Origin of the sequence: Pseudomonas sp. MPB26, from assembly GCF_046605355.1 — a bacterium.
Lineage (GTDB): Bacteria > Pseudomonadota > Gammaproteobacteria > Pseudomonadales > Pseudomonadaceae > Aquipseudomonas > Aquipseudomonas cedrina.
The window spans coordinates 3806532-3921874 of the sequence record NZ_CP176793.1 but is presented as its reverse complement, the minus strand read 5'-3'; the positions used below and the strand labels follow the sequence as shown (position 1 = coordinate 3921874).

General features: G+C 61.6%; 89 protein-coding genes and 1 pseudogene (2 of these 90 cut by a window edge). 40 read left to right on the top strand and 50 right to left on the bottom strand.

Annotation, left to right across the window (positions count from 1 at the left end; all coding sequences use genetic code 11):
• On the bottom strand, positions 1–747 hold the 5' portion of the coding sequence (locus ACLH0H_RS18145) for a LysR family transcriptional regulator (RefSeq protein ID WP_411379048.1). Its footprint begins 150 nt before the window's first position; only the first 747 of its 897 coding nucleotides appear in the window; the start codon lies at positions 745–747; the stop codon falls past the left edge of the window.
• Positions 748–848: 101 nt separating this feature from the next.
• On the opposite strand from ACLH0H_RS18145, the gene lldD reads away from it, so the two are divergent.
• On the top strand, positions 849–1985 hold the full coding sequence (gene lldD / locus ACLH0H_RS18140; RefSeq protein WP_411379047.1) for an FMN-dependent L-lactate dehydrogenase LldD: 1137 nt from the start codon (positions 849–851) through the stop codon (positions 1983–1985).
• A gap of 493 nt (positions 1986–2478) precedes the next feature.
• Positions 2479–3405 carry a GGDEF domain-containing protein gene (locus tag ACLH0H_RS18135; RefSeq protein WP_411379046.1) on the top strand — a complete coding sequence of 309 codons (927 nt, stop codon included), beginning with the start codon at positions 2479–2481 and terminating at the stop codon, positions 3403–3405.
• A 21-nt stretch (positions 3406–3426) separates the two neighbouring features.
• Here ACLH0H_RS18135 and ACLH0H_RS18130 read toward each other — a convergent pair whose 3' ends face one another.
• The 5 genes from ACLH0H_RS18130 to ACLH0H_RS18110 form a co-directional block, all read right to left on the bottom strand.
• Positions 3427–4194 carry a TenA family transcriptional regulator gene (locus ACLH0H_RS18130; protein WP_411382432.1) on the bottom strand — a complete coding sequence of 256 codons (768 nt, stop codon included), beginning with the start codon at positions 4192–4194 and terminating at the stop codon, positions 3427–3429.
• 79 nt (positions 4195–4273) lie between these two features.
• The gene (locus ACLH0H_RS18125; protein ID WP_411379045.1) at positions 4274–6736 is read right to left on the bottom strand and encodes an EAL domain-containing protein; all 2463 of its coding nucleotides are present in this window, start codon (positions 6734–6736) and stop codon (positions 4274–4276) included.
• 71 nt (positions 6737–6807) lie between these two features.
• Complete coding sequence (locus ACLH0H_RS18120; protein WP_411379044.1) at positions 6808–8610, bottom strand: ABC transporter ATP-binding protein; 1803 nt, start codon at positions 8608–8610, stop codon at positions 6808–6810.
• Complete coding sequence (locus ACLH0H_RS18115; protein ID WP_411382431.1) at positions 8603–9205, bottom strand: DsbA family protein; 603 nt, start codon at positions 9203–9205, stop codon at positions 8603–8605. Before ACLH0H_RS18115 ends, ACLH0H_RS18120 begins: the two co-directional genes overlap by 8 nt.
• A gap of 36 nt (positions 9206–9241) precedes the next feature.
• Complete coding sequence (locus ACLH0H_RS18110; RefSeq protein WP_411379043.1) at positions 9242–10183, bottom strand: rhodanese-related sulfurtransferase; 942 nt, start codon at positions 10181–10183, stop codon at positions 9242–9244.
• A gap of 119 nt (positions 10184–10302) precedes the next feature.
• Between ACLH0H_RS18110 and ACLH0H_RS18105 the strand changes: the two are divergent.
• Positions 10303–10392: pseudogene (locus tag ACLH0H_RS18105) on the top strand (outer membrane lipoprotein carrier protein LolA); the annotation flags it as partial.
• A 17-nt stretch (positions 10393–10409) separates the two neighbouring features.
• Here ACLH0H_RS18105 and ACLH0H_RS18100 read toward each other — a convergent pair.
• Both ACLH0H_RS18100 and ACLH0H_RS18095 read right to left on the bottom strand, forming a co-directional pair.
• The gene (locus ACLH0H_RS18100) at positions 10410–10703 is read right to left on the bottom strand and encodes a BolA family protein (protein ID WP_076953088.1); all 294 of its coding nucleotides are present in this window, start codon (positions 10701–10703) and stop codon (positions 10410–10412) included.
• 6 nt (positions 10704–10709) lie between these two features.
• Complete coding sequence (locus tag ACLH0H_RS18095) at positions 10710–11225, bottom strand: DUF2059 domain-containing protein (RefSeq protein WP_099586330.1); 516 nt, start codon at positions 11223–11225, stop codon at positions 10710–10712.
• Positions 11226–11417: 192 nt separating this feature from the next.
• Here ACLH0H_RS18095 and ACLH0H_RS18090 point away from each other — a divergent pair, with 192 nt between their 5' ends.
• Positions 11418–12800, top strand: coding sequence for a class II fumarate hydratase (locus ACLH0H_RS18090; protein WP_411379042.1), 1383 nt, complete (start codon positions 11418–11420; stop codon positions 12798–12800).
• Here the strand turns inward: ACLH0H_RS18090 and ACLH0H_RS18085 are convergent.
• From ACLH0H_RS18085 to pap, 13 genes are all read right to left on the bottom strand, one after another.
• Entirely contained in the window at positions 12797–13753 is a 957-nt protein-coding gene (locus ACLH0H_RS18085) for a DMT family transporter (RefSeq protein WP_411379041.1), read from the bottom strand. The genes ACLH0H_RS18090 and ACLH0H_RS18085 overlap by 4 nt on opposite strands.
• A gap of 76 nt (positions 13754–13829) precedes the next feature.
• The gene (locus tag ACLH0H_RS18080) at positions 13830–14786 is read right to left on the bottom strand and encodes a fimbrial protein (RefSeq protein ID WP_411379040.1); all 957 of its coding nucleotides are present in this window, start codon (positions 14784–14786) and stop codon (positions 13830–13832) included.
• Between the two features lie 68 nt (positions 14787–14854).
• Positions 14855–15823: a fimbrial protein gene (locus tag ACLH0H_RS18075; protein ID WP_411379039.1), complete on the bottom strand. Its 969-nt coding sequence runs from the start codon at positions 15821–15823 to the stop codon at positions 14855–14857.
• A gap of 110 nt (positions 15824–15933) precedes the next feature.
• Positions 15934–16470: a fimbrial protein gene (locus tag ACLH0H_RS18070; RefSeq protein ID WP_411379038.1), complete on the bottom strand. Its 537-nt coding sequence runs from the start codon at positions 16468–16470 to the stop codon at positions 15934–15936.
• 11 nt (positions 16471–16481) lie between these two features.
• Positions 16482–16961: a fimbrial protein gene (locus ACLH0H_RS18065; RefSeq protein WP_411379037.1), complete on the bottom strand. Its 480-nt coding sequence runs from the start codon at positions 16959–16961 to the stop codon at positions 16482–16484.
• Positions 16962–17004: 43 nt separating this feature from the next.
• Positions 17005–17487 carry a fimbrial protein gene (locus tag ACLH0H_RS18060; RefSeq protein WP_411379036.1) on the bottom strand — a complete coding sequence of 161 codons (483 nt, stop codon included), beginning with the start codon at positions 17485–17487 and terminating at the stop codon, positions 17005–17007.
• 10 nt (positions 17488–17497) lie between these two features.
• Complete coding sequence (locus ACLH0H_RS18055; protein ID WP_411379035.1) at positions 17498–18079, bottom strand: fimbrial protein; 582 nt, start codon at positions 18077–18079, stop codon at positions 17498–17500.
• A 17-nt stretch (positions 18080–18096) separates the two neighbouring features.
• Positions 18097–18858 (bottom strand): fimbria/pilus periplasmic chaperone, encoded by a 762-nt coding sequence (locus ACLH0H_RS18050; protein ID WP_411379034.1) that lies wholly within the window; start codon positions 18856–18858, stop codon positions 18097–18099.
• Positions 18855–21458 (bottom strand): outer membrane usher protein, encoded by a 2604-nt coding sequence (locus ACLH0H_RS18045; protein ID WP_411379033.1) that lies wholly within the window; start codon positions 21456–21458, stop codon positions 18855–18857. Before ACLH0H_RS18045 ends, ACLH0H_RS18050 begins: the two co-directional genes overlap by 4 nt.
• 20 nt (positions 21459–21478) lie before the next feature.
• A complete protein-coding gene (locus ACLH0H_RS18040; RefSeq protein WP_411379032.1) occupies positions 21479–22039 on the bottom strand; it encodes a fimbrial protein in 561 nt (186 codons plus the stop codon).
• Between the two features lie 50 nt (positions 22040–22089).
• Positions 22090–22611, bottom strand: a complete 522-nt coding sequence (locus tag ACLH0H_RS18035; protein WP_411379031.1) for a fimbrial protein — start codon at positions 22609–22611, stop codon at positions 22090–22092.
• Between the two features lie 485 nt (positions 22612–23096).
• Positions 23097–24281 carry a thiolase family protein gene (locus ACLH0H_RS18030; RefSeq protein ID WP_411379030.1) on the bottom strand — a complete coding sequence of 395 codons (1185 nt, stop codon included), beginning with the start codon at positions 24279–24281 and terminating at the stop codon, positions 23097–23099.
• Positions 24282–24373: 92 nt separating this feature from the next.
• Positions 24374–25891 (bottom strand): polyphosphate:AMP phosphotransferase, encoded by a 1518-nt coding sequence (gene pap / locus ACLH0H_RS18025; protein ID WP_411379029.1) that lies wholly within the window; start codon positions 25889–25891, stop codon positions 24374–24376.
• Positions 25892–26107: 216 nt separating this feature from the next.
• On the opposite strand from pap, the gene ACLH0H_RS18020 reads away from it, so the two are divergent.
• Positions 26108–30112, top strand: a complete 4005-nt coding sequence (locus tag ACLH0H_RS18020; protein WP_411379028.1) for a hypothetical protein — start codon at positions 26108–26110, stop codon at positions 30110–30112.
• Between the two features lie 86 nt (positions 30113–30198).
• Positions 30199–32187 (top strand): bifunctional tRNA (5-methylaminomethyl-2-thiouridine)(34)-methyltransferase MnmD/FAD-dependent 5-carboxymethylaminomethyl-2-thiouridine(34) oxidoreductase MnmC, encoded by a 1989-nt coding sequence (gene mnmC / locus ACLH0H_RS18015; RefSeq protein ID WP_411379027.1) that lies wholly within the window; start codon positions 30199–30201, stop codon positions 32185–32187.
• Here mnmC and ACLH0H_RS18010 read toward each other — a convergent pair whose 3' ends face one another.
• Positions 32188–37023 (bottom strand): NEL-type E3 ubiquitin ligase domain-containing protein, encoded by a 4836-nt coding sequence (locus ACLH0H_RS18010; RefSeq protein ID WP_411379026.1) that lies wholly within the window; start codon positions 37021–37023, stop codon positions 32188–32190.
• Positions 37024–37331: 308 nt separating this feature from the next.
• Between ACLH0H_RS18010 and ACLH0H_RS18005 the strand changes: the two genes are divergently transcribed.
• The 4 genes from ACLH0H_RS18005 (at position 37332) to ACLH0H_RS17990 (ending at position 42470) form a co-directional block, all read left to right on the top strand.
• Positions 37332–39104 carry an N-acetylglutaminylglutamine amidotransferase gene (locus ACLH0H_RS18005; RefSeq protein WP_411379025.1) on the top strand — a complete coding sequence of 591 codons (1773 nt, stop codon included), beginning with the start codon at positions 37332–37334 and terminating at the stop codon, positions 39102–39104.
• Positions 39105–39107: 3 nt separating this feature from the next.
• Entirely contained in the window at positions 39108–40853 is a 1746-nt protein-coding gene (gene ngg / locus ACLH0H_RS18000) for an N-acetylglutaminylglutamine synthetase (protein WP_411379024.1), read from the top strand.
• A gap of 145 nt (positions 40854–40998) precedes the next feature.
• Positions 40999–42183, top strand: coding sequence for an osmoprotectant NAGGN system M42 family peptidase (locus ACLH0H_RS17995; RefSeq protein ID WP_186692283.1), 1185 nt, complete (start codon positions 40999–41001; stop codon positions 42181–42183).
• Between the two features lie 59 nt (positions 42184–42242).
• On the top strand, positions 42243–42470 hold the full coding sequence (locus tag ACLH0H_RS17990; protein WP_003192759.1) for a YheU family protein: 228 nt from the start codon (positions 42243–42245) through the stop codon (positions 42468–42470).
• 186 nt (positions 42471–42656) lie between these two features.
• On the opposite strand, the gene csrA is transcribed toward ACLH0H_RS17990, so the two are convergent.
• Both csrA and ACLH0H_RS17980 read right to left on the bottom strand, forming a co-directional pair.
• The gene (gene csrA, locus ACLH0H_RS17985; RefSeq protein ID WP_411379023.1) at positions 42657–42854 is read right to left on the bottom strand and encodes a carbon storage regulator CsrA; all 198 of its coding nucleotides are present in this window, start codon (positions 42852–42854) and stop codon (positions 42657–42659) included.
• A 127-nt stretch (positions 42855–42981) separates the two neighbouring features.
• Positions 42982–43797: an SDR family oxidoreductase gene (locus tag ACLH0H_RS17980; protein WP_411379022.1), complete on the bottom strand. Its 816-nt coding sequence runs from the start codon at positions 43795–43797 to the stop codon at positions 42982–42984.
• 329 nt (positions 43798–44126) lie between these two features.
• On the opposite strand from ACLH0H_RS17980, the gene ACLH0H_RS17975 reads away from it, so the two are divergent.
• Positions 44127–44279, top strand: coding sequence for a DUF3309 family protein (locus ACLH0H_RS17975; protein ID WP_003192767.1), 153 nt, complete (start codon positions 44127–44129; stop codon positions 44277–44279).
• Positions 44280–44446: 167 nt separating this feature from the next.
• Here the strand turns inward: ACLH0H_RS17975 and ACLH0H_RS17970 are convergent, their stop codons facing one another.
• The 5 genes from ACLH0H_RS17970 to ACLH0H_RS17950 all read right to left on the bottom strand — a co-directional run bounded on the left by ACLH0H_RS17970 (position 44447) and on the right by ACLH0H_RS17950 (position 50157).
• Positions 44447–46534 carry an LTA synthase family protein gene (locus ACLH0H_RS17970; protein WP_411379021.1) on the bottom strand — a complete coding sequence of 696 codons (2088 nt, stop codon included), beginning with the start codon at positions 46532–46534 and terminating at the stop codon, positions 44447–44449.
• Between the two features lie 353 nt (positions 46535–46887).
• Positions 46888–47079, bottom strand: coding sequence for a PLDc N-terminal domain-containing protein (locus ACLH0H_RS17965; protein WP_076953069.1), 192 nt, complete (start codon positions 47077–47079; stop codon positions 46888–46890).
• A 67-nt stretch (positions 47080–47146) separates the two neighbouring features.
• On the bottom strand, positions 47147–47677 hold the full coding sequence (locus ACLH0H_RS17960) for a hypothetical protein (RefSeq protein WP_411379020.1): 531 nt from the start codon (positions 47675–47677) through the stop codon (positions 47147–47149).
• 42 nt (positions 47678–47719) lie between these two features.
• On the bottom strand, positions 47720–48235 hold the full coding sequence (locus tag ACLH0H_RS17955) for an ankyrin repeat domain-containing protein (RefSeq protein ID WP_411379019.1): 516 nt from the start codon (positions 48233–48235) through the stop codon (positions 47720–47722).
• 95 nt (positions 48236–48330) lie between these two features.
• A complete protein-coding gene (locus tag ACLH0H_RS17950) occupies positions 48331–50157 on the bottom strand; it encodes a long-chain-acyl-CoA synthetase (RefSeq protein WP_411379018.1) in 1827 nt (608 codons plus the stop codon).
• Positions 50158–50510: 353 nt separating this feature from the next.
• Between ACLH0H_RS17950 and ACLH0H_RS17945 the strand changes: the two genes are divergently transcribed.
• Entirely contained in the window at positions 50511–50789 is a 279-nt protein-coding gene (locus ACLH0H_RS17945) for a DUF3509 domain-containing protein (protein ID WP_010208870.1), read from the top strand.
• Between the two features lie 62 nt (positions 50790–50851).
• Here the strand turns inward: ACLH0H_RS17945 and ACLH0H_RS17940 are convergent, their stop codons facing one another.
• The 4 genes from ACLH0H_RS17940 to aroC all read right to left on the bottom strand — a co-directional run bounded on the left by ACLH0H_RS17940 (position 50852) and on the right by aroC (position 54123).
• The gene (locus ACLH0H_RS17940) at positions 50852–51121 is read right to left on the bottom strand and encodes a response regulator transcription factor (protein WP_411379017.1); all 270 of its coding nucleotides are present in this window, start codon (positions 51119–51121) and stop codon (positions 50852–50854) included.
• A 212-nt stretch (positions 51122–51333) separates the two neighbouring features.
• On the bottom strand, positions 51334–51864 hold the full coding sequence (locus ACLH0H_RS17935) for a 1,2-dihydroxy-3-keto-5-methylthiopentene dioxygenase (RefSeq protein WP_411379016.1): 531 nt from the start codon (positions 51862–51864) through the stop codon (positions 51334–51336).
• The gene (locus ACLH0H_RS17930) at positions 51861–53021 is read right to left on the bottom strand and encodes an MFS transporter (protein WP_411379015.1); all 1161 of its coding nucleotides are present in this window, start codon (positions 53019–53021) and stop codon (positions 51861–51863) included. Before ACLH0H_RS17930 ends, ACLH0H_RS17935 begins: the two co-directional genes overlap by 4 nt.
• Before the next feature lie 10 nt (positions 53022–53031).
• The gene (gene aroC / locus ACLH0H_RS17925) at positions 53032–54123 is read right to left on the bottom strand and encodes a chorismate synthase (protein WP_411379014.1); all 1092 of its coding nucleotides are present in this window, start codon (positions 54121–54123) and stop codon (positions 53032–53034) included.
• 143 nt (positions 54124–54266) lie between these two features.
• Here aroC and ACLH0H_RS17920 point away from each other — a divergent pair, with 143 nt between their 5' ends.
• Both ACLH0H_RS17920 and ACLH0H_RS17915 read left to right on the top strand, forming a co-directional pair.
• Complete coding sequence (locus ACLH0H_RS17920; RefSeq protein WP_411379013.1) at positions 54267–55229, top strand: alpha/beta hydrolase; 963 nt, start codon at positions 54267–54269, stop codon at positions 55227–55229.
• 99 nt (positions 55230–55328) lie between these two features.
• Complete coding sequence (locus ACLH0H_RS17915) at positions 55329–56135, top strand: hypothetical protein (RefSeq protein WP_411379012.1); 807 nt, start codon at positions 55329–55331, stop codon at positions 56133–56135.
• A gap of 163 nt (positions 56136–56298) precedes the next feature.
• Here the strand turns inward: ACLH0H_RS17915 and prmB are convergent, their stop codons facing one another.
• The gene (gene prmB / locus ACLH0H_RS17910) at positions 56299–57207 is read right to left on the bottom strand and encodes a 50S ribosomal protein L3 N(5)-glutamine methyltransferase (protein ID WP_411379011.1); all 909 of its coding nucleotides are present in this window, start codon (positions 57205–57207) and stop codon (positions 56299–56301) included.
• A 240-nt stretch (positions 57208–57447) separates the two neighbouring features.
• Here prmB and ACLH0H_RS17905 point away from each other — a divergent pair, with 240 nt between their 5' ends.
• From ACLH0H_RS17905 to ACLH0H_RS17885, 5 genes are all read left to right on the top strand, one after another.
• Positions 57448–58038, top strand: a complete 591-nt coding sequence (locus ACLH0H_RS17905) for a cysteine hydrolase family protein (protein ID WP_076953058.1) — start codon at positions 57448–57450, stop codon at positions 58036–58038.
• Positions 58039–58183: 145 nt separating this feature from the next.
• On the top strand, positions 58184–58504 hold the full coding sequence (locus tag ACLH0H_RS17900; RefSeq protein WP_010208859.1) for a hypothetical protein: 321 nt from the start codon (positions 58184–58186) through the stop codon (positions 58502–58504).
• Positions 58505–58579: 75 nt separating this feature from the next.
• Positions 58580–59137: a Smr/MutS family protein gene (locus ACLH0H_RS17895; RefSeq protein WP_177076456.1), complete on the top strand. Its 558-nt coding sequence runs from the start codon at positions 58580–58582 to the stop codon at positions 59135–59137.
• Between the two features lie 78 nt (positions 59138–59215).
• Entirely contained in the window at positions 59216–59761 is a 546-nt protein-coding gene (gene folE / locus ACLH0H_RS17890; RefSeq protein WP_307390850.1) for a GTP cyclohydrolase I FolE, read from the top strand.
• A 103-nt stretch (positions 59762–59864) separates the two neighbouring features.
• Entirely contained in the window at positions 59865–60236 is a 372-nt protein-coding gene (locus ACLH0H_RS17885; RefSeq protein WP_411379010.1) for a glutathione S-transferase N-terminal domain-containing protein, read from the top strand.
• 325 nt (positions 60237–60561) lie between these two features.
• Here the strand turns inward: ACLH0H_RS17885 and ACLH0H_RS17880 are convergent, their stop codons facing one another.
• Genes ACLH0H_RS17880 through ACLH0H_RS17870 form a run of 3 tightly spaced genes read right to left on the bottom strand, consistent with a single transcriptional unit; the run spans position 60562 to position 63492 of the window.
• Positions 60562–60876 carry a hypothetical protein gene (locus tag ACLH0H_RS17880; protein ID WP_411379009.1) on the bottom strand — a complete coding sequence of 105 codons (315 nt, stop codon included), beginning with the start codon at positions 60874–60876 and terminating at the stop codon, positions 60562–60564.
• The gene (locus ACLH0H_RS17875) at positions 60873–62198 is read right to left on the bottom strand and encodes an acyclic terpene utilization AtuA family protein (RefSeq protein ID WP_411379008.1); all 1326 of its coding nucleotides are present in this window, start codon (positions 62196–62198) and stop codon (positions 60873–60875) included. The genes ACLH0H_RS17880 and ACLH0H_RS17875 overlap by 4 nt, the downstream gene beginning before the upstream one ends.
• Before the next feature lies 1 nt (position 62199).
• Entirely contained in the window at positions 62200–63492 is a 1293-nt protein-coding gene (locus ACLH0H_RS17870) for a CitMHS family transporter (RefSeq protein ID WP_411379007.1), read from the bottom strand.
• Between the two features lie 111 nt (positions 63493–63603).
• On the opposite strand from ACLH0H_RS17870, the gene ACLH0H_RS17865 reads away from it, so the two are divergent.
• The gene (locus ACLH0H_RS17865; RefSeq protein ID WP_411379006.1) at positions 63604–64500 is read left to right on the top strand and encodes a LysR family transcriptional regulator; all 897 of its coding nucleotides are present in this window, start codon (positions 63604–63606) and stop codon (positions 64498–64500) included.
• Positions 64501–64786: 286 nt separating this feature from the next.
• On the opposite strand, the gene ACLH0H_RS17860 is transcribed toward ACLH0H_RS17865, so the two are convergent.
• Together ACLH0H_RS17860 and ACLH0H_RS17855 are read right to left on the bottom strand one after the other, a co-directional pair.
• Positions 64787–65389 (bottom strand): glutathione S-transferase family protein, encoded by a 603-nt coding sequence (locus ACLH0H_RS17860; RefSeq protein ID WP_411379005.1) that lies wholly within the window; start codon positions 65387–65389, stop codon positions 64787–64789.
• A 10-nt stretch (positions 65390–65399) separates the two neighbouring features.
• Complete coding sequence (locus ACLH0H_RS17855) at positions 65400–66566, bottom strand: PLP-dependent aminotransferase family protein (protein WP_411379004.1); 1167 nt, start codon at positions 66564–66566, stop codon at positions 65400–65402.
• A gap of 83 nt (positions 66567–66649) precedes the next feature.
• Between ACLH0H_RS17855 and ACLH0H_RS17850 the strand changes: the two genes are divergently transcribed.
• From ACLH0H_RS17850 to ACLH0H_RS17840, 3 genes are all read left to right on the top strand, one after another.
• The gene (locus ACLH0H_RS17850) at positions 66650–67084 is read left to right on the top strand and encodes a MarR family winged helix-turn-helix transcriptional regulator (protein WP_411379003.1); all 435 of its coding nucleotides are present in this window, start codon (positions 66650–66652) and stop codon (positions 67082–67084) included.
• A gap of 176 nt (positions 67085–67260) precedes the next feature.
• Positions 67261–68607 carry an NCS2 family permease gene (locus ACLH0H_RS17845; protein ID WP_411379002.1) on the top strand — a complete coding sequence of 449 codons (1347 nt, stop codon included), beginning with the start codon at positions 67261–67263 and terminating at the stop codon, positions 68605–68607.
• A gap of 10 nt (positions 68608–68617) precedes the next feature.
• Positions 68618–69244, top strand: a complete 627-nt coding sequence (locus ACLH0H_RS17840; protein WP_411379001.1) for a LysE family translocator — start codon at positions 68618–68620, stop codon at positions 69242–69244.
• Here the strand turns inward: ACLH0H_RS17840 and ACLH0H_RS17835 are convergent.
• Positions 69234–74516 carry a dermonecrotic toxin domain-containing protein gene (locus tag ACLH0H_RS17835; protein ID WP_411379000.1) on the bottom strand — a complete coding sequence of 1761 codons (5283 nt, stop codon included), beginning with the start codon at positions 74514–74516 and terminating at the stop codon, positions 69234–69236. The two genes, ACLH0H_RS17840 and ACLH0H_RS17835, sit on opposite strands and share 11 nt — an antisense overlap.
• 144 nt (positions 74517–74660) lie before the next feature.
• A complete protein-coding gene (uraH, locus tag ACLH0H_RS17830; protein ID WP_076953045.1) occupies positions 74661–75014 on the bottom strand; it encodes a hydroxyisourate hydrolase in 354 nt (117 codons plus the stop codon).
• A gap of 388 nt (positions 75015–75402) precedes the next feature.
• Here uraH and puuE point away from each other — a divergent pair, with 388 nt between their 5' ends.
• The 7 genes from puuE (at position 75403) to ACLH0H_RS17795 (ending at position 82460) form a co-directional block, all read left to right on the top strand.
• Positions 75403–76329, top strand: a complete 927-nt coding sequence (gene puuE, locus ACLH0H_RS17825; protein WP_411378999.1) for an allantoinase PuuE — start codon at positions 75403–75405, stop codon at positions 76327–76329.
• Positions 76326–76841 carry a 2-oxo-4-hydroxy-4-carboxy-5-ureidoimidazoline decarboxylase gene (gene uraD / locus ACLH0H_RS17820; RefSeq protein ID WP_411378998.1) on the top strand — a complete coding sequence of 172 codons (516 nt, stop codon included), beginning with the start codon at positions 76326–76328 and terminating at the stop codon, positions 76839–76841. Before puuE ends, uraD begins: the two co-directional genes overlap by 4 nt.
• A gap of 42 nt (positions 76842–76883) precedes the next feature.
• On the top strand, positions 76884–77879 hold the full coding sequence (alc, locus tag ACLH0H_RS17815; protein WP_411378997.1) for an allantoicase: 996 nt from the start codon (positions 76884–76886) through the stop codon (positions 77877–77879).
• A gap of 124 nt (positions 77880–78003) precedes the next feature.
• A complete protein-coding gene (locus tag ACLH0H_RS17810) occupies positions 78004–78507 on the top strand; it encodes an ureidoglycolate lyase (RefSeq protein ID WP_076953041.1) in 504 nt (167 codons plus the stop codon).
• 51 nt (positions 78508–78558) lie between these two features.
• Entirely contained in the window at positions 78559–79842 is a 1284-nt protein-coding gene (locus tag ACLH0H_RS17805; RefSeq protein WP_186692379.1) for a urate hydroxylase PuuD, read from the top strand.
• Between the two features lie 254 nt (positions 79843–80096).
• Positions 80097–81446, top strand: a complete 1350-nt coding sequence (locus ACLH0H_RS17800; RefSeq protein WP_307390807.1) for a nucleobase:cation symporter-2 family protein — start codon at positions 80097–80099, stop codon at positions 81444–81446.
• A gap of 228 nt (positions 81447–81674) precedes the next feature.
• A complete protein-coding gene (locus ACLH0H_RS17795; RefSeq protein ID WP_411378996.1) occupies positions 81675–82460 on the top strand; it encodes an outer membrane protein OmpK in 786 nt (261 codons plus the stop codon).
• A gap of 109 nt (positions 82461–82569) precedes the next feature.
• Here the strand turns inward: ACLH0H_RS17795 and ACLH0H_RS17790 are convergent, their stop codons facing one another.
• A complete protein-coding gene (locus ACLH0H_RS17790; protein WP_411378995.1) occupies positions 82570–83718 on the bottom strand; it encodes a patatin-like phospholipase family protein in 1149 nt (382 codons plus the stop codon).
• A 30-nt stretch (positions 83719–83748) separates the two neighbouring features.
• Complete coding sequence (locus tag ACLH0H_RS17785; RefSeq protein WP_411378994.1) at positions 83749–84684, bottom strand: lipid A biosynthesis lauroyl acyltransferase; 936 nt, start codon at positions 84682–84684, stop codon at positions 83749–83751.
• Positions 84685–84802: 118 nt separating this feature from the next.
• Here ACLH0H_RS17785 and minC point away from each other — a divergent pair, with 118 nt between their 5' ends.
• The 7 genes from minC to ACLH0H_RS17750 all read left to right on the top strand — a co-directional run bounded on the left by minC (position 84803) and on the right by ACLH0H_RS17750 (position 91755).
• A complete protein-coding gene (gene minC, locus ACLH0H_RS17780) occupies positions 84803–85540 on the top strand; it encodes a septum site-determining protein MinC (RefSeq protein ID WP_076953035.1) in 738 nt (245 codons plus the stop codon).
• A 200-nt stretch (positions 85541–85740) separates the two neighbouring features.
• Positions 85741–86553, top strand: coding sequence for a septum site-determining protein MinD (minD, locus tag ACLH0H_RS17775; RefSeq protein ID WP_017737535.1), 813 nt, complete (start codon positions 85741–85743; stop codon positions 86551–86553).
• 3 nt (positions 86554–86556) lie between these two features.
• Complete coding sequence (gene minE / locus ACLH0H_RS17770) at positions 86557–86811, top strand: cell division topological specificity factor MinE (RefSeq protein WP_003175252.1); 255 nt, start codon at positions 86557–86559, stop codon at positions 86809–86811.
• A gap of 200 nt (positions 86812–87011) precedes the next feature.
• Positions 87012–87647 carry an RluA family pseudouridine synthase gene (locus ACLH0H_RS17765; RefSeq protein ID WP_411378993.1) on the top strand — a complete coding sequence of 212 codons (636 nt, stop codon included), beginning with the start codon at positions 87012–87014 and terminating at the stop codon, positions 87645–87647.
• Positions 87648–87841: 194 nt separating this feature from the next.
• Positions 87842–89131 carry a M18 family aminopeptidase gene (locus ACLH0H_RS17760; RefSeq protein ID WP_411378992.1) on the top strand — a complete coding sequence of 430 codons (1290 nt, stop codon included), beginning with the start codon at positions 87842–87844 and terminating at the stop codon, positions 89129–89131.
• Between the two features lie 223 nt (positions 89132–89354).
• On the top strand, positions 89355–89531 hold the full coding sequence (locus ACLH0H_RS17755; protein ID WP_411378991.1) for a hypothetical protein: 177 nt from the start codon (positions 89355–89357) through the stop codon (positions 89529–89531).
• A 52-nt stretch (positions 89532–89583) separates the two neighbouring features.
• On the top strand, positions 89584–91755 hold the full coding sequence (locus ACLH0H_RS17750) for a mechanosensitive ion channel family protein (RefSeq protein WP_411378990.1): 2172 nt from the start codon (positions 89584–89586) through the stop codon (positions 91753–91755).
• 953 nt (positions 91756–92708) lie between these two features.
• Here the strand turns inward: ACLH0H_RS17750 and ACLH0H_RS17745 are convergent.
• The 5 genes from ACLH0H_RS17745 to ACLH0H_RS17725 all read right to left on the bottom strand — a co-directional run bounded on the left by ACLH0H_RS17745 (position 92709) and on the right by ACLH0H_RS17725 (position 97639).
• Positions 92709–92930, bottom strand: a complete 222-nt coding sequence (locus ACLH0H_RS17745) for an MbtH family protein (RefSeq protein WP_102061965.1) — start codon at positions 92928–92930, stop codon at positions 92709–92711.
• Between the two features lie 82 nt (positions 92931–93012).
• Positions 93013–94407 carry an aspartate aminotransferase family protein gene (locus tag ACLH0H_RS17740; protein WP_411378989.1) on the bottom strand — a complete coding sequence of 465 codons (1395 nt, stop codon included), beginning with the start codon at positions 94405–94407 and terminating at the stop codon, positions 93013–93015.
• Positions 94408–94733: 326 nt separating this feature from the next.
• Positions 94734–95501, bottom strand: a complete 768-nt coding sequence (locus ACLH0H_RS17735; RefSeq protein WP_411378988.1) for an N-acetylmuramoyl-L-alanine amidase — start codon at positions 95499–95501, stop codon at positions 94734–94736.
• A 141-nt stretch (positions 95502–95642) separates the two neighbouring features.
• Entirely contained in the window at positions 95643–96962 is a 1320-nt protein-coding gene (locus ACLH0H_RS17730) for an ATP-binding protein (RefSeq protein ID WP_411378987.1), read from the bottom strand.
• Complete coding sequence (locus ACLH0H_RS17725) at positions 96959–97639, bottom strand: response regulator (RefSeq protein ID WP_411378986.1); 681 nt, start codon at positions 97637–97639, stop codon at positions 96959–96961. The genes ACLH0H_RS17730 and ACLH0H_RS17725 overlap by 4 nt, the downstream gene beginning before the upstream one ends.
• Positions 97640–97802: 163 nt before the next feature.
• Between ACLH0H_RS17725 and dsbD the strand changes: the two genes are divergently transcribed.
• The 3 genes from dsbD to dsbG are packed head-to-tail and all read left to right on the top strand — an operon-like array spanning position 97803 to position 101113.
• Positions 97803–99530 carry a protein-disulfide reductase DsbD gene (gene dsbD, locus ACLH0H_RS17720; protein WP_411378985.1) on the top strand — a complete coding sequence of 576 codons (1728 nt, stop codon included), beginning with the start codon at positions 97803–97805 and terminating at the stop codon, positions 99528–99530.
• Entirely contained in the window at positions 99531–100376 is an 846-nt protein-coding gene (locus ACLH0H_RS17715) for a prolipoprotein diacylglyceryl transferase family protein (RefSeq protein ID WP_411378984.1), read from the top strand.
• The gene (dsbG, locus tag ACLH0H_RS17710; RefSeq protein ID WP_411378983.1) at positions 100352–101113 is read left to right on the top strand and encodes a thiol:disulfide interchange protein DsbG; all 762 of its coding nucleotides are present in this window, start codon (positions 100352–100354) and stop codon (positions 101111–101113) included. The genes ACLH0H_RS17715 and dsbG overlap by 25 nt, the downstream gene beginning before the upstream one ends.
• Positions 101114–101169: 56 nt before the next feature.
• Here dsbG and ACLH0H_RS17705 read toward each other — a convergent pair whose 3' ends face one another.
• Positions 101170–103878, bottom strand: coding sequence for a hypothetical protein (locus tag ACLH0H_RS17705; protein ID WP_411378982.1), 2709 nt, complete (start codon positions 103876–103878; stop codon positions 101170–101172).
• Between the two features lie 128 nt (positions 103879–104006).
• Positions 104007–115343, bottom strand: the 3' portion of a protein-coding gene (locus ACLH0H_RS17700) for a non-ribosomal peptide synthetase (RefSeq protein ID WP_411378981.1). Its footprint extends 1545 nt past the window's final position; the window shows 11337 of its 12882 coding nt (coding positions 1546–12882); its start codon lies off the right edge, out of view — the gene reads right to left on this strand; it ends in the stop codon at positions 104007–104009.

The window sequence follows — 115343 nt, the reverse complement described above, 5'->3', positions numbered from 1 at the left end:
GTGTTGATGCTTGTGCGCCAGCATGCGCGGCAGGAATGCCACGCCCAAGCCGGCGGCGACCAGGTCGACGATAAAGTCGATCTGCCCGCTGCGCGCGGTAACTTTGGGCGTGACGCCTTTGCGCTCGCAGGCGGCGAGAATCTTGGCGTTCAGGGCAAAGCCGGCTTCAAACAGGATGAAGGCTGAATCCGCCAGGTCGGTGAAGTCGATGCGCGCGCGTCCGGCCAGGGGGTGATCGATAGGCAGTACGGCCATCAGCGGTTCATTGCGCACGGGTTGGTAGTCGAAGGCTTCGTCTGTCGGCAGCAGCAGCGCCGCCAGGTCGACCTCCCCTGCTTCCAGGCATTCACGCAGTTTCTTGCTGCCGTATTCGGTGAGTTCGATGTCGATGTCCGGGAAGCGACTGCGGTAGGTGGCAAACATCGCTGCGAACAGCACGCCGCAGCCCACCGGCGGCAGGCCGATGCGCAGTACGCCGCGCTTGAGGCCGCGCAAGTCGTTGATCTCGGCGACCAGGTCGTTATGTTCAGCAAGCAGCACCAGGGCGCGACGGTAGGCGATCTCGCCGGCAGCGGTGAGTTCATTGCGGTGGCCAAGGCGATTGAGCAATGGCGTTCCCAGTTCGTCTTCGAGGGTCTTGACCGCCTTGCTCACCGTGGATTGAGTCAGGGCGACCACCTCGGCGGCCTGGGAGAAACCGCCCTGGCGCACCACTTCGACAAAAGCTCGTAAGGTTCTCAGGTTCATCAGTATTCCTTTAACGACTAGCCGCCAGCGATAAAAGTTGTTTTTATCATGCCAGTTTTTTACCTATGCTGATCCGCCCTGCCTTGTGGAGACTTTTTTTCATGATCATCTCGTCCGCCTCCGACTACCGCGCAGCGGCCAAGCGCAAGCTGCCGCGCTTTCTGTTCGACTACATCGACGGCGGCGCCTACGCCGAACACACGATGCGTGCGAACAGTTCGGACCTGGCCGAGATCAGCCTGCGCCAGCGCATCCTGCGCAATGTGGACAGCCTGAGCCTGAAGACCACGGTGTTCGGCCAGACGCTGGACATGCCGGTGATCCTCAGCCCGGTAGGCCTGACCGGCATGTACGCGCGGCGCGGCGAAGTGCAGGCGGCGAAGGCGGCGGCGAACAAAGGCATCCCGTTCTGCTTGTCGACGGTGTCGGTGTGCCCGATTGAAGAGGTGGCTTCACAAAGCCCGCAAGCGATCTGGTTCCAACTGTACGTGCTCAAGGACCGTGGCTTCATGCGCAACGCGCTCGAGCGAGCCCAAGCTGCGGGCGTGACAACATTGGTATTTACGGTGGATATGCCCACGCCCGGCGCGCGCTACCGCGATGCCCACTCAGGCATGTCCGGGCCGTTCGCGGCACAGCGGCGCATGTTGCAGGCCGTCACCAAGCCACAATGGGCGTTTGACGTGGGCTTGATGGGCCGTCCCCACGACCTGGGCAATATTTCCAGGTATCTGGGCAAGCCCACTCACCTGGAAGACTACATCGGCTGGCTGGCGAACAATTTCGATCCGTCGATCAGTTGGAAAGACTTGGAGTGGATCCGCGAATTCTGGAAAGGCCCGATGATCATCAAAGGTATCCTCGACCCCCAGGACGCCAGGGATGCCGTGAGTTTCGGCGCCGATGGCATTGTGGTGTCCAACCATGGCGGCCGCCAGCTGGACGGCGTGCTGTCCACCGCCAAAGCGCTGCCCCCGATCGCCGACGCGGTGGGCGACGACCTCACGGTGCTGGTGGACTCCGGCATCCGTTCCGGGCTCGACGTGGTGCGCATGCTCGCCTTGGGTGCCAAGGCATGCCTGCTCGGCCGCGCCACCGCCTATGCACTGGCCGCCGATGGCCAGCACGGCGTGGAAAACCTGCTGGACATCTTCGCCAAGGAAATGCGCGTGGCCATGACCTTGACCGGCGTCACCTCCATCGCACAGATCGACCGCTCCACCCTGGTTTACCCCTGACCTTGTAGTGAGCGGGCTCGCCCCGCGCTGGGTGGCGAAGCCGCCCCAAACCAGGCGACCGGGTTCTACCTGGAACTCGGCGGTGTATTTATTGGGGCCGCTTCGCAGCCCAGCGCGGGGCAAGCCCGCTCACTACAGATGTGCCGGCAAGAATTTGTAGATATGCGTACTTTTATTAGTGGGGGCAATCAGGCCCTTACTTGCCAAATAACTGGCGTCATAGTTCGGTTGCTGTTTTTCTGCGATAAAGCAGCTGCTTGATTTATAAGGCGTTTAATTTAATTAAAACGTTTGGCATGAATCTCGCTCTAACCCTTTTCAAGCAGGTCAAGCGATGACAAGACGTGCGGCGGTGCCCAGGGGTTATAACCCATTGCAAAGCGGTCTAGACTGTAACCAATGTTTTACGGAACTGAAGGAACAGTAAGACGCCTGGCACTCGCCACTCTCATCGAGCCTGTAAGACAGCTAAGTGCGTAGAGGCCGATCGCTTATGAAAACACCTACCCAGACCAACGCAATTGACTTTGACAGTGCCAAATTGCAACGCCTGGGATTTGGTCAGCCATCCCTCCTGCCGCGCCGCCCCACCACGGTCACTCAACTGCGCCAGCAACTGGGCCTGCAGTTGCAAACCAGCCTGGAGCCGGAGCGCATCCTCGCGGTGTTCTTCCGTGAGATCCAGCGCCTGGTGCCCCTGGACGCCTTGCAATACCGCCATCAGGCCAGCGACCTGCGCCTGGAGCTGGGCCATCGCGGCCACCATGCGGTGAACTACAGCCTGAGCCATGAAGGCGAGCACCTGGGCGAGTTGATCTTCCGTCGCAACCAGCGTTTGTCGGAAGAAGAACTCGGCCAGCTTGAATCGCTGCTGGCCACCCTGCTCTACCCGATGCGCAACGCCCTGCTTTACCGCGCCGCCACCCGCAGCGCCCTGCGCGACCCGTTGACCGAGACCGGCAACCGCATTGCCATGGACCAGACCCTGCAACGGGAAATCGACATGGCGCGCCGGCATCTGAACCCGCTGTCCTTGCTGATGCTGGACATCGACCACTTCAAGACCATCAACGACACCCACGGCCACGCCGCTGGCGATAGCGTGCTGCGCGCCGTTGCCGGGGCGATCAAGGGCCAGTTGCGCAACGTGGACATGGTGTTTCGGTTTGGCGGGGAAGAGTTCCTGGTATTGCTGTCCAACACCGGCCGGGACGCGGCGGCGATGATCGGTGAACGCCTGCGCCAGGCGACACAGGCCCAGGATTATCGGGCGGATGGAACGCGGATCGAATTGACGGTGAGCCTGGGCTGCTCGACCTTGCTGGCCGCTGAGTCCGCCGAAAGCCTGCTGCGCCGCGCCGACAGCGCCTTGTACGTGGCCAAGCGCGCAGGCCGCAACCGCTTGGCGATGGCGGGGTAGAAACCCCGCCATCGTCTTGCGTCACGCTTCGCTGGCGACCCGCGCCTGGCGCTCACGCACAACCGCGGGTGCCTTTTCTTTCTCCAGGCGCATGCAGCTTTCCAGGAACAGGTACATGTAGTCGTAGCTCTTGCACACGGCCTGGCGCAGCTCTACCTGCAATGCCTGGGTCGGGTTCGTCCCCGCCAGGGTGCAGATGATTTCCAGCGCTTCCCATGGATGGGCGTCATCGTACTGAGCGTGCATCTTCAGCCACTTCATCGCACGCTTGCGTTCTTCCTCCGGGAAGGCCGCCGCGTAGACGCCGGTGGAACACACCACGGCGGACCATTCCCCCGTCGCCCCTTCGATTGCATAGTTGGTCGCGGCAATCGCCACGATCAGCGAATCGGCGGAACTTGTGTGCCAGCACCAATGGCTCAGTGCGTGCAACTCCGGCGGCACATCCTGGGCCTGCAATTCTTCCAGGCTCACACCGTGGGCACGGGCCCAATGCACCCAATAATCGGCGTGGTTGAGTTCCACGCGGATATTGCGCATCAGCCAGCGGCGCGCCATGTCTTCACCGGGATGGCGGGCAAATTTGGTCTTGGTGAGGTTCTGTGCCATGTACAAGGCAAACTGTTCCACCACCGGCCAGCCACCGATGAGGTAGTGACGCATGGTCTTGGCGCTGAGCGTGTTATCGCGCATGCGCTGGTACAGTTCGTGCTCAACAACTCGACGCTTGCTCTCGCTACAGTCCTGGATCAATTGCTGAGCCCAGGCGGGGTAACTGGAGGCTTCCATAAGCGGGCCGGTTCTGTTGAAGGTGTCGATCACTGTTAAGGCTCCTTTTTAAGTGTGATTGTACAGACCAGCAAATGTTTCAGCGGAACGTGCCGGGCGCCTTGAATAACAGAGGCTGGGGCCGCACAGGTCGACACTGCAAGCTATCAAAGGTAAACAATTGCGGTCGTTCGATCAGGTAGCCCTGAGCGTAATCCACACCGATTTCGAGCAGGGCCTGTTCGATCTGCGGTGTCTCGACAAATTCTGCAATTGTGCGCTTACCCATGACGTGGCCGATGTGGTTGATCACTTCGACCATCGCGCGGTTAATCGGGTCGTCCAGCATATCCTTTACGAAACTTCCATCGATCTTCAGGAAGTCTACAGGTAAATGTTTGAGATAGGCGAATGAGGACATTCCGGCACAAAAGTCATCCAGCGAAAAATGGCAGCCTAAGGCTTTGAGTTCATTGATAAAGCGAATCGCACTGCCCAGATTGGCGATCGCGGCGGTTTCGGTAATTTCAAAACAGATCATGCTGGGCGGGATGCTGTAAGCCTCAAACTTTTCGTGCAAAAACCCGAGGAAGTCATCATCGCCAATGGTGATGCCCGACAGATTGATCGCACACATGGCCATGGGTCGGCCCGGCCGCTCCTGCAGGCAACGAGCGATAATCTGGAACACATTCTCCACCACCCAACGGTCCAGGGACGTCATCAACCCATAGCGCTCGGCGGCCGGGATAAAGCTGTCGGGCAAGATAATGCGGCCGGCCTCGTCATGCAGGCGCAGCAGGATCTCGATATGCCCATCGCCTCCGTCGACCTGCCCCAGCGGCGAGATCTCCTGGGCGTACAGGCAGAATCGGTTCTCTTCCAGGGCCATGTGCAAACGTTGCACCCAGGCCATTTCGCCAAAGCGCACGGAGAGTTCCGAGTCGTCGGCGTGATACACCTGCACTCGGTTGCGGCCTTTTTCCTTGGCCATGTAGCACGCCATGTCGGCGGCGCGCAGGGAAGCTTCCAAGGTGGTCGGGGTCTGGCCCAGGTGCACCAGGCCGATGCTGACGGTGGTCATGAACGGCCGGCCCTTCCACACAAAGTGCAGGCTTTGCACGGTATGGCGCAGGCTCTCGGCGATTTTCTCCGCCACCGCCGCCGGGCAATTCTCCAGCAGGATGCCGAACTCATCGCCCCCCAGCCGCGCCAGGGTGTCGCCCTCGCGCAGGTCCGACTGCAGCACCGCGCAGATATGTCGCAACAGTTCGTCACCCGCCGCGTGGCCACAGGTGTCGTTGACCAGTTTGAACTGGTCGAGGTCGAGGAACATCAATGCATGCCGCCCGCCCTGCTGCTGCGCGGCGGGATGCAGCACTTGTTCCAGGCGGAACTCGAATTCACGGCGGTTGGCCAGGCCGGTCAGGGCGTCGTGAGTCGCCTGCCAGGACAAGTTGGCGATGTACTGCCGCTCCTGAGTCATGTCATGCAACACCAGCACCGCGCCGGTAACCTTGCCGGCGCTGCGGATCGGCGCGCCCACCAGCGTTACCGATACCGTGCTGCCATCCAGGCGCTGGATGGTTTTAGAGTGCTCGCTGCCGCCACTGAGCCGGCCCTTGACGATATGGTCGATCAAGGTAAACCCGTCGGGCTGTGCATTGTCATCCAGCAGCTTGAACAGCGCCGCCAACGGCAGTCCTTGGGCCTGGGCGGACTTCCAGTGCGTCAACGCCTCGGCCGCCGGGTTCATATAGGCGATGGCGCCGTCGACGTCGGTGGTGATCACCCCGTCGCCAATCGACTCCAGCGTGATCTGCGCGCGTTCCTTCTCTTGTTGCAGGGCGTCGGCAAAGGCGTGGCGCTGGGTCAGCAGCTTATGCGTGCGCAACAACGCCAGCACAATCAGGCCCAGGGCCGTGGCCAGGTTGGTGATCAGCAGCAACCGCAGGATCATCCGCGAGCCTTCGCCCAGGGCATCGCTGAACGCCTTGGCCGCCGGGGTTACGCCTTCATTGATCGCGATGATATGCGCCTTCCACTGCCGCACATCGTTGGCGCTGACCTGGTCGCGGCGGATCGCGCCGTGCATCTCGCGGGCCAGATCATCGAGCTGCACCAGGTAGCCGTCGCCCACAGTCCACAGCTCGATGGCCTTTTCCAGGTAGCTGAAATGGCGAAAATTGAGATACAGCCAGATCAGGCTGGAGACGTCATCCGGGTGGTTGCCGCCCTTGAGAATGCCCAGGCGAGCAGCCGCAAGATCCGGCGTGGGACGATCGAGCGCGACGCGCAGCTCATGGCCGCCCTGGGGCACCGCGATAGCCTGCAGGTATTTGAGGTAGGTGGCTTCATCGCGGTTATCGGCGTAAAGCGTCAGGTAATAGATGGCGTCTTTCTGGCCTTTGGACCACAGGCTCTCGCCGGCCACATAGCCACGCACCGCTGAGAGCATGAAGAGACTGATACAGCCCAACAATGCCTGGAACAGCACCACTGCGATGAAAGGCCATACGATGCCCAACAGCCTTGGCGTTCCGAGAGTCCGCTTTTGCTTCATGAAGTCCCTTACACATGCACTGCTGGATACGCACGCGAAAATCCGCTTCCGATAGCTGAGCCTAGGCTAAATCAACGTACTTGTTGCAAGTGCCCGTAGAGCTTGGCGTACAAGCCGCCATCGGCAATCAATTGCTGATGATCGCCATCCTCAGCAATGTGACCACCGTCGAACACTAAAACTCGATCGGCCTGCTTAACCGCCGACAGGCGGTGAGCGATGATCAGTGTAGTACGCCCGCTGAGGAAGCGCGCGAGCGCCTGGTGCAGGTTGTACTCGGTGGCGGCGTCGAGGGCGGAGGTCGCTTCGTCGAGGATGACCACTTTCGGTTCGGCCAGCACCATGCGCGCAATCGCCAGGCGTTGACGCTGCCCACCGGAAAACCGCACCCCGGAACGCCCCACCACACTGTCCAGGCCCATCGGCAATGCCTTGACGGTAGCATCGAGCTGGGCGATTTCCAGTGCGTGCCAGCAGGCCTGGTCACTGCGCTCGCGGCCCATGGTCAGGTTGGCGCGCACGGTATCGTTGAACAGCGCAGGGTGTTGCAGTACCACGGCAACGTTTTCGCGGATGGTCTCCAGGCCGATTGCCTGCTGGGTGGCACCGCCAAAGCGGATAATGCCGGCCTGCGGCGTATAGAGCCCGAGCAACAGCTGCACCAGGGTGCTTTTGCCGCCGCCGCTGGCGCCGACAATCGCCACCTTCTCACCGGGGGCGATGGCCAGGTTCAACTGGTTCAGTACCAGATCTTCGCTATAGCCAAAATTGAGCCCGCGCACTTCGATGCCGACGGTCTCACGCCCGGTGAACGGGTCTTCGCCGCCGGCGTACTGCGGCTCGTCGGCGCGGGCCAGCAGTTCGTTGATCCGCGTCAGCGCTCCGCCCGCCGCGTAATAGGCGTATTGCAGGTTCAACAGTTGCTCCACCGGGCCGATCATGAACCACAGGTAGCTGAACACCGCGAGCATCTGGCCGATGGACAGGTCGGAAAACAGCACCGTGAGCATCGCCGCCGCGCGAAAGATGTCGATACCGAACTGGAACAGCAGGCCACTGGCACGGCTGGATGCGTCGGTTTTCCACTGGGAATGGATGGCGAAATCACGCACTTCCCGGGCGCGCTGGCCCAGGCGCCCGAGGAAAAAACCCTGGCGATTGCCGGCGCGCACTTCCTGAATGGCATCCAGGGTTTCGGTCAGGGCCTGGGTGAAGCGCGATGTGCTGTCGTTTTCCAGCTTCTTCAGGTGTTTGACGCGCTTGCCCAACTGCACCGTGGCATAGATCACCAGCGGGTTGAACAGCAGGATCAGCAAGGCCAGTTGCCAGTGCATCCACACCAGGATCGCCGAGGTGCCCACCAGCGTGAGCATGGCCACCAGGAAGCGACTGAGGGTTTCGCCGACGAATTTGTCCAGGGTGTCCAGGTCGGTCACCAAGTGCGTGGTCACCGTGCCACTGCCCAGGCTTTCGTATTCGCCCAGAGAAATGCGCTTGAGCCGCTCGATCAGGCGCACGCGGATGCGGTACACGATGTCCTTGGCCAGCCGCGCAAACAGCCGCGCCTGCACCACGTTGAACACCAACGCGCCGCAACGCAGGCACAGGGTCACCAGCAACATCAGGCCGATGTAACCGGCCGCCTTCTGCCAGCCCAGCGGCAGTGCATGGTTCATCACCTTGAGGGCTGCATCGCCATGGCCCAGCAGTACTTCATCCACCAGCAGCGGCAGGAGCAGAGGGATGGGCACGCTGCACAGGGTCGCCAGCACGGCGACGCCGTTGGCGACCCACAGGGATTTCTTGTGACGCAGGGCCAGGCGGCGAATTTCCGCCCAGGTCAGTCGGTCAGTGCGCTTGGGCTGGTCATGCACAGGTGGCTCGCTCCAGCCATCGGCCCAGCAAAGGCGACAGCTCGGACAACGGCTGGTAACCATTGGTCAGCAAGGCCAACTGGCCATTGCGCTCGGCGAGCAGCGTCGGGAAACCGGCGATACCCAGATCCTGCACCCAGGTGAAATCGGCAGCGGTGGCGGCATGCTGCTCGGCGCGGTCGAAGGCGCCGGCAAACTCGATACGCGGGATGCCCGCCTGCTCGGCCAGCTCCACCAGCACACTGGCGAGGGTCACATCGCGGCCCTCGACGTAGAACGCGCGCTGGATCAGCCCCAGCAGTGTCCATGCACAATCCGGCGCCAGGCTGCTTGCCGTGACGATGGCGCGGCACGCCGGTTCCGTGTCGTACACAAAGCCATCCGGCAATGCGCCTTCGCGCTTGAACGGCTGGCCGGTCGCATCGGTGACCGCCTGCCAGTGCTCCAGGATGTAGCGCCGGGTGGTCGGTTCCAGCGCCGCACCGCTGCCGGTGCGTAAGCCGCCCACCACCAGGTGCAGTGGCACTCCGGCCGCCTGGGCCTGCTCTACCAACGCCGCGGCCACCGGGGCAAAACCCCAGCACCAGGAACACATCGGGTCCATCACATAGAGCAGGCGCGCGGACATGGCTCAGGCCTCGGAAGGAGTTTGCTTATAATTGAAGCCGATCGGGTGCGGCATATTGCGGGCCTTGGCCAGCTCGATCTGCTTTTGCCGGTCGATCGCACTGCGCCGGGTTTTCTCCGGCAGCTTATCCCAGCAATGCGGGCAGCTGATGCCAGCCACGTAGTGCTCGGACGCGCGGTCTTCCACGCTGACCGGTGTACGGCAGGCATGGCATTGATCGTAGTCGCCTTCGCTCAAGTCGTGGCGCACCGTGACGCGGTTGTCGAACACGAAGCAGTCGCCCTGCCATTTGGTCTCTTCCTTCGGCACCTCTTCCAGGTACTTCAGGATGCCGCCCTTGAGGTGGTAGACCTCATCAAAGCCTTCGCTGAGCATGTAGCTCGAAGCTTTCTCGCAGCGAATGCCGCCGGTGCAGAACATCGCGACCTTCTTATGCCTGGCCGGGTCGAAATTGGCTTTGATGTAGTCGGGAAATTCGCGAAAACTGGTGGTCTTCGGGTCGATCGCGCCTTCAAAGGTGCCGATGGACACCTCGTAGTCGTTGCGGGTATCAATCAACAGCACCTCGGGGTCGCTGATCAGCGCGTTCCAGTCCTTGGGTTCGACGTAGGTGCCGACCTTTTTGTTCGGGTCGACCCCTTCGACGCCCAGGGTCACGATTTCTTTCTTGAGCTTGACCTTGGTGCGGTAGAACGGCTGGTCGTCGCAGTAGGATTCCTTGTGGTCGATGTCGACCATGCGCGGATCCTTCTTCAGCCAGGCCATCAGGCCGTCAATGCCCTCGCGGCTGCCGGAAACAGTGCCGTTGATGCCTTCTTCGGCGATCAGCAAGGTGCCTTTGATGCCGTTGTCGACCATCGCCTGCAGCAATGGCTCGCGCAGGGCCACGTAATCTTCGAGGGTGACGAACTTATACAGTGCCGCCACCACAATCGGTTGAGTCATGGGTGTTCTCTCCAGGTGGCTACCCTCGTAAAGGGTGAACCGGATGCAAAAAAAACGCGCCGTCTGAGCGGCGCGTTGCGGATTCTAACAGGGATAAATCGTTAACTGTAGGAGCGAGCTTGCTCGCGAAGACCGTGAACGATGACGCGGATAACCTGACACCCAACGGCGCTCTCAGGTTTTTCGCGAGCAAGCTCGCTCCTACAGTAGATTAAATATCACCCCGTCAGTGCCCGCCGGCGCAGGTCGGCGAGGCCGGGGCTGCGTCGATCTTCGCCCATTCTTCAGGCGTGTAGGTATGCAGCGCCAGCGCGTGGAACTCGCCCATCAGGTCACCCAGGGTGGCGTAGACCTTCTGGTGGCGCTTGACGCGGTTGAGCCCCTCGAACTGCGGGCTGACCAGCACGGCCTTGAAGTGGGTCTGCAACCCACGGCTGTGCATATGGCTTTCGTCCAGCACGCTCAAGTGGCCGGTGCCCAGGGCGGCAAGCGCCGTTTCGATACGCTGTTGCATGGTCATTGCTGCTTACTTCTTCTTGGCCGGTGCGGCTTTAGGCGACAGCTCGTTGGTCATGTCTTCCAGCAGCTTGTTCACCACCGGCACGGCGCTTTCCAGCTTGGCCTGGGTCATCTGGGCTGATTGCTGGGTCAGTTGCGGCATTTTCTCCAGGACTTTCTTGCCCAGCGGCGACTGGTAGAAGGCAACCAGGTCCTTGAGTTCCGATTCGCTGAAGTTGGTGGTGTAGAGCTTGACCATGTCCGGCTTCAGCTTCGGCCAGCCGATGGCCTGGTCCAGGGCGGCGTTGGCCTTGGCCTGGTAGCTGTCCAGCACGGACTGCTTGGCGGCAGGCGCCTTGGTCTGTTCGAAACGCTGGGCAAACATTTGCTGCACTTGCATGTACACCGGGGTACCCAGCTTGTCGGCATGGGCCAGGGTAAGGAAGGCTTCGGCACTGGCGTTGTGGCTGGCGGTATCGGCAAAAACCTGGCCGCTGGCGCAAACCAGAGCAACCGCGGTACAGATGGCACGAAGACGAGTCATCGAGTTTCCTTTCTAACAGGCGAGGTAAGACCCCAAGGGCGCCCATTCTGCGCCTAAAAAACGCCATGGCTCAACCCCACCCCTTGTCGGGCCCGGATTTGTGGAGGATGAATCCGATGAAAAGTCTTTTTTGGAACCCGCTGGGTCGATCAGGGCCTAAACTGCGCAAACTGACCTGAAGGAGTGTGCCCGATGAGCCGTATCGAAACCGACAGCCTGGGAGAAGTCCAAGTCCCGGATGATGCTTACTGGGGCGCCCAGACCCAACGTTCGCTGGTGAATTTTGCCATCGGCGAGCAGCGCATGCCGCTGCCGGTGCTGCACGCGTTGGCGCTGATCAAGAAGGCTGCGGCACGGGTCAATGACCGCAATGGCGACCTGCCCGCCGACATCGCCCGCCTGATCGAACAAGCCGCCGACGAAGTGCTGGCCGGCCAGCATGACGACCAGTTCCCGTTGGTGGTGTGGCAGACCGGCAGCGGCACCCAGAGCAACATGAATGCCAACGAAGTGATCGCCGGCCGCGCCAACGAGCTGGCGGGCAACCCGCGCGGCGGCAAGAGCCCGGTGCACCCCAACGATCACGTCAACCGTTCCCAGAGTTCCAATGACTGCTTCCCTACCGCCATGAGTATCGCCGCCGTGCAGGCGGTGCACGAGCGCCTGTTGCCGGCCATCGCGACACTGTCCGGTGGTTTGGCCGAACTGGCGGCGCGGCATATGAACCTGGTGAAAACCGGCCGCACCCATATGATGGACGCCACGCCGATCACCTTTGGCCAGGAACTTTCGGCCTTCATCGCCCAGCTCGATTACGCCGAACGCGCGATCCGCAGCGCGTTGCCCGCCGTGTGCGAGCTGGCCCAGGGCGGCACCGCCGTCGGCACCGGGCTCAACGCACCACAGGGTTTTGGCGAAGCGATCGCCTCGGAGCTGGCGGCGCTGTCGGGCTTGCCGTTCGTCACGGCGCCGAACAAGTTCGCCGCCCTCTCCGGCCATGAGCCGCTGGTCACCCTTCACGGCGCGCTGAAAACTCTGGCCGTGGCCCTGATGAAAATCGCCAATGACCTGCGCCTGCTGGGCTCGGGCCCGCGCACCGGGTTGGCCGAGGTTAAATTGCCGGCCAACGAACCGGGCAGTTCGATCATGCCGGGCAAGGTCAACCCGACCCAATGCGAGGCACTGTCGATGCTGGCCTGCCAAGTGCTGGGCAATGACGTGACCATCGGCATGGCCGCCAGCCAAGGGCATTTGCAGTTGAACGTGTACAAACCGGTGATCATCCACAACCTGCTGGAATCGATCCGCCTGCTGGCCGACGGCTGCAATAACTTCCAGGAGCATTGCATTGCCGGTCTCGAACCCGACGCCGAGCAAATGGCCGCACACCTGGAACGGGGCCTGATGCTGGTGACGGCGCTCAACCCGCATATCGGCTACGACAAATCCGCCGAGATCGCCAAGAAAGCCTACGCCGAAGGCCTCACGCTGCGCGAAGCCGCTTTGCAACTGGGCTACCTGACTGACGCAGAGTTCGACCAGTGGGTTCGCCCGCAAGACATGCTCGGCGCCTAGGAGGCCATGCGTAGACGCCGGGCCTTGAGCCCGGCGAGCAACGACGGCGCCAACGCGACCATCGCCGACCCCAGCACCACGATCAGCGCCCCGAAATACCCCAGGGCGTTGATCTCTTCGGCCTGTACATAGGCGGGCCAGAGCCACGCCGCCAGGGCCACCGCGACAAACGTCACCAACGGCGTAAGCGCCAACGTCGCACTGACACGCGAGGCTTCCCAGTGGGCGAGCGCTTCGGCAAAGGCGCCATAGGCCACCAGGGTATTCATGCAGCACGCCAGCAGCAGCCAGCCTTGCAGCGGGCTCAGGTCCAAGGCCTCAAGGGGATGGGCCCAAGGCGTGAGCAATACCGCGCAGAACAGATAAATCACCATCATCACTTGCAGCGAATTCCACACCGTCAGCAACTGTTTCTGGCCCAGGGCGTAGAACACCCAGATCGACGTGGCCAACAACACGGTCAGCACGCCGGCGGTATAGATGCCCAGTGAGGTGAGCAATTCCAGCAGGCGTTGATTGAAGAACAGGCCGAACCCGACCATCAGCACCAGCAACCCCAGCACCTGCCCCCGGCTGAAACGCTCCTTGAACACAAACACACTGGCGACCATCAGAAAGATCGGCCCCATCTGCACCACCAGCTGTGCGGTGCCGGGGCTGAGCATTTTCAGGCCCACCAGGTACAACACATAATTGCCCACCAGGCCGCACACGGCCATGCCCACCAGCCAACCGCCCTTGGGGCCCAGCACCTTGCGGCTGGGCAGGCGCCGGGTGAGCGCCAGGTAGACGAACAGGCATCCCCCGGCCACCGTCAGGCGAAACCAGGTGACGGTGATCGGGTCCATCACTTGCAGGACCTGCTTGAGCTTGATCGGCAAAATACCCCAGAGCAGCGCGGTCAGCAGGGTCAGGAGAAAACCATAGACCCAACGGCCGGAAGAGATGTGCATGAAAGCCCCAAAATGCCAGAGGAAGTGGAACCGGCATTCTAGGGGCATGCGGTGTGCTTTGGGTACAACGCTGTGTTCATGGCACGCCCATCACCAGTACCCCACTGCCGCTGACGGGGCCTGCGGCCGGCAACGAACCCGCTCGACGGACCAGAGAAAACGTCACGTCGTCTGCGCCCGTGCTATTGGTGATGCGGGTCAGGAACGAACCGTTGACCGGTACGGCAGATCCGGCACGCACAAGGGCCGTGCCCACGTCGGCATGGGTCATCAACAGCAGACGTGAATCGAACGCGGAACGGGTGCCTTTGTAAGTAATGGTGATGGGTGTAGTGATCCCGCCATCCGGACATGAATAGGTGAGCCTGCGGTGGCTGATAATGGACGTCGTCAGCGGGTCGGTGCCTATTGCGCGCTGGTGAACGTTGCCAAAATTGATCTCCATGGGCGTGTTGTTGTTGATCGTGCAGGTTGACGGGGAAACGGTAAAGTTATTGGCGGCGGTATAGGTAACGGTCAGTTGCGGCCGGGTGCTGTCGTAGTTGTTCGAACTGGTGAGACGCAACACACCGAGGTTGTCGCCGATTCGCACATCGAACGGATTGGATGGAGAGTTACGTAGCAGAATATAGGGCGTGACATTGATTGGATAAAACGTCCCGTTATTGGGGATGGTGGCTATCCCGATACCCGACGGCACCGGCGTGTTGTAGAAGGATCCATTGATCCGTAGCCCGGTTCCTTCGCGTACAAATTTCGGGCCGGGCGTCCATGCTGTGCCTGCCGCACTCCCACTGGTCCAAAAGTCAGAATGCCAGGCGGGGCCGCCGCTGTAGGTGAATCGACATTCCAGTCTTGCACCTTCCAGCATGATCCTGCTGCGGTCTGCGCTCAGGGTGACGGTAACAGGGACCTGCAAGTTCGGGTTGCCATTCTGCCAGGGGCCTCCGTTGACGCGGCAATCGACAGCGTGTGCGGTCGTCGTCACACCCGCCAGAACGAGAAGCCCGAGGGCTCCCAATAGTCGTTTCATCCTGAACTCTCTCGAACATTTGAAAAAAAGCGCGTATCCCCCTGTGCGAGCGGGCTTGGTGTTATGCATCAGGGCACTCCCATCACCAGCACACCGCTCCCGCTCACGGCCCCCGCGCTCGGTAGCGACCCGTTGCGCCGAACGAGGGCAAACGTCACATCGTCGCCGCCTGTGCTGTTGGTGATATGGGTCAGGAACGAACCGTTCACGGACACCGCTGAACCCGCGCGAACAAGCGCCGTGCCCACGTCCGGATTGTTCATCAGCAACAAACGTGAATCGAACGACGATGGGCTGCCTTTGTAAGTAATAGTGATCGGTGTAGTGATCCCGCCGGCCGGACATGAGTAGTTGAGCCTGCGGTGGCTGACAATCGATGTTGTCAGCGGGTCGGTGCCTATGGCCCGTTGATTCACGGTGCCGAAGTTGACCTCGATGGGATTGTTGTTGTTGATCGTGCAGGTCGATGGAGAGATGCCGAAGTTGTTCGCGGCGGTGTACGTCAGTACGAGCTTCGTGCTTCCCGGACTGTAATTGTTGGTCTGGTGGAGATTCAACGCGCCCAGAGTATCCCCTATTCGAACGTCGATAGGGTTGCTCGGGTCGTTTCGCAGCAGGATATAAGGGGTTACGTTGATGGGGTACGCCAAAAAGTTATTAGGCATGGTCGCAATCCGGATATTAAACGGCACAGGGGTGTTATAAAACGCGCCATTGATACGTAAGCCGGTACCTTGACTGGAAAACTTCGGGCCGGGCACCCAGGGGGGGCCGGCTTGCGCGGAGGTTCCCCAATAGTCTATGCGCGTAGGGTGGGCAGGCGAGGGCGTAAATCGGCACTCCAGCCGTGCACCTTCCAGGATCAGGCGGGTATTGTCTGACCCTACGCTGACAGTGACGGGAACCTGCAGATTCAGAATCCCACCGTCGCCAACATATTGCCATTGTCCGTAATTAACGCGGCAATCAGCGGCTCGCACGGCCGTGGTAACACCCAATAGGACGAGAAGCACTATAGCGCCATGGCGTCGTTTCATTTTGATCTCTCATTGTTCCTCTGAACGTCGCTGCTGGTAGCCAAACCCATGCTGAAACGGTCCGAAAGATAGTTAAGGTTTGCCCAAAGCCGTTTTCAGCCCACCCATGGCTATGGATAGTCCAACGTAAACGTTGAGGTCACCGTGTACGCACCGTGCCCGATGGTTTGATCCTTGATGGCTGTCGGCTCGCCCTGCACATAAGCCTTGAGCTCGATGGCATTGCTGCCGTCGCTCAGCACCTGTTTGTCGCTGACAGTATTCAAGGGCAGGGGTTTGTCGCTCAGCGTCTCTATGCCGACGCCAATGCCAGAGGCGCCGCTGCCGCCGTCCAGCGCGAGCAAACCGCGAAGCTCTCTGTTCTCTACCCCCCCGAATGTGATGGTCACCGAGTTGCCGATGGTGGTATCGCAGTCCTCCAGGTGCAGCTTGAAACGCTTACCCACCGAGCGCGTGTTGATATAGAGGTACTTGCTGGTGAGGTCCCAGAGTTCCAGCGTGATGGCCTCGTCGCCGGGGCGCAGGGTGCAGGCCTCTTCAACCAGGTTGCCTTTGAAACGCAAGTTGTCCGCCGCCTGCCCCAAGGGAACCAGGCCGACAATGAGCAGGAGTGCAATGCCACTGTTTTGAACCCGTTGATATCGCATCGATTCAGCTCCTACTGGTATTCGGCCAACAACGTGGCCACCGCCGTAAACCTGGCGGGAGGCAGCGTTGCACCGGGCTGTTGCACGGGCACTACCTCCAGGGTCGGCGGCGACGACAGGGTGATGTCCAGCGGCGTATTGAGCGGAAACGGCAGGTTGTTCTGAAAAACCCGAATGCCCAGTGCAGGCACGCTGGTCTGCACCGCTGAACCGTCAAACGCCGTGGGGGTACCGTTAACGCTCAGCTTCAATACCCAAGGCAGGGTGTCGGTGCCGCAATTAATGGCGTAGCCAACCCCTCTGCGATACCTCACACCATCGACGCGTTTTACCCCGACATCGCCGAAGTCAATCTCAATGGTGTTGCCCGCATCGATCGTGCAGGGAGGCGGTTCGTTCAGCGTTCCGCTGAACGTCAAATTGGCCGACGCGCCACTGCACAGGCCGATAGCACACAGGGCGAGCAAGGCTCGCGGCTGCCAAGCTGTCATGGGTCGTTCCTCGTATTATCAGTAGCCGTTTTATCGGTAGCCATCATTGGTAATCGACCACCAGGGTCGCGGTGGCGTCGAAGGCTCCGCCGGTCAGCTTGCTGCCCACACGCTTGACCGGCACAGCCTGCACCACGGGAAAATTGGGATAGGTGAAATTCACGGTCGTATTCAGTGGCCAGTCGGCGCCATTCACAAACAGCCTTACGCCGAGGTCCGCTTTGCGGGTGGCAAGCACGCGGTTATCAAACGACGCCGCCGTACCCTTGAGCTCCAGAGTCAACGCATTGCTGAAGGGAGAATTACAGGTGACGGTATACGGCACCCCGCGACGGTAATTGATCCCATCGACCCGTGACGTCAGAAGGTCATTGCCGAACGGCACATCAAGCGTGCTGCCGCTATTGATAACGCATGGCGGAGGCGCGATGATCACCGCGCGAATGGTCAAACTGGTTTCGGCCTGTATGCCCTGGCTGACCGCCAGTAACACGCCGCCGGCAATCACGCCGATTGATTTAGCCATCGTCGCACCCTTACTCATAATTGAGCCTGAAATCCACCACGGCCCTGAATGCCCCACTGGTCAACGGCGCAGCGGTGCGCGTGGGGCGTACATTCCAAGTCTGGGTATTGCGGCCCGCGGGCAAAAACAGCGGCTGGCCCCTTGAGCCCAATTGCACGTCCCGCCCGAGGGCGTCGGTCAACTGCAGGCCCATGCCGGTGATGCCCTGCACTTTGACCAGGCGCGGATCGTCGGGATCGGCCGGCGCCTGGAACGTGACCGACAGCACCGGTTGATAAGCGCTCCAGGTCAGGTTGCCCGTACGCTCATTGCGTATACGCCCGGCGGTGCGCAGGCAATCGGTAAACCGCAGCTGAAAGGCCTTGGGCGTCGCCTGGTCGCCGGGCCGTTGCAACTGGCTGGTCGACACGGCGTCCAGATCCACGGTCTGGTGCAGCGAAGTCATTTCCAGGCTGCACGGCGATTCATGCATGGACCCAAGCACATTCAGCATGCCGCTCATGCCTTCGATATCGTCCTCATCCGCGGCATGTGCACCCGCCGCCAAGGCCCATAACAGGCCGCCCAGAACCTTCATTTTTTGCGACTTCATGACGTTCTCCAACACCATTACTCATTCGCCGGCACGGCCTGCGGGTTCACTTTGCAGGTATCGCCCGTGCAGGTGAAGGCAAGGAGCGGGCGGCCGCCGTAATCGTTCACATAGGCCAGATAAGGGGTCGTACCCAGCGCCTTGGCGGACGGCCCCAAGGCCAGGGTGTCTTTGGGAGGAACCATCAATGGCACGAAACCCGGCACGGTTTTGCCGTCTTTGCTGCTACGCGCATCCACCAGCGTCACGTAATACGGCGTAGGGTTATTCACCCGGTATTGATCGCCGTCTCGGGTCAGGGTCAGTTTTTCCTGCCATGGGTTGGACAAGTCCTGCTGGCTCGGCTCAATGGCTTGCGGCCGGTAAAACAGCTTGATGCGGGTTTGCAGCGCGATCTGCAGGGTGTTGGCCTTATCGCTGCGCGGCGGAATCTCCCTCAAGTTGAAGTAGTAGACCGTCTCCCGATCCTGCGGCAGCAATTTGGCCGCCGGCAGCGCCTGGACTTTCACCTGGCTTTGTTTACCCGGCTCCAAGCGTTGAACCGGTGGGAGCACAATCAACGGTGTGGTGATTTTTTTACCGCTTTCATCTTCGATCCAGCCCTGGGCCAGATAGGGCAACTGGGTATTGTTGTTGGTAATGCTCACACTGGTGGCTTCTTTGCCACCGTCGAAAATCACGCGGGTACGGTCCAGACCCACCGCCGCGTTGGCGCTCTGGCTCAAGGCCAGGACCCACAGCGCGAAGGTCGGGAATATGAAACGTGTGTCGGGCATCATGATGCTGTGTTCTCCATATCAGTAGGCGTGCCGGACAGCCCGGCGGGCTCGGGCACGGATGGGTCAGCGGCGACCGCCTCGCAGTGCAATTGCAGGGTGTCGGTCAAACCATCGGCAGGCAACGTGGCAGGCAGCGTGAGCAGGCATCGCGCGCCGCCGCCCCAACTGACGGTCATCCGCTCGCCGGCCTGGATGCCGCTCAGGTACACCTGGCCGCCGTCATTCACAATGCCGGTGTCCTGTTGCTTGAGGTTTTGCACGGTTGCGCCAAAGGGGGGAGGATTGCCATCCGCCAACCGCAGTACCGCCATGGCCTTTTCACCGGCAATCACGTCCAGCGAGCGATAACCGATCGCCCCTTCGGTGAGCGTCAACTGCGTGACTGATTGAGTGGCTTCAACATTGCTCGGCAAACGCTCCAGATCAACACTGGCGGCGGTACGCTGATAGCTGCTGATATCCGAGATCACGGCCTTGCCAAAGGCATTGCTGCGGGTCGGCGCGCCATAACCGCGCACCGGCACATCGGGCACACCGGCGGTATCGACCATCAGGCGGGTACCGCCCGTGCTGGTGGTTCGATGGAGCGCCGCACCGTAGGCCGTGAGCGTTGCACCGCCGCGTGCGGAGACACCGACGCTGCTGGATCCGCCCTCTTGCCTGCTGGCGCTCACGTCGATGTCGGCGTGGTTGCCCATATGGCTCAGGTAACCGCTGGCGGACGTATCGCTCGCACTGAGCTGGTAACTGTTACGCTCATCGAAGCGATCGCTGTAGCGCGATGCAAAGCTGTTTTTGCCGGCGAGTCGATTGGCATCCAGCGAGAGTGTGCCGGTACGCCCCAACGGCAGGCTGACCGTCAGCGCCATGCCGCTATCCTTGTAGTTATATTCCTGGGTGCGGTGCAGGTTCAGGGAGAGGCTCATGTTCTTGACGGTGCCCACGTTGAAGTAGCGTGACAGCGACAAATTCCAGCGATGCGTGTCAGGCCGGTCCCAGTAGGTTTGCTTGTTGTAACTGGCGTAGACGGTGGCCCCCAAGTCACGAAACTGCTTGTTGACCGTCACCGTATACAGCGCCTTGCTGCCACCGATAGGCTTCCACCCTTCGTTGTGGTCGCGATAATCCCCACGTCCGCCGAGTTCGCCGTTCAATCCGTAATGCCTGGCATCCAGGTATTCACTCATGCTCAGGAAGTTCTTTTCGGAAAACCGGTAACCGGCGAAGGTCACTTGGCTGTCGTACTCCTCGAAGTTCTTCGAATATTGAAGACGGTAGGATTTACCCGAAAGGGTCTCGTTCCATACGTTGGCATGGGACTGTGTGACATCCAGCGAGACGGCGCCGAACGCCAGCAAGTCCCGCCCGGCGCCCACGGATAACGCCCGATAGTTGTTATCGGTGATACCGCCACCGAACAACGACCAGCCATTGCTCACGCCCCAGGAAAATTCTCCGGTACCGAAGAAGGCGCCATCGGAGCCATTCTGAAGGTTGGACGGTCGCCCGCTCGCCAGCTTGTAACGGACTTGGCCTGGGCGCGTCAGGTAAGGCACGCCGGCCGTATTGAGTTGGAAGGTATGGACCGAACCGTCCTGTTCTTCCACCCGTACATCCAGCTTGCCGGTCACCGCATCATTGAGGTCCTGAATGCGGAAGGGACCCGCAGCAACCAGGGTTTCGTAGAGCACGCGGCCCTGCTGGCTGATGATGACTTTGGCGTTGGTTTTGGCCACCCCGACCACTTCAGGCGCGTAACCACGCAAGTTGGGCGGCAACTGGCTTTGATCCGAGTTGAGCGAGGCACCGGTAAAGCGGAAGCTGTCGAACAGGTCCGAATACAGGTAGCTTTCGCCCACGACCAGGCGCGCCTTCAACGCCGGAATGGCGCGATACGCATAATAGCGACTCCATTCCAGCTTTTGCGGGCCGGCCGCCTCTTGTCGACCGCTCTCCACGCGCCCCTGCCAATCCGCCCTGAGACGCCAGGCCCCGGCATTGGCTCCCACGGTTCCGTTGCCACTGAGGTTTTTGCGCTGGCCGTCGTTGCGCTGGTAATTGGACTGCGCCGTCAGGCTGTAGTCCACCAACAACCCAGGCACCCCCTCATCCCATCGGGAAGGCGGGTCCCAATTGATAGCGTTGTACTCCAGGTAGGCCTGGGGCACGTTGATGCTCAGGGTGGAGGTGGCCAAATCACCGCTGACCTCCATGCCGGGCAAGCCCTGGATATCCAGGCACTCCCCGTCCTTCCACCATGTAAGTCTGCCGATTTCGGAGACTTTCAAGCCCAGTTGCTCAACAAGACTGCGCGACAGGCACGCTTGGCTGCCTTTGGGATCGTAATCGGGGGGATAGAACGCCACCGACTGCTCAGCAACAGGCTGGGCGTTCAGGTGCACCGCCATCGGGTAAGTGCCGGGCAAAATGAATCCGCTGCGCGCGAATTGAGACAGGTCAATATTAGTACGATCACTCAGATCGAGAACGTCGGTATTGAACTCGATATCCCCAGCGCCCAATGCAGTGCCGGCCAACGACATCAACCCGCCAAACAGCCCGGGGCGGAGCGTATTTTTGATCTTCGACGTATTCAACATGCAAGCCTGTCCATCATTGTTCAAAAGTATTCCAACTTGAACCGCACCGCGGCACTGTGAGCCCCGACCACCAATGGCAAGCCGTTGCCGACCAGGAAAAACCGGTAGTTGAGTGTCATGTCACCTTCCTTCAGCGGGACCGGGGCCATGCGTTGCCCCGGCAGACTTTCCTGGCCGGCGGCGTCGACGATGTGCAGGGCAACCCCCTGCGAGTCGCCAAACACAGCGAAGGAGAGCCCTGCCCTATCGGTGGGGCCTTCGAATGTCACGCGCATGTGTTCCCAATCAGGCAGGCTTGCGCCTGGGCGCAACGGGTCCGGGCGGCTCAATGAGCAATTGACCAGACGTAACTGGAAGGGATGATCTTCTCCCCGCGTGTTGCGCAAGAGCCGACCAACCGGTTCGGGCGGCATCTCGATGGTTTGATCGATACTGGACAGTTCCAGCCCGCAGGCGGAATCCACCACTTCGCCTCCCAGCAACACGACCCCATCGCCTTGCGCAGACGCCTGGGCGACCATGCAAGGACTGATGAACGTCGTTAATGAAGAAGCGATAGCCAGACGTATGAGTGTTTTCACCTGGATCTCCCATCAGCCTCCCCCGCCACACCGGGTGGCGGGGGCAACATTTACTGATACGCCAAGGTGAAATTGGTGACCGCGCTGAAGTCGCCGGGAACGATATCCCCAGTGGCGGCGCCTTGTACGTAGGCACCAAATTCCAGCGTGTTATCGCCCGCGCCGATGATTTGCGGGGTAGTGGGAGTGCCCAACTTAACGAGGTCACCACCATGAGTCATCATGATGCCCACGTTGCCTGCACCGCCGACCGTACCGATGGCACCGGGTACCACCGTGGACGGCGCGCCGGTGAAGGTCGTGGTGACGGTATTGTCAGTGAGGCCGGCCAGGTCGCAACCTTCCAACTCGATCAGCACGCGTCGGGCCTCCGATTTGCCACCCGCTAGCAACTGGTGCTTTGCAATCGCGCCCAGGCGAACGGTCTGGTCGACGGAGTCCGGTTTGATAGAGCAGGCCCCTGAGTGGACCGACCCTATAAACGTCACCGTTCCATCCGCCGCATGTGCCATTGACATCGAACCCGCCAGCAGACCGACAGACAACAGCACAGTTTTCATTTTGGTTTTCATCTACACATTCCCACTTAACAAGTGTCATTAAGGAGCCTTTCCACCGACAGGCGCAGGGCTGATTAAAAGAGCGGTTTGACCTATACATCGAGGGGGATTTCCTGAAGCGAATTACAACTTTTTGTATTGCGTTTCAGGGCCACGCTCAACGCCGGGCAAGTATCCACATCACACTTTGAGAAGTAAGCCAGATGCTTCGTTTAATGGCGTAGCCTTTGTATATCAAGGCTTGCAGGAAATTTATGGCAATTTGCCAAAACTTTAAAAACAGATGAAGGAAGAGGACTACACAAAAACTAGATGCGAATTATTCCGCGCAGGAGACGTCCGTAAGAATAGGGCTACATACCCATTAAAACAACAAACCTTAGAGGGGTTTAGTAATTAACTATTTGGCATACAGCAAGAGGCGTCCTCGAACGGCAGATGCAAAAAAGGGGAGCAAAGCTCCCCCTTGATAGCGCGCTGCAACCGTCCATCAATGCCTAGCGCACAGCTTCAAACAACCCGGTTGCGCCCATCCCGCCGCCCACGCACATGGTGACGACGCCATAACGCAGGTTACGCCGCTGCAACTCACGCACCAGGTGCCCCACCTGTCGCGAGCCGGTCATGCCGAACGGGTGGCCAACCGAGATCGAGCCGCCATTGACGTTGTATTTGGCGTTATCGATTTCCAGGCGGTTACGCGCATACAGGCACTGGGACGCAAACGCCTCGTTGAGTTCCCACAGGTCAATGTCCGCCACCTGCAAACCCTTGGCCTCAAGCAGCTTGGGCACCGAGAACACCGGGCCGATACCCATTTCGTCCGGTTCGCAGCCGGCCACGGTAAACCCACGGAAGAACGCCTTGGGCTGCAGGCCCAGTTCCAGGGCTTTTTCCAGGCTCATCACCAGGGTCATCGAGGCGCCGTCGGACAATTGCGACGAATTACCTGCCGTCACCGAGCCGTCTTCGGCGAACACCGGCTTGAGCCCGGCCAGGCTGGCCAAGGTGGTGTCCGGGCGGTTGCAGTCATCGCGGTCCACGACCCCCTCAAGGACCTGCACCGCGCCGGTGTGCTTGTCCTCGACCTTATACGTGACCGCCATCGGCACGATTTCATCGTCAAATAAACCATCCGCCTGCGCCTGGGCCGTTCGCTGCTGGCTTTGCAGTGCATAGAGGTCCTGATCTTCCCGGCTGACATGGTAGCGGCGCGCGACGATCTCGGCCGTCTGCCCCATGGGGAAGTAAATGCCCGGCACCTGCTCTTTGAGCAGCGGGTTGATCAGGTTGTCGGTGTTGACGCTTTTCATGGTCAGACTGATGGACTCGACGCCGCCCGCCACAATGATGTCGCTGCAACCCGAGGCAATCTGGTTGGCCGCAATCGCAATCGCCTGCAAGCCCGACGAGCAGAAGCGGTTAAGGGTCATGCCTGCCGTGCCCGTGCCCAGTTGCGACAACACGGCCACATTGCGCCCGATGTTGTAGCCCTGGGCACCTTCGTTGGAACCGGCACCGACGATGCAATCTTCCACCGTCGCCGGGTCGATGCCGTTGCGGCTGAGCAGCGCATTGACGCAATGGGCCGCCATGTCATCCGGGCGGGTCTGGTTGAACTTGCCGCGAAAGGATTTGGCCAGGCCGGTTCGCACGCTGTCGACGATCACTACTTCACGCATGGGCTACCTCGATCTTGTGATTGTTGGGGAGATGGACCGAGGATAGATCCAGCTCCCGTCAACCGCGACGACCATTCACCCCATGGATAGGCCTACTTCTTCTTGCCTTTCTTGTCGTGTTTGTCGGACTTGGCAAACGCCTCTTCCAGCGCCCGGTTGATCGTGCGCAGCACCTTGACCCGCGCCCAGCGTTTGTCATTGGCTTCCACCAAGGTCCAGGGCGCCACTTCGGTGCTGGTGCGGTCAACCATATCGCCGACCGCCGTGCGGTAAACATCCCATTTGTCGCGGTTGCGCCAGTCGTCCTCAGTGATCTTGAAGCGTTTGAACGGGATTTCCTCGCGGGCCTGGAAGCGTTCCAGTTGGGTCTGTTTGTCGATGGCCAGCCAGAACTTGACCACGATCACACCCGCGTCGCGCAGTTGCTCTTCGAAGTCGTTGATCTCGCCGTAGGCGCGCATCCAATCAGCCGTCGTGCAAAACCCTTCAATGCGTTCCACCAGCACGCGGCCGTACCATGAACGATCAAATACGGTGAATTTTCCCCGCGCCGGGATTTTCTGCCAGAACCGCCACAGGTAGGGCTGGGCACGCTCGTCTTCGGTGGGCGCGGCAATCGGCACGATATGGTACTGGCGCGGGTCCAGCGCGGCGGCAACGCGCCGGATCGCCCCGCCTTTACCCGCCGCATCGTTGCCTTCAAACACCGTGACCAACGCGTGCTTGCGCATGCGCTTGTCGCGCATCAGGCCGGAGAAACGGGCCTGTTCGGTAATCAGTTGCTCTTCGTAATCGTCCTTGTCCAACCGCAGCGTCATGTCGAGGCTGTCGAGCAGGCTCATCTGGTCCACCGCTGAGGGCAAGGGCGCCGGGTTCATGCCGCTGGCCTTGAGCTTGGGCTGCTTCAAGGCGCTTTGCAGGCCCTCCAACAGGATCTTGCCCACGGTCAGCCCGCGGTAATGCGCGTCGACGCCCTCGATCACGTGCCACGGCGCATAGTCGCGGCTGGTGCGGCGCAACACGCGCTCACCGAAATGCACGAACTTGTCGTAGGTCGCGGACTGCTGCCAGTCCAGCGGGCTGATGCGCCAGCTGTGCAACGGGTCGTCGGCCAGGGCCTTGAGCCGCGCCTTCATCTGCTTCTTGGACAGGTGGAACCAGAACTTGAAGATCAGCGCGCCTTCATCGCAGAGCATCTTTTCCAGGCGCTCGGCGCCGGCAATGGCCTGGTCCAGGCGCGCATCCTTGATCTGCCCGTGCACCCGACCTTGCAGCATCTGGCTGTACCAGTTGCCGAAGAAAATCCCCATGCGGCCTTTGGCGGGCAGTTGGCGCCAGTAGCGCCAGGCCGGTGGCCGCGCCAGTTCTTCATCGGTCTGCTGGTCGAAGGTGCGCACCTCGATCAGGCGCGGGTCCATCCATTCATTGAGCAACTTGACCGTCTCGCCCTTGCCGGCGCCTTCGATGCCATTGATCAAGATGATCACCGGAAAGCGCTTCTGCTGCTGCAGCTCGTACTGCGCTTCCAAAAGCGCTTCACGCAGGGCCGGCACTTCGGCGTCGTAGGTGTCTTTGTCGATGGCGTGACCGATTTCGGCGGATTCGAACATGGGCAGCTCCGTGTGTGGGTGGACCAAGACTAGCGGATCGAGGCGTGCGTTGCGCTTGATCCAGGACATTAGGTTAACACTGCGTTCACACGCTCTAATATTTCCCGCTGGAAGCGACGGAACTCACGACACACGTCTCCACACTCAACGGGAGGCGTGCGATACGCGCCACCAAGGAAGAAGACTTTTCCGTCACCTCAGTCCAGGTAGGTCATCATGCTCTCCGTCAATACGCAGCGAACTGCTCCCTTCGATTTCCAGGTTCCAACCCAGCCAGACAGCCAGCCACCACACCCGACAACCCACGCGGTCGAGCCCCACGTCCCGCCGGCGGTACGCTCGCTGCGGCGAACCCGCGTGGTCTCCGGGCCACGCACGGAGGCTGCCACGGCAGGCGCGCCCGCACTCGGCAACTTCAGTGGGGCATTGTCCTGGCCACTGCCCTTGACGGTTGAAAGCCAGCGGAAAATTGCCGACGTCGTCGCGTGTAACAGTGCGCATCTGCCGGGCCTGCCGCTGGCCGACAGCCGTCAAGGCGCCCTGGGCTATCTGCTGAGTGATCCGTCAATGTCGGATATTGACCTGCAAAACCCCGCCATTGTTCTGCAGCAACTTGCGCGAACGCCCAGGTGGACGGCATTGGGCAATGCCCTACAAACGCAACTCAACGGTATTCCCACCCAGACCAGCGTCAATGACTACGTGTTGGCAGCCATCGGTATTGGCTTGGACCTGGGGTCGCTCGATCACCCTGCAAGAAACACCGTCGCCGGTTTCGACCTGGCGGGCCAGGCGCACTGGGGCCAGTCACCCTCCACCGTCGTCGCAGCCCTGGAGCGCCACTTGATCGCTCAAGGCAAAACCACCGCCGACAGCGCAAAGCTGGGCGCCCATCTGTTGCTGGCACGGGTAGCCCCGGAGTATCTGGTCAAGGCTATTCCTGCGACCGTGGTCTATGGCAGCGCCGCGTGGGCGACCTTTACCCTCGCGGTGGCCCAGCTTGAAAGCGATGCACCCGGCAGCACAGCAAGCATGAGCTTTGCGCAAGTCATGGCGAAAACGGAAGGTCGTTCCCTGGCGCCTTACGCAGATGCGCTGAGAGCGGCACTGGTCGATTGGGCAGTGGTCAATGGGGTGGTTGAAAAGCACACAGACGATACCTATGCACCCGCTCAGATCGAAACCATCAGGCAAGCGTTCAACCAGCAACGCGATGAACGCCTGCAAGCCTCAAGGGCACTGGACAGCCCCCTGCCCAGTCGCAAGGAAATAGCGCTGGCGGCACTCAAAGAGCGCTTTGGTGACCAGCCCTACTTTGAGGAAAAATGCCTGAAGGCCAAGCCGACCCCAAGGAAGAGCCGTTTATATACCGGAACCTATTCAATGTTGGATCTGGTCATGGCCGGCATTGAAAAGCTCGAAACCTGGACAACCAAAGACCCACGCATTCCCATCCAGGGTTTTAACAACGGCGCTGGATTCACCGCCAAGGCAGCATTTGAGAGTAAGTTCGACAGCGTCATCGGCGAACACAAAAAAGCTCACCACACCCTGGTCAAGCACCTGATTGCGCAACTGCCACTGGAAGACCGGAAAAACCTTGAGCAGGGAAAGCTCACGTTCTTCCGGCAAAACACCTACAAGATCGGCATGGATATTATTCCGTCGACCACGCTTGTCGACAAAAGCAACACACTGACGCTGAAACTTGAGCGATCGGTCGACAACACCTCTAAAGTCGACCTGTATGAAATAGACATCACCCACGGCGTTATTCGCAAACGCAACGATTATCCCCACCTGGCAACGCCTTCCACCAAGTCGGTGGCCAATAAAGATTACGTCATCGAAACGTTCAAGCCGAATGAAGACAAACAGTCGCATTTGCGCGACGAACGCCCCTCGCCCCAGTCCATACCCCAGAGTTTTACCAGCACCCGAACCGACTACATCGCCAACGCCGTCGTTGAAGCCATGGATCTTGACTCGGCAAACGTCGTGAACGCTGCGCGCGGTAGCACGACCATTGACCAGGAACGCGCTTCACGGGAGGCCGTACATGACTTTCTGCTCAACCTTGTGCCGCTGCGGTCCGCGATTGTCAATTTCCGCGAGGGCAATACTGGCCAGGGCGTTTACGACCTGGTGGTGGATGTGTTTGGCTTTCTGACGGCAGGGCTGGGCGTCGCAGGAAAGCTCGGCAAGGTGGTGAGCGCAACGGCCACTGCAGGCACCAAAGCGCTACAGACCGCAAAGATCCTCGGGGCCACAGCCATCGGCACGATCAACCCGTTGGGAGGCGTAGGTGACCTGGCCGTAGGTGTCGGGAAGCTGATCACCAAAGGCGCGCGCGCCGCACTACACGGAGTTCGCAAGCTTACGGACCAGGCCGGGCAGTATGATTTGCTCCAGGCCAGTGCAAAACAATCGCTTGCAACGGGCATCTTTACGGTTGCCGGTCAACCCGTCGAAGGTGCCGCCGTGCTGCACAAAGGCAGATGGCATGCCTTCGATACCGTCACCCAATCGGCTTATGGCCCGCCCCGGGATAACTTCCGCGCCAGTGCCCGCTCCTTGCAGGACAGCGCATTTGGCGGAACCGATTTCAAGGTCCTGGAAACCACCCTTGGCGAACGACCGCTGGTACTGCACCGCAACGGTTTAAGCGACGTGCTCATTGGCGACCAAGTCTTTCGGCATGACCGCAAACACCCACGCCTTCTATACGACCTCGCGACTCACCCGCAACGTAATGGCGAGGATCTGGTCGCTGTCTGCAGCCCTCCCAAGGGCGGGGCTAGAGTAAAGCGCGGCCTGTCCAACCTCTGTTTTGCCAAAGACATCGCCCAGACCGGAACGCGTGCATTCAAGCGCGCCCAAGCCATTGAACACAAACGTTTCCAGCCCTACCCCAACCGCGACGGCGCCACGCTGCTCAGTCACAACCGGCGCTATTATCGGGCCGATAACCCACCGGCAGGTCAAGCGCTGCGACTTGAAACGGCGGGCACCCCCATCGCCTATAAAACTCAGGTAAACGGTCAATTGCTTGACGACCCCTCTTTCGGCTTGCCCAATAAAGAAGTGGATCCGGTACTCGACGCCCACACCCGGGTAATCAGGCTTGAAGCCATCGATGACCAGGCCAACGTTCAACGCGATGTGCGAGCGATAGTGATCGAGCCCAAGCACAACAACCCGGGCCATAAAAAGTACCTGGTGGCCGAAGCCGATACCGGGGTTTTCTACAAGGCTGAACTGGGCCAGGACAAGGATCTGACGTTTAGTAAAATCGATTCGCTGGGCCAGGATGGGCTGGGGCTCGAACTCATTCTCACGCACAACCTGCACGTCGAAGACGCCTTGAGGGCCGCGCAGTTGCCGATCGATAAGGATCTGGTGGCGCTACCTCCCCTGAACACGATATTTACCAACCTGCGCGAAAATTATCAGTACCGGGCCAAACACATGGCGGCGCTGCAGGAAAAGATGGACAAGCTGCCAGACGAGAAAAAACGAGAGTTCGCGCTGGGCGTCTGGAACAAAGGTGAGGGCCGCCCCGTAGAGATAGCGGCGCAGGAGGTCAAGATCAGACCCTTGGTCAAACCCGCCGATTTCGATCAGTTCCTGGAGCAAAACAAAAATCGGTTTTATGCGCAAGCGGCGAAAAAAGAAGTGGATAAACAGTTCCAGGCCACCGGGATCGGCCCGGCGAACCAGCGCGTGCCCGACAACCCAGGGGACGTAACCCGACAAAAAATCGCTCGCGAGGTCGTGATCTGGGAATACGACAAAATCGACGCGCCCAATTATGCCGACATCGTTCTCAAGACCGGCGCAGGCAACTGCGATCAAATGGCAAGGGCCGCCGCCGAGATCATCAAGGAAAGCGGCGGCGATGCAAGCGTTTGGGCGATGTCAGGGCATGTGTTCACAGTGGTCGGCGCACCAACCGGGGTCAACGCCAGAACGGTCGACTTCCGCGAGCCGAAATGGGCAAATGCCTGGATCGTCGATCCATGGGCGCAAATCGAGTGCAAGTCCAGTGAGTACGTCAGTCGACTCAAGCAGAAAATGGATGAGTGGAGTCGGGCCGGCAAAGAGTTGCTCGTCGTCAATCCCGCGGTCGCCGGCGCGGGCCCCGTGTGGACCCGTCCCAATGAACCCTTCTGGCTCGACATGCTGATCAAGGAGGAAAAGGAGTGGTTGTATAAAGCCTAGGGTCAAAGCGTGCCGCAGGTCAGGCAACGGCGGACCAATAGGCTAGAATGGCCGCCTTGCCTTTGCCTGCTTTTGATGAGCCCTCCATGAACCCCATCACCCACGCCCAGCTTGACTGGGATGACCAAGGCCGCCCGCACTCGCGGGTGTTCGACGACGTGTATTTTTCCGACCAGTCGGGCCTTGAAGAAACCCGCTATGTATTTCTTGAACAAAACCGTTTGCAGGCGCGCTTTGCCGCTTTACCGGCGGGCGGGCGGTTGGTGATCGGCGAAACGGGGTTCGGCACCGGGTTGAATTTCCTGTGCGCCTGGCAACTGTTCGAACGGCACGCCGTGGCCGGTGCGCGGCTGCATTTTGTCAGCGTGGAAAAGTACCCGCTGAGCCACGCCGACCTGCAACGCGCCCTCGCCCTGTGGCCCGAGCTGCAACCGTTCGCCGAGCAATTGCTGGCGCAGTACATTGCCATCCATCCAGGCTTCCAGCGCCTGGTGCTGGATAACGGCCGCGTCACCTTGACCCTGTTGATCGGCGACGCTCTGGAGCAATTGCCGCAACTGGACGCGCAGATCGATGCATGGTTCCTCGACGGCTTCGCCCCGGCAAAAAACCCCGAGATGTGGACCGCCGAACTGTTTGCCGAACTGGCGCGCCTGGCGGCGCCCGGCTCGACCATCAGCACGTTTACCAGCACCGGCTGGGTGCGGCGGCTGATCAACGCCGCCGGGTTCAAGATGAAGCGCACGCCGGGGATCGGCCACAAGTGGGAGATACTGCGCGGCGAGTTTCTCGGCTGGCCCAGCGACACAGCGCCTCCTGCGCTCGCCAAGCCCTGGTTCGCGCGCCCGCCGGTCCTCGACGGCGAGCGCCACGCAATGGTTATCGGCGGCGGCCTGGCGGGTTGCGCCACCGCCGCCAGCCTCGCGGCCCGGGGCTGGCGCGTCAGCCTGCTGGAACGTCACGCGGCGCTGGCGCAGGAAGCGTCGGGCAACCCGCAAGGCGTGCTCTATCTCAAGCTTTCCGCCCATGGCACGGCCTTGTCCCAACTGATCCTCAGCGGCTTCGGCCACACCCGGCGCCTGCTGGAACATTTGCACCGAGGCGTGGACTGGGACGGCTGCGGCGTACTGCAACTGGCGTTCGACGCCAAGGAAGCCGAGCGTCAGGCGCAATTGACCCAGGCGTTCGCGCCGCAATTGCTGTACCTGCTCGATCGCAATCAGGCTCAACAAAGAGCCGGCATCGAACTGGCCCAGGGCGGTCTGTTTTTTCCCGAAGGCGGCTGGGTCCACCCTCCCGCGCTGTGCGCGTGGCAGGCTGCCCACCCGCTGATCGAGGTGCTGACCCATCACAATGCGCTGCAATTGCATCGCGCCGACCAGCAATGGCAGGCCCGCGACGGCGGCAACGTGCTGGCCAGCGCCTCGGTGGTGGTGCTCGCCGGCGCTGCCGAGATCAAAGGTTTCCCGCTCAGCGCCGAGTTGCCCCTCAAGCGTATTCGCGGGCAAATCACCCGGCTGCCGCAAACGCCGGCCAGCCAGGCGTTGGCCACCGTCGTCTGCGCCGAAGGCTACGTCGCCCCCGCGCGCCTGGGTGAACACACCCTGGGGGCGAGCTTTAATTTCAGCAGCGATGACCTGGTGCCCAGCGTCACCGAACATCTCGGCAATCTGCAGATGCTGCGGGATATCTCGCAGGATCTGGCCCAGCGCCTGGCTGCCGACCCATTGCCGCCCGAGCAGTTGCAAGGCCGCGCCGCCTTTCGCTGCACCAGCCCCGATTACCTGCCCATCGTCGGGCCGCTGGCCGAGAGCGAGGCGTTCAAACGCGCCTACGCTGTCTTGAGCAAGGACGCCCGACACGTCCCGGACACGCCCTGCCCCTGGCTGGACGGGCTGTACATCAACAGTGGCCACGGCTCGCGCGGGCTGATCACCGCGCCGTTGTGCGGCGAGCTGATCGCCGCCTGGCTCGACAACGAACCCTTGCCCCTGCCCACGAGCGTGGCCCAAGCCTGCCACCCGAACCGCTTTGCCGTGCGCGGTTTGATTCGAGGCAAGCCCGACAAAGCCTGATCAGGGGATGCTGGCGGCGCACACCTGCGACTCCTCCCCCCGGATGGCTTCCAGGGTCAGGCGTTGGATCTCGGCCTTCTCCAGCGACTGCTGCTCGGCCCGAATATCGTTGACCCGCTCAAAGTAGGTCGCGTCATCCAACTCCAGGCGTTGCTCGAAGACCTCAAGCATGCGCTGCTCAAGCGGCTCCTTCAGGGCCTCGAAACGCAGCGCGAAGGTGTGCTGCAGATAGTCATTCCAGAACGGCAAGTCTTGTATGAACGTCATCAATTCTGACGATAACTCAGCAAGCTTGACCTCGCCCTCGGCACTGTCCAGGGCGGCTTGCGTGACCCCGCCCAGGCGGGCAAAACGCATGTGTTGCGGCTGACCGGGCAAGTAGAACCGGTTCACAAGCCCGGTTCGAAACGCCAGGCTGACTTCAAGCGGATCGCTGTTCGGATGCGCACTGCTGTGCCGGCCGGCAATCCGTTCCAGGCGATCGAGGCGAAACAAGCCCCTTGCCAGCTTCAACAAGGGACGCGCGGTAATACGTCCGTTTGCCAGCAAACGCCTGGCCTCGCTGATTTCCATCGCTATCTCCAGGTTGCTGAAATTGACGGCGGCGGCGTCGTCGCAGTTCAGTGGCGTGGCCGCCCGGTCGAAGAGTTCTTCGCGCAGTTCGGCATCGCCCGCCGCCGCGTCCAACACGCGCCAGATCCGCCGCTGCAGGTCTTCGCGCACATGGTGCGCATCGGCAGTTGCGCCCATGTCGGCAAGCAGCTTGAAAAAGCCGTCGGAACGTGGCGCGTTTTTCAGACCGGTCCACACCAGGTCCTTTTCGGCAAAATCGGCCATGCGCTCGTCCACCATCCACAGTTCGCGGGCTTTCTGTTCGGTCAAACGGGCGATATCGTCCTGCACGAAGCCAAGGCCCAAGCCCGTGCGTCTGCGCAGGCTGCGCACGCCCGCTTCGCTGGTGGGCGACAACGGGTTATGACGCAGATTGAACGCCTGGGCGACGCTGCGGGGCAACTCCGGCAGCCAAGCCGGCAATGTGGTGATGTCGTTCTGGCGCAGGTCCACATGTTCCAGGTACGGCAAGTGCTGCACCCCCGCAGGAAACTCCCTGAGCTGGCAGTTACGCAGGACCAGAGCACGCAACTCGAATTGGTGGCTGACATCCGGCGCGATGAGCAGCGGGTTATTCGCCATGCTCAGGGTTTTCAACCCGCGCAGGCCGGCCAGTTTTTTGCGCGTCTGTTCGGTCAGCAATACGCGATTGCCGGCCAGGTACAGATGCTCGAGCCGAGGCATCATTGACAGGACTTCGGGCACGCGGGAGATCCGGTTACCGCTGAGTTCAAGGAGGCTCAGCCCCTTGAAGTGCTTGAGAAAGTACGCCACGTCGTCGTTCAGGTCCATATCGCGCAAGGACAGGTGTCGCACGTGGTCAAAGCGCACCTCGGGCGGCAACGTGGGCAAGGCGCCCAGGAGGATGCCGTCCAGCGCCAGGCCCGGTGCTTCTATGAGCTGCGCGCTCTTGAGGGTATGTAGCCCACGCCAACTGCGCTCAATGGCCTGCGCCGCCTGATGCCGGCTCAACCGGAAATCCCACAACGGCTCAGCGTGTGCGTTGTGTCCGGAGGTGTCGCTGCGCCAGCGCTTGAGCGCGCGTTGCAGGGTCTTGAATTGCTCCTCCAGCGCTTCGACGGCATGGGCCCGGCTCAGGTGATCGTTACCGCAGCCGCGCAGCAGGTCGGCGACCTGGTGCTCGGAGAGCGCGGGGTAGAGTTTTTTTACTTTGCGCACGAGGGCTGGGGCGAACTCGGCCGGCGGACGCACCTGCGCGGGAGCACAGGCCTCAGCGGCTTGTTCGGCGAAGGTGCGCTCGGGCCACAGATAGCGAGAGGCGTGCGAGCGCTCGCTCCGGGCGCGGAAGGCCAATTGACTGCGCAAGCGTTCGGCCGGGTCTTCACCCACCAAGTTCAAGGTGCGGCATTGCGCAAGTGAGAGGCTGTCCACCACAGCCTGGTACAACCCCATTGGCCCTGGCACGGGCGTATTCAGGCCCTTACCCTGCTCATCGAAAGCTTGAAAACCCATACCGCTGCGCACAAGGGTGCGACGTACCGGCGCCGAGGCCGGCCCGGTCTGATACAGCAACTCGCCCTCCACGCCGCCCTGGCGCACTTGCAGCAACAGGTCGTGCGGCCAGCCCTCCAAGCGTTCAAGCATGCCGATCGCCACGCGGTGAGTTGCAGCGTCTGCCAGTGGCGGCCAATGCAAACCCATCAAGGCTCGATCGCCAGCCCGCAGGTCCATGGCTTCGCGCGAGCGCTCGGCGAGCGGCAATGGCACTCGACCGGTCTTGCGCAAATACCGTCGTTCCACGGTGGGCGTGCCGACCAGCAGTTCCTGGGCGATTCGCCTCGGCATGCCCGGAAAATGCGCGCACAAAGGCACAAGATTGCCGCTTGGCGCGCCGTTGTAGCGCTCATACAGCGCGTGCGAGACTTCGCGGTGGTTGGCCCTGAGCGCCGCCAGCAATCGCTGCCTGAGCAACGGTTGCGCCTGTTCGAGTTCGACGGCTTGCCCGAGCAAGGTTTCACGCTGCCCAGCCGTCAAGGTCTGGAGCAAGGTCGGCATCACTTGCCCGTCCATCAGTTGCTGTCGGCTGATGTGGATGCTCAGGTCGGAATAATCGAAAGGCGCCAGCTCGGGATAGGTTTCCAGCCGTTTACCTTGGCTGTCGAGCAGTTCAAAAAAGCGGCCCGAGGGCCAGCCCTCGATCAAAGGCAGGGCCAGCATCTGGGTAAGGGCTGTCTGCGCGGCTGGAACCTCCCCGCGCTCAAGCACGCCGACCAGTTCATCGACCTTGCGATAGTGGCGGTAGAGCGCTACGCAATCCTGCAAGCGCTCCGCCAAGCGCTGATGTTCTTGCGCCAACCGCTGCAGGTGGTCCACCGGCTGTTCAGTGATCGCCGCCAGGCTGTCCAAGGCTTCGCCGGGCAGCTCCCGCAGTTCGGGGTGAATGCGCAACAGGTTGTAACGCGCCTCCTTCCATTCTCCCGGGCGCTCGAAGACGTGCTGCCACCCGCCCTGGAAGTTGTGCCGCAGCGGTGGGCGGTAGGCACCCGAGCGTTTGGGGTGGTGAACCCGCCAGTGGCCAGAATCGGCGTCGTACTCAACGTGGTAGACCTCATCTTCGATCTTTACATACGACTTGCCTTCAGCCTGATGCATGCCACGGGCATCGGCCAGCCACGGTGCCGGCAGTGCATCAGTGTGGCGATACGCAGCCAGGCGCGGGCGCCACAAGCGCGGCCGATGATCGGGCAGCGCAACGCTCTCGACGTTGTCAAAAAAGGGCGCCGAGCTTGCCAGCGTGCGCTTGATCGAGCCCGCCACGCGCGCTCCGGCGCTGAACAACAGCATGCCTGCGATGTTTTCTGCGACGCCGACCAAGTGTTTGAGCGCCTCGGCGTGGTCATGGTGGGTCCAATCCTCGACGCCCTCAAAGACTTCGCCGAGCAACTGCCCAACGGCCACGCCGAGCATCAGCTCTCCCAGTACGGGCACCACGAGCGCGGCGATGTTGAGTACGTCGAGCCCGGCATTAAGGTAGTCGAACAGCCGTTGCTGGCGCGCTTCTTCGTCCACGTCCGCGACCGGCACGGCTAAGACCTGCGCGTCCAGCTGGATTTTGCCAACGCACGCCCTGAAAAAAAAATCACCGAAATTACTGACCACCGGCTGTGGTTTGATAACCCACAAGGTGTGGTCTTGATCAAAGCGCCGAAAAAAATCGAGCCGCTCGGCTTCATCGAGATAACTCGTGAAAAACTCCCGATAGGACGGCACCTGCAATTTCAGCGTCAGGTAGTGCTTGAAGTCGTCTATCGAGGGGTACTCATACCACGCTCGCACGGGCTCGTTGGGCATATAGACCGTGACCGCGCCACTCGGCAGCTCGCCAGGTTCAGCGTCGCCGAACATCAGCACGCTCCATAGGCACGCGCTGTCGATATTCACGCCTTGCCAGATCAGACGTTGCCCCTCTGGCGCCATGGCGCGCACTTGATCAGCCGGCTTGTCGGCCTTGATCAAGCGCAGCAGCCACTCGTGGTTTTCCTCGCTGATATGCCGCTTGGCCAAGGCAATGTGCAGTTCGATTTGCATGGCGCTGATTTTGCCCAGCCCAACCCCGAGCGCCGCCTCGTTGTACTCCACCGGCAGGGGCGTCTCGCCCGGCCCCGGCAGGTCGAACACCTCGCGGATATGTGCCTGGTAGGCGCTGCCCAGGTCCAATGCGCGGCAATGGCGCACGAACTCGGTGGCGCTCAGCCCGGGGATCACGCGTTGTTCAACCGCAGTGCGCAGCACCGAGCCTTCGGGCAGGCCGCCCACCTCGGCCTCGGCAGCGGAAAAATTCTGCATGGCCGCCCTGACCAGGCTGCGGCGTTCAAACGCGACGGTCTCAATTAACACGCCGGTGAGATAGGGGGCGAAATTGGCCGTTTCGCGCCTTGGCATTTCCAGATAGTCACATCCGACCTCCAACGTTGTGTGGCCCTTGTCCGCAAGGTAGCGGGTCAACGCCTCGGTGCAGAACTGATCCAGTGGCTGCAAGCTATTCATATAGTATTCAAGGTGTTCGCGGGCACTGAGGCTTTCGGCGTGCGCCTGCAGCAGGTAAGTCAAGGCCGGGGGTTTGGCCTCGATCAGCCAGTGCGGCAGCGTGGCGTGCAGTGTCCGGGCCTTTTCCAGATCACCGGTCATCTCCAGCATCGCCGCGTCCAGCTCAGCTTCCGTCACGGGCGTGACGAGGTCATATAAATTGCGCTCATTGGTCATCGCAGCAGTCCTTTAGGAAGTCAGTGAGGACTGACTACGATAGGCCTGCGCGGCACAAAAACAGATTCAAATAGCCGCTCGTTCCAGGGGCTGAAACCCACGAATTTCGCCGCTGAAAAACACTTGGATACCGCCGCTTCGCTGCACACCGCACCGTGTCGGTAGCGCCGCAACAGGGTAAATGGCTATGCGCCTTATAACTTATCGATCTAAAACTCCACCAATTGGCGTGGGTCAGTTTCTGGGTACGCGCCCTTTTGGCGCATTAAGTCACCACTCTCCCCAACGGAAAAACCGGTAAGGAATTTATGTGCGGATTAGCTGGCGAGTTACGTTTCGATGCCCAACCTGCCGACCTGGCAGCCATTGAGCGCATCACCCATCACCTGGCCCCCCGTGGGCCCGACGCCTGGGGCTTCCATGCCCAAGGGCCGATTGCCTTGGGCCATCGACGCCTGAAAATCATGGACCTGTCGGATGGCTCGGCCCAGCCGATGATCGATGCGCAGCTGGGCCTTTCCCTGGCGTTCAACGGCGCGATTTACAACTTCCCGGAATTGCGCCAAGAGCTGGAAGCCCTGGGCTATGCCTTCTATTCCGGCGGCGACACCGAAGTGCTGCTCAAGGGCTACCACGCCTGGGGCGAAGCGCTGCTGCCCAAGCTCAACGGCATGTTTGCCTTTGCCATCTGGGAGCGTGACGCCCAGCGCCTGTTCATCGCACGCGACCGTCTCGGCGTGAAACCGCTGTACCTGTCGCGCACCGGCCAGCGTCTGCGCTTCGCTTCGGCGTTGCCGGCGCTGCTCAAAGGCGGCGATATCAACCCGATCCTCGACCCGGTGGCGCTCAACCACTACCTGAACTTCCATGCGGTGGTGCCCGCGCCGCGCACCTTGCTGGCAGGCATCGAAAAGCTGCCGCCCGCGAGCTGGATGCGCATCGAGGCCAACGGCAAGACCGAGCAGAAAACCTGGTGGACCCTGCCTTACGGTCCCCATGAAGATGAAAAAAACCTGAGCCTGGAAGACTGGACCGACCGCGTCCTCGACAGCACCCGCGAAGCCGTGGCCATCCGCCAACGCGCCGCCGTGGACGTCGGTGTGCTGCTGTCCGGCGGTGTCGATTCGAGCATGCTCGTCGGCCTGCTGCGCGAAGTCGGCGTGCAGGATCTGTCGACCTTTTCCATCGGCTTTGAAGACGCCGGCGGCGAACGTGGCGACGAATTCCAGTACTCCGACCTGATCGCCAAGCACTACGGCACCCGTCATCATCAACTGCGCATCGCCGAAAGCGAGATCATCGAGCAACTGCCGGCTGCATTCCGTGCCATGAGTGAGCCGATGGTCAGCCACGACTGCATCGCCTTCTACCTGCTGTCGCGGGAAGTGGCCAAGCACTGCAAAGTGGTCCAGAGCGGCCAGGGCGCCGACGAACTGTTTGCCGGCTACCACTGGTACCCGCAGGTGGACGGCGCGAGCGATCCCTACGCCGCCTACCGCGATGCGTTCTTTGATCGCAGCTACGACGACTACGCCGCCACGGTCGCGCCGAAATGGCTGACGGCCAATGACGCCGCCGGTGACTTCGTGCGCGAGCATTTCGCCATGCCGGGCGCGGAGGCCGCGGTAGACAAGGCCTTGCGCCTGGACAGCACGGTGATGCTGGTGGACGACCCGGTCAAGCGCGTCGACAACATGACCATGGCCTGGGGCCTGGAAGCGCGTACGCCGTTCCTGGACTACCGCCTGGTGGAGCTGTCGGCCCGTGTGCCGGGCAAGTTCAAACTGCCCGACGGTGGCAAGCAGGTGTTGAAAGAAGCCGCGCGCCGGGTGATTCCGAGCGAGGTCATCGACCGCAAGAAAGGCTATTTCCCGGTGCCCGGCCTCAAGCATCTGCAAGGCGACACCTTGAATTGGGTACGTGAGCTGTTGCTGGACCCGAGCCAGGATCGCGGCCTGTTCAATGCCAGCGCGCTCGACCGCCTGCTCACCGACCCACATGGCCAACTGACCCCATTGCGCGGCTCCAAGCTCTGGCAGTTGGCAGCGCTGAACCTGTGGCTCAGCGAACAAGGAATCTGATTGATGAAACCCCACTCAGCGGCCTACAGCCAACGCTTGCTCAAGGGCCAGGCGCCCACCTACGAACGCCTGCAAGCACGACTGGCCGAAGATGGCAGCCCACTGGCCGCCGACTCGATCGCGGTGCATTGCGGCTGGGGCCGCTTGTTGATCGGCCACACCTTCCCCGAGCCCGCGAGCCTGGCCCAGGAGTTGCTCAACGAGCGCCCCGGAGAACGTGATATCGCACTGTACGTGGCCGCGCCCCAGCAGATCCTCGGGATCGATCCCCAGCAGTTGTTTCTCGACCCTTCGGACACCTTGCGCCTGTGGTTCAGCGATTATCGCCCGGCGACCCGGGTGTTTCGCGGGTTCCGTATTCGCCGCGTACAGTCCGAAGCCGACTGGGCAGCGGTGAACCGCCTCTATCAGGGGCGCGGCATGTTGCCGGTTGACCCTGAGCGCCTCACCCCCCGGCATCAAGGTGGCCCGGTGTACTGGCTGGCCGAAGACGAAGACAGCGGCGCGGTGATCGGCAGCGTCATGGGCCTCAATCACCAAAAAGCGTTTCACGATCCGGAGCACGGTTGCAGCCTGTGGTGCCTGGCGGTCGACCCGCAGTGCACTCGCCCCGGCGTCGGCGAAGTGCTGGTGCGCCACCTGGTCGAACACTTCATGAGTCGCGGCCTGAGCTACCTGGACTTGTCGGTGCTGCACGATAACCGCCAGGCCAAGAACCTCTATGCCAAGCTGGGTTTTCGCGCGCTGACCACCTTTGCGATCAAGCGCAAGAACGGCATCAACCAGCCGCTGTTCCTCGGGCCCGGACCCCAGGCGGGGCTCAACCCGTATGCACGGATCATTGTCGAAGAGGCCCATCGACGCGGGATTGACGTGCACGTGGACGACGCCGACGCGGGCCTGTTCACCCTCAGCCATGGCGGGCGTCGCGTGCGTTGCCGTGAATCCTTGAGCGACCTGACCAGCGCCATCAGCATGACCTTGTGCCAGGACAAGAGCCTGACTCATAAGGTATTGAAGGCGGCCGGCTTGAAACTGCCGTCGCAACAATTGGCGGGTAGCCCCGATGACAACCTGGAGTTCCTCGACGAGCACCAGCGCATCGTGGTCAAGCCGCTGGATGGCGAGCAAGGCCAGGGCGTCGCGGTGGATTTGCAGAGCATCGAAGAAGTGCAGCAGGCGATTGAAGTGGCACGGCAGTTCGACAGCCGCGTGCTGCTGGAAAGTTTTCACGAAGGCCTGGACCTGCGCATCCTGGTGATCGGTTTTGAAGTGGTCGCCGCCGCGATTCGCCGCCCCGCCGAAGTGACGGGTGACGGCCAGCACTCCATCGGTGCCTTGATCGAGGCCCAAAGCCGCCGGCGTCAGGCCGCCACCGACGGTGAGAGCAAAATCCCCCTGGATGGCGAGACCGAACGCACCCTCAAAGCCGCCGGTTACGACTACAGCAGCATCCTCCCGCGTGGCCAGACCCTGGCCGTGCGCCGCACCGCCAACCTGCACACCGGCGGTTGCCTGGAAGACGTCACTGCGGTTTTGCACCCGACGCTGGTGGACGCCGCCGTCCGCGCTGCCCGCGCCCTGGACATCCCCATGGTGGGCCTGGACCTGCTGGTGCCCGCCGCCGACCAACCCGAGTACGTGTTCATCGAAGCCAACGAACGGGCCGGCCTGGCCAACCATGAACCGCAACCCACTGCGGAGCGGTTTGTGGATTTGTTGTTTCCCCACAGTCAACCGACGGCTTGAGCGCAGAGTCGCCCGTGCCGGCCTCTTCGCGAGCAAGCCCGCTCCCATACTTGAAATGCATTCCACATGTGGGAGCGGGCTTGCTCGCGAAGGCGTCATAACAGGCGACTGCATCCTTGAGCCGGACACTTCAGTAGGAGTTTCCATGAGCCGAACCATCCCCGAACCAGACCTTAACTACCTGCAAAAAGTACTGCTGGAAATGCTCGCCATCCCCAGCCCCACCGGGTTCACAGACACCATCGTGCGCTACGTCGCCGAGCGCCTGGAAGAGCTGGGCATTCCCTTTGAAATGACCCGGCGCGGCACCATCCGCGCCACCCTCAAGGGCCAGAAGAACAGCCCCGACCGCGCGGTGTCCGCGCACTTGGACACCATCGGCGCCGCCGTGCGGGCGATCAAGGATAACGGTCGCCTGACACTGGCGCCGGTAGGCTGCTGGTCGAGCCGGTTTGCCGAAGGCAGCCGCGTCAGCCTGTTTACCGATAACGGCGTGATCCGCGGCAGCGTGTTGCCGTTGATGGCTTCCGGGCATGCGTTTAACACCGCCGTGGATGAAATGCCGGTGAGCTGGGACCACGTGGAGCTGCGCCTGGACGCCTATTGCGCGACCCGCGCCGATTGCGATGCCCTGGGGGTCGGCATCGGTGACTATGTGGCGTTCGACCCGTTGCCGGAGTTCACCGAGAGCGGGCACATCAGCGCGCGCCACCTGGACGACAAAGCCGGCGTCGCCGCCCTGCTCGCCGCGCTCAAGGCGATTATCGACAGTGGCGAACCCTTGCTGATCGACTGCCACCCGTTGTTCACCATCACCGAGGAAACCGGCAGTGGCGCAGCGGGCGCCCTGCCTTGGGACGTCAGCGAGTTTGTCGGTATCGATATCGCGCCGGTCGCCCCTGGCCAACATTCCAGCGAGCATGCGGTGAGCGTAGCGATGCAGGATTCCGGCGGGCCGTATGACTATCACCTGTCGCGGCACTTGCTGCGCCTGGCGGCGGATAACGAGCTGCCGGTGCGCCGCGACATGTTCCGCTACTACTTCAGTGACGCCCACTCGGCCGTGACCGCCGGCCACGATATCCGCACCGCCCTGCTGGCGTTCGGGTGCGACGCGACCCACGGCTACGAGCGCACGCACATCGACAGCCTGGCGGCGCTGAGTCGCCTGCTGGGCGCCTACATACTCAGCCCACCCGTGTTCGCCAGCGATGCGCAACCTGCCCAGGGCTCCCTGGATCGGTTCAGTCATCAGATCGAGCATGAGACGCAGATGGAGAGCGACACACGGGTGCCGTCGGTGGACAGCCTGGTCGGCAACAAGTCGTGATACTGGCAACTGCGGTCCCGGCGCAGTAGCATCGCCGGGATCCATCACCCGAGGCTTGTATGCTGATTCCCTACGACGCACTTGAAGTCGACACCCTGACCCGCCTCATCGAAGACTTCGTGACCCGTGACGGCACCGACAACGGCGACGACACGCCCCTGGAAACCCGCGTGCTGCGCGTACGCCAGGCGTTGACCAAGGGCCAGGCGCTGATCGTGTTCGACCCGGAGAGCGAGCAATGCCAGTTGATGCTCAAGCACGACGTGCCCAAGCATCTGTTTGACTGAGGGGTTCACATAACTGTGTAGTGAGCGGGCTTGCCCGCGCTGGGTGGCGAAGCCGCCCCAATCGGACCGCCGCGGTGTGTCAGGTAAAAATCGGGGCGCTTGGTTTTGGGGCGGCTTCGCCACCCAGCGCGGGCGGTGCGACGATTCGACAAGCCCGCTCACTACAGAGATTTGTGTGGAGGCCTGTTATGGGGTGGGAGCCGCTTGGAGCTCTGCGGCTTGGCGTTTGAGGATTTTGTGGTACACCTCCGCGCGATGAACCTGCACCCCGGCCGGCGCTTCAACGCCTATTTTCACCTGGGTACCGTTCAACTCGAGGATGCGCACGGTGATGTCATCGCCGATGGCGATGGCTTCGCCTACAGTGCGGCTTAAGACCAGCATGGCGGTTGTCCTTTTGGAATGTCAGGACCTCGACCATGCGCGCTGGCTGTGAAGTCATCAATGACTTGCAGCAAAATCAGGCACCACCTACATACCCAGGTAACTTGCCTGACAGACTACTACTAGGTCAGCCCCTGACCGCCTGCGCCTTGGCGCGCATCTTGTCGGCCATGGTAGTCATCTCGTCATACAGCAACTGCGGGTTCTTCTGCTTCAAGGCCCAGGCCATGCGCCCTTGTTCGTGGGGCAGGATCATGAACTCGCCGGCTGCGACGCGCTGGTAAATGTAATCGGCAATCTGCGCCGCCGTGATCGGCGAACTCTCCAGCAACTTACCCACCTGAGCCTTCATCGCCGGGGTCGGCCCACGGAAGGAGTCCAGCAGGTTGGTCTGGAAGAACGATGGGCACACCACATGCACCCCGACTTCCTGCTGCTTGAGTTCCACCAGCAGGCTTTCGGAGAGTGCCACCACACCGGCCTTGGCCACATTGTAGTTGCTCATGGCGGGCCCCTGCATCAGCGCGGCCATGGACGCGATGTTGATGATGCGTCCCTTGCTCTTTTCCAACAGTGGCAGGAATGCCTTGCACCCTTTGACGACGCCCATCAGGTTGATTGCGATTTGCCAGTCCCAGTCTTCCAGGGACAGTTCGGCGAAGAACCCACCCGAGGCCACGCCGGCATTGTTGACGATCACATCAATGCCACCCAGTTTCTCCTCGCAGGCCTGGGCAAACGCCGTGAGCTGGCTGTAGTCACGCACATCGCAGCGTTGGGTAAAACCATCGCCGCCCACCTCGCGCACCTGCTTGAGGGTTTCCTGCAGGCCGGACTCGCTGACGTCCGACAAGGCCAGCTGCCAGCCTTCGCGGGCCCAGCGCAGAGCGATTTCACGACCCAGGCCGGACCCGGCGCCAGTGATCATCATGCGATTTTGCATAGGAAGTAGCCTTGTGGTTCACGGAAGAAGTGAACGCCAGTGTAGCGAAGGTTGTTACTGGCCCCATCCACCATCAGAGTGATGAATGCCCCTGGCAAACCGCCGGCCGGGTCGCAGAGTTGCGTATAGCCTAAGTTCACTTTTTTTCAACTAACGAGGCGTATTTGCGACTGCATTAAAAGAAATAGGCAAGTGCGCGAAATGCTTTAAAAAAATACTGAATTTTTCGTGAAGCGCATGAGTCGGAGTTGTTAAGGCGTCCGTTCAAGCTGTCGGGCCTATTGCTGAATAAACCGGTCTTTGCAGAAAGCCAATAAGGAAGAAAAACCATGAGCCTCATCCTGATCATTATCTTGATCCTCCTGCTGGTCGGTGGTCTGCCAGTATTCCCTCACTCGCGTAACTGGGGTTATGGCCCGTCGGGTATCCTGGGTGTCGTGTTGGTGGTACTGCTGGTGTTGTTGTTGCTCGGCAAGATATAAACGCCGCACCCTGTAGGAGCGAGCTTGCTCGCGAAAAACGTCAACGATAACGCGTTCAGGCTGGATAAATGCGGTGCCGGCGAGTTCTTCGCGAGCAAGCTCGCTCCTACAGTAAAAAGAGCAAAAAAAGAGGCCTTGAAAAAGGCCTCTTTTTTATTGCCGGTCAATCAGTCCGGCTTGCCGTCAACCACGCCGGCGGTGTTATCCAACAAGCTCTTGGTCGCTGTTTGCAGGAACGATTCAAGTTTCTGTCTTAATGCACCTTCGTCGGGCGACTCCGCAATCACCTTGCCGGTCGGATTGGCGCCCAGCTCGTATTGCCAAAGCTTGGGTGGCATTTCCTTGGGCAATACGAGGATGCGATCGCCGGTGACCAACGCAACCGTCTGATCGCTGCCCGACGGCTTGATCACACCAAACCCCTTGTCGCCTTCCGGCAGGTTCAGCAGGTCGCGGCCCCAGCATTGGTGCAGGGCTTCGCCACCCAGGCGGCCCATGATGGTCGGTACGATGTCGATCTGGGTGCCGACGGTGTGATCACGCTCGCCGAACTTCTCCTGCATCCCCGGTGCGATCATCAACATCGGTACGTTGAAGCGGCCCAGGTCCATCTCGGTGATCTGCTGCTCGTTGCCAAAGCCGTGGTCGCCGACAATCACGAACAGGGTTTCCTTGAAATACGGCTCCTTGCGGGCCTTTTCAAAGAACTGGCCCAGGGCCCAGTCGGAATAGCGCATCGCGGTCAAATGCTCGTCCAGGCTGCCACGCCCCGTGACCTTCTCCACCGGCAATGGCGTCGGCAAGGCATACGGCGTGTGGTTGGACAGGGTTTGCAGCAAGGCATAGAACGGTTTGCCGCCTTCACGGGCCTTCAGCTCTTGCAGGCCACGGTTGAACATGTCCTGATCGGAAACGCCCCACGTCGGGTCGGAGAACACCGGGTCGACGAAATCGTTGCGACCGATGAAGTTGGTCATGCCCTGGTTGCTGAAGAACCCGGACTGGTTGTCCCAGGCGAAGTCGCCATTGTAGACATACACATCGTCAAACTTGCGCGCGCTGAGCAACTGCGGCAGGCCCGACAGCTTGTGGCTGCCTTCCGGCGTCTGCATCAGGTATTCGAACGCCGGCAGGTTCGGGAAGCACGCCATGGTGGCGAACATCCCTTGGTGCGTGTGGGTGCCGTTGGAGAAGAAGCGGTCGAACAGCAGGCCTTCCTTGGACAGTTTGTCGAAGTACGGCGTGATGTTTCCCGGACGGCCAAGGGCGCCTACCGAGTGCCCGGCAAAGCTTTCCATCAGGATCACGACGACGTTTTTGATCGGCAGGGTTTTCTCTGCCGGTGGCGTGAACTCGCGGCGCACGGCGGCGGTGTCGGTATCGACCAGCTTTTCCGTCGGCAGCACCAGCATGTCACGCACGGTCTGGGTCGCCAGCGGTTGTTCCAGCGTGGCTTTCCAGGTGTTGTCCCGGTGCTCGGAGAACCGTGCCTTGGCGGCGCCGACCAACGACAAGGTGCCGTTGAGGCCCAGCTGGTTGGCGAAGTTCGAATCGGTGGTGTAGACATCACCCCAACGCAGCGGAGGGCCCTGGCGCAGGGTGCCACGCGCGGCGACTACGGCGATCAACAGGCACACCACGAACACCGCGCTACGCATGTACCACGGTGCCACCGGGCGAGTGCCGATGCTGCCACCGCTGAACGGGCCGCGTGGGCGCGTCGCACGGTCGGCGCCCTTGAACGCGATGCTCAGGAGCAGCGTGCCCACGGCCCAGGCCAGCAGGTAGCGCACCACCGGAAAACCGTACCAGAGCATGCTCATCACGGTTTTCGGGTCTTCCTTCACATACTGGAACACCAGGCCGTTGAGGCGCTGGTGGAACTCGCGGTAGAAGTCCATTTCCATCAAGCCCAGGAACAGCGCGATGCTGGACACAACGGTCAACCACAAACGGAAGAACCCGCGCGCGGCCATCGCCCGTACGCTGAACAGTGCCAGCAGCAACGGAATGACCAGGTACACCACAAGGCGCAAGTCCAGGCGCAGGCCGTTGCCGAACGCTTCAAGGAAGGTCGAGGCCGGCGTGTCGAGGATCATTTCGCGGTTGTAGACCAGCAGCGCCAGGCGCAGCAGGGAAAACATCACCATCATGACCAGCGCGCAAAGCAGCGTGTACGCCAGATGGGATTTGACGGTCGGTTGCAGCAGGCGATTTGAAGCACGCTGCTGATTCAGGGCATCCGGGTTTGCCATGTCGTTTTAGGACCCATTGGAAGTTTAAGTTGCGAAATATTGCAGCGGCATCCTGCCCACGCCCAAGCGTGTAGGAACGGGGGGCTAGCGCTTTGGCGCAAATGGTGCCCGATCAATGCCATCAACGCTATTGATTACTGAGGAAAAACCGTGTTTTTGACGCTTTTCCCCGGCAAGTGACAGAGGCGTCCTACAGGGAAGCGAAGCGAAGGGAATTGTCTAAAACGCTGTGTGAAAATTCTGTGTAGCGAATATTTCGATACAATTATCAAACCGTACCTAAAACAGATGTGGGAGCGGCGGTGCGACCGCCGCTCCCACATTTACTGAGCCCGCTCTAGATTGAAGTGCAATCAGATCCGCACGTTGCCCCGCGGCCCGGCAATCGCCCAGATGATCAAGCCCAGCACCGGCAGCAACAGGATCAGCAGGATCCAGAGCACCTTGGCGCCTGTGCTCGCGCCGCTTTTGAAGACGTTGATGATCGCCCAGATATCCAGCGCCAGGATGATCAGCCCGACCAAGCCATTAAAAGTGGAACCCATGGTGTCGCTCCTAAGTGAGGGCATGCACTTGTAGGATAGTCAGCCCTGGCAGGGGTTCCGTATTATTTCAGACGTGAACGGCGATCTTCAGCGCTTCCAGGGACGGCTCGCCCTTGATGCCGACTTCGGCGCACAACGCCAGCACCCGCGGCACGTCGTTGCCATAGACCAGCACGGCCTGGATCTCGTCATCCAGCGGTTGGCTGAAGTCGAGCAGCACGTAGCCGCCGTCTTGCGCGCTGAGGGCGCTCATCTGGACCTGGATGCGGTTCAGTGCAGTGAGGGCGTCGGTCTTGGCCAATTGCTTGGGCTTGAGGTTGAACGCGACACCCGGCCCGAACGACGCGACGATCTGCGCGAACAGATCGCCGTAGGTGTCGGCCTGGAACAGCACGGTGTCCGGCAGGCTGCCGACCACGATCCATTCGCCCAGCGGAATCGGGAAGGTGTCGTCGTAGTTGATGTCCGGGTTGGCCGCCAGAAACGCCGCAGGATCAGCATAGGCCTGGGCCGCTTCATCGGCGATACGCGCCACTTCGTCCTCACCCATGACGCCGGCGCTGATTTTGCTGATGAGTTCGACGAGGGCGGTTTTCATGGGCGTGGTCCTGTGGCGGGCTGGTTTTTAAGGGCGCGTAGCCTACACCAGTTTCTGCAACTGCGCCGCCGTATCCACAGCGCCCATGGTCTGCGCCGCCGCCAATGCAGTGGCGCCCTGGGCATCGGTAGCCTTAGGGTTGGCGCCCTGGCCGAGCAGGTAATCGACCATCTCCACGCGGTTGAACATCGCCGCCATCATCAATGCGGTGCGGCCATCGGAGGACGCGGCTTCGATCGGCGTGCCGCCTTCGATCAGCGCCTTGACCACCGGCAGGTTGCCCTTGAACGCCGCGCCAGCGATGGGCAACTGGTTCTTGTCGTTGGCAATCAGCGGGTCGGCCTTGAACTCAAGCAGCACTTTCACCGCATCGACATGGCCGTGGTAGGCCGCGAGCATCAGCAGGGTGTCGCCGTTATGGTTGCGAAAATTGGCCGGCAAACCCTTCGCCAGCAGCGCCGCAAGCATGGCAGCGTCGCCTTTGCGGGCTACGTCGAAGACCTGCTCGGCAAATTCGGCGGCTTCGTCATCGGTCATTTGTTTAGCTTGGTCTGACATGTGGGGCTCCTTGTGCAAGTACTGGATAGGCGCCAGTGTCGCGAGGGAGTTCCCACCTGTCATGGTTTTTTTGTGAAAAACCGCCATAGGCAGAATCAATAGCGGAACTGGCCGCCTTGAATCTGCGCGAGCAATTGCCCCGTCACGGGCACATAGCAGTCCGAACCCGGCAGCCAGGCGTAGACCGGGTCATTGCCCGCCTTTTCCGGGTCGAACGCCTCTTCCTTGAGCCGCACCTTCTGGTATTTGAAGGTGCCGGTGGTTTCCATCTTCACTTTGATCCGCAGGAACAACGGCACCGCATAGTGCGGCAACTGGCCATGGGCGAACTGCAACAATTCGCGCATGTCCAGGGCGGCCAGGGACTCGCTCGGAGTAATGGCGACCATGCCGGCACGGCCGTTGGTGTTGTCGATTTCCACGCCATAGGCCACGACTTCGGCAATTTGCGGATGTTGCAACAGGACGTTCTCTACTTCGGTAGTGGAGACATTTTCGCCCTTCCAGCGATAGGTATCGCCCAGGCGGTCGACAAATTGCGCATGTCCGAAGCCGATGCTGCGCACCAGATCGCCGGTATTGAAGTAGCGATCGCCCTTCTCGAACACGTCGGCGAGGATCACCTGGCGGTTCTTTTCGGGGTCGGTGTAGCCATCAAAGGGTGATTTTTCATCGATCCGGGCCAACAACAAACCCTGCCCGCCGGTGTGCACCTTGTGCATGAAGCCATCGTTGCCACGCAGCGGCTCGCCGCTGTCATGGGCGTAGTCGACCAGCGCCCAACGCTGCAGGCAAAAGCCGATGGTGTTGTCGAAATTGAGTACGTTGGTAAAACCGATATTGCCGTCGCTGGCGGCGTACAGCTCGCAAATATGATCCACGCCATAGCGTTGCTTGAACTGCGCCCACACGCCAGGGCGCAGGCCATTGCCGACCATCTTGGTCACGCGGTTGTCACGGTCGTTCGTACTGGTGGGCTGGTCGAGCAGGTAACGGCACAACTCACCAACGTAGCCGAGGGTGGTCGCCTTGAACCTGCGGGCATCGTCCCAGAACTGGCTGGCACTGAATTTCCGGCGGATGGCAAACCCCGACGCCCCGACAATTGCCGAGCCCCAGCACACACACAGGCCGGTGGCGTGGTACAGCGGCAGCGTGCAATAGAGGACGTCATCCGGGCCCATGTCCAGGGCGATGTTGCCGAAGCTGACAGCGGTCCTGGTCCAGCGACCGTGTTTCATGACGCCGGCCTTGGGCAAGCCCGTGGTGCCGGAGGTGTAGATATAGAAGCAAGGGTCGTTGAAGAACACCTGCGCGGTGCTGGCCGGGTTGTCCGCCGGGCTTTCGACGCTGGCGACCATCAGGTCGATGTAACCTTCGGGCAACGCACTGCCCTGTTGCTCGGCGACGAACCATGTGCGTTGCGCCTCGATCGCCACCTGGCTACGCACCGCATCATAAGCGGCCACCAATTCCTCCCCCACCACAATCGCCACCGGGCTCACCAGCTTCAGGCTGTGCACCAGCGCCGCCTGGGTTTGGGCCGTATTGAGCATGGCGCAGACGCCGCCCAGCTTGGCTACGGCCAGCACGTTCAATAGCAGTTCGGGACGGTTCTCGACAAACATCGCCACCACCTCGCCCTTGCGAATGCCCTGGGCGTGCAGGTGATGGGCGATACGGTTGGCGCATCGGTTCACTTCGCTGTAGCTGAGCACGCGGTCGGCGTACAGCAACGCGGTGCCATCCGGATTACGCAGCGTCGCCTGTTCAAAATGCCAGCCCAGGCCGCAGGGCTGCCCGGGATCGGTGATATTGGCCGCACGCATGCCGCGCACGACGCGTGGCAAGGCGCGCACAATGGCCGGCACCTTACGCAGCATCTTGCTCCAGGTGATCATGTCGTTTGGCGAGTGGTTCATGGGAACGTCCTTTTTCTTATTCTTCTTAAAACCTTGCAGGAAAGTACGTCAGCCCCTCTTAGGCTGTACACGCGGGATTTGAAAAGTTTTGTATCCCGATGAGCGAACACCACAGCAGGGAATTTAGCGACGAAAAGACAGTCTTTAGCAGTAAGCGCGCGACCATTCAGGCAGGACGAACAACGCAAAATGCAGGATGCATGATGGCCCTTCATGCAAATTGCACGAAATCGAAAATCCCATGATTTTTTAACTTGTTGTTTTATAAGAGATTTTTTATAAATCACAAGCTGGCACAATCACTGCACCTATCACTCCATGCTTGCCAACTTGAGCCAATGGAGCTGATAGACATGAGCCTGATCCAAGATAAATTCGCCTCAGTATTCTCCAACTACGACGTCACCACCCAGCCACGCCCCGACGGCGGCATCCTGTTGACCCTGCGTAACAGCGAAGGCAAACAGGTCAAGCGCTCGATCTCCTACCAGCAGTTGCACACTGCCGATCAGCTGACTTGGGTTATCAGTGCCATTCGCCGCGACCTGGCCGAACAAGCCAGCGATCTGCCGCAAATTTCGATGCTGCAAAGCCAGAACCGCTTTGCCCTGCCGACCTACCATTCGGCTTAAGACAGGCAACACCGAAAAGGGCCGCGACACCGTTGAGTGTCGCGGCCCTTTTTTTCATGCCTTCAGCACAGCCCTTGGCGCGCCGCTTCGTTCATCGCCTGCACGCGGTTGGTGACGTCCAGTTTGCAGTAGATATTGCGCAGGTGAAATTTCACTGTGGCTTCGGTCGTGGCGCGTATCTGGCTGATCTCCCAGACCGTCTTGCCTTCCGAGGCCCAGCGCAGGATCACCCGCTCTGCCGGCGTCAGCGGCTTGCCCAACAGGCTCAAACGCCGTCTGACCGCATTGGGCAATGAATACGGTGTTAGAAACGCTTCCTCTTGACCTCGCATTAAGTTCTCTCCCTTTTTAATGGCTGACGCTCCATCACCTTTCGGATTACTCCTATTGACAGGCGATATAAACGTTAAGGCCATAGAGAGTTACATAACGGACGGTAATCAAGCGTAAGCCCTGCAAGAAACAGCAACGCCTTACAGAAGTTTGGGTTTCTTCCCACAGCTACTTCCAACATGTGGGGATTGACGTTCCCGGTAGAGCGCGATTAATCGTCCAAGCCGGGAAAGCGCCGGGCAATATCGTCACCCGTGAAGGCAGGCACCCACCCTTGCGCGCTATTAAACAACCGCAACGCCACGAAGTGCGGGTTCTCTCCCATATCGAACCAGTGCGCCGTACCGGCCGGAATCACCAGCAGGTCGTTTTTCTCACAGCGCACGGCATACACGTAGTCGTCGATGTGCAGGGCAAACAAGCCTTGGCCTGCAATGAACAATCGCACGTCGTCTTCACTGTAGCGGCGCTCAGTCCGGAAACTGGCGCGTAGCTCGGCTTGCTGGGTGGGGTCGCCGGTGACGCGCAGCACCTCAACGCAGCTGTAGCCAAGCGCGTCGATCTGCGCCTGGCATGCCGCGATCAATTCGGCATCGCTGGCGCCCTGCTCAATCGGGCCGGGCTGCCAGCGCTCGAAACGCACACCGTGCTCGGCCAAGGTGGCGGCGATGTCATCGAAATGGGTCAGGACCTTATTGGGAGTGTCCGGTGCAGCGGCGGAGTAGACAGCGACATAACTCATTGAAGGGTTCCTTGGTTCTGCTCGTGCAATCGAAAACCGATGATAACGGCGGCCGCCAGGGCGGCGACGCTGGCGATGCTGAAGGTCAGGGTCGGTCCCAACAGGTGCCAACTGTAGCCTGAATACAGCGCGCCCAGCGCACCGCCGGTGCCGGCCAGGGCCGCGTACAGCGCCTGGCCCTGGCCTTGTTGTTTGTCGCCAAAACTGCGCTGCACAAAGGCAATCGCCGCAGCATGGAAGCTGCCGAACGTAGCCGCGTGCATTACCTGCGCCAGCAACAGCACCCAGAAAAACTCGGCAAACGCCCCCAGCAACAACCAGCGCAGCGCCGCCAGTAGGAAGCTGGCCAGCAGCACGCGGCGCACCGAAAAGCGCGAGAGAATGCGGCTCATGGCCAGGAACATCAGCACTTCCGCCACCACCCCCAGCGCCCACAGCAAGCCGATCACGCCACGGCTGTAGCCCAATTGTTCCAAGTGCAGGGTGAGAAAGGTGTAGTAAGGGCCGTGGCTCATTTGCATCAGCGCCACGCAAACGTAGAAGGCCAGCACGCCGGGGCTGCGCAATTGCTTGAGAAAGCCTTCGCCCGCCAGGCGATTGCCCTGGGTGGTCGGCTGCGCGTTCGGTACCCAAAGGCTGGCGCCGATGATGCCGGCCATGATCACCACGATCACCACCGGGTAGATATCCAGGCTCAGCCAGTCGAACAGGCGGCCCATGATCACCACGGTGAGGATGAAGCCAATCGAGCCCCACAGGCGGACCTGGCTGTAGCGCGCGGTCTGTGTTTGCAGATGGGCGAGGGTGATCACTTCGAACTGCGGCAGCACCGCATGCCAGAAGAACGCATGCAGCGCCATCACCAGCGCCAGCCAGGCGTAGGTTTGGCTGACGAAAATCAGTGAAAAACTCGCCAGGGTGCACACCGCGCCGAAGCGCACGATGGCCAGGCGCCGGCCCGTGTAGTCGCCCAGCCAGCCCCACAGGTTGGGCGCCACGCAGCGCATCAGCATGGGGATGGCCACGAGTTCGCCGATACGCGCGCTGGAGAACCCCAAGTGGTCGAAGTACAGCGCCAGGAACGGCGCGGTTGCGCCGAGCAGGGCGAAGTAGAACAGGTAGAAGCTGGAGAGGCGCCAATAGGGGAGCGTGGTCACCGCCAGGCCGTCACAACTGGCCCAGCACCGGCGTGCTCACGTGCACATCGGCGTTCTGCCCACGATGGCGCAGCAGATGGTCCATCAGCACGATGGCCATCATCGCCTCGGCAATCGGCGTGGCACGGATGCCGACACATGGGTCGTGGCGGCCCTTGGTGATCACGTCCACCGGGTTGCCGTGCACATCGATCGAACGGCCCGGCGTGGTGATGCTCGACGTCGCCTTGAGCGCCAGGTGCGCAACGATCGGCTGGCCGGAAGAAATACCGCCGAGGATGCCGCCGGCGTTGTTGCTGAGGAAACCTTCGGGGGTCAGCTCGTCGCGATGCTCGGTGCCGCGTTGCGCCACGCAGGCGAAGCCGGCGCCGATTTCCACGCCTTTCACGGCGTTGATGCTCATCAGCGCGTGGGCCAGTTCAGCGTCGAGGCGGTCGAAGATCGGCTCGCCCAGGCCGGGCTTGACGCCTTCGGCAACCACGGTGATCCGGGCGCCGACGGAATCCTGGTCGCGGCGCAACTGGTCCATGTAGGCTTCCAGCTCCGGCACCTTATCCGGGTCGGGGCTGAAGAAAGCGTTGTCATCCACGCTGTCCCAGGTCTTGAACGGGATTTCAATCGGGCCCAGTTGGCTCATGTAGCCGCGAACAACGACGCCCTGGGTGGCCAGGTATTTCTTGGCAATGGCACCGGCGGCCACGCGCATGGCGGTTTCGCGAGCCGAGCTGCGGCCGCCGCCGCGGTAGTCGCGTTCGCCGTATTTGTGGTGGTAGGTGTAGTCGGCGTGGGCCGGGCGGAACAGGTCCTTGATGGCCGAGTAGTCCTTGGACTTCTGGTCGGTGTTGCGGATCAGCAGGCCGATGGCGCAACCGGTGGTGCGACCTTCGAACACGCCGGAGAGGATCTCGACTTCGTCGGGCTCCTGGCGCTGGGTGGTGTGGCGGCTGGTGCCGGGCTTGCGGCGGTCGAGGTCACGCTGCAGGTCTTCCAGAGACAGCTCCAGGCCGGGCGGGCAGCCGTCGACAATGGCGACCAACGCCGGGCCATGGCTTTCGCCCGCGGTGGTGACAGTGAACAGCTTGCCGAAGGTATTGCCGGACATGCAGGGCGCTCCGTGAAATCAGTTGAATCAAGTCAACTGTAATAACTTAAGGCCGCCAGTATACGCAGGCCAACCGACTAGTTCATCCTCGAAACCTTACCGGTAGACCCTGGTCCAACCGGCACCTCCCTCATGATGGCGCGATGATGCTGCGAGTTCTACTGTTTACCCTCACCCTGTTTACCGCCGTGGCCCAAGCCGCCTCCCCTGTGGTACTGCAACGCCCCATCAGCCTGGACACCGGCAACGGCGAGCTGTTTGGCTCGCTGCTGTTGCCGCAATCGGACAAGCCCGTGCCGGTGGTGCTGATCATCGCCGGCTCCGGCCCCACCGACCGTAACGGCAACAGCGCCGACGGTGCGCGCAACGACAGCCTCAAGCGCCTGGCCTGGGTGCTGGCCCGGCACAACATCGCCAGCGTGCGCTACGACAAGCGTGGCGTCGCCGCCAGCCTGGCCGCCACGCCTGACGAGCGCAACCTGACCCTGGACGCCTATGTCGCGGACGCCGTGGCCTGGGGCAAACTGCTCAAGGCCGACAAACGCATGGGCCCCTTGATCGTGCTTGGCCACAGCGAAGGTGCGCTGGTGGCGGCCCTCGCCGCGCCGCAACTGGACCCGGCGGGCGTGATTTCGCTGTCCGGCAGCGCGCGCCCGGTCGACCAGGTCATTCGTCAACAGTTGGCCGATCACCTGCCCCCTGCCCTGCTGCTGCGCAGCAATCAAATCCTCGACCACCTCAAGGCAGGCCAAGTGGATGCGGATGTGCCTGGCCCGCTGGAAGGCATTTTCCGGCCCAGCGTGCAGCCGTACCTGATCAGCCTGTTCCGCGCCGACCCGTCGGCCGCCTTCGCCAAGCTGCGCATGCCGGCGCTGATCATCCAGGGCAGCAACGATATCCAGGTCGGCGTGGGCGACGCCCAGCAATTGAAAAAGGCCAAGCCCGACGCGCAGTTGGCGGTGATCGAAGGCATGAACCACGTGATGCGCATCGTACCCAACGATGTAAAACAGCAACTGGCCTCCTACAACGACCCGCAACTGCCTCTCGCCGCCGAGCTGGGCAGCCGCCTGGTGCGCTTTATCGACGGTCTTCAACCGCGCTAAGCGGCAATTGGCCTCCAGTCCTGGCGAAAACGGCCGATAAGCCCAAGGTCGACAGTAAAAAGACTGTCGGCTTGCTGGGTTTGGACAGGATCGCGCCGCATGACAACCACTGAAGCAACACCGGAATCTACCGCCGAAACGCCGGCTGAAATAACCGAGGCCGTCGCTGCGGCCGCCCTGCCGTGGGCGGATGTTCAGGCCGAGCATTTCAAAATGCTGCGCCTGGCGCCCCTGGCCACTGACCGCGCCACGGGAGTGCGGCCGTTGCGGTTCGTGCAGTTCGGCTATGCCGAGCGCCATGACAAACACCACAGCCTGCTGCGCATGGTCATTCAGTTACCGGGGCAGCGCGTGCGCCGTGAGCAGAATCACCTGGATATCTGGGTCGACCACGATAAGCATCGTGTGCACTTCGGCCCGGGCAACAGCCTGGAAATCGAACCGGTCAACCGTGGGATCGGCCGCTTCCTGGTGGCCCAAGCGGCGGCCTGGGCGAAGAAAAAATGGTCGCACTACCGCGTCGACGGCGTGGACCTGTCCAACAAGGACGCCCTGAACGAATCCACGCGCCTGCGCCGCGATCACTTCCTGCGCATCCACGGTTTTGATGTGGCTTACGCCGATGTCCAGCATCTGAAGGGTAACGTGCAGCCGGGCAAGGTCGGCGATGTGCTGGAGAGCTGGAACACCGAGAAGGTGCAGTTCGTGGAGATTCTGGAGGCTGCGCAGATGCTGCAACAAGCCGAGCAAAACCTGGCGGAGCAGGAAGTGAAGCTGCGCAAGGAAGAGGAAAAGGTCACCAAATTCAAGCGTGAGGACAGCGGGTTGCGCTTTACCATCACCTGTCTGGTGGCATTTACGGTGTTTCAGGCGGGGTTGTTGATCTGGATTGCCACGCACCGCTGAAGCCGGTCTGTGCCATGAAATGAGATCCCACTGGGAGCGGCGGTGCGACGATTCGACTTGCTCGCGAACGCGGTGGTTCAGCACCCGTTTTGATTGACTTATCCGCCGCATTCGCGAGCAAGCCCGCTCCCACACTGACCCTATTCCTACAGGGGAAATCGGGTTAGACCCTGGCGGCAAACACCGCCTGATGCTGGCGGCACTGCTCCGCTGTCAGCATGAACACTCCATGCCCGCCACGCTGGAACTCCAGCCAGGCGAAGTCGACTTCCGGGTACAGCGCCTCGACGTGCACCTGGCTGTTACCCACTTCAACCATCAGCAAGCCCTTCTCGGTCAGATGGTCCGCCGCCTCGGCCAGCATGCGTCGCACCAGGTTCAAGCCATCGTCGCCGCAGGCCAGGCCCAGCTCCGGCTCGTGCTGGTATTCGTCGGGCATATCGGCGAAGTCTTCGGCATCCACATACGGCGGGTTGGACACGATCAGGTCAAAGCGCTGGCCCGGCAGGCCGTCGAAGCCGTCACCCTGCACGGTGTAGACGCGCTGATCAACGCCGTGGCGTTCGATGTTCTGGTTGGCCACCTCCAGGGCTTCGAAGGACAAGTCGCCCAGCACCACTTCGGCGTCCTGGAACTCGTAGGCACACGCGATGCCAATGCAGCCGGAGCCGGTGCACAGGTCGAGAATGCGTGCCGGCGGCTGGGCCAGCCAGGGTGCGAAGCGGTTTTCGATCAGCTCGCCGATCGGCGAACGCGGGATCAGCACGCGCTCATCGACGATAAACGACAGGCCGCAAAACCAGGCTTCACCAATCAGATAAGGCGTCGGCACGCGTTCGTGGATGCGGCGATGCAGCAACCGCTGCAGGTGGGCAACTTCCTCTTCTTCCAGGTTGCAGTCGAGATAGCTGTCGGCAATTTCCCAAGGCAAGTGCAAGGCGCCGAGCACCAGTTGCCGGGCGTCGTCCCAGGCGTTGTCGGTGCCATGGCCAAAAAACAGGTCTTCCCCATGGAAACGGCTGACAGCCCAACGGATATGATCGCGCAAGGTGCGCAGGCGGGAAGTGGTCACGGGGGCAAGCTCCTGGAAAAAACGACTGGCGATTCTAACAGCCTTCACCTGTACCGACGATGTCCGAAAAAGCCTCTGCCACCCGTCGGATTTCATCTGAATTAGCATCATTGTGTTAAACAGGCCCACCTCTTGACATGGCTGCACGCCAGCAACGGCGTACCTTACGATGGTAGCGATTCACAGAACCGCTCAGCCAGTGGACAATGGCGCAAAAGCCCCCCTCACAGGAGCCCCAGAATGTCCGTTCCAAAGACGATGTTTCAACTCAGCGGTCGTGGTTACGCAGCAGCGAACCTCAGCCATGCGACCCTCGTGATCATCGATGCTCAGAAGGAATACCTCAGCGGCCCGCTCGCCCTTTCCGGCATGGACGCGGCGGTCAGCAACATCAAGCAGCTTGTGTCATCGGCACGCAATGCCGGGCGCCCGATTGTGCACGTGCGCCACCTGGGTACGGTGGGCGGCCTGTTTGACCCTCAGGGCGAGCGCGGCGAATTCATCCCAGGCCTTGAGCCTGAAGGTGATGAAACCATCATCGGCAAACTGTTGCCCAGCGCGTTCCACGGCACCGGCCTGGAAAAGCACCTGCAGGACCTCGGTTCCCTGGACTTGATCGTCTGCGGTTTCATGAGCCACTCCAGCGTCAGCACCACCGTGCGCGCCGCCAAGAACCTGGGCTTTCGCTGCACCCTGGTCGAGGACGCCTGCGCGACCCGCGACCTGCCTTACAAAGGCGGCATCCTCAGCGCCGAGCATGTGCAGCAGACCGAAATGGCGATCATGGCCGACAATTTCGCCACCCTTGCGCTGACTAAAGACCTGATCTGAGTTAAACGCCGCCGATGAGCAACTGGGCAATGTTTATTGCCCCGCGCATCCTCAAGGCCCTTTCATTTGGCGCATTTACCCCTCGCCCCGGAACAACCTGTGTATTGTCCGGTCGAAGGGCCGATACCCTGGAGGAAAGGTCGGAATGAAGATATCCGATGGTTTTGATGCTCGTCGCTTGCGCCCCAAGGGCCCGAGCAACTGGCGTCTGCGCCTGGTGGCCGGCATTGCCGCGCTGCTGGCGATTGTAGGTTTGCTGTTGGCCGGCGCTGGTGGCGCCGGCCTGTTTGGTCACTCGCCGGCCCTTGGTGAGCTGAATGCCAGCCCTGGTGGCTCGGCGATTCTGTTAGCGATTGGCCTGCTGGTGCTGTGGCTGGGCGTGTGGTTATGGCGGCGAAGCCGTCGGAAAATGCGCCAGCCATTGTCGCTCAACATCGCTTCGCACCTGATGAAAAAGCACGACTGATGGCGCTTGGATAGCGTTTCCTGCGCCCTGGCCGCCGCGTTTTAGGTAAACTGCCCGCCCTTCGCGGAGGCCACCATGCAAGACGACGATTTTTCCCTGTTCAAGAACGAGCTGCGCGGCGTCAAGCCGATCAAGCACGACCGCGCCGACACCGGCAAGCCCAAGGCCGACCGGGCGCAGATCGCCAAGCTGCGCCAAGCCGCGACAGTGCGCACCGACGCCACCACCGTGGACGGCCTGTCGGACCAGTTCGTGATAGACGTCGGCCCCGAAGACGAGCTGATGTGGGCCCGCGATGGCGTGCAGGAAAGCCAGATACGCAAGCTCAAGGCCGGCCAGATCCCGTTCGAGGGCAGTCTTGATTTGCACGGCATGAACGTGGAGAAAGCCCGGGAAACCCTGTGGGCCTTCCTTGCCGAAGCGACCAAATTCGAAATCCGCTGCGTGCGCGTCACCCACGGCAAGGCCGTGCGGCTGGACGGCAAGCGGCCGATGATCAAGAGCCACGTCAACACCTGGCTGCGCCAGCACGCCCAGGTGCTCGGTTTTACCTCGTGCCAGGCCCGCCACGGCGGCGCGGGCGCGGTGTATGTGATGCTCAAACGCACCATGATGGAAGGGCGCGACGAGTAACAAGTGCATCCGTCAGGCTTGCAGCGATGTGCCCGCCCCCGTAACCTTGCGCTTTGCGAAAATCCCACAGGTAGTTTCATGTCCCTGGAACACAATTACACCGCGATCCTCGGCCAGCTCGGCGAGGACGTTTCCCGCGAGGGTCTGCTCGACACGCCAAAACGTGCCGCCAAGGCGATGCAGTACCTTTGCCGCGGCTACGCGCAGACACTGGAAGAAGTCACCAACGGTGCCTTGTTCAGCTCTGACAACAGCGAGATGGTGCTGGTCAAGGACATCGAGTTGTACTCGTTGTGCGAACACCACTTGCTGCCGTTTATCGGCAAGGCCCACGTCGCGTATATCCCGAGCGGCAAAGTGCTGGGCCTGTCGAAGGTCGCGCGGATCGTCGACATGTATGCGCGCCGCCTGCAGATCCAGGAAAACCTCAGCCGCCAGATCGCCGATGCGGTGCTGCAGGTGACCGGTGCCCTGGGCGTGGCCGTGGTGATCGAGGCCAAGCACATGTGCATGATGATGCGCGGGGTCGAGAAGCAGAATTCGTCGATGATCACGTCGGTGATGCTCGGTGAGTTTCGCGAAAACGCGGCCACCCGCAGCGAGTTTCTCAGCCTGATCAAGTAACGGGCTGCGCAGGAAAGAACCGGCGTTCATCGCCGGTTTTTTTTCGCCTGGCAAAAATCAGGTAAGCTGCGGCCCCTTCTGTCATGGGCAAGAGGTTTCAGCCATGTTCGTCAAAGCACTTCGAGTGGGTCTCGGCCAACTCATCATCGCGGGCGACTACCTTACCCGCCCACGCAAAAAGCAACGCAGCGCCGAACAGCAGGCGCAGGTGAACGCAGCGGCCAAGGAATTGACCCTCTACCAGTTCCACGCCTGCCCGTTCTGTGTGAAGACCCGCCGTACCCTGCACCGCCTGAATGTGCCAGTGGCGTTGAAAGACGCGAAGAACAACGAGCAGGACCGCCAGACCCTGCTGGAGCAAGGCGGCAAGATCAAAGTGCCGTGCCTGCGCATCGAAGAAAATGGCCAGACGACTTGGATGTATGACTCCAAGGTGATCATTGATTATCTGGATAAGCGCTTTTCCGCGGTCTGACAGACACTGCAAATCCCTGTGGGAGCTGGCTTGCCTGCGATGCAGACGACGAGGTAGCCCAGGCGTACCGAGGTGATGCCATCGCAGCATAGGTATCTACACATTTTTGTAGTGAGCGGGCTTGTCCCGCGCTGGGTGGCGAAGCCGCCCCAATAAAGACACCGCGCAGTTTCAGACAAACCCAATTCGCCTGGTTTGGGGCCGCTTCGCAGCCCAGCGCGGGACAAGCCCGCTCACTACAGGGATTTGTCAGCCTTTGAAAGTTGTGTAGATACCCATGGCCATCGCAGGCGAGCCAGCTCCCACATTGGATCTATGCCAGTCTTTAATCCGGTATTTCCAAAGCCAACAGCGCCGACCCCAGGCACTTGCCATGGGCATCCAGCGCCAGCGAACGCGTGACGCCACCGCGCAGGATCCCCGGCAGCACGAAGTTCAGCGCCTGCACGTTGGGCAATGCATAGCGCCGCACCGGCGCCGCGCCTGCCTCCCGCATGCCTGCGAAGAACTTGGCCACGCGCTCGGCCGTCAAGTATTCGCACAGCAACGGATAATCCTCGGCTCGATAGGCAATGATCGAGATATTCGAGGTATCGCCCTTATCTCCGGTGCGGGAATGGGCCAGCGTGTGCAGCTTCATGCTTCGATCCTCGGCTTGACCGCGTCACGCGGCAGCAGCAACGACGCCACCGCCACCACCTGGCGCACGCTTTTGCTCGCGCCGCCGCCGCCCGACGGGCCGTTGGTATAAAGAGTTTCCACTTCATTGCCCACACGCACGGCTTCGCTGCGTTCTTCGCAGCGCGCGGCCACGCGCAGGCGCACTTCCCAGGGTTCGACGCCGCTGCGCGGGCCGTGTAGCGAGTCCATGCCGATCAGCTCGGCGCGCACGTCCTGCAGCTTCACGCCGGTCAATTCAAGACGCTTGAGGACCACATCCATTGCCAGTTGGGCTCGTGCGACAGCGCCGGGGCCGCCATAGGACATCTGCCCTTCACCGATCCAACCCTCCAGGTAACCGACGCTGACCTTCAACTGCTCGGGTCGCGCACGACCGCCAGCGCCCTGGGCGCGAACGCGATCAACGGCCTCCTCGACAAACCCCACCCGGGAAAAGTCCGCCGTCACATCCGGTGTGAGGTAGGCGGCCGGGTCGTGCACTTCGTAAATAAGCTGTTCAGTGCAGGTGGCACGACTGACCAGCCCACCGGAACCGGCCACTTTGGTGATCAAAGCTTCTCCGTCGGCATTGATCTCAGCCAACGGGAAGCCCAGGCGAGCCAGGTCATCCACGTCCTTGAAACCAGGGTCGGCGAAATACCCGCCGCTGACTTGCCCGGCACATTCGAGCAAATGCCCCACCAACGTGCCGCGCCCCAGGCGCTGCCAATCGTCCGCCGCCCAGCCGAATTCAAACATCTGCGGCGCCAGGAACAGCGAGGGGTCAGCCACGCGCCCGGTAATGACGACGTCGGCATCAGCGCGTAAAGCGTCGAGAATGCCGTCGACGCCCAAGTAGGCATTCGCCGAAATCAACCGCTCGCCCAAGGAGCCGACGCTCTGGCCGTTATCCAGTAAAAAGTCGGGCTGCAGCATCTTCAACACGTCGTCGCCGACAACAGCGACCACTTTGATATCCAGGCCCAGCGCGGCGACGATCCGGCGCGCCTCAATGGCCGCCGACACCGGATTGGCCGCGCCCATATTGGTGATAACCCGCAGACGGCGACGCCCGGCCCGCGTACCAACGAAGGGCAACACGCGGCGCATGCGCTCGCTGAGCAAGGGGTCGTACCCAGCGTCGGGATCGCCGATCCGCACCTGTTGCGCCAAGGCAATCGTGCGTTCAGCCAGGCACTCGAACACCAGGTAATCCAGGTCGCCCTGCTCGGCCAGTTCCACGGCAGGCTCGATACGGTCGCCGGAATAGCCGGCGCCGGAACCGATGCGCAAGGTTTTCATATCAGATAACTCCCAGGAGCAATGCCGTCAGGGTCATCAACACCGACGCGGCAAACAGAAACGGAATGGTGAAACGCTGGTGATCGGCCAATTCGATCTTGCACAGGCCCACCAGCAGGAAGGTCGCAGGGGTCAGCGGGCTGACCGGGAAACCGGTGGTGTGCACGCCCAGCAACGAGGCCTGGGCCACTTGCAGCGGGTCGACGCCCAACGCTTTGCCGACTTCGGCGATCACCGGCATCACGCCGAAATAGTAGGAATCGGGATCGAACAGCATGCTCAACGGCATGGAAAGGAAGCCCACCACTGCCGGAATCAACTTGCCGTGGCCGGCCGGGATCTGCGCCACCGCCACTTCGGCGATGGCCTTGAGCATGCCGGTGCCCTGCATGATGCCGGTGAACACGCCGGCCGCCAGCAGGATACTGGCCATGGTCAGCGCGGTCTTGGCATGCGCGTCGATACGCGCGCGCTGGGCGTCGACGTTCGGGTAGTTGATGCACAGCGCGAGCACCGTGCCGAGCATGAACATCACCACCGGGTCGACCCAGCCGGCGATCATCACCACCATCACCAGCACCGTCAGGATCAGGTTGACCCAGAACAGGCGCGGGCGGCGCAGCTTGATGTCGTCGTCACTGAGCACCCGCTGCGGCACGGCGTCCACGCTGGAATCGGCGCCGAGGCCCAGGCGTTTTTCTTCGCGATGGCCCAGCCACCAGGCGCAGGCGAAGACAAAGATCAGGCCGACGATCTGCACCGGGATCAGCGGCTGGAACAGATCCGCCACCGGCACATGCAAGGCTGCCGATGAGCGCAGCACCGGGCCGGTCCAAGGCAGGAAGTTGACCCCGGCCGCCATCGCACAGACGCAGGCGAGGATGCGTTTATCAATCCCCAGCCGCGTATACAAGGGCAGCATGGCCGGCACCGTCACCAGGAAGGTCACCGCGCCGGAGCCGTCGAGGTGCACCAGCAGCGCCAAGGTCGCGGTACCTACGACAATTCGTGTAGGACGCGTCCCTACCGTGCGCAGGATGCGATCAATGATGGGGTCGAGCATGCCGGCATCGGTCATGATCCCGAAAAACAGAATCGCGAACACGAACATGCCCACCACGGGGGCGACGTTCTTGATACCGGTGATGATAAAGGCGCTGGTCTGCAGGCCAAACCCGCCAAGCAATGCAGCGATGATCGGCAAGGCGATCAGGGCCACCAGCGGTGAGAGGCGTTTGCTCATGACGGCAGCGAGCAGGCACAGGATGGTGATGACACCCAGGGTTGCGAGCATGGGTTACTCCAGGGCGGCCTTGGTGGCCGGTTATTGTTTTCCACGGAGTATTGGAAGCGCGGTAGTCTTTGTAAATTGGAATATTCACCTGCTATCGTTCGGAAAAACAAAATGAAGAACAGCATCCAACACATCCAGGCCTTCCTAGCGGTGGCGCGTACAGGCAGTTTCACCAAGGCAGCCAACGAGCTGCACCTGTCACCCTCGGCGCTCACCGTCCAAGTGCAACAACTGGAAGACTGGCTCGGCGTCGCCCTGCTCGACCGCAGCCCGCGCCACGTCAGCATCACCGCCGCCGGCCAGGAAGCCCGCGGGCCCATGGAAAAACTGCTGCTGGACCTGGACAACATTGTCACCGGCTCCCGTGACCTCGCCGCGCTGCGCCGGGGCGTGGTCACCCTGGCCGCCCTGCCCTCGGTGTGCGCCGGCACACTGCCGCCGGTACTGCGCCTGTTTCGCGAGCGTTTTGCCGGGATCGAAGTGCGCCTGCATGACCTGGTGGCCCATCGCATTCATGCCCAGGTGCGTTCCGGCGAGGTCGATTTTGGCATTGGCGTACGTGCGCGGCTCAGCCATGGCCTGGAGTTCGTACCGGTGCTGAATGACCGATTGTGTGCGTTTGTGCCGCAGGGCCATCCGCTCGCCCGCCATCGCCAGTTGGCCCTGGAGCAGCTGGCGGACCAGCCGATCATCCTCACCGGGCGCGACAGCAGTGTGCGTGAGCACGTGGATGCTCTATTCGATGAGACACGGCTGACGATGACCGCCGGCATGGAGGCCAACTACATGTCGACGGTATTGGCACTGGTGCGCCAGGGGCTGGGGATCAGCGTGCTGCCGGAGTCGGCGGCGGACAGCCTGGAGGGGTTGAAGCGCATCGCTATCGATCATCCGGGTGTGAACCGGGAGATCGGGTTGATCAGTCGCAGTGGGGTTGCACTAAGCCCGGCCGCACAGCGCTGCTTTGATCTATTGCATGACCAGCTATCTGACACACCACCGGGCTAACTGTGGGAGCTGGCTTGATCTGCGCCAGGTTAGTTGCCTGACACACCGCTATCGAGGTATCTACACAACTTTCAAAGGCTGAAAAATCTCCCTGTAGTGAGCGGGCTTGTCCCGCGCTGGGTGGCGAAGCCGCCCCAATAAAGACACCGCGCAGTTTCAGGCAAATCCAATTCGTCTGGTTTGGGGCCGCTTCGCAGCCCAGCGCGGGACAAGCCCGCTCACTACAAAAATGTGTAGATACCTATGGCTAATCGCAGGCAAGCCAGCCCCACATTTGGACCTGCGTTTAATCCAGCATCGGTACATGTTTGGGATGGCTGGCCACGCGCGCCAACCATGCCTGCACTGCCGGATAGGGCGCCAGGTCAAACCCACCCTCATGGGCTACATGGGTATAGGCGTACAACGCAATATCGGCGATCGAATATTGTTCGCCCACCAGGAACGGCGTGGCCTGCAACTGACGCTCCATGACCTTCAGCGCCTTGTAGCCACCCTTATGGGTGGTTTTGTATTCCTCCAGGCGATCTTCCGGCAACCCCAGGTAAAACTGGATAAACCGCGCCACCGCAATGTACGGCTCATGGCTGTATTGCTCGAAGAACTGCCACTGCAACACTTGCGTGCGCAGGCGCGGCTCGGTGGGCAGGAACTCGCTGCCGTCGGCGAGGAAATTGAGGATCGCGTTGGACTCCCACAGGCAGGTGCCGTCTTCCAGCTCCAGCACGGGGATCTTGCCGTTGGGGTTCTTGGCCAGGAATTCGACGGTCTGGGTGTCACCCTTGAGGATGTCCACATCGACCCATTGGTACGGGATGCCCAGCAAGCTCAGCATCAATTTGACCTTGTAGCAGTTGCCCGATTTGTAATCGCCATAAACCTTGTACATGGGGCTCCCCTTATGCCGCTTGCGCGTGCTGTGCTTGACGGACCACTGCGGCCAGGCGCTTGAGACCTTCGTCCAGACGGGCCGGGTCAATATGGCTGAAATTGAGTCGCAACGAGCCCAGGTGCTGGTCGGGCTCGGAAAAGAAGGGTTCACCGGGCATGAACGCGACGTTCTGGTCGAGCGCTTGAGCCAACAAGGTGCGGGTATCGAGCGGCTGTTTCAAGGTCAGCCAGAAGAATAATCCGCCCTGGGGCACTTGCCAGTCGGCCAGGTCGGCGAAGTGGCGCTGCAGCGCGACCTGGAACGCATCGCGGCGGTCGCGGTAAAAACTGCGCAACTGCACCAGGTGCTGCTGGTATTTCTGCGTGCCGAGCCACTGCATCGCCTGCCATTGGCCGACGCGGTTGGTGTGCAGGTCCGCCGACTGCTTGAGCTTAAGCAAGTGTGGGAACAGTTCCGGGCTGGCGATCAGGTAGCCGACACGCAGGCCGGGCAGCAAGGTCTTGGACACGGTGCCGGTGTAGATCCAGCTGGCTTTTTGCAGGCGGGCGACAATGGGTTTGGCACTGGCGCCGTCGAAGCTCAACTCGCGGTAGGGTTCGTCTTCGATCAGCGTCACGCCGAACTCATCGAGCAGCGCGGCGACGGCTTCGCGCTTGGCCTCGCTGTAGCGCACCGCAGACGGGTTCTGGAAGGTCGGGATCAGGTAGATGAACGCTGGCCGATGACGTTCGAGGTTGCTGCGCAAGGCACCCAGGTCGGGGCCGTCGGCCTCCAGCTGGACGGTGAGGCAGTCGGCGCCGAACAGTTGGAAGATCTGCAAGGCCGCCAGGTAAGTCGGGCCTTCCAGCAGGACCTGCGTGCCTTTGTCGATATACAGCTTGGCCGCCAGGTCGAGAGTTTGCTGGGAACCACTGACCACCAGCACCTGGCTGGCCTGACAGTGGATACCCAGGGCGCGTGCCTCGGCGGCGAGCAGTTCACGCAGCTGCGGCTCGCCTTCGCTCATGCCGTATTGGCCGATGTTCAGCGGCATGTCGTCCCAGTTCAGCGCCGGCAGCATGGCTTCGGCGGGCAGGCCGCCGGCGAACGACATCACTTCCGGTCGCTGGGCCGCCGCAAGGATTTCACGGATCAAGGAGCTTTTGAGGCGCGTAACACGTTCAGAGAAGGCCATGGGGGGTCACCGGTAGCGAAGCTTGGGGGAAATACGTCAAACTGGTTGACCGAAATTACGACGACTCGCACGGATACGTCAATATGCTTGACCTTAAAAACCCCCTTGCCCAGCAAGAAGCCATGCAAGCGTTCTTCTTCGGTTACCAGGCATTCACCGCCAAGGCCGACGAAATGCTTGAGCGCCGTGGGCTGAGCCGAGTGCATCAGCGCATCGTGTTTTTTATCGCGCGCTACCCGACGTTGAGCGTCAAGCAATTGCTGGAATTGCTGGGCGTAAGCAAACAGGCACTGAATATTCCGTTGCGCCAGTTACAGGAAATGCACTTGGTGCACAGCGTGGCGTCCGAGACCGACAAGCGTAAACGCCTGCTGGAACTGACCGAGGAAGGGCTGCGCTTCGAGCAGTCGCTGCGCCGTGAACAGGTCAAGTTATTGCAGCGCGCCTTCAGTGAAGCCGGCGAAGCCGCGGTGGCAGGATGGCTGGCCGTCAATCAGGCACTGAGCGCCGCGAACTAGCCTTTCATCGCGCTATTCGAAAACATTATTTGCTTTCTTTGTATACAAAAGCATAATTCGCCTCGTGCGAGTTTCTGACCTATTGGTCAACAAAACTCGCCAGTACCTCACAGCGCGGTGCCCACTTGCGTGGCCCGCACTGGCAATAACAATAAAACCCTTGAGGAGTACTTGCCGTGGATAGCCGCAAATCCGAAGCCCCTACGCTGGACCTTTCCCCGCCCCACAACGGCTGGCTGGAACGCCTGTTCAAACTGCGCTTGCATGGCACCACAGTGAAGACCGAGCTGATCGCCGGCCTCACCACCTTTATCACCATGGCCTACATAATCTTCGTCAACCCCAACATCATGGCCGATGCCGGCATCGATCACGGTGCCGCGTTCGTCGCCACCTGCATTGCCGCCGCCCTGGGATGCCTGTTGATGGGCCTCTACGCCAACTGGCCGGTGGGCCTGGCACCGGGCATGGGCCTGAATGCGTTTTTCACCTACACCGTGGTCGGCACCATGGGCTACACCTGGGAAACCGCACTGGGGGCGGTGTTCATTTCCGGCGTGCTGTTCATGGCCCTGACCCTTTCGCGGGTACGCGAATGGCTGCTCAACAGTATTCCCGTGAGCCTGCGCCATGCCATGGGCGCGGGTGTCGGCCTGTTCCTCGGGGTGATCGGCCTGAAGACGGCCGGGATCATCGTCGACAGCCCGGCCACGTTGATCAAGCTCGGCTCATTGCATGAACCGGCACCGTTGCTGGCGGCCATCTGCTTCCTGCTGATCGCCATCCTCAGTTATCACCGTGTGTTCGGCGCGATCCTGATCAGCATCATTGCCGTCACGCTGGCCGGTTGGGGCCTGGGCCTGGTGCAGTACAACGGCATCCTCGCCACGCCGCCAAGCCTGGCGCCGACCTGGATGGCAATGGACGTAAAAGGTGTATTCAATGTCAGCATGATCAGCGTGGTATTTGCCTTTCTTTTTGTACACATGTTCGATACCGCAGGTACACTGATGGGCGTCGCGCAGCGGGCCGGCCTGGTCAATGCCGATGGCAAGATCCATAACCTGTCCCGCGCGTTGAAAGCCGACAGCGCTTCCAGCGTGTTTGGCGCCATGGTCGGCGTGCCGCCGGTGACCAGCTACGTGGAAAGTGCCGCAGGCGTTGCCGCTGGCGGCCGTACCGGGCTGACGGCCGTGACCGTGGGCATGTTGTTTGTGGCGGCGATGTTTTTTGCACCGCTGGCTGGCATGATTCCGGCCTATGCCACCGCCGGCGCGCTGATTTATGTGGCGATGCTGATGATGGCAAGCATGGCCCATATCAATTGGGATGAAGCCACCGACAGCATTCCGGCGATTGTCACGGCGATCATGATGCCGCTGACCTTCTCGGTGGCCGACGGCATCGCGTTGGGTTTTATCACCTACGTGGCGCTCAAGACCGGCACCGGCAAGTACCGCGAAATCTCCGTAAGCCTGTGGGTGCTGTGCGCGATCTTTATCGCCAAATTCATATTTCTGTAAGGAGCAACGGATGAACCTGGAAACCTGGCTACTGTTCAGCGGCGCAGCCTTGGTGGTGATCCTGATACCGGGGCCACTGTCACTGCTGATGATCAGCAACAGCCTCAACTATGGACTGCGCCGCTCGTACCCAGCGTTTCTCGGTGGGGTGTTTGCCTCGATCTGCCTGCTCAGCGCGTCGGCCCTGGGCCTGGGCGCCCTGCTGCTGGCGTCGGAACGGTTGTTCAGCGCCTTGAAGATCGTCGGCGCGGTGTATCTGTTCTACCTCGCCTGGCAGAGTTGGCAGCAATCGCGGCAACCGGCCAAGGCCGCCGAAGTGCCGTACAGCGCGCCCGTGCCACGGTTTCGGGCGTTGTTTGGCCGCGCATTCGTGCTGGGCGCGAGCAACCCCAAGGACATTCTGTTCTTTGCCGCGTTCCTGCCGCAGTTTCTCAGCAGCGAACAGGCCTTTATGCCTCAACTGCTGACAATGCTCGCCACCTGGACCCTGCTTGATCTGCTGTGCAAGCTGGCCTACGGCCTCAGCGCCCATGGCGCCGCGCGTTACCTGCGCAGCGGCGCGGGCCACAGTTGGTTCAACCGGGCCAGTGCCGCGCTGTTCGGCAGCGCCGGGGCCGTTTCGCTGTTCAAGGCGTAACCAGAGCGGGGCGGATAAAATACACGGTGGGGGCAAGCGTGCCTGTTATCGGCCATTGAATGCCCGCCACCATCCTCACCAGACGCTGCTGCTCGATGGCCTGGCTGAGCAACTGGTGGATGGGCAATTGTGGGTTGCGCGCGAGGCGCCTTTGGAGCTGGGCCTGAGACAACGGGCTGACGCTCTTGATGCTGCCGCCCTCCAGCCATTGGGTCATCAGCAAATACACCGCGTTCGAGCGGTCATGGGTACAGACGAGATCGACCAACCCCGTTGAACCATGGGCTTTGGCGAACGGCCTGACTACAAAGCCCTGGTCTTGCAGTAGTTGTGTGATCGCCACCTGTTGCGCCCTGCCTCGGTCAAGACGCGAAGCGTTGAGCGCGTACCTGCGTTGTTGTGAGCCGAGCGAGGCGACCACCGGCCTTCTCAGTGCGTGATTCAGCGAGCCAGGAACGCGAAAATCGATCCTGGAAAAACCCGGCGAAGCGCCTTCGTAGCCGATAAAAACACTTTCGACCCCGGTCAGTTCGGAGGGTCGCAAGATCCTGAACAAATCGTCGGTCTGGCCAATTTTTCCCTCGCGCACAGTCAGCCAGTCGTCCAGCGTCGCGCGGACATTCAACAGATGGGTTGCCGAAGCGGTACGGCCCGGGTCCGACAACTCAATCAACCTGCGGCCGGCGAATCGACTGCTCGAAGCCGTCAGCCTAGGGAAGGCTTGCAGCACGGTCGCCTCCAGCGGGCCGTCGAACAAAGGGCGGTGAACGCGCCAGCTACCTGTAGCGTCGAGCGTCGCCGGAATCGGCTGTTCGTGGGTACGGTCACTCAGCCAGCGCTCGATTTCATCGGCTACATGAGTCACCAGCCGTTGATCTTTGGTGATGAAGATCGTCTGGTCAAGCGGCGCATCCGTTCCTTGCGGGAGCACCCGGTAGTAGTTCGAATCCAATTGAACGACATTGTAATTGGGCTCTGGCGATACGGCTTGAAACCGGGAGGTACGCGAGGTATCGACAAATGGGAGGCTGTCCAGCGGCACCTCCGGCTTGACCTGCACCACGAACAGCCCCGGCGTAGGAGAGGCCGGCGGTAGCGGCGCAATAATATCGGTGCGCCACTCCTGCCACGCATGCGTTGGCGGCGGCGGGGACCGACGCACTGCCGCTTGAATCGAGTCACGCGATGGCGGCGACCACCGCGGTCCAGGCGCTTGCCGAAAAGGATTCAAGCGCCCCGAACTTGGCCCTGGCTGCGGTGGCGGCGCATCCGCGCCAAGCAGCCACTGCGCAGGCTCATGGATGTCGAGGATCAATTCGTCCGCGCCCGGCTCCTGCGGATTCTTCAACCGGAACGATGCTTCATTTTTTCGCCGATACACCGGATAGCGACGCTCACCCTCCACCGCGAACAGTTCAGCATTTTTCACATACACACCCTTTTCGCCAAATCCTCGCAAAGGCACGGCTCCATCAATGGAGAGCGGCTTGTTGAAGCGCTCCAGCACCGTGGTGAATCGCGGCGGCGTCGGCAACCTTGCCATGTAACCGTCACGCCGATGCAACTGGCTCACCCCCCGGCCCAAGGTCCCAATCCGTACACGCTTGGGAGTGGGGCTGAAGGATGTCAACACATCGACAAACGCCATCAGCGTCAAAAACGCCACATCGACCGCGTCCTCGGGCCTGCCACTGAGGTGATAGTGCCGCGCCGCCAGCAGCATTTCATACAGGCTGATGCCCACGCCGATCACCGGAATAAACGATAAAAGGCCGCGCACGGTAGCCGCCCATTGTTCGCCCAGGCGTTGCTCGCGATAGTGCGTCAGCGTCGCACCCGACGTGGCCTGAGCATGGGCGCGCTGCTGCGTTTCAAGCAGGCGCGCGTGGGCAAACAGGGCGAGAAAGTCGCAGTGGCCCGTGGGCACGATATCCAGCCAGGCCGTGGGCTCGGCCTCGATCTGTTCTTTTATTTGCGCCTCGATAACACTCAGCTCGGCGGCCGGCATGCTGTGCTTGATCTTGAAGCTGTGCACAAAGCGGCTGAGCGCCTCGTAAACCGTCAGCACACCAAACGCCTTGATCCTCCAGGGAGCGATTGGGCTCAACAGGACGGCGGGCTGCCTGGCAATCGGCGCTTGCCCAGGGTAGCTGGCCAGCGCTTCCTCCTCCCAACCCGGCGCGACCCGCTGCGCCAGCGCACGAAGGGTCGAGGCACTTGCGCCTGCCCGGTTCAAGGCCGCGTGAGCCTGTTGCAGATCCTTGTGCTCGGCGAGCACCGGGTAGTCCAAGGCAGTGGGCCAATACACCAGGCATCGGCCGGAGCACGGGTCGATGATCACCAGCAGACCGGCGAGGTGCCGGTCATGGGCCAGGGTGTGCCCGCGCAGCCGCACAAAGGCCAGACTGATCTGCTGACCGTCTTTATTCAGGTCCACCACCGAGCGTGCGGCCATGACGGTATTGAACAGGCTCTGGCTCTGCGCCGAGAGGCCCTGCCGTGCGGCCGAATACACCTGCATTTGCGCGAGTTGAAGAGTGGCGCGGTCGATCACGCGTCGCGGCAGGTCGACCGCGTCAGGAGCAAAGATACGCCTGATCACGTGGTCGTACTGGCCGCCAATGTCCAGCGACGACAAGGTCTTGACCAAATAGCCGGGGCTCAGGCGAGCTTGCCACTGCGGCAGCAGATAATGCGCCCGCTTCAAACGCCACTGCGTCCACGGCGCCTGCGGGTCCAGGTTATGCAGGGCCAGTTGCAGCAGGCTGAACGTACTGCGCTCTCGGCTGACGGTCATTTTTACATGGCGGTCCCCCACCACGCACTGGCTCGTCCAGCCACAGAAGTGAGCGCTGACGTCATCGGGCATATTCAATAACGGAGCCTCGATATCCAGCGCCGGATAAAAGCCGTCCCGGGTCAATCGAGAGATAAGCTGGTCGCGGGCAAACACTTGCAGCGGCGGCAACACTTGCCACAGGCGGTTTTCCACGGCCATGGCGCTGGACAGGTAACGCTGCTGCAAGCGTGTGTAGCGCTTGCGTTCGCTATTGCTCGCCGTGGCCAGCCAGCTCGGCTGGGTGTGCGCCTGCCCGGCGGCAAACCGCACGAACGCCACATTTGCAAGAGCACGCCCCAGGGTCTGGTTGACCGGGACCTGCAAGTGTTCGCGCAGCTCCTCGGCCAGCAGCATGCGGCCCAGGGTCGGGTCGCTCACTTCGCTGAATAAGCGCTGGGGTTGGTTCAGGCGTTGGTGCAACCGAGCATGATGCTCAACCATCGCCTTGAAGTCTTCATACTGTACGTCCGAGTCCGCGACGCTGTAGCTCACCTGCACCGGACCGGCCAAGGCTGTGCGTGCTGCGTCACGCACATCGCGCCCGATGCAGCGCCACAGCACCGAGCCATCGCGGCTGGAGAAGCTGGCGCGCAGCCCTTGGGACAAGGCTTCGAGATGGTCGAACGCCGCCAGGCCGCCGAACTGGCCGCTCACGCTGAGGAGCACCGGCTGTTGCAGGTTCGGCTCGGCCAGCGCACGGGCGGTGGTGACCACAAAGGCTCCCATAAGCGTGTAGGGGTCGCCCGTACGGCCACCCACCGACACGCGCACTACACGGGTGTCACTGTTGCCGCGCTGGGCTGCCTTGGGTTTGTCGAGCACCTCCAGCAACCGGTCCAGATGGGGCTGCTCGATCAACTGGAGCCTGCGTTCAAGCTGCGCGACCTGGCGCAAGGCGCGGCGCTGGGCGTTCAAGATCAGCGATGCGCGTTTGAGCGCGCCTTCTGGACGTTCATTCCAAAATTTCACCTTGAGTAGCTCAGCGTCTTCAGCCTGAAGCCAGCGGTCGACCACCTGGGCCTGCGCATGGCGCTCGCTTTCAAGAGCTAGAAATGCCTCATACGCTGCACTTTCGCGCGCCGAAGCCTTGGCATCGAGCAGTGCGCCGATTGCGCTTTCGTAGCGGCGCAATTGTGCCTGCCGCATCTTGCGCGGCAGGTCCGGCGAAAGGCTGGCAAAGCCTATTTCAACGGCTCGACGCTGCCGATCCCACTCCAGCAACGCGTCCAGTGTGGTCGCAAACGGCAGACCGATGATAAGACGTTTACGGCCCTTTTCGATAAACCTCAGCAGGCTCGACAGCCTGCGGCTCAACGGCGGCGTGGGCGTGAGCATGGGCGCAGCGTAGTTGAAAGACAGTACCGCGCCCCATTCGCTATGCCATTGCGCATCCAGCATGGCGCTTGCGCTGTGGGCCAGAGCGTCTTGCGTGAGGCTCGTGCCAGGCTGCAACAACCCGATGTCTTTTCGCTTGAACGGCAGGGAGTGCCATAACACACTGAACAAGGCATGCTGGACCCGCGCAGGCAGCTGCTCCTGAACCTCATACCAGGAGCCGAATTCATGAAACACACGCTGCAGCCCCGGCAGGTAAATGACCTGCGGGCCATCCGCCGCCCCCTCGCGGTAAAGGTGCAACGCCCCCGGAATTGCCAGCGAGCCGGCCCCGATGTGAGGCCACAGCAGCGTTCGCACCTGCAACGTGGCCCATGCCCCGCCGGCATGCTGGCGCGCCTGCGCATCGGGCGCCTCCACCAGTTGCTTGACCATCGCATAGCCGCGGTTCGATAGCCCGAACACCTGCTGCGCCAGGTACGCCTGGTCGGCGAACGCTTGCGTGCGCAGCTCGACCCAGCGCTCCCGACGTGACAACCAGGAACCTGGCGCCAGTTGCTGCCAATAGTTGGCCATGGCGGCGTTGATACGCGCCGCCATGGCCAACTGATTTACGCGCGCCAACGCCTGCGTGGCCGTGAACGGCAGCGCGCGGTCCGGTACGTCGCGCAGGCTCAGGGCGGTAAAGTGATGAAGATTGATCGGCACGCCTGGATCGTGGAACAGCGCCAGGGTCCTGTCGGTCAAGCTGTCGACCCGAACGGCCGTTTGGGGCAACAATGGCTCGGTAAACAACAGGCTGTCCGGATCAAGGGCAAAGGCTTCGCGCAACGTATGACGAATCACCGACAAAATGCGCGGCGCACGCCAAAGCATCTGTTCCAATTCCCGGAAAGTGCGCGTGCAGCGCGCATGGGCAGCGTGCAATTGATTGATTGTGCGACTGGGTTGCGGCTCGATGTTGATACGCTGAGTCAACAGTGCGCGCATCGCCGCCAGGCGCTCTTGCGCGGTGACGGTCGGGTTGTCGAAATCGATGGATTCGGCCCAGGCGGTGTCGAAGGCAGAGGGTGCTGAAGCAGGTGGCTCGGTACGCATGACGGCGTCTACATGGCTGCAAACCCCGAGCCTAAACATCCTGCATTTCGGGAGTGCGCTATATAAATGAGCGCTAAAAAAAAGCCCGCAGTGTGAGCGGGCAAACATCAACGAAGCGCTTTGGGGGTGTGAAGCGAAGTGACGCTAGCTACCGCGATAGGTGGAGTAGCTGTAGGGCGAAATCAGCAGCGGGACATGGTAGTGCTCCTGTTCGGCGCTGATGCCGAAGCGCAACACCACCACGTCAAGGAAAGCGGGCTCGGGCAACTGCACACCACGGGCGCGGTAGTAGTCACCGGCGCTGAATTGCAGCTGGTACACACCGCTGCGGTAGGCGTCGCCTTGCAACAGTGGCGCGTCACAGCGGCCGTCGCTGTTGGTCAAGGTGGTGGCAACCCGTTCCAGTTGCGTGCCTTCGACGCGATACAGCTCAACCTTGATCGCGCTGCCGGGGCAGCCGTGCGCGGCGTCCAAAACGTGTGTGGTCAAACGTCCCATGGCGGTTACGCGCCTCCCGAAGTCAGTCATAGAGTGAGCCGCACTTTTTCAGGGCATCGAAAAAGTCGGCGATGGCTGATTAAGACACTTTTTAAAAAAATTGTACACAATAAAAATCACAAAGCTTTGGATCCGCCCGTCGACATTGCCTGCTGCTGCAACCGACAGGTAATCCTTGCTTTTTAACGACCTTTTGTCCATTAGCTGACCAGTCAGGCAAGTTTCTTGCTACATCTTTAACACAGCACCTCGCGGAAAAAATGCAGAAATGCGGGCTTACAAAGTCGACGATAAGTTGTATACAATCACTCATCGCTGTGACGCCACCCAGTCATTTCACTGCCCGGCCGCCACACACTCGCTACCACGAACAAGAAGGAAGACTGCAGTGAGCGCTGACTACCCACGCGACCTGATCGGTTACGGCAGTAACCCTCCTCACCCCCACTGGCCGGGCAAGGCACGCATCGCGTTGTCTTTCGTACTCAACTACGAAGAGGGCGGTGAGCGCAATATTTTGCACGGCGATAAAGAGTCCGAAGCGTTCCTTTCGGAAATGGTCTCGGCGCAACCGCTGCAGGGCGCGCGCAACATGAGCATGGAGTCGCTGTACGAATACGGCAGCCGTGCCGGGGTGTGGCGCATCCTCAAGCTGTTCAAGGAATTCGATATCCCGCTGACCGTGTTCGCCGTGGCGATGGCCGCCCAGCGCCACCCCGACGTGATCCGCGCCATGGTCGAGGCCGGCCATGAGATCTGCAGCCACGGCTACCGCTGGATCGACTACCAGTACATGGACGAGGCCCAGGAGCGCGAGCACATGCTCGAAGCCATCCGCATCCTCACCGAACTGACCGGCGAGCGCCCGCTGGGCTGGTACACCGGGCGCACCGGTCCCAATACACGGCGGCTGGTGATGGAAGAAGGCGGCTTCCTCTATGACTGCGACACCTACGACGATGACCTGCCCTACTGGGAACCCAACAACCCGACCGGCAAGCCGCACCTGGTGATCCCCTACACCTTGGACACCAACGACATGCGCTTCACCCAGGTGCAGGGCTTCAACAAGGGCGATGACTTTTTCGAGTACCTCAAAGACGCGTTCGACGTGCTGTATGCCGAAGGCGCGGAAGCGCCGAAGATGCTGTCCATCGGCCTGCATTGCCGCCTGATCGGCCGCCCGGCGCGCCTGGCCTCGTTGAAGCGTTTTATCGAGTACGCCAAAGGGCATGAACAGGTGTGGTTCACCCGCCGAGTGGACATTGCGCGCCATTGGCAGGAAACCCACCCGTACACGGGAGCCGCGAAATGACTGCGTTCCAGACCCTCAAGCCGTCGAGCCTGAGCCGCGATGAATTCGTCGACGCCTTCGCCGACATCTACGAACACTCGCCATGGGTGGCCGAAAAGGCCTTCGACCTGGGCCAGGATGCTTCGATCGACCAGATCGAAACCCTGCACCAGCGCATGAGCGACATCCTGTTGAGTGCTGATCATCAACGCCAACTGGCGCTGATCAACGCTCACCCCGACCTGGCAGGCCGTGCCGCCGTCCAGGGCGAACTGACCCAAGCCAGCACCGATGAGCAAGCTGGCGCGGGGATTCACCAATGCACGGCCGAAGAGTTTTCTCGCTTCACCGAGCTGAACGAGGCCTACAAGGCCAAGTTCAAGTTTCCCTTCATCATGGCGGTAAAAGGCAGCAACCGGCACCAGATCCTCGCCGCGTTCGAAACGCGCATCCACAACTCCGCCGACGCTGAGTTCAAGTGCGCACTGGACGAGATCAACAAGATCGCGTTGTTCCGCTTACTGACCCTCTAAACGACCAATCCCCAGCCACTCTATCCAAGGCAGACAAGAAGAATGAAAGCTTACGCCGTACCTTTCGAAAAGTTCGTCAACCTCGCCGACGCCCGCCTGGGCACCAGGATCATCTCGGTGACCGATGACTGGTTCGCCGACGCCAACCGCCTGTTCCAGCCGACCCCGGCCGTGTGGAAGGAGGGCGTTTTCGATGACAACGGCAAGTGGATGGACGGCTGGGAGTCGCGCCGCAAGCGCTTCGAAGGCTACGACAGCGCGGTGATCCAACTGGGCGTGCCCGGTTCAATCAAGGGCGTGGACATCGACACTTCATTCTTCACCGGCAACTACCCGCCGTCGGCGTCGCTGGAAGCCTGCTTCCTGGCCTCGGGCGAGCCTGACGAGCACACCCAGTGGGTGGAAGTGCTGTCGGCCGTCGAGCTGCAAGGCAACAGCCACCACTATCACGAGATCAACAACGCGCAGGCGTTCAGCCACCTGCGCTTCAACATCTACCCGGATGGCGGCGTGGCCCGTCTGCGCGTGTACGGCGTGCCGTTCCGCGACTGGTCCGCAGTGGGCGACAACGAACAGGTTGACTTGGCTGCCGCGCTGAACGGCGGTCGCGCGCTGGCTTGCTCCGATGAACACTTCGGGCGCATGAGCAACATCCTCAACCCCGGCCGTGGCATCAACATGGGCGATGGCTGGGAAACCGCACGGCGTCGCACCCCAGGCAATGACTGGGTGATCGTCGCGCTGGGGCACCCTGGCGAGATCGAGAAAATCATCGTCGACACCCTGCACTTCAAGGGCAACTACCCGGACACCTGCTCGATCCAGGGCGCGTTCGTCAAAGGCGGCACCGACAGCCAGATCGAAACCCAATCGCTGTTCTGGCGCGAATTGCTGCCGGCGCAGAAGCTGGAAATGCACGCCGAACATACCTTTGCCGAGCAGATCAAGGCAATGGGGCCAATTACCCACATCCGCCTGAACGTGTTCCCGGATGGCGGTGTGAGTCGCCTGCGGGTACTGGGTAAAGTTTCGAAATAAGCGGTGATGCCATCGCAGGCAAGCCAGCTCCCACATTTGAATGTATTCGCAAATCAAATGTGGGAGCGGGCTTGCCCGCGATAGCGATGGATCCAACAACACAGCATCCGGATAAGAGACAGCCATGCGCACACTGATGATCGAACCCCTGACCAAAGAAGCCTTCGCCCCCTTCGGAGACGTTATCGAAACCGATGGCAGCGATCACTTCATGATCAACAACGGGTCGACCATGCGCTTTCACAAGCTGGCGACGGTCGAGACCGCGCAGCCTGAAGACCACGCCATCATCAGCATCTTCCGCGCCGACGCGCAGGACATGCCGCTGACCGTGTGCATGCTGGAACGACACCCGCTGGGCAGCCAGGCCTTCATTCCGCTGCTCGGCAACCCCTTTCTGATCGTGGTCGCGCCAGTTGGCGATGCACCTGTATCAGGCTTGGTCCGCGCCTTCGTCACCAACGGCAGGCAGGGCATCAATTACCATCGCGGCGTCTGGCACCACCCGGTGCTGACGATCGAAAAGCGGGATGACTTCCTGGTGGTTGATCGCAGTGGCACAGGCAATAACTGCGATGAGCATTTTTTTGAAGAGGATGAGCGGTTGATCCTCGCCCCCCACCAATAAGAGAAGGCCGGATCACCCGACAACAAGGGTGACAGGCGAGAGGTAAAGACTGTGGAAGCACATCTGTTGGAATGGTTGAACCTGAGCGTGCGCTGGGTTCACATGATCACTGGCGTCGCCTGGATCGGCGCTTCGTTCTACTTCGTCTGGCTGGAAAACAACCTCAACCGCGTCAACCCCAAAAGCGGTCTGGCCGGTGACTTGTGGGCGATCCACGGTGGCGGTATCTACCACCTGGAAAAATACAAACTGGCTCCCCCGACCATGCCGGACAACCTGCACTGGTTCAAATGGGAAGCCTATTTCACCTGGATGTCGGGCGTCGCGCTGCTGTGCGTGGTGTTCTATTGGAACCCCACGTTGTACCTGCTGGCACCGGGCAGCAGCCTCAGCGGCACCGAAGGCGTATTGCTGGGCATCGGCTCGTTATTCGCCGGCTGGTTCATCTACTCCTTCCTCTGTGACTCGGCACTGGGCAAACGCCCGGCCCTGCTCGGCTTGATCCTGTTCGTGCTATTGATTGCCGCAGCCTATGGCTTCAGCAAGGTGTTCAGCGGACGCGGTGCGTACCTGCACGTAGGTGCGGTAATCGGGACGATCATGGTCGGCAACGTGTTCCGCATCATCATGCCCGCCCAGCGTGCACTGGTGGCGGCCATCGCCGAGAACCGCACGCCGGACCCGGCACTGCCGGCCAAAGGCTTGCTGCGTTCGCGCCACAACAACTACTTCACCCTGCCGGTGCTGTTCATCATGATCAGCAACCACTTCCCGAGCACCTACGGCAGCCAATACAACTGGCTGATCCTGGCCGGGATCGCGGTGGCGGCGGTGTTGGTGCGGCACTACTTCAACACTCGGCATAACAGCCAGAAGTATGCGTGGACCTTGCCGGTGGGTGCGTTGGCGATGATTTGCCTGGCCTACGTGACCGGTCCAAAACCCGCCGCCGAAGTGGCCAAGGCGCCTGCGGCCATTGAGTACCAGCCGCTGCCGGAAACCGCGCTGGGTGGCGGCTTGAAGCCCGCGGCGCCTGCCGCACCGGCGGCTGAGCCGGCACCGGCCCAGGCCACCACGGATTTCGGCCAGGTGCACCACGTGATCGAGCAGCGCTGCACCGTGTGCCATTCGGCCAAGCCCACCAGCCCGCTGTTCAGCACGGCACCGGCGGGCGTGATGTTCGACACCCCGGAGCAGATCCAGCAACAGGCGGCGCGTATTCAAGCGCAGGCCGTGGCGAGCCAGATCATGCCGCTCGGCAACATCACCCAGATGACCCAGCAGGAAAGAGACCTGATCGGCACCTGGATCAACCAAGGAGCCCGCACCAACTGACTGTTTTACACAAAACCCAATGTGGGAGCTGGCTTGCCAAAAATCTCCTGTAGTGAGCGGGCTTGCCCCGCGCTGGGTGGCGAAGCCGCACCAATCCAGCCACCGCGTTCTGCCAGACAGAACTCAGGCGCCTGGGTTTAGGGCGGCTTCGCCACCCAGCGCGGGGCAAGCCCGCTCACTACAAGATGTGTAAGTACCCTCACAATTGAGATGCGTTCCAAACAACACAACAATAAAAAGATCCGAGGTGTTGCATGACCGAGTTAGTCGAACCGCAGATTCCCGCCGCGCCCGCCATGGCGCGGCTGCCCCTCTTGCAACTGATTCTGGTAGGCCTGCAACATGTCTTGCTGATGTATGGCGGTGCCGTCGCCGTGCCCCTGATCATCGGCCAGGCCGCGGGCCTGGGCCGTGAAGAAATCGCCTTCCTGATCAATGCCGACCTGCTGGTGGCCGGTATCGCCACCCTCGTGCAGTCGTTCGGTATCGGCCCGCTGGGCATCCGCATGCCGGTGATGATGGGCGCCAGTTTCGCCGCCGTCGGCAGCATGGTGGCCATGGCCGGCATGCCGGGTATCGGCCTGCAAGGCATTTTCGGCGCGACCATCGCCGCCGGGTTCTTCGGCATGCTGATTGCGCCGTTCATGTCCAAAGTGGTGCGCTTTTTCCCGCCGTTGGTGACGGGCACAGTGATCACCGCGATTGGCCTGTCGCTGTTTCCCGTCGCCGTGAACTGGGCCGGTGGCGGCAGCGCCGCCGCGACCTTCGGCTCGCCGATCTACCTGGCGATCGCGGCGCTGGTGCTGGGCACCATCCTGCTGATCAACCGCTTCATGCGCGGCTTCTGGGTGAACATCTCGGTGCTGATCGGCATGGGCCTGGGGTATGTGTTGTGCGGCCTGCTTGGCATGGTCGACCTCAGTGGCCTGGCCCTCGCGCCGTGGGTGCAGGTGGTAACGCCGCTGCACTTTGGCATGCCCAGGTTCGAGCTGGCGCCGATCCTGTCGATGTGCCTGGTGGTGGTGATCATCTTTGTCGAATCCACGGGTATGTTCCTCGCGCTGGGCAAAATCACCGGCCAGGACGTCACGCCAAAGATGCTGCGCCGTGGCCTGCTGTGCGATGCCGGCGCGTCGTTCTTTGCCGGCTTCTTCAACACCTTTACCCACTCCTCCTTTGCGCAGAACATCGGCCTGGTGCAGATGACTGGCGTGCGTTGCCGCTCGGTGACGATCATGGCCGGGGGCTTTTTGATCGTGCTGAGCCTGCTGCCCAAGGCCGCGTACCTGGTGGCGTCGATTCCACCGGCGGTGCTGGGCGGCGCAGCGATCGCCATGTTCGGCATGGTCGCGGCCACCGGGATCAAGATTCTTCAAGAAGCCGATATTGCCGACCGTCGCAACCAGTTGCTGGTGGCGGTGAGCATCGGCATGGGCCTGATCCCCGTGGTGCGCCCGGAATTCTTCGCGCAACTGCCGCTGTGGATGAGCCCGATTACCCACAGTGGCATCGCCATGGCCACCCTCAGCGCGTTGTCGCTGAATATCCTCTTCAACATTCTTGGCGGGGCCGGGCGACCTGCCGCTGAGCACGCCCACACCTGAAACACGCCCCATTGTCGCCCTGTGCGCGCTGTAACGGCGCACTTGAGCCCAGACGTGGGAGCCAGTATTCTCCGCGCCCGCTTGAATCGACGGTTTTTCTACCGCCTTGGCGCGGCTTTTGCTGTAGCCATAAAGCTGACCAATCAGACGAGTTTTTCAGCCAATCCAAAGGCGCCACACCAGAGCGCCAGATGAAAAAAACATAAAACTTTAACTCGGGAGCACCGAATGAAACCTATGTTCAAAGGCCTGATGCTGGCGGGATGCCTGCTGGCCGGTGGCCAAGCCGTGGCCGGTGATTTGCTGCAGTGGCAGAACAACAGCCTGACTTACCTGTGGGGCAAGAGCTTTACCGTCAACCCGCAAATCCAGCAGACCGTCACGTTCGAACACGCCGATGCCTGGAAATACGGCGACAACTTCTTCTTCCTCGACCGCATCTTTTACAACGGCAAGGAAGACGGCAACGTCGGTCCGAATACCTACTACGGCGAGTTCAGCCCGCGTTTGTCGTTCGGCAAGATTCTGGACAAGGATTTGTCATTCGGCCCGATCAAGGACGTGCTGCTGGCCTTCACCTACGAGTTCGGCGAAGGCGACAACGAGTCGTACCTGCTGGGCCCGGCGTTCGACTTGAACATCCCCGGTTTCGATTACTTCCAACTGAACTTCTACCAGCGCCAGACCGAAGGCAATCGCCCGGGTGACGGCGTGTGGCAGATCACACCGGTGTGGTCGTACACCCTTCCCGTGGGCAACTCCGATGTGTTGATCGACGGTTTCATGGACTGGGTGGTGGACAACGACAAGAACGCCCGTGGCACTTACCACGCCAACCTGCACTTCAACCCGCAGGTCAAATATGACCTGGGCAAGGCGCTGCATTGGGGTGACAAACAGCTGTATGTCGGTTTCGAATACGACTACTGGAAGAACAAGTACGGGGTCGAAGATTCGGGCGCGTTCAAGACGACTCAGGACACGGCGAGTTTCCTGGTCAAGTATCACTTCTAAACACACTGCAGTAGTACCTGTGGGAGCGGGCTTGCTCGCGAATGCGGTCTATCAGTCAATGAATTGGCTGACTGACACAGCGCATTCGCGAGCAAGCCCGCTCCCACATTCAGAGCTGCGTAATGCCAAGGAATCGCGATAATTCCTCACGCTTGGCCAGCGCATCCTTGCGCCCCAACTCAATCAACTCGCTGCAGTACCCCGCCTCGAACAGCAGATAGCTCAACACCCCCGCCCCGCTCGTCTTGGTCGCTCCCGGCCCACGCAGGAACATGCGCAGTGCCGCCGGCAATTCCTGCCGGTGCCGCGCGGCGATTTCATCGATGGGCTGGCTCGGCGCAATCACCAGCACTTCCACCGGCGCCAGGCCTTGGGCCGCGCTGCCGGTCGGCTGGAACTCGCTGAACTGGTTCAAGCGCTCAAGCAATTCGATATCGCTTTCCAGGCTGTCGATGAACGTGCTGTTGAGCATATGCCCGCCGATCTGCGCCAGGGTCGGCTCCTGGCCGGTAAAGGTGCGCTGCGCCGCCGGGGCATTGCCGCGTGGGTTGCCGCTGACGCCCACCACCAACACGCGGGTGGCGCCCAGGTGCAAGGCCGGGCTGATGGGCGCCGATTGCCGCACGGCGCCGTCGCCAAAGAACTCCTGGTCGAGTTTGACCGGGGCAAACAGCATGGGGATCGCCGAACTGGCCAGCAGGTGTTCAACCGTCAGCCGGGTGGGCATGCCGATACGGCGATGGCGCAACCAGGCGTCGATGGTGCCGCCGCCTTGATAGAAGGTCACCGCTTGCCCGGACTCATAGCCGAAGGCCGTCACGGCTACCGCGTGCAGGTGCTTGTGCCGGATGGCCTCGTCGATGCCGTCCAGGTCCAGGCGTTCTTGCAGCAGGTCGCGTAACGGTGAGCTGTTGAGCAAGGCCACCGGCACTTGGGCACCCAGGCCCAGCAGGCTATGGATAAAGAAACGGCTCGCTTGGCGCATCACGCCCGGCCAATCGCTGCGCAGCACCAAGTGGCTGCGAAAGCCCTGCCAGAAGGCGGTCAGGCGTTGGATCGCGGCCCGAAAGTCCATGGCGCCACTGGCCAGGCTCACCGCATTGATCGCTCCGGCCGAGGTGCCGACGATCACCGGAAACGGGTTGGGTGCGCCCGGCGGCAACAATTCGGCAATCGCCGCCAATACCCCTACCTGATACGCCGCTCGCGCCCCGCCGCCGGAAAGAATCAAGCCTGTAACCGGTTCAGCTGGGCGCATTGCGTCACTCCGTGTGGGGAAAGGTTGGCCTTATCGGCGGCGTTTTTCGTATAGCTTGGGTTCACCCGGTGGCCGGCTCTTGAAGCGGCGATGGGTCCACAGGTATTGCTCCGGGCATTCACGCACCGAGGCTTCGACCCACTGGTTGATGCGCAGGCAGTCGACTTCATCGCTTTCGCCGGGAAAATCGCTCAACGGCGGGTGAATGACCAGCCGGTAACCGCTGCCATCGGCCAGGCGCTCCTGGGTGAACGGCACCACCAGTGCCTTGCCCAGGCGCGCGAACTTGCTGGTGGCGGTCACGGTGGCGGCCTGGATGCCGAACAACGGCACGAAAATGCTTTGCTTGGCGCCGTAGTCCTGGTCCGGTGCGTACCAGATGGCGCGGCCGGCGCGCAGCAGCTTGAGCATGCCGCGCACGTCTTCGCGCTCCACGGCCAGGGAGTCGAGGTTGTGACGCTCGCGGCCACGGCGCTGGATATAGTCGAACAACGGGTTGCCGTGCTCGCGGTACATGCCGTCGATGGTGTGCTTCTGCCCAAGCAGCGCGGCGCCGATTTCCAGGGTGGTGAAGTGCAGCGCCATGAGGATCACGCCCTTGCCATCCAGTTGGGCCTGCTTGAGATGTTCCAGGCCTTCGACGTGGGCCAGGCGCGCCAGGCGTTGGCGCGACCACCACCAGCTCATGGCCATTTCAAAGAAGGCGATGCCGGTGGAAGCGAAGTTTTCCTTGAGCAAGCGTTTACGCGCCTGGGCGGATTTTTCCGGAAAGCACAGCTCGAGGTTGCGCGCGGCGATGCGGCGACGTTCGCCGGCCACATGGTACATGCCGGCACCCAGCACGCGACCAATGGTCAACAGCGCGCGGTACGGCAGTTGGGTAACCAGCCACAGCGCGCCAAGTCCCAGCCATAACAGCCAGAAACGCGGGTGAAAAAACACAGTGCGAAAACGCGGGCGATCCATTACAGATTCCGGTAAAGACAGGGCCGCGCATTCTACAACGGTTCGACTCGGCTTGCGGCCCGTGGATGTTCTCGTTATAAGTCTCGACACTTTTCGTGACAAGCCGCTTTTGCCGACCATGAGCCAAACCGAACCGCTAGACCAAGATCCCGTGTTCCAGCTGAAGGGCAGCATGCTCGCCATCACCGTGCTGGAACTCGCCCGCAACGACCTCGACGCCCTGGACCGCCAGCTCGCCGCCAAGGTCGCCCTGGCGCCGAATTTCTTCAACAATGCCCCGCTGGTGCTGGCTCTGGACAAACTGCCGGCCGGCCAAGGCAGCATCGACCTGCCCGGCCTGATGCGCGTGTGCCGCTCCCATGGCCTGCGCACGCTGGCGATTCGCGCCAGCCGCATTGAAGACATCGCCGCCGCCATCGCTATTGAACTGCCAGTACTGCCACCGTCCGGCGCGCGCGAGCGTCCGCTTGAACCATTGGTCGGTGAAGAGAAGAAAAAGCCGGAAAAACCACCGGAGCCGACGATCAAGCCTACAAAGATCATCACCTCGCCCGTACGCGGCGGGCAGCAGATTTACGCCCAGGGTGGCGACCTTGTGGTGATTTCTTCGGTCAGCCCGGGGGCGGAACTTCTGGCCGATGGCAATATCCATGTATACGGCCCGATGCGTGGCCGTGCGCTGGCCGGCATCAAGGGTGATACCAGGGCCCGTATTTTCTGCCAGCAGTTGACCGCTGAGTTGGTATCCATCGCAGGCCAGTACAAGGTTGCCGAAGATTTGCGCCGCGATCCGCTGTGGGGGGCTTCGGTACAGGTCAACCTGTCGGGCGATGTGTTGAACATCATTCGTCTTTAACGGATACTGCCGCATTTTCCAAGCATCTCTAAACTCTGATAGCACAGCGAAACCGGCAATACTTGTGTAGGACTAATTGGAAGTTGGCGTTTCCCTGCGGAAACCACATCTTTTTCCTACAAAGGCTGTCCGCCTGCAGCGAGTTCCAAGAGATGTTTTTCAGGGACTGAAACGTCCTTCTTCCTTAGGGGTGAAACACCTTGGCCAAGATTCTCGTGGTTACATCCGGCAAGGGTGGTGTGGGTAAGACCACCACCAGCGCCGCTATCGGTACCGGTCTCGCTTTGCGCGGCCACAAGACAGTGATTGTCGACTTCGACGTCGGCTTGCGTAACCTCGACCTGATCATGGGCTGCGAACGCCGCGTGGTGTATGACTTCGTCAACGTGGTCAACGGCGAAGCCAACCTGCAACAGGCCCTGATCAAGGACAAGCGCCTTGAGAACCTGTACGTACTGGCCGCCAGCCAGACCCGCGACAAAGACGCGCTGACCAAGGAAGGCGTAGGCAAAGTCCTGGCCGAGCTGAAGGAAACCTTCGAATACGTGGTCTGCGATTCGCCGGCCGGTATCGAGACCGGTGCCCACCTGGCGATGTATTTTGCCGACGAAGCGATCGTGGTGACCAACCCGGAAGTTTCCTCCGTACGTGACTCGGACCGCATGCTCGGCCTGCTGGCCAGCAAGTCCCAGCGCGCCGAGAAAGGCGAAGACCCGATCAAGGAGCACCTGCTGCTCACCCGCTACAACCCTGAGCGTGTCAGCAATGGCGAAATGCTTGGCGTTGAAGACGTGAAGGACATCCTCGCCGTGACCCTGCTGGGCGTGATTCCAGAATCCCAGGCCGTCCTCAAGGCTTCCAACCAGGGCGTGCCGGTGATCCTCGACGACCAGAGCGACGCCGGCCAGGCGTACAGCGACGCCGTTGATCGCCTGCTGGGCAAGACCGTGGAACACCGCTTCCTCGATGTCAAGAAGAAGGGATTCTTCGAGCGTATCTTTGGAGGCAACTAAACAATGAAATTTCTCGACTTCTTTCGCGCCAACAAAAAGCCAAGTACCGCGTCGGTAGCGAAAGAGCGTCTACAGATCATCGTGGCGCACGAACGCGGCCAACGCAGTACCCCGGACTACCTGCCAGCCTTGCAGAAGGAACTGGTCGAGGTGATCCGCAAGTACGTCAATATCGGCAACGATGACGTGCATGTCGCCCTGGAAAATGACGGCAGCTGCTCGATTCTGGAACTCAATATCACCCTGCCTGATCGTTGATCGAACAGGCGGCCGCCACGGCGGCTCTGCTAATGGCCTGCCGCCCCCTGTAGGAGCGGGCTTGCTCGCGAAGAACCCAGGTACGCCGTGTTTATCCTGAATAAACGCGGTGTCCTTGAGCTTTTCGCGAGCAAGCTCGCTCCTACAGGGGGGGGGGCTTTTAGCGGAGCCGCCGTTGGCGTTTGTTACGAGGCTGTTTAATGCCGTTGTCCAACATCCATATCCTCCATCAGGACGCCGCCGTCCTGGTGGTGAACAAGCCGACCCTGCTGCTCTCGGTGCCTGGTCGCGCCGATGACAACAAGGACTGCCTGATCACCCGCCTGCAGGAAAACGGCTATCCCGAAGCGCGCATAGTCCACCGCCTGGACTGGGAAACCTCGGGGATCATCCTGCTGGCCCGGGATGCAGACACTCACCGCGAACTGTCGCGCCAGTTTCATGACCGTGAAACCGAAAAGGCCTACACCGCCCTGGCCTGGGGCCAACCGGCACTGGACAGCGGCAGCATCGATTTGCCCCTGCGCTACGACCCGCCGACCAAGCCACGGCACGTGGTGGACCATGAATTCGGCAAGCATGCGCTGACCTTCTGGAAAGTGCTGGAGCGCTGCGGCGACTGGTGCCGCGTGGAGCTGACGCCGATTACCGGGCGTTCGCACCAGTTGCGGGTGCACATGCTGTCCATCGGTCACCCGCTGTTGGGGGACGGTTTGTATGCCCATGAACAAGCCCTGGCCGCCTGGCCGCGCCTGTGCCTGCATGCGAGCATGTTGAGCTTTACCCATCCGCAAAGCGGCGAGCGCTTGCGCTTCGAGTGCCCGTCGCCGTTCTAACCTGCAAATACCGCTACATGTGGGAGCTGGCTTGCCTGCGATAGCTGTATATCAGCACCACATTTTTTCCTGACAGACCGCTATCGCAGGCAAGCCAGCTCCCACAGAGGGTTGTGTTGTTCTCAGCCATGCAGGTTCGCTCCAAATACGTGACCAATACGGTAAACTCCGCACACTGCTGTCTGGAGCTATTTATGCGCGAAGCGTTGAATCAAGGCCTGATCGACTTCCTCAAGGCCTCCCCCACTCCTTTTCATGCCACTGCCGCCATGGCCCAGCGCCTGGAAGCGGCCGGTTACCAGCGCCTCGACGAGCGCGAAACCTGGGCCACCGAAGCCAACGGCCGTTATTACCTGACCCGAAACGACTCCTCGATCATCGCCTTCAAGCTCGGCCGCCATTCGCCGCTGCAGGGCGGTATCCGCCTGGTCGGCGCCCACACCGACAGCCCGTGCCTGCGGGTCAAGCCGCAGCCGGAGTTGCAACGCCAAGGCTTCTGGCAGTTGGGCGTGGAAGTCTACGGCGGCGCACTGCTGGCGCCGTGGTTCGACCGCGACCTGTCCCTGGCCGGCCGCGTGACCTTCCGCCGCGACGGCAAGGTCGAAAGCCAACTGATCGACTTCAAGCTGCCCATCGCGGTCATCCCCAACCTGGCGATTCACCTGAACCGTGAAGCCAACCAGGGTTGGGCGATCAATGCGCAAACCGAGCTGCCGCCGATCCTCGCGCAATTTGCCGGTGACGAGCGCGTGGACTTTCGCGCCGTGCTTACCGAGCAGCTTGCCCGCGAGCATGGCCTGAACGCCGACGTGGTGCTCGACTACGAGCTGAGTTTCTACGATACCCAAAGCGCCGCGGTGATTGGCCTGAACGGCGACTTCATTGCCGGTGCGCGCCTGGACAACCTGCTGTCGTGCTACGCGGGCCTGCAAGCCCTGCTCACCAGCGACAGCGAAGAAACTTGCGTGCTGGTGTGCAACGACCACGAAGAAGTCGGCTCGTGCTCGGCCTGCGGCGCCGATGGACCGATGCTCGAACAGACCCTGCGTCGACTGCTGCCCGAGGGTGATGAATTCGTACGCACCATTCAAAAATCCCTGCTGGTTTCGGCAGACAACGCCCACGGCGTGCACCCCAACTATGCCGACAAGCACGACGCCAACCACGGCCCCAAGCTCAATGCCGGCCCGGTGATCAAGGTCAACAGCAACCAGCGCTACGCCACCAACAGCGAAACCGCCGGGTTCTTCCGCCATCTGTGCATGGCCCAGGAAGTACCGGTGCAGAGCTTCGTGGTGCGCAGCGACATGGGCTGCGGCTCCACCATCGGCCCGATCACCGCCAGCCATCTGGGCGTGCGCACCGTAGACATCGGCCTGCCGACGTTTGCCATGCACTCCATTCGGGAGCTGTGCGGCAGCCATGACCTGGCGCATCTGGTGAAGGTATTGGGCGCGTTTTACGCGAGCCACGACCTGCCCTGATCTCAAGGCCGGACGCGGTCAAAAATGTGGGAGCGGCGGTGCGACGATTCGACTTGCTCGCGAAGACGGTGGAACAGTCGATATATTCAGTGACTGACACACCGCATTCGCGAGCAAGCCCGCTCCCACATTTTGTCCGTGTACACCTGATCTGCATCATCTGCACTTTCTACAATCGCGCCTAGACTTGTCAGTATTCCTACTCCGACAAGGCCATCACCCCATGATTTCCATGTCCTCCTTCCACGCCATGCTGATCCCGATCCTGACCGGCATGCTCCTGCTGGCCGTGGGTTTCAACTTTCGTGACAAGCCCCTCGGCGTGTTCGGCATGTGGGTAGGCATGCTGCTGATCCTGGGCACGGTGGTATACAAGATCCTCGCCAAACTGGCCGAATGACGCTTGCCCTCGTACACTCGATCGACCTGCCGTCTTCAAGGTTGCCCGCCTCGTGTTTTCCCGTCTGTTCACCCTGCCCTGCTCGCTATTGATTGCCCTGCTCGTACTGCTGCCGTGCGCCCCTGCCCAAGCCGTGGGTTTGCCGGGCATGCTCGGCAGCGGCGCCAAGGCCCAACCCCAGGCGGAGGTGCCGTTGGGCCAGTCGCTGGACGAGGTCATCAAGACCCTGGAGAACGACCAGCAGCGCACCCAGTTGCTCAGTGACCTGAAAAAACTGCGCGCAGCCACGCAAAAAGCCCAGCCCGCCGCAGAGCTGGGGGTGCTGGGGCTGATCGGCAGTACGCTGTCGGGCTTTGAGCAGCAGTTTTCCGGCACCGACAGCCCGATGGGGCGCTGGTCCAACGAAGTCGACCTGGCCAAGCAAGAACTCAGTGCGCTGATGCTGCCGGCCAACGAATGGCTGCCGATCATTTTCGGTTTTGCCCTGATCCTGGCGGTATGGAGCCTGCTCGCCGCCGCGCTGATCTGGCTGAGCCACCGCGTGCGCGAACGTTTCGGTCTGCCCGAGGAATTGCCGCAGCACCCACGCACCTGGGACATGGTGCGCTTCGCCCTGCGCAAACTGGGCCCCTGGTTGATCGCACTGGTGATCACTGTGTACCTGAGCTACGCCCTGCCTTCGTCCCTGGGCAAATCCCTGGCGATGGTATTGGCCTATGCCCTGGTGGTCGGCACCTGCTTCTCGGCCATCTGCGTGATTGCCTTTTCCGTGCTTGACGGCCCCCATCGCCATCGCGCGCTGTACATCCTGCGCCACCAGGCGTTCCGCCCCCTCTGGTGGATCGGCAGTTTTGCCGCCTTCGGTGAAGCCTTGAGCGATCCCAGGCTGGTACAAGCCCTGGGCCAGCACCTGTCCCACACCGCCGCGACCGTGGCCAATGTGATGGCGGCGTTGTCGACCGGCGTGTTTATCCTGCGTTTCCGTCGACCCATCGCCCACCTGATCCGCAACCAGCCGCTGTCACGCCGCCTCACGCGCCGCGCCCTCAGCGACACGATCGAAATCATTGGTTCGTTCTGGTACATCCCCGCATTGCTGCTGGTGGGCATTTCGCTGTTCGCAACGTTCGTCTCCGCCGGCGACACCAGCACCGCCCTGCGCCAGTCACTGCTGTGTACGGTGCTGTTGGTGTTGTGCATGGTGATCAACGGCCTGGTACGCCGCCACGCGCTCAAGCCGCAACGCGGGCACAAGCGCCACGCGCTGTACTCCGAACGCCTGAAAGGCTTCGTCTATACCTTGGCGCACCTGCTGGTGTGGCTGATGTTCATCGAGCTGGGCCTGCGGGTGTGGGGCTTGTCGCTGATTCGTTTTACCGAAGGCGATGGCCATGAGGTCAGCGTCAAGCTGTTCGGCCTGGCCGGGACCCTGCTGTTTGCCTGGCTCATCTGGATTCTCAGCGACACCGCGATTCACCATGCGCTGACCCGCTCGCGCAAAGGCCTGGCTAACGCGCGGGCACAGACCATGATGCCGTTGATCCGCAACGTGCTGTTCGTGACCATTTTCATCATCGCCGCCATCGTCGCCCTGGCGAACATGGGCATGAACGTCACGCCGCTGCTGGCCGGTGCCGGTGTGATCGGCCTGGCCATCGGCTTTGGTGCGCAATCGCTGGTGGCGGACTTGATCACCGGCCTGTTCATCATCATCGAGGACTCCCTGGCCATCGATGACTACGTCGACGTGGGCGGCCACCTCGGTACCGTCGAGGGCCTGACGATCCGCACGGTGCGCCTGCGCGACATCGACGGGATCGTGCACACCATCCCGTTCAGCGAGATCAAGAGCATCAAGAACTACTCGCGGGAGTTCGGCTACGCGATCTTCCGGGTGGCGATCCCGTACAACATGCAGATTGACGACGCCATCAAGCTGATACGCGATGTCGGCCAGAAAATACGCAACGACCCCCTGCAACGCCGCAACATCTGGTCGCCCCTGGAGATCCAGGGCGTGGAGAGTTTCGAGTCGGGCAGCGCGATCCTCCGTGCGCGCTTCAAGACCGCGCCGATCAAGCAGTGGGAAGTGTCGCGGGCGTTCAACCTGTCGCTCAAGCGTCAACTGGATGAAGCCGGGCTGGACCTGGCGACGCCGCGGTTGAGTGTGCAGGTGGTGACGGGGGCTGCTGGGGCGGAGGGGAAAGAGAAGAGCGTGCAGTAGGCAATGGTGTCTGGGAGTTGGCTTGCCTGCGATGGCCGTGGCAAGGGAGCTTGCTCCCGTGGCGGCCCCTGGGCCGACCATGTCTCTGGGTTTGAGTACATATCCATTCCTGCGGTAACGGCGGCTATTGGTTCCGCCCTTACGGCGGCTCACTTTTGAAAAGCGCAAAAGTAAGCAAAACGCTCTTGCCCCACCACTCGGTGCCTCGCCTAGGCTCGGCATGCCCGAACGAAGGCTTGAATCCGTGGGCCGCCGTCATGGGCCATCCATGGCCCAGGACGGCTAACCCGGCGTCCTGCCGGGTTAGCCACGGATTCAAGCCTGCGTTCGGCCAGCGTGGTTAACGGGGCGCCTGAGATCAAAATCAAAAGCCAGATCAAGAGCAGATCAAGAGCAGTGGATATGGATATCTACCGAATACATCTGAATGAATGAAGATCTAAATGTGGGAGCGGGCTTGCTCGCGAAGGCGGTGTGTCAGTTACCAATGTAATTGCTGACCCACCGCCTTCGCGAGCAAGCCCGCTCCCACAGTTTAACCGAGTTCGACAGGCAAATACCGGTCGGCTCGAAGGCCGCCGCGCTTCTGCTTTTGATCTGCGATCGCCCCGTCAAACACGCTGGCCGAACGCAGGCTTTGGAGCGTGGGTAACCGGCAGGACGCCGGGTTAGCCGCACTGGGCCATGGATGGCCCATTGCGGCGGCCCACGCTCCAAAGCCTTCGTTACGGCACACCGAGCCTAGGCGAGGTGCCGAGTGTTGGGCGAAGACCTTTTGGTTACTTTTGGCTGGGCCGGCATTCCGGTCTTTCCAAAAGTGACCCGCCGTAAGGGCGGAACCAATAGTCGCCGTGACCGCAGCAACGGATATGTACCCGGTCAAATCCAAATACATGGTCGGCCCAGAGTCCGCCATCGCAGCCAAGCCAGCTCCCACCTTCGATCTGCGGCGATTAAGCCAGGGCAGCACCATCCATCTTCTGGCGCAAACTCAACGGCCGCATATCAGTCCAGACTTCCTCAATGTACGCCAGGCACTCTTTCTTCATGCCGCTCTTGCCCACGGTGCGCCAGCCTTCCGGCACGGCTTTGTAGTCGGGCCAGATGGAATACTGTTCTTCATGGTTGACCACTACCTGAAACAGGATGTCGTCGCGGTCAAATACTGAGGTCATTGCTGTTCTCCATCGCTAAAAGGCGGGCTGCGCACCGTGCGCAGCACTGATATCTGTAGAGACGTATAACCCTGGCAAAAAATTAGAGGCTGGCGACCGCCGCCGCCAACGCGCGCCCGAAGATATCCGCGACCCGGTCGACTTCGGCGGCGGTGATCACCAGCGGCGGCAGGAAGCGCACCACACTGCCATGTCGCCCGCCCAGCTCGAGGATCAGCCCGCGCTTGAGGCATTCGCGCTGCACCAGCGGCGCCAGCTGGCGATGGACAGGTGGGTGGCCTTGAATGTCGAGTGGGCCATCGGGCTCAACCAGTTCCACGCCGAGCATCAGCCCGCGACCGCGAATATCCCCCAGGTGCGGGAAGTCGCGCTGCAGGATGCGCAGGTGTTCGCCCAGGCGTTCGCCCATGGCCGCCGCGTGGCCGGTCAGGTCGTGGTCTTTGAGGTAGCGCATCACCGCCGAACCCGCCGCCATCGCCATCTGGTTGCCACGGAAGGTCCCGGCATGCGCGCCCGGCAACCAGGTGTCGAGCCAGTCGCGGTACACCACCACCGCCAGCGGCAGGCTGCCGCCGATGGCCTTGGACATCACCACCACATCCGGGATGATGCCCGCGTGTTCAAAGGCGAACATCTTGCCGGTGCGGCCGAAACCGCTCTGGATCTCATCGACGATCAACGCCACGCCCGCTTGCTCGGTGATGCGGCGCAGGCCGCGCAGCCAGTCCAGATCAGCCGGGATCACCCCGCCTTCGCCCTGCACCACTTCGACGATCACCGCCGCCGGCGGCAAGACGCCCGCTTCCGGGTCATTCAACAGGTTTTCCAGATAATGCAGGTTGACCCGCACACCTTCCGCGCCGCCCAGCCCGAACGGGCAACGGTAGTCGTAGGGATACGGCAGGAATTGCACGCCATTGGCGAGCAACGCGCCCAAGGGCTTCTTCGGTCCCAGGCTGCCCATCAGGCTCAACGCGCCCTGGCTCATGCCGTGATAACCGCCCTGGAACGACAATACGGTGCTGCGCCCGGTGGCGGTGCGCACCAGTTTCAAGGCGGCCTCGACGGCATCGGTACCGGTGGGGCCGCAGAACTGGATCTTCGCTTCCCGTGCCAGCGCTGGCGGCAGCAGGCCGAACAGGTCCTGCACGAACTGGTCCTTGACCGGGGTGGTGAGGTCCAGGGTATGCAGTGGCAGTTCATCGGCGAGCACTTGCTGGATGGCCTCGATCACCACCGGGTGGTTATGCCCCAGCGCCAAGGTACCGGCGCCGGCCAGGCAGTCGATGAAACTGCGGCCTTCCACGTCTTCCACGTAGATGCCTTTGGCGCGCTTGAGCGCCAGGGGGATACGCCTCGGGTAGCTGCGGGCGTTGGATTCCTGCTGGCGCTGACGGGCAAGCAGCGGGGAGTCGTCGAACTGGTAGAGCGTTTCATGCACCTGGGCGTCTTCGATACGGCTGGTAGCGACTGACATTTCTCGATCCCTCAATACGCTGATGATGACCAAACTGCCGATCCGCTGGCGTCTGGCCCAAGGGCATGCGCACGGATTTCCTGTTCTGGAAACGCACCAACGCCGGGAGGATTTACTCCGCATGTCGCGAAAAGCCACTGGCCGGTAACTCAAGTAACTGTGGGAGCTGGCTTGCCTGCGATGACCATAGGTATCTACACAACTTTCAAAGGCTGACAAATCTCTGTGTAGATACCTATGCTGCGATGACATCACCTCGGTGTGCCTGATGTACCGAGGTGTCTGCATCGCAGGCAAGCCAGCTCCCACAGGACAGCATCCAGGCTTCAGAGTCCGAGGTACTTTTCATTTAGCGCGTACAAAATTGCGCAAGTCTCCGTATCCAGAAACCCACAGTAATCGCGCGGGCGAAAGTGCATCTGAAATGCCCGCGTCCTTTGTTGAAACGCCTGCCGGTTCTTTGCAGGCGCATACCCGTAGCGCTGAAACGCCCGCTCCACCTCGACTTCCGACGGCAGCCCGGTGCAAAACCGACGTTGATACATCGCCCGCGTCGTCTCATCGAACCAGGCACCCACGCCTGCCTCATGCAAACGACGCCACGGCAGTTGCGGCCCCGGATCGCTCTTGCGCGCATACGCCACGTCCGAATGCCCGAGGATGTCAGTGGGCCCAACTTGCGGATAACGCCCAAGGATGTCGCGAACCAGCGCTATCAACACGTCAGTCTGTTCCTCGCCGTAGGACGGAAAAGTGAACACCCCGCCGTCATCCCGCGCCAGGTTGACGATTTCGATGCCAATCGAGCGGCTATTGAGGTTATCGCGCCCCGCCCAATGGCTGACCCCGGCATGCCAGGCGCGCTGTTCTTCCGCCACCAGGCGAAACACCCGCAGCTCTTCATAACTGGCAGCGCGGTAGCTGGGGTCATCTGGATCGGGCAGCAGATAGTGCGCGCTGACCCCGTCCCGGGTCAGGGTGCGCAGGGAGGAGCCAAAGGGCGCCGCGGTGTAATGCAAAATCACCTGCCCCACAGGCTCGCCGTTACGTTCGTTGAAGCCCGTGGCAGGAAAACTGGTATCAATGACCAACATAAGAACCGTCCTTTTCAATTCAGGCCGAGTCGTTCAGCCCGTTCAAGCGCAAAAATCACCGTCATCCTGAAGACTTGAATCTCAGGAAGGCGGTAACTATTTGGGACTTGAAAGAAAAGTTGGCACCCGCAAGAAACGCGATCAGCGCCGCAGCGGCATGCCCAATTCGACGCGCAGGCCATCCGCCTGGCCGTCGAACTTCAGCGAGCAGGAACAACGCTGCACGATCGCCTGCACGATCGCCAGGCCCAGGCCGCAGCCTTCGCTGTTGCCATTGCGCCAGAAGCGTTGGGTCAGGTATTGCAGGTCCTCGGGCGAGATCTGCTTGCCGTGGTCACGCACGCGAAACACCACGTGGTCGGCCGAGATGATCACGCTAAGCTCCACCCGCGTACCCGCCGGCGTGTGGCGCAAGGCGTTATCCAGCAAGTTGCGCAAGGCCGCGACCGCCAGGCCAACCGGCATGCCCAGCGGCGCGTCGGACAGGGTGTCGGGCAGGATCAGGTCAATGCGCGCATTGTCGCCGGTATTCGCATCCTGGATCGCCAGCCGTGCCACTTCTTCAGCGCTGGACTGCACGCCATCGTCGAATGACAGGCTGCCTTCCACTCGCGCCAGCAACAGCAATTGCTCCAGGGTGCGATGCAGGCGGTCGGCGCCCTCCTCGGCGTGGGCCAGGGACTGGTCGCGGGCCGCGCCCTCGGTCATGCGCGCCACTTGCAGGTGGGTCTTGATCGCCGTCAGCGGGCTGCGCAGCTCATGGGCGGCGTCCCCGGTGAGGCGGCGTTCGCGCTCGATGGTCTTGGCGATGCGCTGCAACAGCTGATTCTGTGTGTCGAGCAGCGGCTTGAGCTCGCTGGGCAGTGGGTGGATCTGCAGCGGCTCGAGGGAGTCGGGGCTGCGGCGCATCAACGCATCACGCATGCGGTTGAGTGGCAGCAGGCTCTGGCCGATGCCCAGCCACAACAGGCACAGGCAGCCCAGCATCGCCACGCCCACCGGCACCGACGCCGCCAGCAGGATCGACAGGTTCAGCGCCTCGCGTTCCACTTGGCGGTCAGCGGTGGTGATCAACAGGTCGCCACGGGACAGGGTAAAACTGCGCCAATTCACGCCATCGATCACCTGGTCCCGAAAGCCGCTCACCCGCGACTCCAGCCCTTCATCCGGGGTAGCGTGGCTGCGCGCCAGCACTTCGCCACGCAAGGAGCTGACCTGGCACGCCATGCCCCCCGGTACATTCAGGCTGCCATGCACATGCGCGCCAGCGCTCTCACTGGCCAGCCCCGGCATCTGCTCGGTGAGCCCCGCCACCATGCGCGCCGACGCCACCAGGCGCTGGTCGAGGGAGAACATCATTTGGTTACGCAAGTCGTTGAGCATCCAGGCCGCCGCGAGGGCCCAGATCAGCACAAAGGCGGCGCCCAGCTTGAACGTCAGGCGCAGGCGCAGGCTTTTCACAGGGCGTCCTCGCCCCCGTCAGCCGGGCCCAGGCGGTAGCCCAGGCCACGCACGGTCTCGACAATGCCGTTGCCCAATTTGCGCCGCAGATGGTGGATGTGCACGTTGAGCGCATTGCTTTCAAGCTCATCGTTGAAGCCGTAGACGCTGTCCTTGAGCTGCTCGCTGGACAGCACGCGGCCCTTGTTGTGCAGCAGGGCCTGCAGCAGCGCCTGCTCACGGCGTGACAGGTCCACCGGCTGGCCGCCCAGGAAGGTTTCGCGGCTGCTGGGATCGTAGGCCAGGCGGCCATGTTCGATCAGATTGACCCTGCGGCCGGCCACGCGGCGCAGCAGGGTCTGCAGGCGCGCGGCGAGCTCGCGCAGGTCGAAGGGCTTGAGCAGGTAGTCGTCGGCGCCGGCTTGCAGGCCGTCGACGCGGTTGGTCACCGAATCCCGCGCGGTGAGGATCAGCACCGGGATTTCCAGGCCCTGGCTGCGCTGTTGCTGCAGCAGCTTGAGGCCGTCCTCGTCGGGCAGGCCGAGGTCGAGCACCATGATGTCGAAGGTAGCCGCCCTGAGCATGGCCCGCGCGGCGCCGGCCGTGGCCACGCGCTCGACGGTAAACCCCTGGGCGGTCAGGCCGGCCACGATGCCGCTGGCGATCAGTTCGTCGTCTTCACAGACCAGTACGTGCATGGTGAGCCCTTCAGGAAAGATGGGGGTGATTAAAGGTGCCGCGGATTAAGCGCAGATTATGCCGCTAAACCCGCCACACTCCCTCTAGAATAGCCTGGGTTAATCATCGGTTAATCAACGCCACACATTGTGTGCCTCACTTGCATCGAACTAAGGCTTGACCATGCGGCATCTGTTTACCTTTCTGCTGGTGTTGTTCGCGGGGTTCGCCCAGGCCGCGCCGGGCAACCCGTTTGAAACAAAACCCGACTTCCTCCCGGTGGGGAAAGCCTTCACCTTTACCTCCGAACGTCTTGAAAGCGGCGAGACCCAGCTGTATTGGCAGATTGCCGATGGCTATTACCTGTATCAGCAGCGCATGAAGTTCGATGGCCTGGCCGAAAAGCCCGTGTTGCCCCAGGGTGAAGCCCATAGCGATGAGTTCTTCGGCGAGCAGCAAGTGTATCGCCAGGGCCTGGAAGTGAAGATTCCGGCCGGCGCCACCGGCCAGGTCAAGCTGGGCTGGCAGGGCTGCGCCGATGCGGGCCTGTGCTACCCGCCGCAGTCGATCACCGTGGACCTGGGCGGCAACTCGGCAGTCGCCGCTACCGCCCAAGCTCAGGACCAAAGCCTGGCCAGTGGCCTGCAACAACGCAGCCTGGGCTGGAGCCTGCTGCTGTTCTTTGGCCTGGGCCTGCTGCTGGCGTTTGCACCGTGCTCCTTGCCGATGCTGCCGATTCTCGCCGGCCTGGTGGTGGGCAGTGGCGCCAGCCCCCGTCGCGGTTTTGCCTTGGCCAGCAGCTACGTGGTGTGCATGGCGCTGGTGTATGCGGCATTGGGCGTGCTGGCCGCATTGCTCGGCGCCAACCTCGCCGCGTGGCTACAAACGCCGTGGATCCTCGGCAGTTTCGCGGCCCTGTTCGTGATCCTCGCCCTGCCGATGTTCGGCTTCTTTGAACTGCAACTGCCCGTGTTCCTGCGGGACCGCCTCGACAACGTCAGCCGCCGGCAAAGCGGCGGCAGCCTGGTAGGCGCGGGGGTGCTCGGCGCGCTGTCCGGCCTGTTGGTCGGCCCGTGCATGACCGCGCCCCTGGCGGGCGCGCTGCTCTATATCGCCCAGACCGGCAATGCGCTGCACGGAGGCCTGATCCTGTTCACCATGGGCATCGGCATCGGTATTCCGTTGTTGCTGCTGGTGACCGTGGGCAACCGCTTCCTGCCCAAGCCGGGCACCTGGATGAACGTGCTCAAGGGCATCTTCGGCTTCCTGTTCCTCGGCACCGCCGTGCTGATGATTCGCCCGGTGATTGACGACGCCCTGTGGATCGGTCTGTGGGGCGCACTCGCGCTGGTGATGGCTTACTGCGGTTGGACCCTGGCCCGCGAATACGGCCTGGCCGCCAAGGTGTTTGGCGCCGGTTCCCTGGTGCTGGGCCTGTGGGGCGCCGTGCTGGTGGTGGGCGCAGCCGGTGGCAGCGCTGATCTGTGGCAACCGCTGAAGGTCTACAGCGGCTCGCGGGCCGCCGCCGTATCGACCGCCCACGACGCCTTCATGACCATCAACGACCCCGCCGTGCTGCAAACCCAGCTCGACAGCGCCAAGGCCCAGGGCCAATGGGTGCTGGTGGACTACTACGCGGACTGGTGCGTCTCGTGCAAGATCATGGAGAAGCAGGTGTTCGGCAAACCCGAAGTCATGCAAGCCCTGAAAGACGTGCGCCTGCTTCGCCTGGACGTCACCGCCGACAACGCCGCCAGCCGCGAGCTGCTCGGCCGCTACAAAGTCCCTGGCCCGCCGACCTTCATCTGGATCGGTCCCAACGGCGAAGAACGCCGCGCCCAACGCATCACCGGCGAAGTGGATGCCGCCGCCTTCCTGCAACGCTGGACGCAAACCCGGGACGCCTTCTGAATGCTGACCCTGACCATCGGCACCTTCGCCATTGCCCTGAATCACCTGCTGCTGATCAGTGCGCTGATCCTGGCCACACTGGTGGGTTGGCGCGTGGCCAAGCGCGGCGGTGAAAACCCGGAATCGGTGCTGTTCAGCCTGTTCCTGCTGGGCATGCTGGTCGCCCGCGTCAGTTTTGTGCTGATGTACTGGAGCGATTACCGCCACGACCCGCTGCAGATGGTCGACCTGCGCGACGGCGGTTTCCTCGCCTGGCCCGGCGTGATCGCACTGGTCCTCGGCGCGCTGGCCTACGGCTGGCGACGCCCAACCCTGCGCAAGCCACTGGGCGCCGGAGTGATCACCGGTCTGGTTTTCTGGGGCATGGCCAATGTTTCCCTGAGCCTGTATGACAAGGGCTCGCAGTTGCCGGACATCACCTTACGCAATGCCAATGGCGATGTGGTGCAACTGGCCGACTACAAGGGCGGCCCATTAGTGATCAACCTCTGGGCCACCTGGTGCCCGCCGTGCCGTCGCGAGATGCCGGTACTTGAACGCGCCCAGCACCAGCGCCCCGACGTGACCTTCCTGTTCGTCAATCAGGCCGAAAGCATGCAAAGCGTTGCAACCTTCCTCGCCACCCAGGGCCTGACCCTCGACAACGTACTGTTCGACGCCAGCGGCCGCCTCGGCCAGGCCGTGGGTTCGATGGCGCTGCCCACCACGTTGTTCTACACAGCCGACGGACGCCTGATCAACAGCCACCTCGGCGAACTGTCCCAAGCCAGCCTGGCCCGAGCCATGGAACCCTTCGACACCGATACAACAAGGAAACCCACATGCCCCGCCTCCGCCACCTGCTGACCCTGCTGCCACTGACACTGGCCGCCACCCTGGCTCACGCCGAAGACTGGCCGGCACCGATCAAACAGATCGAGGCCAAGGGCGCCAAAATCCTCGGCAAATTCGACGCCCCCAGCGGCCTCACCGGCTACGCCGCGCAATACCAGAACCGCGGCATGGCGCTGTACCTGACCGCCGACGGCAACAGCGTGATCGCCGGCAACCTGTACGACGCCCAGGGTAATGACCTGAGCAGCGCGCCGCTGGAAAAACTGGTGTACGCGCCGATGGCCAAGGAAGTCTGGGCCAAGCTGGAAAAAAGCAGCTGGATCCAGGACGGCGACGTCAATGCGCCGCGCACCGTCTACCTGTTCAGCGACCCCAACTGCCCCTACTGCAACATGTTCTGGGAACAGGCCCGCCCGTGGGTAAAAGCCGGCAAGGTGCAGTTGCGTCACATCATGGTCGGCATCATCCGCGAAGACAGCCCAGGCAAATCCGCCGCGCTGTTTGCCGCCAAGGACCCGCAAAAAGCTCTGCAGGAACATGAAGCGGCGGGTAAAGGCAGCAAGTTGCAGGCACTGAACAATATCCCGGCGGATATTGAGGCCAAGCTTGATAGCAATATGAAGTTGATGGATGAACTGGAGTTGTCGGCGACGCCGGCGATTTTCTATCTGGATGACAAGGGTGGGTTGCAGCAACAGCAGGGGGCGCCTTCGCCGGAGAAGTTGGTGAAGATACTTGGACCGAAGTAGAACGCAGGTTTGGAAAGCGCCCATCTTATTCATGGGCGCGCTCGTCAAGGATCGATCTAGCTAAAGAGTTGCCAGTTGTCCGTATAAGAGTGCTGCTGAGTAATCACTACAACTTTTGTGATCAACTCACCATTTGGCGCCGTGAAATCAATCCAATTATCAGTCGGACTCCCAGCAGTAAAAGTGCGGTCCCCGATTTTCACTCCCGAAGTGTTGTAGAACGAAAATTGTCCATAGTACACATGTCGCATATAGGCAAACCTTAAACGCGAGTAGCCCGACTTGAGGGTGAAGTCGACCTGTTGCCTCGGTAAATTACCTTCTCCCGCAGAGCAGGAAAATGCGATAGCGTTTCCCGACGTCATACTCGAGTCGCTACTGTAGCCGCCATGTACGCCCATAGTCGCTTGATAATGCCGGATGGTCATCAGCGGCGTACTCAATACGGTCCCCGCTGTGTAGTAACCTCCCGGGAGACTCTCGAAATTTTCCATTACCATCGTAAGCACACGCACAATCAGCACGCGCGGTGGACAAAACACATTCTCGTTCGGGCTACCGTCAGTCGACACGCTCCATGTGAAGGTCATGGAGGACCGATCTTTTGCCTTCACCAATTCGGATCGCAATACAGTTGCCGCCACCTCGAACGCTGCCGATTCTTCCGCAGCTGTAATCGTTCGAGCCGCATACACAACAAAACTGTAGGGAGCGCCGCTCTTATCGATTCCGGTCGCCCGAAGCGAGCACTTCTGTCCTGCTCGCAAGAACCACATCCAATCTATGAAGGAGTCGGCATTCCCGGCGAATGTTCGCGTATCCACAATGCCGTTTTGCGTTCTGGGGGGCGTAGCCTGCAGCAGATTCGGCGTTTGAACGCGCACAGGAAGGCTGATCCTCAAATTCAACGGCGGCGACGTCTGCACCTTGCACGCGGTGATGACCTTGCTAGTGATCTCCACCTGTTTACCCAAGCTTTCGATCACAGCCTCCGACGGCAGCGCAAAGACCACAGCGCCCTTCGTGCTGCCGGGTTTGGGGGCCAATGGCCAGCAAGTACCGTCCGGTTTCTTCCAGCAAACACTGATGGAGTGCTTGGGGTTGCTACCGATGTACTCCACTTCGACATGTATGCCGTTGCGTCCATTCCAAGCGGTCAAGTTAGTGCCCACCGCTTCGGTCACTCTTGGCTCAGGCAGTACAAGAGGCTCTTGCTCGATAGTGAAAGTCTGAGCTGGGAATTGGTGCGCATTCTCCAGCTCACACTTGCCACAATAACTCCCCGCAAAATGCAGCTCAAACTCACTACAATCAGCCAGCTCTTGCAACTCAGCCCTCAGGATAGGCGTGTCCACCCCATTTGCCTTCCAGGCATCTGTAACAGGTGCATCCACCAAAATATCAAAACGATAGGCGCTGCCATCCTCACGCTCACCCGTAATCCACATCCAGCAACATTTTGCGCAGTCGGCATAATTCCAGACATCTACCCACCCTGTGGGATCACCAGAAAACGTCCTAAGGTCCAATATCCCATTAGTTGCTTGCTCAATACCCGGATGGGGAAATTGAGTAACCAAAACATTGATCGCTTGCTCAGGCGATTCCTGCACCCCCTCACTATTGGGGAATCCAAGGGTGTACATCAGCCTCATCTCTTTGTTAAAGAAACAAGCAATGTCACAAGGCGACAGTTCGATGGTTGCCGGATCTCCATCATTTTCAATGGTCACGCAGCCGAGTGACTTAGGCGCATGATCAGGCCCGCTCAGATAGAAACAGATGCGGTCGCCTGCATAGGTGTCCAAGGTGGGGACGTGTACATCCCCACCCTCTTTGGTGTTTTCAGGGTTAAGCCACCACTTACCGTTGAAAAACGTAGACTGTTGCAAATCCGGGGGAGGCAGATCAAGGCCTTGATCCCCAATGAAAGCAGCAGTGCGGCGATATGGCATTTGAAGGGCATTTTTCGGAAGACGCGTCTCTTCATCAGGATTAGTAACCTCAGCTGGAGGTTGGGCAGCTTCGCCACTCGTGATGTAGGCACACTGCAGGGTCATTGACTCATATAGCGGTATTTGTCGCGCCAGCCAAGCACGTCTAACAGCGTGAGTGAGTTCGCCCGAAGCTATATCCTCAGCTGTTAACGCATATCCGTCAGCCACTGGGTAAAAAACGGGCTTTCGACTAAATTGCCGAGTAACAAGGGTGCAGTAAAATCTATCATTTACTTGGGCAAGATAAGGAATCTCCGTCTTGACGAGAGCGTCCCCTTTGAAATCGTGCATGTCAATGACAGGTGAGTTTTGATAGATTTTTTCGTGGAGAAAATAAGGTGCGTACTTTTTACTTTCGTTTGCTTGGTAAAACTCGATCAACACCTCTTTCTTCAAAGAAGCGGCTACCTGCCCTTGCACTTTCCCGGTATTCGAAATGACGAGCGTTTTCCCCATTGCCGCCGTCATGTAAGGCAGAGGAATTTCAGTTTCCTCTGCGCCAGACTCACCGCCTGAATACACAATATCCTCGAACTCCAACCCGGGTGTTTCCTTCGTGTGGAAGCTGGCGATAATGGGTTCATCCTTGTCCAATCGTGAATCAAATGTCAGGTGTGAACCCACCATGCGAGAGGTCGCAACCGTTCCGTTCTGCTCACTGGAAACTACCGGACTGTTCACTTCAACAGCTTTGGGTTTTGGCCGCTTGGGCTTTTGCGCTCTGATAACGTTAGAGGGTGCGTTCGACGCTGGGATTTTCTTAACCATGGTAAGAACTCCTTGTTCCAGATGCTGTTCTCCTTGACTCGATCTGAAGCCAAGGGTCTCCCTTCAGTGAGCTCTTTTGGCATCCGCTCGCCTACTGTCAGAATTAACAGTTCTGACAAACGGCCCCCTCAAAGCCCCTCCAACTCCGCCATCAAATCACTCAACCGATCCACCGTCCCGGCACTGATCTCATTCCCCGCCAACCCCTCAATATATTCAGCCAACTCCGCCACCGTACTGCACTCGAACATCGCCCTCAGCGGCACATCCCGCTGCAAGGTCTTCTGCACCCGCGAAGCGATCTGCGTGGCCAGCAACGAATGCCCGCCCAGTTCGAAGAAGTTGTCCGCCACCCCAACCCGCTCGACCTTGAGCACCTCGGCCCAGATCGCGGCCAAGGTGGTTTCCAGCTCGTTGCGCGGCGCCAGGTAGTCCTGGCTGTGAAGCTGGCCGATTTCCAGGGCCGGCAGGGCCTTGCGATCGAGTTTGCCGTTGGCGTTGAGCGGCAGGCGGTCGAGCCAGAGCCAGTGCAGCGGCACCATGTAGTCCGGCAGTTCGGCGCGCAGGCGTTGCTTGATGCGGTCCAGGCGTTCGCTTGGGCTCAGCGAGGCGTCCGCCGCCACCAGATAGCCGACCAGGTGCTTGCCGTTGATGCCTTCCTGCACGCTCACGGCCGCATCGCGGACTTCGGGTTGTTCGTGCAGGCGCGCTTCGATTTCGCCGAGTTCGATGCGGTAGCCGCGAATCTTCACCTGGTGGTCGATACGCCCGACGTACTCCAGCACGCCGTCGCTGCGTCGCCGCGCGAGGTCGCCGGTGCGGTAGAGCCGCTCGCCCGGTGCGCCAAACGGGTTGGGCACAAACACCGGGGCGGTGCGCAGCGGGTCGCTGACGTAGCCGCGACCGACACCCGTACCGGCGACGCACAACTCGCCCACCACGCCCTGGGGAACCAGCTCCAAAGCACCATCGAGCAGATACAAACGGTTGTTGTCGGTCGGCGTGCCAATCGGCAGATAAGTGCCACGGGTCGAGGCCAGGTCGACGCGGAAGAACGCTACGTCGTCGGAACATTCCGCCGGGCCATAGGCGTTTACCAGGCCAATCTGCGGATAACGCAGCAACCACTGATGCGCCAGTTCCGGCGGCATGGCTTCACCGGTCGGCAGCATCCAGCGCAGGCCATCCAGGCCAATACGGTCCTGGGCCAACATGCCCTGGATCAGCGACGGTACGCTTTCCAGCAGGGTGATGCCTTGGGCCTGGACATGTTCCAGCAAGCCTTGGGGATCATGGGCGATGCTGTTCGGCACAATGTCCACCCGTGCGCCGAACAGCGGCGCGGCGAGGAACTGCCACACGGAAATATCGAAGCTCTGTGACGCGGTCTGCGCGATCACATCCGCGTCGCTCAAGGCCAGGTACGGCGCCTTGCTCAGCTGGTTATTGAGCATGCCGCGCTGTTCCACCATCACGCCCTTGGGCAAGCCGGTAGAACCCGAGGTGTAGATCACATAGGCGAGGTTGTCCGGGCCGCTGTAAATGCCGGGGTTTTCCCCGCGTGCGGGCACTTCTTCCCACACCAGCAATTGGCAGTCGAACCCTTCCAGCAACTCGATCGCCTGTTCGCGGCATGCCTCGGTGCACACCAGCAAGGGCGTGCGGCTCAGCTCGATGATGCTGCGCAAGCGCTGGCTCGGCAGGCCCGGGTCCAGCGGCAGGTAACCGGCACCGGCCTTGAAGCTGCCGATGATCATGCCGAGCAAATCAAGGCCGCGCTCGGCCAGCAACGCCACCGGTTGATCCAGGCCGACACCCGCCGCGATCAGCGCATGGCCCAGGCCGTTAGCCTTCCGGTTCAGCGTGTCATAGCTCCATTGCTGGTCCAGGCAACTGGCAACGATGCGCTGCGGATGCGCCGCCACCTGGGCTTCGAACAGTTCGACATAGCTGCGTTCCAGCGGGTAGTCATGTTCGCTCTGGTTGCAGCCGTTGAGCAGGAACTCACGCTCCTGCTCGCCCATCAGCGGCAGGTCCGCCATGTCGCCATGGAAACCCTGCACCAGCGCCAGCAGCAAGCGCTTGAACTCGCCCAGCATGCCTTGCACGGTGGTTTCGTCGAAGTAGCGCTGGTCATAGGAGAGGTGCAATCCGAGGTCATCGCCTGGATAGCACACGGCGGTCAGCGGGAAGTTGGTGTGGGTGCGGCCCGAATCCGAGGTGGCATTGAGACTCTGTGCACGGTCCAGCACCGAGACTTCCACCGGGGCGTTTTCGAACACGAACAGGCTGTCGAACAACGGCTGGCCCTTGGGCAGTTCGCTGTGTTCCTGGATCGTCACCAACGGCAGGTATTCGTACTCGCGCAGTTGCATATTGCTGTCGAGCAGGCCGCTCAGCCATTGGCGCACGCTGCAGCGCTGATCATCCTCGGGCAGTTTGACCCGCAGCGCGATGCTGTTGATGAACAGGCCGACGGTGCGCTGCATCTCGGGCATGTCCACCGGGCGCCCGGCCACGGTAACGCCGAACACCACGTCGCGCTCGCCGCTCAAACGGCGCAACACAAGGGCCCATGCCGCCTGGGCAAAGGTGTTGATGGTCAACTGATGGGCCTGGGCCAGCTCGCGCAGTTGCGCACCGTCGCGCGCATCGAGACGGGTGTAGCAGTCCCCCACCACCATGCCGCCGCTGTGGCCCGCGTGTTCGCGCAGGAACGGCCGGTCGCTCGGAATCGGCGTGGTGCGCTCGAAGCCTTGCAGGTTCTGTTGCCACCACTGGCGCGCTTCATTCAGGTCCTGGCGTTGCAGCCAGGCAATGTAGTCGCGGTAGCGCGGTGGCGCGGCCAGTTGCGCGTCGCGGCCTTCGCCGAGGGCCGTGTAGAGGTCGAAGAAGTCATTCATCAGCAACGAACGGCACCAGGCATCGATGAGGATGTGGTGGTTGCTCATCATGAACCAGTAGCGCGCCTCGGCGACGCGGATCAGGCGCAGGTGGAACGGCGCCTGGTTGAGCAGATCGAAACCGGCTTCGCGCTCCTGCTTGAGCAGGGCTTGCAGGCGTGGTTCCTGTTCGGCTTGCGGGTCGTTGCTCCAGTCCAGGTATTCGATCGGCGTGCTGCCGGGTTTATGGATGACTTGCAGCATGTCTTCGCCGACGTTCCAGCAGAACGACGCGCGCAGGGCTTCGTGGCGGGCGATCACCGCCTGCCAGGCCTGGGCGAAACGCTCGGGGTCCAGGGCGCTGTTGATGCGGTAGCGGTCCTGCATGTAGTAAAGGCCGGTGCCCGGTTCCAGCAGGGTGTGCAGCAGCAGGCCTTCCTGCATCGGGGTCAGCGGGTAGACGTCTTCGATGGCGCTGGCCGGCACCGGCAGGCTGTCGAGTTGTGACTGGGTCAGGTGCGCCAGGGGGAAGTCGGACGGCGTGAGGCCGCCGGCATCGTCCTGGATACAGTGTTGGACCAGGCTTTGCAGTTCAGCCAGGTAGGCATCGGCCAGTTCGCCAATCGTGCGCGGATCAAATCGCTCGCGGCTGAAGGTCCAGCGCAGCACCAGCTCACCGCCGTACACCTGGCTGTCGACGCTGAGTTCGTTGGGCAGCGGCGCGTCCGGATCATGGGCCAGGCCTGCGGATTCATCCAGCGGATGGAACAGCGCATCGGCGCCGAAGCTCTGGTCGAACTGGCCAAGGTAGTTGAAGGTGATCGGCGCGCTCGGCAGTGCGGCCATGCTCTGTCTGCAGGCATCATCCGCCAGGTAGCGCAGCACGCCGTAACCCAAGCCTTTATGCGGCACGCCGCGCAGTTGTTCCTTGATCGCCTTGATCGAGTCGCCCTGGGTCGCTTGCGGGGTCAGGCGTAGCGGATAAGCACTGGTGAACCAGCCGACACTGCGGGTCAGGTCGATGTCATCGAACAGGGCTTCGCGGCCGTGGCCTTCCAGCTGGATCAGCGCCGAGGCGTGCCCGCTCCAGCGGCACAGCACGCGCGCCAGGGCGGTCAGCAGCAGGTCGTTGACCTGGGTGCGATAGGCGCTCGGTGCCTGTTGCAGCAACTGGCGGGTGTGTTCGGCGTCCAGGCGCACGCTGACGCTGTCGGCATCGCGATGGCGCAGCGAGCCTTGCGCGCGGGCCACCGGCAATGCCGTGTCGGGCCCGGCCAGTTGCGCCTGCCAGAGGCTCAACTCTTCACGCAGCGATTCGCTGCCGGCATAGGCTTGCAAACGCGCGGCCCAGTCACGCAGGGCGCTGGTCTTGGCCGGCAGGCTGACGGGCTGGCCGTCGCTGAGTTGGCGGTAGACCGTTTGCACGTCTTCCAGCAACACGCGCCACGACACGCCATCCACCACCAGATGATGGATCGCGATCAGCAGGCGTTGCTGGCCCTCGGGACCGTCCACCAGCAAGGCGCGCAGCAGCGGACCGTGCTGCAGGTCGAGGCTGCGCTGGGTGTCGGTGAACAAGGCGGTGCAGTCCGCCATGTCGCGCACTTGCGCCTGCAGCAGCACCCCGCCTTGGGGCACCGCCAGATGTTCGGCGTGCCACTGCGCGTCGCGCTTGCTGAAGCTCAGGCGCAGGGCGTCGTGGTGTTCCAGCACGGCCAGCAGCGCTTGTTCCAGGCGATGGGGCTGCAGCAGTTGCAGCGGTTTTAGGACCAGCGCCTGGTTCCAGTGCTGACGCTGTGGAATCTCGGTGTCGAAGAACCAGTGCTGGATCGGCGTGAGGCCCGAGCTACCGGTCAGCACGCCCTGCTCCGCCGTGACCTGCTCGGTGCGCGTGGCAACGGCGGCCAGGGTCTGCACGGTCTGGTGCTGGAACAGGTCACGCGGGCTGAAGTGTATGCCCGCCTGCCGTGCACGGCTGACCACCTGGATCGACAGGATCGAGTCGCCGCCCAGCTCAAAGAAGTTATCGTCCAGGCCGACTTGCTGCACGTTCAACACCGCGCACCAGATCGCCGCCAACGTGCTTTCGAGCGTATTGCGCGGCGCCACGTAGGCGTGGCGGTTGGCCTCGGGATCGGGTTGCGGCAAGGCCCGGCGGTCGAGTTTGCCGTTGGCGGTCAGCGGCATGCTGTCCAGTACGATCAGGTGCGCCGGCACCATGTAGTCCGGCAGATGCGCCTTGAGGTGGATCTTCAGCGCGTCTCGCAACGTGGCGTGGTCGGCGTCGCTGACCAGGTACGCCACCAGCTGTTTGCCACTCGGCGCATCCAGCGCCAGCACCACCGCTTCGCGCACAGCTTCGTGTTCCAGCAGGCGGGTTTCGATTTCGCCCAGTTCAATACGGAAACCGCGGATCTTCACCTGATGATCGATGCGCCCCAAGTATTCCACCAGGCCATCGGCGCGCTGGCGCACCAGGTCGCCGGTGCGGTACAGCCGTGCGCCATTGCGGGCAAACGGGTCGGCGACAAAGCGCTCGGCGGTCATGCCGGGACGCTGGTGATAACCCTGGGCCAGGCCGGCGCCGCCGATATACAACTCGCCGCTCGCCCCCTGCGGCAGCAACGCCAAGTCGGCGTCGAGAATATAGGCCACACGGTCACCGATAATGCTGCCGATCGGCACGCTGCCGGTACCCTCCTCCAACTGCTCGGGCGCAAGGCTGGCCAGCGGCATCACCACGGTTTCGGTCGGACCGTAGGCGTTGAAGAACATGTGAGGCTGGAACGCCGCGCGGATGCGCTGCAAGTGCTCGCCGGTGAGCGCTTCGCCGCCGGTGATGCACATGCGCACCGGCAAGGTCTGCTGCCGGGTCGCCAGCCACTGCGCCAACTGGCTGCCGTAGCTGGGCGTAAAGCCCAGAATGTTGACGCGATGGGTGCGGATCAGCGCGCAGATTTCTTGCGCATCCCACTGGCCCTGGGCTCGCAGCACCACCTGCGCACCGCTGAGCAGCGGCACCAGCAAACGCTCGGTGGCGGCGTCGAAGTTGATCGAATAAAAGTGCAGTTCGCAGTCGTCCGGGCGCATGCCGAAACGCTCGATCACGGCCTGGCAATGCATGGCGATTTCACCGTGGCACACCACCACGCCTTTCGGCTTGCCGGTGGAGCCGGAGGTGTAGATCAAGTAGGCCTGATGGTGCGCCAGGCTGATAAACGGCAGCTCATCGCTCGGGTAGTCGGCAAGCCGCGGCACATCATCCTCAAGGCACCAGCACGCCACGCTCGCCGGCAATTCGCCGAGGGCCTGGAACATGGCCGCGTCGCTGAGCAGCAGGCCAATGCCGCTGTCTTCGATCATGTAGTGCAGACGGTCCAGCGGGTATTCCGGGTCCAGCGGCACATAGGCACCGCCGGCCTTGAGGATCGCCAGCAGGCCGATGACCATTTCCAGGGAACGCGGCAGCGCCAGGCCGACGCGCACCTGTGGGCCGACGCCGCGCTCGCGCAGCATCCAGGCCAGGCGGTTGGCGCGAGCGTCCAGTTCACGGTAGCTGAGCGTCACACCGGCAAAGGTCAGCGCGGGCGCATCGCCACGGGCTGCCGCCTGCTGGCTGAACAATGGATGAAGACACTGGTCGAGGCGGCGTTCGCCCGCTTCGATACCCAGGCTGTCCTGCAATACGCGTTGCTCGGTGGCGCTGAGCAACGGCAGTTCGCTGAGGCGCTGTTGGGGGTCCGTGATCAAGGCCTCCAGCAGGTTGCGCCAATGCTCGGCCATGCGTGCGATGCGCGGCTCGTCGAACAGGTCGGTGCTGTAGGTCAGGCAGCAACCCAGGCGATGGTCAAGGTCGGTGACTTCCAGGTTGAGGTCGAACTTGGTCGCGCGGGCGTCGTTCGCCAAGTACTCCACGCTCATGCCGGCCAACTGGCGGCTTTGCTGGAACTCCCAGCGCTGCACATTGCACATCACCTGGAACAGCGGGTTGTAGGCCGCGCTGCGCGGCGGTTGCAGGGCTTCGACCAAATGGTCGAATGGCAGGTCCTGATGGGACTGGCCCTCGATCACGGTGTGGCGCACCTGCTCAAACAACTGCGCCACAGTCATCTGCCCATCGAGCTGGCAACGCAGCACCTGGGTATTGAGGAACGCGCCAATCAAGCCTTCGCTTTCCGGGCGAATGCGGTTGGCCACGGGCGCACCGATGCGCAGGTCGTTCTGGCCGCTGTAGCGGTAGAGCAATACGGCCAGGGTGGCGGTCATGGTCATGAACAGGGTCAAGCCGCGCTCGGCATTGAACGCACGCACGCGGGCGGCCAGGTCATCGCTCAGATCGAAGCGGTACAGCTCGCCCCGGTGGCTTTGCACAGGCGGCCGTGGCCGGTCGCCAGGCAGTTCCAGCAGCGGATGTTCGTTGCCCAGTTGCGCGGTCCAGTAGTCCAGCTGGCGCTGGCGTTCGCCGGATTCCAGCCATTGGCGTTGCCACACGCTGTAGTCCAGGTACTGCACCGGTAACGGCGCCAGCGGCGATTCGCGTTCGTCGATAAAGGCTTCGTACAGCGCGCTGAGTTCACGGGCAAAGATGTCCATGGCCCAGCCTTCGGTGACGATGTGGTGCAGGGTCAGCACCAGATAGTGTTCCTGCTCGCCGGCCTTGACCAGGCACGCACGCAGCAACGGCCCTGTTTCCAGGTTGAACGGCGTGTGCGCTTCTTGATCGGCCAGTTGTTGCAGACGCAGTTGGCGCTCGGATTCGCCGAGGCTTGAGACGTCCTGCCAGTCCATGCGCAGGCCCGTTTGCGGCGAGACCTTTTGATAGGCCACGCCATCGATGCTCGGGAAAGTGGTGCGCAGGGTTTCGTGACGCATGATCAGCGCCTGCAGCGCCGCCTCGAAACGCCCCACATCCAGTACACCACGCAGGCGCGCCATGCCACCGACGTTGTAGGCCGGGCTGTCCGGTTCCATCTGCCACAGGAACCACATGCGCTGCTGGGAATACGACAGCGGCACCGGTTGGCTGCGGTCGACCTTGGCGATGGCGGTCTGCTGGTTGCGTTGGCCTGAGGCCTGGATCAAGCCGACTTGCTCGGCAAATGCGCCCAACTCACTGGCTTCGAACAAGATGCGCAACGGCAGCTCGACATCACAGGCCTGGCGGGTACGGGAGATGATTTGCGTAGCCAGCAACGAGTGGCCGCCCAGGGCGAAGAAGTCATCACGCAGGCCAACGCGCGGCAGGCCCAGCACTTCGCGCCAGATCGCGGCGATCTGCTGCTGCAAAGGGGTCTCGGGTTCGACATGTTCGCGGGTTTGCCACACCGGATCCGGCAGCGCGCGACGATCCAGCTTACCGCTGGGGCTCAAGGGCATGGCGTCCAGGCGTATCAGCAGCGCGGGCACCATGTACTCCGGCAGCTCGGCGGCCAGGGCGGTTTTGACCTGCTGTTCGTCAAGTTCGCCATGGGCGGTGAAGTAGCCGATCAATTGCCCGTCGCGCACCAGCACGACGGCTTGGCCGATGCCGTCCAGGGCCAGCAGGCGCGCTTCGATTTCTTGCGGTTCCACCCGGAAACCGCGCAGCTTGACCTGCTGGTCGAGACGGCCGAGGTACTCGAGCACCCCGCCGGCGCTCCAGCGCGCGCGGTCACCGGTACGGTACAGGCGCGCACCCGAGTGGTCGGCGACAAAACGCTCGGCCGTCAGCCCGGCACGCCCAAGGTAACCCCGGGCCAGGCCGATGCCGCCGATGCACAGTTCACCCGGCACGCCCAACGGCACGGGGTTGAGCTGCTCATCCAGCACACGGCAGGTCACATTGCCCAGCGGGCGACCAATCGGTGAACGCTCGCCGTCTTCGGCGCGGCAGTGCCAGTGGGTCACGTTGATCGCGGTTTCGGTCGGGCCATAGCGGTTGTGCAACTGCACCGCCGGCAGCTGCGCCAAGACGCGGTTGCGCAACTCGGCGGGCAAGGCTTCGCCGCCGGAGAACAGGCGACGCAGACTGGTGCATTCGGCTGCCAGGGGTTCGTCGATAAACAATTGCAGCAGCGGCGGCACGAAGTGCAACGTGGTCACCCCGTGTTGCTGCACCAACTGTGCGATACAGTGCGGGTCACGGTGCTCGCCAGGGCCGGCCAGCACCAGGCGGCAACCGGTGATCAGCGGCCAGAAGCATTCCCACACCGACACGTCGAAACTGATCGGCGCCTTTTGCAGCAGCACGTCGGTTTCATTCAATTGATAGGTGGCCTGCATCCACTGCAAGCGCTCGGCCAGGGCGGCATGGGTATTGCCCACGCCCTTGGGCTGGCCGGTGGAACCGGAGGTGTAGATCACATAGGCCAGGTTATCGCCGTGCAGGCGCAGGCCGGGTGGCTGGGTGGGCCAACTGTCCAAGTGCAGGCTGTCCATCGCAATCACGCACACGCCGCTGGCACTGGGCAGTTGTTCCAGCAACGCGGTCTGGGTCAGCAACAAATGCACGCCGCTGTCCTTGAGCATGTAGGCCAGGCGCTCGGCGGGGTAATCCGGGTCGAGCGGCACGTAGGCGCCACCGGCCTTGATAATCGCCAGCAGGCCGATCAGCAGTTGCGGCGAGCGCTCGGCGGCGATGGCCACGCACACGTCCGGGCCGACGCCTTTGTCGCGCAGGTAATGGGCCAGGCGATTGGCCTGGGTGTGCAGTTGGGCAAAGCTCAGGTGGCCGTCCTGCCAGACCAGTGCGGTGCTGTCCGTGGTGTGCTGGTTGAGCAGTTCGGGCAGCCACTGTTGCGCAGGCGCGCAAGGTGCCTGGCTCCACGGTTGCTGCTCGTCGTGCTGCATCAGCGCGAGTTCGCCGATGGCCTGTTGCGGTTGTTCGCAGATCGCCTGGAGCAGGTTGATGTAGTGCGTGGCCATGCGCTGGATGGTGGCGGTGTCGAACAGTTCGTCGGCGTAGTCGAACGACAGGCTCAGGCGCCCGTTGCGGTCTTCTTCGCTGTGCAGTTGCAGGTCGAACTTGGCCTCGCGGCTGTGCCAGGCCAACTCGTCGGCGAGCAGCCCCGGGAGACGGCGCAAGGCGCTAAGGTCGCGTTGCTGATGATTGAACATGACTTGGAACAGGCCTTGTTCGCGGGCCTGGGGGAACGCTTCCAGCAGTTGCTCGAACGGCAGGTCCTGATGCGCCTGGGCGCCCAACGCCGTGTCGCGAGTAGCGGCCAACAGCGTGTTGAACGGCAAGCGCCCGTCCAGCTCGGCACGCATGACCTGCGTATTGATGAAGAAGCCGACCAGGCCTTGGGTTTCCTGGCGCGGGCGGTTGGCGCTGGGCACGCCGATGCGGATATCGCGCTGGCCGCTGTAACGGTAGAGCAGCACCTGATAGGCCGCCAGCAACAGCATGAACGAGGTGGACTCGCTGGCCTGGGCGGTATGGCGAATGGCGTGGCTGAGGCCGGCCTCCAGGCGCACGGTGTGCCGCGAAGCGCTGCGGTGCTGTTGCGCCGCGCGCGGGTGGTCGGTGGCCAGGATCAGAGCGGGATGCTCGTCTCCCAGTTGCGCTTTCCAGTACGCCAACTGGCGCTGGCCTTCGCCTGCGGCCAGCCATTGGCGCTGCCAGCTGCCGTAGTCGGCGTAGTGCAGGGCCAGGGGTGGCAACGCCAGGGTCTGGCCTTGGGCAAAGGCGGCGTACAGGCGTGAGAACTCGTCCATGAGGATATTCAGCGACCAGCCATCGGCGATGATGTGGTGCAGCGTCACCAGCAGTTGGTGATCTTCATCGTCCAGGCGCACCAGGGTTACCCGAAGCAGCGGGCCTTTTTCCAGGTCGAACCGGGTGCGGGCTTCGTCTTCGCGGATCTGCTGCGCGCGCGCTTCGCGCTTGGCCGCAGGCAGGTCGCTGAGGTCGATGACGTGCAGCTCGAAAGCGCTTTTGGCATCGATACGCTGGAAGGCCTGGCCGTCTCTCTCGTAAAAGCGGGTGCGCAGGGCTTCGTGACGCTGGGTCAATTGCTCGAAGCTCAAACGCACGGCGTCTTCATCCAGCTCGCCGCGCAGGCGCAGGGCACCGGGGATGGTATAGGCGCTGCTGTACGGGTCCAGTTGCCAGGTGATCCACAGGCGGTTTTGCGCCAGGGATTGGGGCAGCTCGTCGTGGCGCGACAGGCAAGGGATCGCACCTTGGGCAAGGCCGCCATCCTGCTGCAACTGCGCAACGCCGGCGGCAAAACCTTGCAGGGTTGGCGCTTCGAACAGCAGGCGCAGGTTCAGCTCCAGGCCCAGGGTTTCACGCAGGCGCGCGACCACCTGGGTGGCGGTGATGGAGTTGCCGCCGAGCAGGAAGAAGTGGTCATCGGCGGCGACGGAGGCGACGTGCAGTTGCTCACACCAGATCGCGGCGATGCGGTCTTGCAGCTCGGATTCCAGCCCCCCATGGCTCGCCGGCGCTTGCAGGTCGGGGAACTGTGCATAGCTGTCGAGGCTGCCATCCTTGTGGCGAAGCGCGCACGCCGCACGTTGCACCTTGCCGCTGGACGTCTTCGGCAACGCACCGGGATTGAGCAATACCACCACGCTCGGCGCTTGCTGATACGCCTCGGC

Excerpts from the sequence above, each read along its gene's own strand:
- ACLH0H_RS18130 (WP_411382432.1), bottom strand. The coding sequence starts at position 4,194 with ATGGAAGCCTCCAGTTACCCCGCCTGGGCTCAGCAATTGATCCAGGAC.
- ACLH0H_RS17725 (WP_411378986.1), bottom strand. The coding sequence starts at position 97,639 with ATGCACGTACTGGTCTGTGAAGACGACGAACTGATCGCCAGCGGCATC.
- ACLH0H_RS17900 (WP_010208859.1), top strand. The coding sequence starts at position 58,184 with ATGAAGATATCCGATGGTTTTGATGCTCGTCGCTTGCGCCCCAAGGGC.
- ACLH0H_RS18005 (WP_411379025.1), top strand. The coding sequence starts at position 37,332 with ATGTGCGGATTAGCTGGCGAGTTACGTTTCGATGCCCAACCTGCCGAC.
- ACLH0H_RS17850 (WP_411379003.1), top strand. The coding sequence starts at position 66,650 with ATGCTTGACCTTAAAAACCCCCTTGCCCAGCAAGAAGCCATGCAAGCG.
- ACLH0H_RS17960 (WP_411379020.1), bottom strand. The coding sequence starts at position 47,677 with ATGAAAACCGCCCTCGTCGAACTCATCAGCAAAATCAGCGCCGGCGTC.
- ngg (WP_411379024.1), top strand. The coding sequence starts at position 39,108 with ATGAAACCCCACTCAGCGGCCTACAGCCAACGCTTGCTCAAGGGCCAG.
- ACLH0H_RS17940 (WP_411379017.1), bottom strand. The coding sequence starts at position 51,121 with ATGCGAGGTCAAGAGGAAGCGTTTCTAACACCGTATTCATTGCCCAAT.
- ACLH0H_RS17870 (WP_411379007.1), bottom strand. The coding sequence starts at position 63,492 with ATGCTCGCAACCCTGGGTGTCATCACCATCCTGTGCCTGCTCGCTGCC.
- ACLH0H_RS18065 (WP_411379037.1), bottom strand. The coding sequence starts at position 16,961 with ATGACAGCTTGGCAGCCGCGAGCCTTGCTCGCCCTGTGTGCTATCGGC.
- ACLH0H_RS18085 (WP_411379041.1), bottom strand. The coding sequence starts at position 13,753 with ATGCACATCTCTTCCGGCCGTTGGGTCTATGGTTTTCTCCTGACCCTG.
- ACLH0H_RS18050 (WP_411379034.1), bottom strand. The coding sequence starts at position 18,858 with ATGATGCCCGACACACGTTTCATATTCCCGACCTTCGCGCTGTGGGTC.
- ACLH0H_RS17790 (WP_411378995.1), bottom strand. The coding sequence starts at position 83,718 with ATGCGCCCAGCTGAACCGGTTACAGGCTTGATTCTTTCCGGCGGCGGG.
- ACLH0H_RS17955 (WP_411379019.1), bottom strand. The coding sequence starts at position 48,235 with ATGTCAGACCAAGCTAAACAAATGACCGATGACGAAGCCGCCGAATTT.
- ACLH0H_RS17980 (WP_411379022.1), bottom strand. The coding sequence starts at position 43,797 with ATGCAAAATCGCATGATGATCACTGGCGCCGGGTCCGGCCTGGGTCGT.
- ACLH0H_RS18045 (WP_411379033.1), bottom strand. The coding sequence starts at position 21,458 with ATGTTGAATACGTCGAAGATCAAAAATACGCTCCGCCCCGGGCTGTTT.
- ACLH0H_RS17765 (WP_411378993.1), top strand. The coding sequence starts at position 87,012 with ATGCCGTTGTCCAACATCCATATCCTCCATCAGGACGCCGCCGTCCTG.
- ACLH0H_RS18080 (WP_411379040.1), bottom strand. The coding sequence starts at position 14,786 with ATGAAACGACTATTGGGAGCCCTCGGGCTTCTCGTTCTGGCGGGTGTG.
- ACLH0H_RS17705 (WP_411378982.1), bottom strand. The coding sequence starts at position 103,878 with ATGGTTAAGAAAATCCCAGCGTCGAACGCACCCTCTAACGTTATCAGA.
- uraD (WP_411378998.1), top strand. The coding sequence starts at position 76,326 with ATGACTGCGTTCCAGACCCTCAAGCCGTCGAGCCTGAGCCGCGATGAA.
- ACLH0H_RS18070 (WP_411379038.1), bottom strand. The coding sequence starts at position 16,470 with ATGCGATATCAACGGGTTCAAAACAGTGGCATTGCACTCCTGCTCATT.
- ACLH0H_RS17840 (WP_411379001.1), top strand. The coding sequence starts at position 68,618 with ATGAACCTGGAAACCTGGCTACTGTTCAGCGGCGCAGCCTTGGTGGTG.
- ACLH0H_RS18055 (WP_411379035.1), bottom strand. The coding sequence starts at position 18,079 with ATGAAGTCGCAAAAAATGAAGGTTCTGGGCGGCCTGTTATGGGCCTTG.
- ACLH0H_RS17975 (WP_003192767.1), top strand. The coding sequence starts at position 44,127 with ATGAGCCTCATCCTGATCATTATCTTGATCCTCCTGCTGGTCGGTGGT.
- ACLH0H_RS17860 (WP_411379005.1), bottom strand. The coding sequence starts at position 65,389 with ATGTACAAGGTTTATGGCGATTACAAATCGGGCAACTGCTACAAGGTC.
- ACLH0H_RS18060 (WP_411379036.1), bottom strand. The coding sequence starts at position 17,487 with ATGGCTAAATCAATCGGCGTGATTGCCGGCGGCGTGTTACTGGCGGTC.
- minE (WP_003175252.1), top strand. The coding sequence starts at position 86,557 with ATGAAATTTCTCGACTTCTTTCGCGCCAACAAAAAGCCAAGTACCGCG.
- ACLH0H_RS17950 (WP_411379018.1), bottom strand. The coding sequence starts at position 50,157 with ATGAACCACTCGCCAAACGACATGATCACCTGGAGCAAGATGCTGCGT.
- ACLH0H_RS18100 (WP_076953088.1), bottom strand. The coding sequence starts at position 10,703 with ATGACCATGCAACAGCGTATCGAAACGGCGCTTGCCGCCCTGGGCACC.
- ACLH0H_RS17855 (WP_411379004.1), bottom strand. The coding sequence starts at position 66,566 with ATGGCCTTCTCTGAACGTGTTACGCGCCTCAAAAGCTCCTTGATCCGT.
- ACLH0H_RS17835 (WP_411379000.1), bottom strand. The coding sequence starts at position 74,516 with ATGCGTACCGAGCCACCTGCTTCAGCACCCTCTGCCTTCGACACCGCC.
- ACLH0H_RS17935 (WP_411379016.1), bottom strand. The coding sequence starts at position 51,864 with ATGAGTTATGTCGCTGTCTACTCCGCCGCTGCACCGGACACTCCCAAT.
- ACLH0H_RS17875 (WP_411379008.1), bottom strand. The coding sequence starts at position 62,198 with ATGAAAACCTTGCGCATCGGTTCCGGCGCCGGCTATTCCGGCGACCGT.
- ACLH0H_RS18075 (WP_411379039.1), bottom strand. The coding sequence starts at position 15,823 with ATGAAACGACGCCATGGCGCTATAGTGCTTCTCGTCCTATTGGGTGTT.
- ACLH0H_RS17800 (WP_307390807.1), top strand. The coding sequence starts at position 80,097 with ATGACCGAGTTAGTCGAACCGCAGATTCCCGCCGCGCCCGCCATGGCG.
- ACLH0H_RS18125 (WP_411379045.1), bottom strand. The coding sequence starts at position 6,736 with ATGAAGCAAAAGCGGACTCTCGGAACGCCAAGGCTGTTGGGCATCGTA.
- pap (WP_411379029.1), bottom strand. The coding sequence starts at position 25,891 with ATGTTCGAATCCGCCGAAATCGGTCACGCCATCGACAAAGACACCTAC.
- ACLH0H_RS18030 (WP_411379030.1), bottom strand. The coding sequence starts at position 24,281 with ATGCGTGAAGTAGTGATCGTCGACAGCGTGCGAACCGGCCTGGCCAAA.
- ACLH0H_RS18020 (WP_411379028.1), top strand. The coding sequence starts at position 26,108 with ATGCTCTCCGTCAATACGCAGCGAACTGCTCCCTTCGATTTCCAGGTT.
- ACLH0H_RS17905 (WP_076953058.1), top strand. The coding sequence starts at position 57,448 with ATGTCCGTTCCAAAGACGATGTTTCAACTCAGCGGTCGTGGTTACGCA.
- ACLH0H_RS17920 (WP_411379013.1), top strand. The coding sequence starts at position 54,267 with ATGATGCTGCGAGTTCTACTGTTTACCCTCACCCTGTTTACCGCCGTG.
- ACLH0H_RS17990 (WP_003192759.1), top strand. The coding sequence starts at position 42,243 with ATGCTGATTCCCTACGACGCACTTGAAGTCGACACCCTGACCCGCCTC.
- mnmC (WP_411379027.1), top strand. The coding sequence starts at position 30,199 with ATGAACCCCATCACCCACGCCCAGCTTGACTGGGATGACCAAGGCCGC.
- csrA (WP_411379023.1), bottom strand. The coding sequence starts at position 42,854 with ATGCTGGTCTTAAGCCGCACTGTAGGCGAAGCCATCGCCATCGGCGAT.
- ACLH0H_RS17915 (WP_411379012.1), top strand. The coding sequence starts at position 55,329 with ATGACAACCACTGAAGCAACACCGGAATCTACCGCCGAAACGCCGGCT.
- ACLH0H_RS18095 (WP_099586330.1), bottom strand. The coding sequence starts at position 11,225 with ATGACTCGTCTTCGTGCCATCTGTACCGCGGTTGCTCTGGTTTGCGCC.
- ACLH0H_RS17995 (WP_186692283.1), top strand. The coding sequence starts at position 40,999 with ATGAGCCGAACCATCCCCGAACCAGACCTTAACTACCTGCAAAAAGTA.
- ACLH0H_RS17755 (WP_411378991.1), top strand. The coding sequence starts at position 89,355 with ATGATTTCCATGTCCTCCTTCCACGCCATGCTGATCCCGATCCTGACC.
- ACLH0H_RS17810 (WP_076953041.1), top strand. The coding sequence starts at position 78,004 with ATGCGCACACTGATGATCGAACCCCTGACCAAAGAAGCCTTCGCCCCC.
- minC (WP_076953035.1), top strand. The coding sequence starts at position 84,803 with ATGAGCCAAACCGAACCGCTAGACCAAGATCCCGTGTTCCAGCTGAAG.
- ACLH0H_RS17760 (WP_411378992.1), top strand. The coding sequence starts at position 87,842 with ATGCGCGAAGCGTTGAATCAAGGCCTGATCGACTTCCTCAAGGCCTCC.
- ACLH0H_RS17945 (WP_010208870.1), top strand. The coding sequence starts at position 50,511 with ATGAGCCTGATCCAAGATAAATTCGCCTCAGTATTCTCCAACTACGAC.
- ACLH0H_RS17715 (WP_411378984.1), top strand. The coding sequence starts at position 99,531 with ATGCTGACCCTGACCATCGGCACCTTCGCCATTGCCCTGAATCACCTG.
- ACLH0H_RS17795 (WP_411378996.1), top strand. The coding sequence starts at position 81,675 with ATGAAACCTATGTTCAAAGGCCTGATGCTGGCGGGATGCCTGCTGGCC.
- ACLH0H_RS17865 (WP_411379006.1), top strand. The coding sequence starts at position 63,604 with ATGAAGAACAGCATCCAACACATCCAGGCCTTCCTAGCGGTGGCGCGT.
- ACLH0H_RS17735 (WP_411378988.1), bottom strand. The coding sequence starts at position 95,501 with ATGTTGGTCATTGATACCAGTTTTCCTGCCACGGGCTTCAACGAACGT.
- ACLH0H_RS17740 (WP_411378989.1), bottom strand. The coding sequence starts at position 94,407 with ATGTCAGTCGCTACCAGCCGTATCGAAGACGCCCAGGTGCATGAAACG.
- folE (WP_307390850.1), top strand. The coding sequence starts at position 59,216 with ATGTCCCTGGAACACAATTACACCGCGATCCTCGGCCAGCTCGGCGAG.
- lldD (WP_411379047.1), top strand. The coding sequence starts at position 849 with ATGATCATCTCGTCCGCCTCCGACTACCGCGCAGCGGCCAAGCGCAAG.
- ACLH0H_RS18090 (WP_411379042.1), top strand. The coding sequence starts at position 11,418 with ATGAGCCGTATCGAAACCGACAGCCTGGGAGAAGTCCAAGTCCCGGAT.
- aroC (WP_411379014.1), bottom strand. The coding sequence starts at position 54,123 with ATGTCCGGCAATACCTTCGGCAAGCTGTTCACTGTCACCACCGCGGGC.
- ACLH0H_RS17885 (WP_411379010.1), top strand. The coding sequence starts at position 59,865 with ATGTTCGTCAAAGCACTTCGAGTGGGTCTCGGCCAACTCATCATCGCG.
- ACLH0H_RS18110 (WP_411379043.1), bottom strand. The coding sequence starts at position 10,183 with ATGACTCAACCGATTGTGGTGGCGGCACTGTATAAGTTCGTCACCCTC.
- ACLH0H_RS17970 (WP_411379021.1), bottom strand. The coding sequence starts at position 46,534 with ATGGCAAACCCGGATGCCCTGAATCAGCAGCGTGCTTCAAATCGCCTG.
- ACLH0H_RS17785 (WP_411378994.1), bottom strand. The coding sequence starts at position 84,684 with ATGGATCGCCCGCGTTTTCGCACTGTGTTTTTTCACCCGCGTTTCTGG.
- ACLH0H_RS17895 (WP_177076456.1), top strand. The coding sequence starts at position 58,580 with ATGCAAGACGACGATTTTTCCCTGTTCAAGAACGAGCTGCGCGGCGTC.
- ACLH0H_RS17745 (WP_102061965.1), bottom strand. The coding sequence starts at position 92,930 with ATGACCTCAGTATTTGACCGCGACGACATCCTGTTTCAGGTAGTGGTC.
- alc (WP_411378997.1), top strand. The coding sequence starts at position 76,884 with ATGAAAGCTTACGCCGTACCTTTCGAAAAGTTCGTCAACCTCGCCGAC.
- ACLH0H_RS18115 (WP_411382431.1), bottom strand. The coding sequence starts at position 9,205 with ATGTGTTCCTGGTGCTGGGGTTTTGCCCCGGTGGCCGCGGCGTTGGTA.
- ACLH0H_RS18010 (WP_411379026.1), bottom strand. The coding sequence starts at position 37,023 with ATGACCAATGAGCGCAATTTATATGACCTCGTCACGCCCGTGACGGAA.
- ACLH0H_RS18035 (WP_411379031.1), bottom strand. The coding sequence starts at position 22,611 with ATGAAAACCAAAATGAAAACTGTGCTGTTGTCTGTCGGTCTGCTGGCG.
- ACLH0H_RS17965 (WP_076953069.1), bottom strand. The coding sequence starts at position 47,079 with ATGGGTTCCACTTTTAATGGCTTGGTCGGGCTGATCATCCTGGCGCTG.
- ACLH0H_RS17880 (WP_411379009.1), bottom strand. The coding sequence starts at position 60,876 with ATGAAGCTGCACACGCTGGCCCATTCCCGCACCGGAGATAAGGGCGAT.
- ACLH0H_RS18135 (WP_411379046.1), top strand. The coding sequence starts at position 2,479 with ATGAAAACACCTACCCAGACCAACGCAATTGACTTTGACAGTGCCAAA.
- dsbD (WP_411378985.1), top strand. The coding sequence starts at position 97,803 with ATGCGGCATCTGTTTACCTTTCTGCTGGTGTTGTTCGCGGGGTTCGCC.
- dsbG (WP_411378983.1), top strand. The coding sequence starts at position 100,352 with ATGCCCCGCCTCCGCCACCTGCTGACCCTGCTGCCACTGACACTGGCC.
- uraH (WP_076953045.1), bottom strand. The coding sequence starts at position 75,014 with ATGGGACGTTTGACCACACACGTTTTGGACGCCGCGCACGGCTGCCCC.